The sequence below is a fragment of the Streptomyces sp. RKAG293 genome (genome assembly GCF_023701745.1).
GTDB lineage: Bacteria > Actinomycetota > Actinomycetes > Streptomycetales > Streptomycetaceae > Actinacidiphila.
The window spans coordinates 1,912,711-2,027,330 of the sequence record NZ_JAJOZB010000001.1 but is presented as its reverse complement, the minus strand read 5'-3'; the positions used below and the strand labels follow the sequence as shown (position 1 = coordinate 2,027,330).

Here is a 114,620-nt window from a genome sequence, read left to right as displayed (position 1 = left end):
TGGGGGGCGGGAGGCGCGCGTTGCGGCTGCGCTTCGGGCACGTGTCGTGGGGGTTTCGGCCGGGCGTGGGAGAGACTACGAGCACCCCTGCAGCAAGTCCATAAGTCAGCGCAATATTGCGACGATCGATTGCAAGGAAGAGCTAGATCCATGGCACAAATGGGTGTTGAAGGGCCGCATGGGAGACCCACGGGTCGGAAGCACGTGCTGTGACGGCCGCATATGCGGCGGCGGGGACCCGTTACCGGGTGACGAAGACCTCGATGCCGTCGAGCAGGCGGCGCAGCCCGAACTCGAAGATCGTGTCGAGACTGATCTCCAGGTCGTGGCGCCCGGCGAGGGAGGAGTACATGGGGAACCGGCCCGACGCCACGATCGCCCGCATCGCCGCGTCGTTGGCGTCCAGATACTGCTGGCTGGTGATCCCGGTGGCGTGCTCGGCCTCCGCCTCGGCCTCCAGGTTCACCGCCGTGCCCCGGGCGTAGTTCACCATCGTGACCGCCACATGGATCATATCGGCCGGATCGAGGTGGTCCAGTGCGCGCATGGACCACTCGACGACCGCCATCGCGTTGGGCACCAGCGGTGGCCTGGTCGTCGACATCACCTGCGCCAGCCACGGGTGGCGGCGGTACATCTCCCACTGCAGCCGGGTGCCCTGCTCCAGCCGGTCCCGCCAGCCGGACGGTCCCGGCTCGGGCAGTTCTGCCCGGCCGGCCGCCTCGTCGGCCATCAGCACGACGAGTTCGTCCTTGCCCGGCACATGGCGGTAGAGCGCCATCGCGGCCACGCCGAGCTCGGCGGCGACCCGGCGCATGGACGCTGCCTGCAGTCCCTCCGCGTCGGCGATCGCGATCGCGGCGAGCACGATCCGTTCGCGCGTCAGCTCCCCGTCGGACGGACGGGCCGGACGCGGCTGCCGTACCGGCCGGGCGGGCTGCGCGGCCCGGGCCGCCGGGGGTGACGAATGGGGGCCGCGTTCCGCGACGACGGTGCCGATGCCGGCCAGCGCCTGGACCAGGCCTTCCTGGCGCAGGGTGGTGAGGGCCTTGGTGGCGGTCGCCATCGCGACGCCGAACTCCTGGGTGATCCCCCGGGTCGAGGGCACCCGGTCGCCCGGGGCCAGTTCGCCGGCCGCGATGCGGCGGCGGATCTCGCCGACGATCCGGAGATAGGGCGGTTCCGCGGAGGCGGCGGACCGGATCACGGAGATCTCCCTCGTCGGCGGGCGGGAACGGCGTCAAAGCGTACTAGTGCACCGACGCCACCGAGGCTAGCAGGGTGACCACGGCGGACGGCCTGGCACGCCGCCGGAAGGCCCCGCCGGCCGGCCGCACTACCACGGTGAACTAGTGCAGTGGGTGCCGAAAACCGTGCCGGACAAGGGTTGTTGCAGCGTGCTGGTCGGCGTGTACGGTGTTGGAAATACAGTGTACGCACCAGACGGGGAGAGGCATCAGATGCCGGACGCACTGCCAGAAACGACCATCCCTGACGCGAGCGGCGGACGCCGGGCGGGCCGCCGCGAGTGGATCGGATTCAGCATCCTGCTGCTGCCCCTGCTGCTGGTCTCGATGGACGTCTCGGTGCTGTACTTCGCCGTGCCGTTCATCAGCCGTGAACTGGAGCCGTCCGGCACCCAACAACTGTGGATCTTCGACATCTACGGTTTCGTCCTGGCCGGGCTGCTCATCACGATGGGCTCCCTCGGCGACCGGATCGGCCGCCGCAAGCTGCTGCTCATGGGCGCCACCGCGTTCGGTGCGGCGTCCCTGCTCGCCGCGTACTCGCCCAGCGCCGGGGCGCTCATCGCGGCCCGCTCGCTGCTCGGCATCGGCGGCGCGACCCTGATGCCCTCGACCCTGGCGCTGATCCGCAACCTGTTCCACGACGCGAAGCAGCGCGCCACGGCGATCGGCATCTGGTCGGGAGCCATGGCGGGCGGCATCGCCATCGGACCGGTCCTCAGCGGAATCCTGCTGGAGCACTTCTGGTGGGGATCGGTCTTCCTGATCAACATCCCGGCGATGGTCCTGCTGCTGATCCTGGCGCCGCTGCTGCTGCCGGAGTTCAAGCACCCGCGCCCCGGCCGCTTCGACCTGCCGAGCGCGGTCCTGTCCATGGGCACCCTGCTGCCGGTGATCTACGGCATCAAGGAGCTGGCCAGGGACGGTTACGCGCCGGTGCCGGTGCTGGCCGTCGTGGCCGGCCTGCTGCTCGGCGCGGTCTTCGTCCACCGCCAGCGCCGCCGCCCCGACCCGCTGATCGACCTCACGCTGTTCCGCCGGCGCGCCTTCAGCGGCTCCATCGCGGTGAACGTCCTGGCCATGTTCGCCACCGTGGGCTTCGCCATCTTCCTGACGCAGTACCTGCAGTCGGTGCTCGGCATGAGTCCGCTGCGGGCCGCGCTGTGGGCGCTGGTGCCGTCCTTCGTGGTCGGCGCGACCGCTCCGCTGGCACCCGGTCTCGCCGGGCGCGGAGTCGACCGGGCCGTCATCATGTGCGCCGGGTTCCTGCTGGCCGCCGCCGGGTTCTCCGCCCTGACCCTGGTGGGGACGGACACCCCGCTGTGGTGGCTGCTGGTGGCGTCGAGCGGCTACGCCGCCGGGCTGGTCCTGGTGATGGCGCTGGTCACCGAGATGGTCATCGGCGTCGCACCGCCCGAGCGGGCGGGTTCCGCCTCGGCCCTGCTGGAGTCGGCCACCGAACTCGGCGGCGCGCTCGGCATGGCGGTGCTGGGCAGCATCGGCAACGCCGTCTACCGCCGGGACATCACGGACGCCCTGCCGCCGGGACTGTCGCCCGACGCGCTGCACACCGTCCGTGAGACCCTGGGCAGCGCCCAGGCGGCGGCCGCGCTGCTGCCCGGCCGGACCGGTGACGCCGTACTGGGCGCTGCGCGCGACGCGTTCGTCGGCGGACTGCACGCCGCCGCCATCGGCGCCGCGGTGGTGTGCGCCGCGGCGGCCGCCCTCGCGCTGTACGCGCTGCGGGACGTGCCGGCCGCGCCGCTCACCACCGTGGCGGATCCGGAAGCGGGTCAGCCGCGCGGGTACACCGAGGACAGTACGGACGGCAGCGCGTACCAGTCGGCGGTCACCAGGCTGCCGTGACGGGCGGCGACCTGCGCGGCCTTGGCCCGCGCCTCGGCCTCCGTCGGATGGGTGCCGTCGATGGCGGGCGCCACCTTGTTCACGTCCGTCATCACCACGATGTAGTGCCTGTTGTCGTACCAGGCGGTGTCGATCCCGCCGTCCACATAGGCGGCGGCGTCACCGTCGAAGAACACGAACCACGGCCTGAGCGTCGCGTCCGGGTAGCGGGAGGTCCGCGGGTCGGCCGCCGCGGCGCCGTGCACGGCGGGGAACGCGGTCGCCTGGGACAGCGTTCCGGCGGCGGCGAGGTTCCGCAGCCGGGTCGCGTACTCCTTGTCGGTCCACAGGCTGTCGAACGGGTTGCTCTCCTCGACCGTGCCGGGTATCAGGTCGACGAGGAACTTGCCCGCCAGCGCGGCCCGGGTCGGCCAGGCGCCCGCGAGCGCCGCCGCGTCGAGGGTGCCGTGCCCGCCCACCAGGTCCGCCGGGCGGTACAGGGCGTTGCCGAGCTTGCTGCCCACCAGGGCGTCGAACTCGTCGGGGCCCAGGCCGCCCTTGTCGTTGAAGCCGTCCTTCATCTCCACCTTGAGCAGCACCGGGGCGTGTCCGGGGTGCGCGTCGCTCCACGCCTTGATGTCGGCGAAGCAGCCGTCGAGGCCCTGGTTGACCGGCTTGACGCGCAGCTGGGAGGCGTTGGCGGCGTTCTCGCAGTTGTTGTCGTTGCCGAAGGGGTTGCTGTGCGAGACACGGAACTTCGCGCCGCCCAGCGCGTTGGTCCAGACGTCCAGTTCCAGCAGCGCGGCACCGGAGTCCAGCGCGTCGGCGAAGTACGGGTACTTGGCCTTGTCGTACGCGTTGTGCACACCCACCCCGGTGCTGCCGGAGTAGGGGAGGGTGTCGGTGCCCGCCGCCTGCGATCCGGTCGGGACGAGAAGGGTCAGTGCCGCCGCCGCGGCGAGTGCCGCCGCTGCCGATGTGCGTCCGAACATGCGCATGAGCCGCCTCCCATAGAGAGCAAGTGGGAAGCAGGTTAGGGGAGTTGTGCTGCCGCAGGGTGATCGCGAGACGACCGGACGTGAACTACTCGGTGCCGGAAGCCAACGAGGACGGCGCTAACCCGTGATGTCCACGATGAAGTTGTCAAAAATGTGCGCACCAGGGCGGCCGCCGGTCTCGGTGAGCGCCGTCCGCAGGGCGGTCAACTGCCCGACGGTCAGCTGCAGCGGCGGCTCGTCCGGCTGGTACGTGGTGCCGCGCGGATACGCGTCACCAGGAGCGGTGGTCATCTCGATGTGGCAGCCCAGGACGTGGGTCACCGGTCGGGTGGCGCAGAAGTCGAGCAGCCGGTCGACGGTGGCGGTGAACGCGGCGGGGTCCTGGACGTAGAGCATGCCCGGGTAGAAGGAGTCACCGGTCAGCAGCAGACCGGTGGCGCGGTCGTAGAGGACGACGGCCGCCTCCTGGTGGCCGGGGCCGGGGATCACGTCCAGGATCCGGCCGCCGCCGAGGTCCAGTTCGGCCCGGGTGTCCGGCCAGCCCGCCAGGCCGAAGAAGTCGATGACGTCCGGCAGACCGGTCCCCACCACGGTGGTGTCCGGGCGGCCGGTGAACTGGCCGTCGGCCGCGATGTGGTCACCGTGGCCGTGGGTGTGGGCGACCAGCAGCCCGTAGCCCGGCCGGGGATGGCGTACGAGCCAGTCCTCGATCGCCGCGTCGACCGTGCGGCGCAGCGGGAAGTACCGCTCGTCCGACGTGGCCCCGGTGTCCAGCAGCAGCGCCCGGTCCGCGCCGAGGAACAGGAACACGAACGGCGCCTCGAAGTGCACCGACATGTTCTGCCGCAGGATCAGCGTGCTCTCGTCGTACGCGTGCACCTGGATCTCCGGTGCGGGGTCGTGCTTCGCCGACGGCCAGCCGGCGTGCCACCGGACGTCGAGGTCTCCCGGCCCGGCCGGCGGCCCGCTGAACTCGTTCATGGGGCGACGCTACAGGGCGCCCGCCGGGGCGCCGAGGCCCGCCGCCACGGCCAGCCGGCCGAAGGAGTCGAGCAGTTCCGCGCGGTCGAAGGTACTGGTGGTCAGCATGAGCTCGTCGGCGCCGGTGCGGCCCACGAGAGCGCCCAGCGCCGCGGCCACCTCGTCGCCGGTCCCGTGGAGCTGGCCCTCCAGCGCCGCGTCGAAGTACGAGCGCTCCCGCGCGGACATCTCCAGCGACTCCACCTCCGCCGTCGGCAGCAGCGGCGGGAAGGCCCCATGGGTGCGGGAGTACGCGCTCGACCAGGCCTCGGACAGCAGCAGCCGGCGCGCGCCCGCCGGCGACGCGGCGGCCGCGGCGTTCACGGACACCACGACGTACGGCTCCGCCGACCAGGCGGAGGCACGGAAACCGTCCCGGTACCGCTCGATGGCGCGCAGCATCGGCTCCTCGCCGCGGACGGCGCCGATCACCAGCGGCAGCCCCAGCGCCGCCGCATGATCGGCCCCTGAGCCGGTGGCCAGCACGAACGCGGGGGGCCGCAGGCCCTCGGCCGGCCAGGCGTGCACCTCCGGGTGCACCCGCTGCTCGCCGGTGAACCAGCCGAGCAGCTCCGTCAGCTGCGCGCCGAAGTCCTCGGCGGCCTCCTTGTCACGGCCCAGCGCCCGCCGGATGCCGTCGGTGAACCCGACCGACCGGCCCAGGCCCATGTCGACGCGGCCGGGGAAGAGCGCCTCCAGGACGCCGAACTGCTCCGCCACCACCAGCGGCCGGTGATTGGGCAGCATCACGCCGCCCGTACCGACCCGGATCCGCGAGGTGGCGGCCGCGACGGCCGCCGCCAGCACGGTCGGTGCCGAACCGGCCACTCCGGGCACACTGTGGTGCTCCGAGACCCAGAACCGGTGGTAGCCGAGCGTCTCGGCCTGCCGGGCGAAGCGGACGGTGTCCCGCAGCGCCTGGGAATGGCTCTGTCCCTGGCGGGTGCGCGACCGGTCAAGGATGGACAGCGGGATGTCTCGGAGTGCTGATGTCACCTTCGGTTCAACGCCGTGGATCACTGAGGATTCCCGGCCCGGATCCGCCGTCCGGCCCCCGGTGGCGCGGCGCCGGTGCCGAATGCGGGTTCATACGCGAAAATGGGGCAAACGATCAGGACAGCCGAGCCCCAGGAGGCATTGCCGTGCCGATCGCGACCGTGAACCCGGCGACGGGCGAGACGCTCAGGACGTTCGAGGCCCTCGGGACCGCAGGGGTCGAGGAGAAGCTCGCCCTGGCCGACGCCGCCTTCCGCCAGTACCGCACCACCTCCTTCGACGAGCGCGCCGAGCTGATGCGCCGCGCGGCCGCGCTGCTGGAGGAGGAGGGCGATGACATCGCCCGCACCATGACCACCGAGATGGGCAAGACGCTGGTCGCCGCCCGCGCGGAGGCCGCCAAGTGCGCCAAGGCCATGCGCTGGTACGCGGAGCGTGCCGAGGGGCTGCTGGCCGACGAGCACCCGGAGCCGGCCGACGTCAAGGACTCCGGCGGCAGCCGCGCCTTTGTGCGCTACCGCCCGCTGGGTGTGGTGCTGGCCGTCATGCCGTGGAACTTCCCGCTCTGGCAGGTGGTCCGGTTCGCCGCGCCGGCCCTGATGGCGGGCAACACCGGCCTGCTCAAACACGCCTCGAACGTTCCGCAGACCGCGCTCTACCTGGGCGACCTGTTCCACCGCGCGGGATTCCCCGAGGGGTGCTTCCAGACGCTGCTGATCGGATCCGGCGCCGTCGAGGAGATCCTGCGCGACCCGCGGATCGTGGCGGCGACCCTGACCGGCAGCGAGCCGGCCGGCCGCGCGGTGGCCGCGACCGCCGGTGACGTCGTCAAGCACACCGTGCTGGAACTCGGCGGCAGTGACCCGTACGTGGTCATGCCGTCCGCCGACGTCGCGCGGGCCGCGAAGACCGCGGTCACCGCCCGGGTGCAGAACAACGGGCAGTCCTGCATCGCGGCCAAGCGCTTCATCGTGCACGCCGACGTGTACGACGAGTTCGCCGCGCTCTTCACCGAGGCGATGGCCGCCCTGCGGATCGGCGACCCGATGGACGAGTCCACCGACGTCGGGCCGCTCGCCACCGAACAGGGCCGGGCCGACCTGGAGGAACTCGTCACCGACGCCGAGAAGCTCGGCGCGACGGCGCTCTGCGGCGGGCAGCGCCCCGCGTCGCAGGCGGCGGGCTGGTTCTACGAGCCGACGGTGCTCGCGGGCATCACCGAGCGGATGCGCATCCATCACGAGGAGGCGTTCGGCCCGGTGGCCACCCTCTACAAGGCCGCGGATCTCGACGAGGCGGTGCGGCTGGCCAACGACACGCCCTTCGGCCTCAGCTCCAACGTCTGGACCCGGGACGAAGCCGAACAGGACCGCTTCGTAAGGGACCTGGAGGCGGGCGGCGTCTTCTTCAACGGCATGACCGCCTCCCACCCGGCCATGCCGTTCGGCGGGGTGAAGCGGTCCGGCTACGGGCGCGAGCTGTCCGGGCACGGCATCCGCGAGTTCTGCAACATCACCACGGTGTGGCACAGCGCGGCCTCCTGACCGCCTGCCGGCCGACCGCCTGCCGATCCGTCCGTGACCCCCGGTGCCCCTGTGGCGCCGGGGGTCACGGCTGAGCAGGTGCGGACATGACACCTGGGGCGGTGTCGGGACGCGGGAGGGGTGGGTGTAGGGTCCGCGTCTCGCACATGCGCGGCTGAACGGGGCTGCCGCCCAGGGATGTTCATGGAGGATTCATGCAGATAAAGCACCACGGCCGGGTTCGTACCGGTGCGATAGCCGCTGTCAGTTTCGCGGCACTTGTCGGAACGGGCGTTCTCGCCACTCCGGCATCGGCGCACACGCCGGTCTGGTCGGTTACCTGCGACAAGGTCACCGTCGACCTCACGCAGTACAACAGCAGGGTCGAGAACACCGTCACGATCACCGTGGACGGCAAGGACCTGCTGGCGACGACCAGCTTCAAGAGCAAGTTCCACAAGACGCTGGAGCTGGCTAAGCACGGTCAGGACGTGTCCGTGCACCTCGTCGTCAAGGCGGGCGACACGACCGCCAAGCACAACTTCGACAAGGACGAGACCAAGACGGTCGCGCCCTGCAAGGGTGACGAGTCCACGCCGCCCACCACGACGCCGACCACTCCGGCGACGACGACGCCGACCACCCCGGCGACCACGACTCCGGGTACGCCGACCACCCCGGCCACCACGCCTTCGGCCTCGCCGACGTCGAGCGCCCCCGTCGTCGCGCCGAGCCAGTCCACCCCGCCGACCAACCTGGCGGAGACCGGTGGTTCCAGCTCCACGCCGATCATCGGCGGCATCGCCGCGGCCGTCGTGGCCGCCGGTGCGGGTCTGCTCTTCATGAACCGGAAGCGCCGCTCCTCGCACAGCTGATCCACCAGTTCCCACCCGCAGGCGGAATCCCCGTAGCGCGTCGGAGGGCCCGCACTCCTGGACTGTCCAGGGGTGCGGGCCCTTCTCGTGGGCCGCGGTGTCAGCCCTTCGGCCGGCCGGGCGCGCTCGGCGCGAAGTGCATGTAGGACTTCTCCTGGAGGCGTTCAGCGATGCGCCAGGCGCCGTCGACACGGACGAAAGCATCGATGTACCACATACCGCAGTGCAGCACCCCGCCGTCCGCCGCGCCCTGCTCGCCGGGCAGGACCAGCGGGTTGTGACACATGGTGCGACCGGTCGCGGTGTCGCCGTCGAGCCGGATCGAGGCGTTGCCCAGGAGGTGCTGGTAGGCGGGGAACCGCCCCATCACGGAGCCGAGGAAGTCCTTGATCTCCGGGAGGGTGCCGCGGGGCCCGCCGGTCGCGGTGTAGTCGATGACGGCGCCCGCCGCGAACACCTCGTCGAGCAGGTCCCATTGCCGGGTGTCGACGGCGTGGCAGTAGTCGACCATCAGGTCCTGTATCTCCAGCCGGTCGGAGATTTCGGTGAGCGTCAGCATGCGGCTCCCGGTACTTCGCGGCCCCCGAGGGGCCGTTGGGCGGTCGGAACCGCCATGGATCGCACGGGCCGATCGAGAAGTCAAGGGAGGCGGCCGTCCGAGACCGCTGCCCGGTGTCTGTGAATACGCGGGGAATCCGGCGGCCGGTTCGAGGCCGGCCGGAGGGGCGACCGTAGGATCGGGCCATGGATCTTCGACTGCCGCGGCGCAAGCGGTTGCTCACCGGCGCGGTGGTGCTCGCCCTGCTCGGTGGCGCCGGAACGTGGGCGGTGGCGTCGTCGGCCGCCTCGTCCGGCACCGCCGTGCACCAGGAGAACGCGATGCTCCCCGGGCAGGGGGAACGGCTCGACACGTCGTTCTTCACCTCCGGCGGGACGCAGCGCCGCCCCGCCGTGCTGCTCGGACACGGCTTCGGCGGCAGCAAGGACGACATGCGCGACCAGGCCGAGGACCTGGCGCGCCAGGGCTACGCCGTGCTCACCTGGTCCGCCCGCGGCTTCGGGAAGTCCACGGGCACCATCGGCCTCAACGCGCCGGACGGTGAGGTCGCCGATGTGAGCCGGCTCGTCGACTGGCTCGCCAAGCGGCCCGAGGTGCGGCTCGACGCGGCGGGCGACCCCCGGGTCGGGGTCGCCGGGGCGTCGTACGGCGGGGCGATCTCACTGCTCGCCGCGGGGTACGACCGGCGGATCGACGCCATCGCCCCGCAGATCACCTACTGGAACCTCGCCGACTCGCTCTTCCCCGGCGGCGTCTACAAGAAGCTCTGGGCCGGGATCTTCTTCTCCAGCGGCGCACGGGCCGGCGATCCGGCGTGCGGACGCTTCGCCCCGGCCGTGTGCGCGATGTACCAGCGGGTCGCCGTCGCCGGGAAGCCCGACGCGGACGCCCGCACCATGCTGGACAAGCTCAGCCCGTCCGCCGTCGCGGACCGCATCAAGGTGCCGACCCTGATCGTGCAGGGGCAGAGCGACTCGCTCTTCCCACTCGGCCAGGCCGACGCCATGGCGAAGGCGATCACCGCGAACGGCGCGCCCGTCGACGTCGACTGGATCTCCGGCGGCCACGACGGCGGCGACCTGGAGACCGCCCGGGTGGAGGGCCGTATCGCCGCCTGGTTCGACCGCTACCTCAAGGGCGACACCGCGGCCGGCACCGGACCGGCCTTCCGGGTGACCCGCACCGGCGGGGTGAACTCCACGGACGGCCGGGCCGTGTTGCGCGGCGCGACCGCGGACCGCTACCCGGGCCTGGCCGGCACCTCGTCGCGCACGGTCACCCTCGCCGGCGGCGAGCAGACCATCGCCAACCCGGCGGGCGGCAGCCCGCCCGCGATCTCCTCGCTCCCGGGCATCGGCGGCCTCTCCCAGCTGTCCAGCCTCGGCGCCGGCATCTCGCTGGACTTCCCCGGCCAGTCGGCGCACTTCGACTCGGCCCCGCTCGCCTCCGGGATCCGCGTCACCGGCTCGCCCACCGTCACCGTGCGCGTCAGGACCGCGGCGGACGACGCGGTGCTCTTCGCGAAGCTCTACGACGTCGCCGCGGACGGCCGCCAGTCACTGCCCGCGCAACTCGTCACGCCGGTACGCGTCGCCGGCGCGGCCGACGGCAGGAGCGTGGAGCTGCGGCTGCCCGCCGTCGACCACCAGTTCGCGGCCGGCCACCGGCTGCGGCTCGTCCTGGCCAGTACCGACCTCGCCTACGCCTCACCGGCCCCGGCCGCCACGTACACGGTCTCGCTCAGCGCTCCCGCGCTGACGCTGCCGACCGACCCCGGGGTCGCCACCGCGGCCGCCGGGCTGCCGTGGTGGACCTGGGGCATGCCGCTCGGCGCGGCCGTCGTCGCCGCGCTGCTGCTCCTCACCGGCCGCCGCCGGGTACGGACCCCGGCCCCCGACCCGGCGCTGTCCGGGGTACCGCTGCAGATCACCGACCTGAGCAAGAAGTACGCCAAGTCCGCCGACCGCTACGCCGTCCGCGATCTGACGTTCCGCGTCGAACGCGGCCAGGTGCTCGGACTCCTCGGCCCCAACGGCGCCGGAAAGACCACCACTCTGCGGATGCTGATGGGGCTGATCCGTCCCGACGGCGGCGAGATCCGGGTCTTCGGCGAGGCCATCAGGCCCGGTGCGCCGGTGCTGTCCCGGGTCGGCTCGTTCGTCGAGGGCGCGGGCTTCCTGCCGCACCTGTCGGGGCGCGCCAACCTCGACCTGTACTGGCAGGCCACCGGCCGGCCCGCGCAGGACGCGCACTTCGAGGAGGCGCTGGAGATCGCCGGCCTCGGTGACGCGCTGCGCCGGGCGGTCCGCACCTACTCGCAGGGCATGCGGCAGCGGCTCGCCATCGCGCAGGCGATGCTCGGCATGCCGGACCTGCTGATCCTGGACGAGCCGACCAACGGCCTCGACCCGCCGCAGATCCGCGAGATGCGCGAGGTCCTCATCCGGTACGCGGCCGAGGGCCGCACCGTGATCGTCTCCAGCCATCTGCTCGCCGAGGTCGAGCAGAGCTGCACCCACCTCGTCGTGATGGACCGCGGGCGGCTGATCACCGCGGGCCCGGTCGGGCAGATCACCGGCTCGGCCGACACCCTGCTCGTCGGGGTGGAGGGCGAACTGCCCGAAGGGGTCCTGGAGAAGGTCGCCGAGCTGCCGGGGCTGTCGGGCGCGGTGCGCGACGACGACGGCCTGCTCATCGCCCTCGACGGGATGACCGTCCCGCAACTCCTCGTCGAACTCGTCCGGCTGGACGTCCCGGTCACCCGGGTCGGACCGCACCGCCGCCTGGAGGACGCCTTCCTCACCCTCATCGGAGGCAACGCATGAGCGCCACCGCCCCGGCACCTTCCCCGTCCTCCGCCCCCGCCACCTCCACGGCCCCCGGCTACCACCCGCGCCGCACCCTGCCGCTGCGGGTGGAGGCCATGCGGCAGTTGCGGCGGCGGCGCACCCTCGTCGTCGGCGCGGTGCTCGCCGCACTGCCCTTCATCCTCATCGCGGCCTTCGCCATCGGCGGCCAGCCCGACGGCAGCGACAGCCGCAACGGGCCCTCCCTCATCGACACCGCGACCGCCTCCGGCGCCAACTTCGCCGCCACCTGCCTGTTCGTCTCGGCGGGCTTCCTGCTGGTGGTGCCGGTGGCGCTGTTCTGCGGCGACACCATCGCCTCGGAGGCCAGCTGGTCCTCGCTGCGCTATCTGCTGGCCGCGCCCGTACCCCGGATGCGGCTGCTCACCAGCAAGTTCCTGGTGGCGCTCGGCTTCAGCGCGGCGGCGATGCTGCTGCTGCCCGTCGTCGCCCTCGCGGCCGGCACCGTCGCCTACGGCTGGGGCGATCTGCAGATTCCCACCGGCGGGTCGCTGCCCTCCGGTACGGCGCTGCCGCGGCTGGGAATCGTCGTCGCGTTCATCTTCGTCAGCCAGCTGGTCACCGCGGCGCTCGCCTTCTGGCTCTCGACGATCACCGACGCCCCGCTCGGCGCCGTCGGCGGAGCCGTCGGGCTCACCATCGTCGGCAACGTCCTGGACGCCGTCACCGCGCTCGGCTCCTGGCGCGATCTGCTCCCCGCCCACTGGCAGTACGCCTGGGCCGACGCCCTCCAGCCGCACCTCGAATGGTCCGGCATGATCCAGGGCGCGGCGGTCTCCGTCTCCTACGCCCTGGTGCTCACCGCCCTCGCCTTCCGCGGATTCCGGACGAAGGACGTCGTGTCCTGAGCACCACGGCCTGACGCGGGGTGGCCGTTCGTCCAGTGCTGGGCGGGAGTTCACCGGGGCGTGGGCCCGCGTTGGGCCGGACCGCAGAGCCTTGGGGCGCCCGAAGTACCGGTGTTCTGGGGGAGGTCCGATGATGGAGCGTTTCGTGGGTGTCCGACGGGTCATGCGTCGTCCGGTCGCTGTGGTGATTCCGGTGGCCGCGCTCGCCGCCCTCGGACTGCCCGGCCAGGCCGAGGGCGCGCCCGCCGCGCACCGTCCGGCCGCCCGGGTCACCGGCACCGCCACGCTGCCCGCCATCGCGCTGGGGACGTTCAGCAACGACCTGCTGCCCGGCACGGTCGGGGACGACCGCGGGGTGAAGCTCGGCGGCATCGGCAGCGACATCTTCCCGGCGGGACGTCCCGGCGAGTACTGGACCGTCACCGACCGGGGCCCCAACGGCCAGATCAAGGTCGGCAAGGACAAGCGGCGCACGTTCCCCGTGTCCGGGTTCGACCCGGCGATCGTCAAGGTGAAGGTCGTCGGCGACACCCTCAAGGTGCTGACGGCGATCCCCATCACCACCTCGCACGGCGCGCCCGTCACCGGGCTGTCCGACCAGGCCTCGCGGGACGAGGCGCCCTTCACCTACGACGCGTCGACCCCGCTGGCGTTCAACCCGAACGGGCTCGACACCGAGGGCATCGTCCGGGCGGCCGACGGCACCTTCTGGCTCGTCGACGAGTACGGTCCCTCGCTGGTCCACGTCTCGGCGAAGGGCCGGGTGCTGACCCGGTACGTGCCCAAGGGGCTCGGGCTGACCGGCGCCGACTACCCGGTCGTCGAGTCGCTTCCGGCGATCCTGCTCCAGCGCAAGATCAACCGTGGCTTCGAGGGGCTCACCCTGCTGCCCGGCGGCGACCTGGTGATGGCCGTGCAGAGCCCGCTGTCCAACCCGGACAAGACCGCGGGCGAGACCTCGCTGACCACCCGACTGCTGCGCTTCTCACCGCGCCACCGGGCGGTCACCGCCGAGTACGTCTACCGCTTCGACCCGGTGAACGTCGTCGACCCGAGCGAGACCGACCCCTCCGAGCTGAAGATCTCCTCGGTCGTCGCCGTCGGCCGGGACCGGCTGCTCGTCGAGGAGCGCACCGACAAGGCGGCCCGGCTGCAGCTGGTCACGCTGCTCGGCCGGGACGACGTCCTCGGCCGGTCCTGGGACGACCCCGCGACCGCGCCCTCGCTGGAGCAACTGGCCGACCCGGCCGCGGCCGGGGTGCCGGTCCTGGCCAAGAAGCTCGTCGTGGACCTGAACACGGTCCCGGGCGTGCCGCTGAAGGTCGAGGGCGTCGCCGTCGTCGACCGCTCCACGCTCGTCCTGATCAACGACAACGACTTCGGCATGACGGACGGCCCGGGAGCGTTCGACGCCGCCGGACGCCTGGTCGACAGCGGTGTGCGGACTACCCTGGTACGTGTACGGCTGGACCGGCCGCTGCCCCGGTGAGCCGTGTGCGGGAACCAGGACGGACCACTGGGCGTTCTTCCTGACAAGCGCGGCATGTGCCGCGGACGGAGGCGGGGAAGATGTCCAATCGTGCGAAGCTCGCCATCGGCGGAGTGGGCATAGGGATCGTCCTGCTGATTCTGGGCGTCCCCTTCTGGCTCGCACTGCTGGTGGTCATCGGTGTACCGGTGGCCGCGTATCTGACGCTCGATCCCTCGCAGCGGCGTCGGCTCAAGAGGATCTCCCGCCGGGAAATAGGCCGCTGACCTGCCCCTCGCCGATAGTAGGGTGATCGTGGAATCATCCACCGGTCGAGGGGGAGACGGCTCATGGGCGGGACGGTCACGGCGGTCAGCCGCAGTGCGGAGCACCACTTCACCAAGCCGAACGAGGAGAGCATCCGGCTGCTCGCCGGTCTCGGTGTGGAGGGCGACGCCCACCTGGGCGTAACGGTCCAGCACCGGTCCCGCGTCGCCCAGGACCCGACGCAGCCCAACCTGCGCCAGGTCCATCTCCTCCACGCCGAGCTCTTCGACGAGCTGCGGACCGCCGGTTACGACATCGCCCCCGGCGACCTGGGCGAGAACGTCACCACCCGGCAGCTGGACCTGCTCGGCCTGCCGGTCGGCGCCCGGCTGCGGCTCGGCGCGGAGGCGGTCGTCGAGATCACCGGACTGCGCAACCCTTGCCTGCAGATCGAGCACTTCCGCACCGGCCTGCTCAAGGAAGTCGTCTTCCGCGACGAGGCGGGTGAGCTGATCCGCCGGGCCGGGATCATGGGCATCGTGCTCTCCGAGGGCGAGGTGCACCCCGGCGACCCGATCGAGGTCGAACTGCCCGAGGGCCCGCACCGGCCGCTGGAGCGTGTGTGACATGGCGGACGAGGACAGCACGGCAGCGGGTGTCCGCACCGTCGAGGACCTGATCGAGTACACCCGGCGCGGCCGGCGGGTGAAGTACGTCCACTTCTGGGGTCATCAGCCGCAGCGCGACGGCAGCGTCGGCGCCGGCTGCTTCAGCCAATGGTGGCCGTCGCCCTTCACCGTGAACGGAGTCGGGTACGCCACCGCCGAGCACTGGATGATGGCCGGCAAGGCCCGCCTCTTCGGCGACGCGGAGGCGGAGCGCGCCGCCGTGGCGGCCGTGCACCCCAAGGCCGCCAAGGCCGTGGGGCGTTCGGTACAGGGCTTCGACGACGCGACGTGGCAGCGGGAGCGCTTCGAGCTCGTCGTCGAGGGCAGCGTGGCCAAGTTCGGGCAGCACCCCGAGCTGCGGGACTATCTGCTCGGCACGAACGAGCGCGTGCTCGTCGAGGCCAGCCCGCTCGACCGGATCTGGGGCATCGGACTGGCCGGCGACGACGAACGCGCCCAGGACCCGGCCCGCTGGCGCGGTCTCAACCTGCTCGGCTTCGCGCTCATGGAGGCCCGCGCCCGGCTCGCCGACGAGAAGTAGCCACTGAGCGGACACCTGGACGGTGCGGGTGCCGGACGGTGCGGCTGCCGGGAGCCGGCGGAAATACCGTTGCGCGCGGTTCCCCCGGGTGCGAGCATCACGGTCATGATGATCCGAAAGGCCGGCCTCGCGACCGTCCGGTGATCGCGATGACCCCACACGCATTCGACCACCTGCCCTTCCCGGCCCGTATGCTGGCTGCGCCGTACGGTGACCACCGCCGCCGCCGGGGGCGACGGAGAACGGGCGGCGGCCGTCGCCCTCCTGCTGACCGAGATCGTCGCAGACCCGCGCCGGGCGGGCGGAACCGTCCCGCTGAAACTCGCTGACCACGCGTCGCGGCTGGTCTGGGAGGCGGCGCGCCGGACCGATCCGCGTCCCTGGTGCTGGACGTCCTCACCGACGCCCTGCTGCGCGCGGGACTGCGCCGCACCGCCACCTCCACCGCGCTGGACGCCGCGCTGACGGCGATGCGCGCGGGGGATCCGGCGCCCGACCGGTGGGACCGCTGGCTCGGCCTGGTCGCGGACCATCCGCACGGACTCGAACTGGGACAGCGGCAGTATCTCGATCACGGGCGCGAGCCGGTGCCTGCTGCCGTGCACGCGACGGTCGTGAGCCTGCGGGGCCGCGGTGCTCCCGCCGCCGGTCTCGTCGCCGTGGAGGTGGTCGGCGCGGCGGGCCGGAGCTCCGGATGGGAGGCCCCCTGGCCGGCCGAACTCGCGGCGCTGCGCGCGGACCCGCACCCGGGCGTCGCCGAATCGGCGCTCCTGGTGGACGTGGAGCGGGGTTCCGCCTGACAGCCTGACAGCCTGACGGCTACGGGCCGGTGGTCTCCGCATCGGTGGCGGGCTCGAGATGGCCCGCCGCCGAGCGGCCGGCGGCCGCGGCGCGTACGTAGTCCTCGATCGCGGCGTCGAGACCCACGTCGTGCTGGGCCTGCTCGGACAGGAACCAGCGGTGCTCCAGGAGCTCGTGGAACACCTGGGCGGTGTCCAGGGAGGCGCGCAGCTCCTGGGGGACCGCACGGACCGTCGGCCGGAAGACCTCGCGGACCCAGCGGTGCGCGAGGACCTCGGGCCGCGCGCCCAGCGGGTCGCCCGGCGTGTAGTCGTCCTGCGAGGCCATCCACGTCTCCAGGTCGTTCAGGAGACTGCGCGCCTGGTTCTCCTCGGCGTCCATGCCGGTCAGCCGCAGCAACTGCCGCTGGTGGTGGCCCGCGTCGACGACCTTGGGGAGGAATGTGACGGCGTCGCCGTCCGGCGACCGCTGGATCTGCATCTCGGCCACGTCGAACCCGAGCTCGTTCAGCCGGCGGATGCGCCGGTCGATGTAGTGCCGCTTGCCGACCGGATAGACCGACTCCCGGGTCAGCTCGTGCCACAGCTCCTCGTACCGGTCGGCGATCGCCTGGCCGAACAGGACCGGGTCGACCGACGGGTGCAGCGAGCCGCCCGCCTCCAGGTCCATCAGCTCGCCCGAGATGTTCACCCGGGCGACCTCGATGTCGTACTCGCGCTGCCCGCGCGTCAGCTTCGGCTGGATCTGGCCGGTCTCGGCGTCCACCAGATAGGCGGCGTACGCTCCGGCGTCCCGCCGGAAGAGCGTGTTGGAGAGGCTGCAGTCACCCCACGCGAAGCCGGTCAGGTGCAGCCGGACCAGCAGCACGGCGAGGGCGTCGAGGAGCCTGCTGACGGTGCCGGGCCGCATCGTCGTCTCGAACATCGACCGGTAGGGCAGCGAACCGTTGAGGTGCCGGGTGATCAGCACCGGCTCCAGCGGCTCCCCGTCCGCGCCGGTGCGGCCGGTCACCACCGCGACCGGGTCGACCGCGGGTATCGCCATCCGGTCGAGATCGCGCAGCAGCCCGTACTCGCGCACGGCGGCCCACTCGCCGACCTCCTTCACCGCGACGACCTCGTCGCCGGCCCGGGCGAACCGCACCACATGGCGCGAGATGCCGCGCGGCAGGGCGACCAGGTAGGCGTCGGGCCACTCCTCCAGCGGGATGCCCCAGGGCAGGTCGAGGAGGGCCGCCGGGTGTTCGGGCGCGGTCGCGGTGATCTGCAGCTCCATGACGCACCAGTGTGCGGCAGCCGCGGCGCGCCCGGACAGGCGGGTCGGGGAAACTCTCGGGGGCCGGGCACCGTTGAGTGATCATGCGGTGGCGCGGGTCGCGGTGGCCGCGGGCTGACAAGGAGCGTGTGAGACATGGCGGAACGACTGGTCGTCATCGGCGGGGACGCGACAGGGATGTCGGCCGCCTCGCAGGCACGCCGGCGCCGGGGCCCCGACGACCTGGAGATCATCGCCTTCGAGCGCGGTCATCACACGTCCTACTCGGCCTGCGGCATCCCGTACTGGATCGGCGGCGAGGTCGACGGGGCGGACGCGCTGGTCGCGCGGACCGCCGCCGAGCACCGCGAGCGCGGGATCGACCTGCGGCTCGGCGCCGAGGCCGTCGGGATCGACCTCGACCGGCGGCGGGTGCGCACCCGGGAGGTGGCGGGCGGCGCCGAGTCCTGGACCGGGTTCGACCAGCTCGTCATCGCCACCGGCGCCGTCCCCACCCGGCCGCGGATTCCCGGCATCGACGCGGACGGGGTACACGGTGTGCAGACCCTGGACGACGGCGAGGCCGTGCTGCGCACCCTGGAACGCGGCGGCGCACGGCGGGCCGTGGTCGTCGGCGGCGGCTACATCGGCGTCGAGATGGCCGAGGCCATGATCCGCCGCGGCCTGGACGTCACCCTCGTCGACCGCGGTGAACAGCCGATGTCCACGCTCGACCCCGACATGGGCCGGCTCGTGCGCGAGGCGATGGAGGGCATGGGCATCGAGGTGGTCTCCGGCGCGGAGGTGCGCAAGGTGCTCACCGGGGACGACGGACGGGTGCGGGCCGTCGCGACCGGGGACGCCGAGTACCCGGCCGACGTGGTGGTGCTCGGGCTGGGCGTCCAGCCCAACACCGGGCTCGCCCGGGACGCGGGCCTCGCCCTCGGCGAGCACGGCGGGCTGCTCACCGACCTGGCGATGCGGGTGCGCGGCGCGGAGGGCGTCTGGTCCGGCGGCGACTGCGTCGAGGTCCTGAACCTGGTGTCCGGCACCCACCAGCACATCGCGCTCGGCACGCACGCCAACAAGCACGGACGGGTCATCGGCATCAACATCGGCGGCGGGTACGCCACCTTCCCCGGCGTCGTCGGTACCGCCGTCAGCAAGGTCTGCGACGTCGAGATCGCCCGCACGGGTCTGAAGGAGTCGCAGGCGCGCGCCGCGGGGCTGCGCTTCGTCACCGCCGTCATCGAGTCCAGCAGCCGGGCCGGTTACTACCCGGGAGCCGCGACCATGACGGTCAAGATGCTCGCCGAACTCCGCACGGGGCGGCTGCTCGGCCTGCAGATCGTCGGACGGGAGGGCGCGGCCAAGCGCGTCGACATCGGCGCCGTCGCCCTCACCGCCGGCATGACCGTCGACCAGATGACGGCGCTCGACCTCGGCTACGCGCCGCCGTTCTCCCCCGTCTGGGACCCGGTGCTGGTCGCGGCGCGCAAGGCCGCCGACAAGGTGGAGGCCGAACTGCGGGGGCACTGAGACACCGGAACATCGATATGTCGACTCCGGTGGGGCGGTTCCGGGCGCTCAGACGGGCCGGGCGGCCAGCCGGTCCAGTGCTTCCAGCAGGGCCGGCAGCGCCGGGCCGCGGCGGACCGGGTGGACCTCGCCCGGTTCGTCGTCGAGGAGCACGAACGCCATGTCGTCGGTCCGCGCCACCAGGCTCCAGCCGGGACCGTCCGCACGTACCGCTCCATGCGCCGCCCGGACCCGTCCGGGCGGCGGCGGTGAGCTGAGGTACGCCTCCGCGCTCTCCAGCGCCCGGCGCACGCCCGCATGGTGCACGGCCACGGTCCCGGAGGCGTCGTTCCCGGCCGCGTCGTCCGGGGCGTCCGCCTCGTCCGCGGCGTCCTCGTCGGCGGTGGCGTCGCCCGGAGTTGCCTCGTCGGAATCGGCCTCGTCCGTACGGGCTCCGTCCGTGGGAGCGTCGGGATCGGGCGCTCCGTCCTCGGTCGCCGGAGCGTCCTCGGTCGCTGCTTCGTCCCCGGCCGCCGCTTCGTCGACGGCGTCATCGGTGAGCTGTTCGCGCCAGGCCCACCACCGCAGAGCGATCTCGTCCGCGCCCAGCCGTCGTTGCGCCCCGCCCCAGGTCTCCAGGTCGGGCGGTGCCAGCGGCGGACGGCCGCCCTCCTCCTCCGACGGATCGTGCGGATCGGGTACACCCGGCGCGGCCACCGCGACCGGCAGCGGCCAGCCCGGCAGGGCCGCGGCAACGTAGCGCTCGTCGGGGGAGAGGTCGTACTCCAGCCCGCAGTCCCAGGCCGCCAGCGCGCACGCGACCAGGGCCGTGTCGGTGATCGCGACGGTCCACCGGGCGCCGCCGCCGTCCTGTCCGAAGAGCAGACCGTAACCGTCCCTGGCGGGCTCCAGACCCAGCGCCTCGCAGGCCTGCGGGTAGTCGTCGGCGAGCACGCTCGGGAACTGCGCCGGCGTCAGCATCGCCGCCGTGAGCACGAACAACGCGTCGTCGTCCTGCTGCGTGTAGTCGTCCGTATCGGTCACGGGGCCCCTCCCTCTCTTCGGTCCGCGCACCTTAACCAGCGGGTAACGTCCGCGTCGATAGCGGGGCCCGACCGGAGGAAAAACCGCTCGGAACGGAGGCACCGCGGCCCTTACCCTGCGGGGTATGGGTGTCCACCGCACGCACTACGTCTGCCTCCCGTGCCGCGCCTCCTACAAGCAGGAGTACGGGCCGGAGCGGGCCCGGCGCTGCCCCCGCTGCGCGGCCGGGCTGATCCACGCGGGTTCCGCTTTCGCGGCGCCCCGCCGGAGCGACGCCCCGGCATGGCGGGTGCTCACCGTGCTGCTCACCGCGGGCGTCGGGTTCCACAAGTCCTGCTGCGGCGGTCCCGGCTTCCGCCCGCGGACCCTGCGCGAGGTGCGCGAAAACCTGGCGTACGCGGCCGCCACCGGGGAACCCGTCGCGCGCGCCCTGACCGGCTACCGCCTCTCCATCGCCGACCGCCGTCCGGGCAAGCCGGGTTCCCGCCCCCTGAAGCGGAGATAACCCAGGGGAGAGCGCGAACTCGGCGACAGGGAGAGGTGATGGGCATGCCCGGCCTGCTGCACAGGATCGGAGACGTGTTCAGACTGCCGGTGCGAGCACCCGACCCGGCGGGTCCCGGGGACCGGGCCCCGCTGGAGCACAACCTGTTCGACGCGGCCGCGACCTACGTGGTGGCCTGCATCGCCGACGACCAGGACCGGATCGACGAGGCCGCGGGCCGAGTCGCCCCCGACGCCCTGATGTTCGGAGTCAACGAGCTCGCGCAGCGCGCGGTGCTGACGCTGGCCCGGGAACACGGAACCGAGCCGGAAACCATGGCGCGCACCTTGCTCGGCCTGCCCGCCGCGTAGCGCCTGTCCGGCCGAGCTCCGGGGCCGTTGCCGCTACTTCGCGTCCGGATCGTCGCCGAGCTCCTTCAACGTGCCGCGCAGCCAGTCCAGTTCGGCGCGGCTGGTGGCGCGGGCGATGGTGAGGACGCCCCTGCGGTAGAGATCGTCGAGCTCCTCGGCGCGGACCGGCCGGTCGCCGTCGTAGAAGAAGCTGGCGGGCTGCTCCAGGAAGGCGAGCCGGCGGCGGAGCACCGCGGCCTCCTGGCGGGCGTCGCCGAGGTGGCGCAGGAACGCGAGGAGGGTGAACCAGCGGTTCTCGTCGCTCAGATCGAGCTCCGCGGGCTCGGCCAGCCGCCGCCGCAGTTCGGTGCGGCCCTCGGCGGTGAGGGTGAGGACATGGCGGGGAGCGGCGACCGCGCCGGGCTGTGTCTCCCGCCGGAGCCAGTCCGCCTTCTCCAGTCGCTTGATCGCCGGATACAGGGTGCTCTCGGCGACGGGCTTGACGTGGCCGGTGAGGGCGGCGATGCGTTTGCGCGGATTCGGGATCAGCGACCGGCCCGCGGACTTCGGCTACTCGCTGGAGGAGCATGCCGACGCGGTCGCCGCGGTCCTGGAAGCGGCCGGCGTGAACGGCGCCGAGGTCGTCGGGCACAGCATGGGCGGCGCGGTCGCGATCGTTCTGGCGCACCGCCGCCCGGACCTGGTGGCCCGGCTGGTGCTCGCCGAGGCCAACCTCGACCCGAACCCGCCGGCCGGAGCCGACAGCAGCCGTATCGCGCGGTACGGGGAGCGGGAGTTCGTGGAAGGCGGTGGATTCGCCGCCGTGCTGGAGCGGGTGGGCCCGATCTGGGGGGCCACGATGCGGCTCGCCGACCCGGTGGCGCTGTACCGCACCGCCACCCGGCTGGCGCGGGGCACCGAACCCACCATGCGGACGATGCTGCTGGCGATGGACATTCCCCGCATCTTCCTGGTGGGGGAGTTGAGCCCGGACGTCGACGGCCGGACGGAACTGGTGGCGGCGGGTGTCGACGTCGAGACGGTGCCGGACGCCGGTCACAACATGATGTTCGACAACCCCGGGGCGTTCGCCGCCGTGATCGCCGGGGCCGGTTCGGCAGCGGTCAGTTCAGCCGCGTAGCCACGGACAGGTACCGGTCCTCGGAGTCGTCGTACACCGTCAGCTCCCAGCCCGCGTCGGTCAGCAGCCGGGGGAGGTTGGGCTTCGCGCGGACGTCGTCCTCGTGCAGCTCATGGCCGCGCCGGGCGGCGAGCGCGGCGCGGCCGATCGGGTGGAAGAGCGCGAGCCGGCCGCCGGGCCGGGTGACGCGGGCGAACTCGCGCAGCCCGGCCGCCGCGTTCGGCAGATGGTGCAGCAGCCCGGCGGCGAAGACGGCGTCCAAGCAGGCGTCGCGCAGCGGCAGCCGGGCGCTGTCCGCCTCGATGAGCGAGCCGGCGCGGTGGCGGCCGAGCGCGGTCGCCTCGTGCAGCATCTCCGGGGTCAGATCGGCGCCGACGACGGTGCCCGCCGGGCCGACGGCGGCTCGCAGCGGGGGCAGCGCGCGGCCGGTTCCGCAGCCCACGTCGAGGGCCGACTGGCCGGGCCGCAGGCCCAGTTCCGCGACGGCCGCCGCGTAGGCGGGACTGTCGTCGGGGAAGCGCTTCTCCCAGCCCACGGCCTTGGCGGCGAAGAATTCGCGGACTCGTTCACGTTCGGTCTCCATGCATCATGTTCGCATGATCACGCTGCGTTCCGCCGCTCTGTTCGTCCTTGCCGCGCTGCTGGAGATCGGCGGTGCCTGGCTGATCTGGCAGGGCATCCGTGAGCACCGCGGCTGGGCCTGGATGGGGGCGGGAGTGGTGGCCCTCGGGTGCTACGGGTTCGTTGCGACCCTGCAGCCGGACGCCGAGTTCGGACGGATTCTGGCCGCGTACGGCGGTGTGTTCGTCGCCGGTTCGCTCGTGTGGGGGATGGTGGCGGACGGCTACCGGCCCGACCGGTTCGATGTGGTGGGGGCGGTGGTCTGCCTGGTGGGGGTGGGCGTGATCATGTATGCGCCACGCAGTGGCTGAAACGTCCCGCCTGCGCGCATGTTCGAGCGTTGCGCGATCGTTCGGGGCCGGATCAGCGTACGAGACTGTCAATATCCGCCGGGTTCCGAACTGCCCGGAGGGCTGCGAACACCACGGGTCTAGCGTCCCGGACCCATGGGACACATGGACCAAGCCGGCTTCGGCTGGCTGACCCCGACGCTGTCGTACGTGATGGCCTGCGTGGGCTCGACGCTCGGCCTGCGCTGCACCGTACGGGCGCTCGGCGCGACCGGCCGCTCCCGGCGCAACTGGCTGCTGACCGCGGCCAGCGCGCTCGGCACCGGCATCTGGACGATGCACTTCGTCGCGATGCTCGGCTTCCGGGTCTCCGGCACCGAGATCCGCTACAATGTGCCGCTGACCGTCCTGAGCCTGCTGATCGCCGTCGCCGTCGTGGGCGTCGGCGTGTTCATCGTCGGCTACGGGCGGGGCCGCATCCGATCCCTGCTGGCGGGGGGCCTGGCGACCGGACTCGGCGTCGCCGCCATGCACTACGTCGGGATGGCGGCCCTGCGGCTGCACGGCGCCATCTCCTACGACCCCGTGCGCGTCATGCTGTCCGTACTCATCGCGCTGGCCGCCGCCACCGCCGCGCTGTACGCGGCGCTGACGGTCCACCGGCCGGTCGTGGTGGCCGGGGCGTCGCTGGTGATGGGCGCGGCGGTGAGCAGCATGCACTACACAGGGATGTTCGCCGTGCGGGTGACGGTCCGTCCGTCGTCCGAGGTGCTGCCGGGCGCGAGTGCCACCGCGTTCCTCTTCCCCCTGGTGGTCGGCCTGGGCTCGTACCTCTTCCTGACGTCGGCCTTCGTCGCGCTCTCCCCGAGCGCCCGTGAACGCGCCGCCTCCGCGTCCGCCCAGTCGCTGCACGAGGGTGCGGCGTGAGCGCTCCGCGCGGCCGCCGCGCGCACGCCGGACCGCCCGCCGACGAGCGGATGTCACCGCTGGCACTGGCCGCGGGCGCACCCAGGGCGACGGGTCCCGGGGGTGCGGACGTTCCGCCGCGGACGGATGCGGATCCGGAGGGGCCCGGCGGGGCGAAGACGCCTGCCGGGTCGAACGTTTCCGCCGGGTCGAACGCTTCCGCTGGAGCGAACGTTTCTGCCGGGACCGGTGGTCCGCGATGGCCGGGTGCACGGCCGCCGGGTCGGTCGAGGTTCGTCCCGGGGCTGGTGCTGCGGCCCAGGACGGTGCGGGCGAAGATCGTCTCCATCCTCATGGTGCCCGTCGTGTCGCTGATGGCCCTGTGGGCCTTCGCCGCCGTCAACGCGGCCCAGGACATCTCCGGCCGGCTGCGCACCCAGCAGGTCGAGAAGGAGGTCAGCGGTCCCGTCGCCGCCTCCGTCACCGCCCTGCAGGCCGAACGCCGCGCCGCCGCCCTGTACCTGGCCGCCCCGACCGCCGCCCGCGCGGCGCAGCTCGACAGCGCCGCCGCCACCACCGACCGGGCGGCCGGCGCGCTGCGGCAGGGGAGCAGCCACACGATCGCCGACGGCATCGGGCTGCCGTCCGGCGTCGCGCCCCGGCTGCGGACGTTCATCGACGGCGTGTCCGGGCTGCGCGCGCTGCGTGCGCGGGTCACGGCCCGCACCGCCGGCTGGGACGAGACGTACCGCGGCTACTGCGACGCGATCGAGAACGCCTTCTCCGCCATCGGCGTACTGACCGCCGGCCCCGACCCCGTCCTGACCTCCGGCAGCCGCGTCGCCCTGGAGTTCGGGCGGGCGGGCGAGATGCTGGCCCGTGAGGACGCCCTGATCTCCGTCGCGGAACTCACCGGCACCCTGGACGGCCCGCGCTACCGCGACTTCACCGGCGCCGTACAAACCCGGCGGCTGTTGCTCGATGCCTCGGCCGGTGACCTGGGGGGCGGCAGCCACGCGTCCTGGCAGAAGCTGAGCGGCTCCGCACCGTACAGCGCCCTGCTCGGCCTGGAGGACGGGGTGCTGCGCGCCGACCCGGGGCCGCACGCCGCGGCCGCCGCGCCCGCGGACACCTGGACGGCTGCCTCCGGCCCGGTCATCGGCGGCCTGCGCGCCATCGACATTCCGGCGGGCGGCGCGGCCGCCGCCTCGTCCGGCACCGACCCGGTCATCGGGGGGCTGGCCAGCACCTCCGGCGCGGCGGTGCTGCTCGGCCTGCTCGCCGTCATCGTCTCGCTGATCGTCTCGGTGCGGATCGGGCGCGCCCTGGTCACCGAACTCGTCGAACTGCGCAACACCGCGCTGGAACTCGCCCGCCGCAAAATGCCGTCCGCCATGCGCCGGCTGCGCGCGGGCGAGGAGATCGACCTGGACGCCGAGGCGCCGCAGGGCACCCATGGCGCGGACGAGATCGGCCAGGTCGGCGAGGCGCTGCGCACCGTCCACCGTGCCGCGCTCACCGCCGCCGTCGAACGCGCCGAGCTGCTCAGCGGCGTCACGGGGGTCTTCGTCAACCTCGCGCGCCGCAGTCAGGTCCTCGTCCACCGCCAACTCGCCCTGCTGGACGGCATGGAGCGGCGTACGGAGGACCCCGGCGAGCTCGAGGACCTGTTCCGGCTCGACCACCTCACCACCCGCATGCGCCGGCACGCGGAAGGACTGATCATCCTGTCCGGCGCCGCCCCTGGCCGGGCCTGGCGCCGGCCGGTGCCCCTGCAGAACGTGGTGCGGGCCGCGGTCGCCGAGGTGGAGGACTACGCCCGCGTCGAGGTGCGGCGGCTGCCGCAGGCCGCCGTCGTCGGCGGCGCGGTCGCCGACCTCACCCACCTGATCGCCGAACTCGTCGAGAACGCCACCCAGTTCTCGCCGCCGCACACCAAGGTGCGGATCAGTGGCGAACAGGTCGGCAACGGCTATGTGCTGGAGGTCGAGGACCGCGGCCTGGGCATGGGCGGCGGGGCGCTCGACGAGGCCAACCGGCGGATCGCCCGCGCCCAGGCGCTGGACCTGTTCGACAGCGACCGGCTCGGGCTGTTCGTGGTCAGCAGGCTCGCCGCCCGGCACGACGTCAGGGTCTCGCTGCGGCCGTCCCCGTACGGCGGGACGACGGCCGTCGTGCTGCTGCCCACCGCGCTCATCGAGCGCTACGTCCCCGACCCGGCCCCCGCCCGCCGCGCCGCCGAGCGCAACCGCGCCCAGCGCGCCCACCGCGAGGACCCGGTCGTGGTCCGGCCGCTTCCGTCGCGGGGCGGAGGGGAGTTGGGGCGTGGTGCGGAGCCGGGGCCGGGGCACGGAGCGGAGTTGCGGAACGGATCGGAGTCGCGGAACGGCAGGGCGTTGGGGAACGGTCGAGCTTCTGGGAACGGCGACGGGTTGGGGAACGGTCGAGCTTCTGGGGACGGCGACGGGTTGGGGTCAGGGAACGGCAACGAGCGGGAGCGGCAGCACGGCTCGCCGGAACCGGTCGTGGTCCGCGGGTCAGCCACCTCGTCCGCGCATCCGCCGCCGGGTTGGTCGGCTTCGTCGGCTTCGCCGGGTTCGCCGGGTCAGGACGGCCCGGCCGGTCCTGCCGCACCGGCCGCCCCCGTGGGCCCGGCGGCGAACGGCACCGCGCGCGGCGACGACGATCTGCCCCGTCGGGTACGGAAGGCGAACCTCGCTCCGCAACTCCTGGAGCGGCCCGCTCCGGAACGGGACGGGCCTGCGCCGGGCAACGGGCCGGACGGTGAGTCGGAGGACGCGGGCGGGCGTACTCCTGAGCAGATCCGCGCCACCATGACCGCGTACCGCAGCGGTTGGGCGCGCGGCGGTGGCCGTCCGGCCGGCCGCCCGGCGTCGAACGAGGGAGACCCGGCATGATCGAGGCGAACCGGTCCGGCCGGCTGGACTGGCTGCTGGACGAGCTGACGGACCGGGCGGCCGGGGTGCGGCACGCGGTGGTCCTGTCCAACGACGGTCTGGCGGTGGGCGCTTCACGGGCACTGAGCCGCGAGGACGCCGAGCACCTGGCGGCGGTCGCGTCCGGCTTCCACAGTCTCGCCAAGGGCGCCGGCCGGCACTTCGCCGCCGGGGACGTACGGCAGACCATGGTCGAACTGGACGGCGGGTTCCTCTTCGTGGCCGCCGCGGGCGAGGGGTCGTGCCTCGCGGTCTTCGCGACCGCCGGGGCCGATGTCGGGCTGGTCGCCTATGAGATGGCCCGGCTCGTCAAACAGGTCGGCGAGCACCTGCGGACGCCCGCCCGGCCGGACTCCGACACCACGGCAGGCGGCTGAGCGCGGATGGACGGCCGCTGGTACGACGACGAGGCGGGCCCGATGGTCCGCCCCTACGCCCTGACCGGCGGCCGGACCCGGGGAGACGGCGGCAGCGCGCATCTCGATCTGATCGCGCAGGTCGTCGCGGAACCGGGCGCGGAGCCCGGCGCCGCCGGCGACCCGGCCCTGGCCCCGGAACACGGCACGATCCTCGCCCTGTGCCGGACCGATCCACTGTCGGTCGCGGAGATCGCGGCCGACTCCGACCTGCCCGTGGGCGTCGTACGCGTCCTGTTGGGCGACCTGCTGACGCTGGGGTGGGTCCGGGTGCGCCGGCCGGTGGCGCCCGCCGAACTTCCCGGCGAACACATTCTGCGAGAGGTGATCGATGGACTTCGGGCGCTCTGAACAACCGGACAGGCGTGACGAGCCCGCGCTGGCGTTGAAGATACTGGTCGCGGGCGGCTTCGGGGTCGGCAAGACCACCCTGGTGGGAGCCGTCAGCGAGATCCGGCCGCTGCGTACCGAGGAATCGCTCAGCGAGGCGGGCCGGGGCGTCGACGACACCGGCGGGGTGGAACGCAAGACCACCACCACGGTCGCCATGGACTTCGGGCGGATCACGATCCGGGCCGGGCTCTCGCTCTATCTCTTCGGCACCCCCGGGCAGGATCGTTTCTGGTTTCTGTGGGACGAGCTGTCCCACGGCGCGCTGGGCGCCGTCGTCCTGGCCGACACCCGCCGGCTGGAGGACTGCTTCCCCGCGGTCGACTTCTTCGAGCACCGCGGCATCCCCTTCGCGGTCGGCGTCAACTGCTTCTCCGGCGCGCGCTCCTACCGGCCGGAGGACGTCTCACGGGCCCTGGACCTGACGGAAGGGACGCCGGTCGTGCTGTGCGACGCGCGGGACCGTGAATCCGGCAAGGACGTGCTCATCGCCCTGGTCGAGCACGCCGAACGGATGCACGCCGAGCGTCAGCTGCGACGGGTCGGCTGACGGGGGGTGCCGGCGAGGGCTGCGAGGAGGCTATGGGGGCTTGGGGGCTATGGGGCTACAGGGGTGGGCCGGCCACTCCCGGTGGGCCCCGCTGCCCGATACCGATTGCCGCTCGTGACCCGATGGGGACTTGCCGTAGCGCGCTGTTCAGGACAGTCTCGTACCGCAGTCGATACGGGGAGGCCGGGAATGACGGTGGGCAATGGACTCGCTTGGCTGTTGGACGACCTGACAGAGCGGGTACCGCATGTGCAGCACGCGCTCGTACTGTCCAACGACGGCCTGGTGACCGGGGCCAGCGGCAGTCTTGACCGGCCGACGGCCGAGCATCTTGCGGCCGTTTCGTCCGGGTTCCACAGCCTTGCGAAGGGCGCCGGCCGGCAGTTCCGGGTCGGCGGAGTGCGCCAGACGATGGTGGAGTTCGACGAGGGCTACCTCTTCGTGACCGCGGCCGGCGACGGCAGTTGTCTGTCGGTGCTGAGCGGTATGGAGGCCGACGTCGGGCAGGTCGCCTATGAGATGACGCTGCTCGTGCACCGGGTGGGCGAGCACCTCGGGGTCGCGCCCCGGCAGCCGGGGATAACTCCTTCCGGAGGGTGAGCCGGCGGCTCGGCGGCCCGGCGATGTGGTGCGCCGGTAGCGGTGGAGTTATCCACAGGCCACATGGGTGGGTCATCGGGCTGCGCTAGATTCGTCACTGTCAGTAGTCGAGGCGGTGGGGGAAGTCATGGTGGTACGGGAGTCACTCGCGGTCGCGGTCGGAGTCGGGGTCGGGGTCGGGGTCGCAGCCGCGGTCGGCAAGGAATCACCCACGGGTGAGGCGCCGGCGGGCGAAGCGCTCGGGATGAACCGGGCCAGGGAAGAACTGGAACTGGAAACGGGAGAGTTCGAGCTCGCCGTCCAGCTCGGCGAGGTCCGGGCCGTAGCGGCCGGGCCGGGCCGCAGGCGCGTCCTGCGCGACGAGGTCGACCGGCTGCGAGCGGCCGAGGGCTTCCCGCAGGCGCTGCGCGACCGGCTGCGCGTGGTCGGCAGCGGCGATGGAGCGGAGCTCATCGGGGTCAGCCGCGACCGTTTCGTCAAGCTGGCGAAGGGCGGCTTCATCCGGCCGGTCCGCTGGTACGTCAACCGCTACCGGGCCGTCGTCTGGATGTATCTGGCCGACGAGATCGGGCAGTACGCCCGGGATCATCCCGAAGCGCTGCACGGCAGGCTGCCGGTAACGCTGCGTGGCGCCCTGGACGACGGCGTGGACCACCGGGCACGTGGCTGGCGGGCCCGCCGGGCCGGGCAGTTGGTGCGGGACGCGGCCGACGCCTGGGAGGCGGCGGCGGTCTGGGCGGCGCTGCTCGGCACCGACGGCGCGGCGGAGGTGGTGCCGGATCTGTACGAACGGGCTTATCTGCGCAGGTTGCGGTCCGGCCTGCCACCGGGCCGGCCCGGTGAGTTCGCCTCCCGTGAACTGATCGACGCGGCGGTCACCGCGGACCATCCGGACGAGATCGCCCTGGCCCGGCTCTCCCTGGCCGAGGCCCTCGACCGCGCCCGACAGGCCCGCCCGGCCCCCCGCCCGGCCACACACCCAGCCCCCGCGGCGGAGCGGGAGCCACGACCGGCGGCCCCTGCGGTGGAACCGGAACCGGAACCGGAGCCGGATCCGGGGTCGGGGTCGGGGCATGAGCCGGGGCACGAACCGCGGCCGCGGGCGGAACATGCGCCGGAGCCGTGCTCCGAGCGTGAGCCGGAGCCGCGCCCGCGCCGGGGCTGGCGGTTGCAGCGGCCCGGGGACAGCGCGGGGACCCGCCGCCGCAAGAAGCTGTTCCGGCGTACCTGAACGGCGGCGCCGGCCGCCGCCGCAGCTTGGGTGCCGGTCAGCCGCCGATCTTGCGGAAGAGCCCTTCCTGCATCACGGAGACCAGCAGCCGGCCCGAGCGGTCGTAGATCTGGCCACGGGCCAGGCCGCGGGCGCCGGTCGCGATCGGGGACTCCTGCTCGTAGAGGAACCACTCGTCGGTGCGGAAGGGGCGGTGGAACCACATCGCGTGGTCGAGGGAGGCCATGTCGAAGCCGCGGGGGCCCCACAGCGGTTCGACCGGTACCCGCACCGCGTCGAGCAGCATCATGTCGCTCGCATACGTGAGCGCGCAGGTGTGCACCAGCGGATCGTCGCCCAGCGGTCCCACCGCGCGCATCCACACCGCGCTGCGCGGCTCGGCGCCCTCGATCTCCTCGGGCGTCCAGCGCAACCGCTCGACGTAACGGATGTCGAACGGCTGGCGGCGGGCCATCCGCTCCAGCGACTCGGGCAGTACCCCCAAGTGCTCGCGCAGCTCGTCGCCCAGCTTCGGCAGGCTCTCGGGCTCGGGCACATCCGGCATCGGGATCTGGTGCTCGAACCCCGGTTCCGGCTGATGGAAGGAGGCGGTCAGATTGAAGATCGTGCGACCCTGCTGGATCGCCACCACCCGACGGGTGGTGAACGACCGGCCGTCACGCACCCGTTCGACCTGGTACACGATCGGCACGCCCGGGCGGCCGGGCCGCAGGAAGTACGCGTGCAGCGAGTGCACCGGCCGCTCGCCGTCCGTGGTGCGGCCGGCCGCGACCAGCGCCTGGCCCGCGACCTGCCCGCCGAACACCCGCTGCAGCCGCTCCTCGGGGCTGCGGCCGCGGAAGATGTTCTCCTCGATCCGCTCCAGGTCGAGCAGATCCACCAGCCGCTCGGCGGGGTTGGTCATCGGAACTCCCTCGTGTCGTGCCCGGTCACAGCTCGCCGACGGTCGTCACACGGATGATCGCCCGGCCCTCTTCGTCGGAGGCTGCCAGATCGACCTCGGCGGAGATACCCCAGCCATGATCGCCGTTGGGGTCCGCGAACGTCTGGCGGACCCGCCAGAGCGAGTGCTCCGGCTGCTCCTCGATCTGCAGCAGCTTCGGGCCGCGGGCGTCGGGACCGGTGCCCAGGTCGTCGTACTCGTCCCAGTACGCGTCCATCGCCTCCGCCCACGCGTCGGCGTCCCAGCCCGACTCGGCGTCCAGTTCGGCCAGCACGTTGTACTTCTCCAGCGCCGCCAGCTCCACCCGGCGGAACATGGCGTTGCGCACCAGCACCCGGAAGGCACGGGCGTTGGCGGTGACCGGCTTGACCTGGTCGGCCCGTTCTGCGGCCTGTTCTGCCGTCTCGACCTCGGGGTTGGCGAGCTGCTCCCACTCGTCCAGCAGGCTGGAGTCGACCTGGCGCACCAGTTCGCCGAGCCACGCGGTCAGGTCCTGGAGGTCCTCGGACTTCAGGTCGTCCGGGACGGTGTGTTCCAGCGCCTTGTACGCCCCCGCCAGGTAGCGCAGCACGATCCCCTCGGTGCGGGCCAGTTCGTAGTGCGAGGTGAACTCGGAGAACGTCATGGCGCGCTCGTACATGTCGCGCACGATCGACTTGGGGGACAGCGGGTGGTCACCGACCCAGGGGTGGCTCTGCCGGTAGATGCCGTAGGCGTGGGAGAGCAGTTCCTCCAGCGGCTTGGGGTACGTGACCTCCTGCAGCCGCTCCATCCGCTCCTCGTACTCGACCCCGTCGGCCTTCATCAGCCCGATCGCCTCACCGCGCGCCTTGTTCTGCTGCGCGGCCAGGATCTGGCGGGGGTCGTCGAGCGTGGACTCGACGACGGAGACCATGTCCAGGGCGTACGACGGCGACTCCTTGTCGAGCAGCTCGAAGGAGGCCAGCGCGAACGTGGACAGCGGCTGGTTCAGCGCGAAGTCCGACTGGAGGTCGACGGTGAGCCGGACGATGCGGCCCTCCGCGTCCGGCTCGGCCAGCCGCTCCACGACGCCGCCCGCCTCGAGGGAACGGTAGATGGCGATGGCCCGCCGGATGTGCCGCAGCTGGTTGCGCCGCGACTCGTGGTTGTCCTCCAGCAGGTGCCGCATCGCCTCGAAGGCGTTGCCCGGCCGGGCGATCACCGACAGCAGCATGGTGTGGGTGACCCGGAAGCGGGAGGTGAGCGGCTCGGGGTCGGAGGCGATCAGCTTCTCGAAGGTCGCGTCGGACCAGTTGACGAAGCCCTCCGGTGCCTTCTTGCGGACCACCTTGCGGAGCTTCTTCGGGTCGTCCCCGGCCTTGGCGACGGCCTTCTTGTTCTCGATGACGTGCTCGGGCGCCTGCGCGACGACGAAGCCCGCGGTGTCGAACCCGGCGCGGCCGGCCCGCCCGGCGATCTGGTGGAACTCCCGGGCCCGCAGGGTGCGGACCCGTGTGCCGTCGTACTTCGTCAGGGCGGTGAACAGCACGGTCCTGATCGGCACGTTGACGCCGACACCGAGGGTGTCCGTACCGCAGATGACCTTCAGCAGGCCCGCCTGCGCGAGCTTCTCCACCAGCCGCCGGTACTTCGGCAGCATGCCGGCGTGGTGCACGCCGATGCCGTGCCGGACGAACCGGGAGAGGTTACGGCCGAAGGTGGTGGTGAAGCGGAAACCGCCGATCAGGTCGGCGATGGCGTCCTTCTCGGCGCGGGTGCACATGTTGATGCTCATCAGCGCCTGCGCCCGCTCGACGGCCGCCGCCTGGGTGAAGTGCACGATGTAGACGGGCGACTGCCGGGTCTCCAGCAGTTCCGTCAGCGTCTCCGTCAGTGGTGTCGTCACGTACTCGTAGGAGAGCGGCACCGGCCGGGTCACGGAGCGCACGACGGTCGTCGGGCGTCCCGTGCGGCGGGTGAGGTCCTCCTCGAAGCGGGACATGTCGCCGAGGGTCGCGGACATCAGCACGAACTGGGCCTGCGGCAGCTCCAGCAGCGGGATCTGCCAGGCCCAGCCGCGGTCCGGCTCCGCGTAGAAGTGGAACTCGTCCATGACGACCTGGCCGACATCGGCGTTCCGGCCGTCGCGCAGCGCTATCGAGGCGAGCACCTCGGCCGTGCAGCAGATGACCGGTGCGTCCGAGTTCACCGAGGCGTCGCCGGTCAGCATGCCGACGTTCTCGGTGCCGAAGAGCTTGCAGAGGTCGAAGAACTTCTCCGACACCAGCGCCTTGATCGGAGCGGTGTAGAAGGTGACCTGGTCCTTCGCCAGCGCGGCGAAGTGCGCCCCCGCCGCTACCAGGCTCTTCCCGGAGCCGGTGGGCGTCGACAGGATCACGTTCGCCCCGGAGACGACCTCGATCAGCGCCTCCTCCTGAGCGGGGTAGAGCGTGATGCCCTGGCTCTCCGCCCAGGTCGAGAAGGCTTCGTACAGGGCATCGGGGTCGGCCTCGGGAGGCAGCTGATCAATGAGGGTCACCCCACCATCTTGCCTGGCTTCGGGCCCCGCGGCGGAACCGGCGGTATTACGGAAGATCGCCAACGGTATGGTGTGCCGTCGACTGGGCGTCAACTCCGCCTGCGGGCGGGCCGAAAGGGGCGGGGCACCACACATGATGGGACCGGCACATTCACTTTCCGGAGCGGCGGCATGGCTGGGGGTGGGAGCGGGCGCGGCCGCGCTCGACCACCCCATGCCGTGGCCGACGCTTGTCGTCGGCGCCCTGATCTGCGCCGGCGCCGCTCTCGCTCCGGACCTGGACCACAAGGCGGCGACCATATCGCGCGCCTTCGGGCCCATCTCCAAAGCACTGTGCGAGATCATCGACAAGTTGTCGTACGCCACGTACAAGGCCACTCGTATGAAGGGCGACCCGCGCCGTACCGGCGGCCACCGCACCCTGACGCACACCTGGCTGTGGGCCGCCCTGCTCGGCGGCGGATGCTCGGCGGCGGCGCTCTTCGGCGGGCGCTGGGCGGTGCTCGGCATCCTCTTCGTCCATATGGTGCTGGCCGTCGAGGGTCTGCTGTGGCGCCAGGCCCGTGCCTCCAGCGATGTGCTGGTCTGGCTTCTCGGGGCGACCGCCGCCTGGATGCTGGCCGACGTGCTGGACGACCCGGGCAACGGCAAGGACTGGCTCTTCACCGAGCCCGGCCAGCACTATCTGTGGATCGGCATCCCGATCGTGCTGGGCTCGCTCGTGCACTGCATCGGCGACGCCCTGACCGTGTCCGGCTGCCCGATCCTGTGGCCCATCCCGATAGGCCGCAAGCGCTGGTACCCGATGGGGCCGCCGAAGTTCATGCGGTTCCGGGCCGGCAGCTGGGTCGAGATCAAGGTGCTCACCCCGGCCTTCTTCGTCCTGGGCGGCGTCGGGGCGCTGGGCGCCCTGGGCATCCTCGGCTGACGCCCCCGGTTCCGTGCCCGCCGCCGGACAGGCGGCGGGCACGGAACCCGGGAACGGGAGGCGCCGCGCTGCTCCTAGGGCCTGTCCGGTCGATCATGGGCGGCCCAGGCGTCGTCTGGTGCGGTGCCTCGCAAGGCGCCGGAGCGCCCGCATACCGGTTGTACTCGGGCGTTTCGGCAACGCCGCGAGGGGCCGTGCCAGGCGGCGAAGGGGCCGTTCGTGATCGGCCGGACAGGCCCTAGCCGTGCCAGGAGCGCCACAGGGCCGCGTACGCCCCGTCCGCCTCGACCAGCTGGTCATGGCTGCCCAGCTCGCTGATCCGGCCCTCCTCGACGACCGCGATGACATCCGCGTCGTGCGCGGTGTGCAGCCGGTGCGCGATGGCGATCACGGTGCGGCCCTCCAGCACCCGTGCCAGCGAACGCTCCAGATGCCGGGCGGCCCGCGGGTCGAGCAGCGAGGTCGCCTCGTCCAGCACGAGGGTGTGCGGATCGGCGAGCACCAGCCGGGCCAGGGCCACCTGCTGGGCCTGGGCCGGGGTGAGGGTGGAGCCGCCGGAGCCGACCTCGGTCTCCAGACCGTCGTCCAGCGCCCGTGCCCAGCCGTCGGCGTCCACCGAGACCAGCGCGTCCCACAGCTCGGGATCGTCGGCCCCGGACCGGGCCAGCCGCAGATTGTCCCGCAGCGAGCCGACGAAGACGTGGTGCTCCTGGTTGACCAGAGCCACATGCCGCCGTACCCGCTCGGCCGGCATCCGGGCCAGCTCGGCCCCGCCGAGCGTCACCTCGCCGGTCCGCGGCGCGTAGATCCCGGCGAGCAGCCGCCCGAGGGTGGACTTGCCGGCCCCGGAAGGCCCGACGAGCGCCAGCCGGGTGCCCGGCCGCAGCCGCAGCGACACCCCGTGCAGCACGTCGCTGCCCTCCCGGTAGCCGAAGCGCACCTCGTCGGCGTGCATGTCGCGGCCGTCCGGGACGACCCGCTCGTCCGACTGGTGCTCCTCGACCTCGCGGACCCCGACCAGCCGGGCCAGCGACACCTGGGCGACCTGCAGCTCGTCGTACCAGCGCAGGATCAGGTTGACGGGGTCGACGAGCATCTGGGCGTAGAGCGCCCCGGTGGTCAGTTCGCCGACCGACACCCAGCCGTGCAGCGCGAAGGTCCCGCCGATCATCAGCACCGACGCCAGGATCAGGGTGTGCGTCAGGTTGATCACCGGGAAGAGCACGCTGCGCAGCCACATCGTGTAGCGCTCCCAGCCGACCCAGATCCTGATCCGCTCGTCGGATTCCGTGATCCGGCGGGCACCCAGCCCGTGCGCCTCGATGGTCCGGCCGGCGTCGACCGACTCGGCGAGCGAGGCGGCGACGGCCGCGTACCCGGCGGCCTCGGAGCGGTAGCCGGCGGGTGCGCGCCGGAAGTACCAGCGGCAGCCGACCAGCAGCAGCGGCAGGGCGACCAGCACCGACAGCGCCAGCGGGGGAGAGGTGACGGCGAGCGCGCCGAGCAGCAGCGCGGCCCACACCACGGCGATGGCCAGCTGCGGCACGGCCTCGCGCATGGCGTTCGACAGCCGGTCGATGTCGGTGGTGATCCGGGAGAGCAGATCGCCGGTACCGGCACGCTCCAGGACACCGGGCGGCAGCCCGACCGACCGGACGAGGAAGTCCTCGCGCAGGTCGGCCAGCATCCGCTCGCCGAGGATCGCGCCGCGCAGCCGCACCAGCCGGACGAATCCGGCCTGGACGGCGAGCGCGGCGAGGAAGAGCCCGACCGTGAGCTCCAGATGCAGCTCCCGGCGCCCGGCCGACAGGTCCTCGACGAGCTGCCCCAGCAGGAACGGTCCGACCATGGAGGCCACCACGGCGACCGTGTTCACGGCGACGAGCAGGATGAAGGCACCGCGGTGGCGGCACGCCAGCTCGGTCACGTAGGTGCGTACGGTGGCCGGCGAACCGACCGGCAGCGTCGTCGTCTGCTGCGGCGCGTCCGGATCGTGCTCCGGCGGCTTCACGCCGATCATGCGGATTCCTCGATCCTGGTGTTCTCCGCGGCCCCGGACGGGACCACGGACGGGCCTTCAGCGCTGACGGCGGCCGGGACCGCGGCCGTGACGCCGCCGGTCACAACGGCGGCCACACCGGCCGGTTCCTCGGTCTCGCGGGTGACCACGGCGCGGTACTGCTGGTCGGCGCGCAGCAGCTCGTGGTGGGTCCCGGTGGCCGCCACCGAACCGTCGGCGATGAAGACCACCAGGTCGCAGCGGTCGAGCAGCAGCGGGCTCGAGGTGAACACCACCGTGGTGCGGTCCGCCCTGATCTCCTTGAGGCCGCGCGCGATCCGGGCCTCGGTGTGCGAGTCGACAGCCGACGTCGGCTCGTCCAGCACCAGCGCCTCCGGGTCCGCGACCAGCGATCTGGCCAGGGCCAGCCGCTGGCGCTGGCCGCCCGACAGGGAGCGTCCGCGCTCGGTGATCCGGGTCCGCATGGGATCACCGGAGTCGTCCACCGAGGCCTCGGCGAGCGCCTGCAGAACGTCCCCGCACTGGGCGGCCGTCAGGGCGTCGGTGGCGGAAACGTTGCCGGAGGACGGTACGTCGAGCAGCTCGTGCAGGGTGCCGGAGAGCAGCACCGGGTCCTTGTCCTGCACCAGGACGGCGGCGCGCGCCGCCGCCAGCGGCAGCTCGTCCAGCGCCGTGCCGCCCAGCAGGACCGAGGACTGGCCGGCCACCCGGTCCGGGCTGTGCCCGCCGAGCCGGTCGGCCAGCCGCCCGGCCGCGTCCGGGTCCCCGCACACGACCGCCGTCAGCCGCCCGGCCGGAGCGAGCAGACCGGTCTCCGGGTCGTACAGATCACCGGAAGGAGACACACCGGGCGAAGGCGAAGGAGCTGAAGTAAGTGACGGAGCCGCATCAGGCTCCACGCCCCGCACCAGTGCCAGTACCCGCGCCGCGCGCTTCGCCGACGGCCGGGAGAAGGACCACGCCATCGCGATCTCCTCGAAGTGCCGCAGCGGGAACATCAGGAAGGCGACGGTCCCGTACACGGTCACCAGCTCGCCGACCGAGATCCGGCCGTCCAGCGCGAGGACCGCCCCGTACCAGGCCACCCCCACCAGCAGCAGTCCCGGCAGGACCACCTGGACGGCGCTGATCAGCGCCCACATCCGGGCACTGTGCACGGCGGCCGTACGGACCTCCTGCGAGGCCTTCCGGTACCGGTCGAGGAACAGCTCCTCGCCGCCGATACCGCGCAGCACCCGAAGACCCGCGACGGTGTCGGAGGCCAGCTCGGTGGCCTTGCCGGCCTTCTCCCGCTGGACGTCGGCGCGCTTGGTCGCCGCCGGCAGCAGCGGCAGCACGGCGAGGGCCAGGACGGGGATGGCGGCGGCCACCATGAGGCCGAGTTCCGGCTGGTAGAAGGCGAGGGCCACCGCGATGCCGATGGTGGCGAGGAAGGCGGAGGTGAAGCGGGCGAACGCCTCCACGAACCAGCCGATCTTCTCGACGTCGCCCGCGCCGACGGTGACGATCTCGCCGGCCGCGACCTGCCGGGTGAGCACCGAGCCCAGTTCGACGGTCTTGCGGCTCAGCAGCTGCTGGACTCGGGCGGCGGCGGTGATCCAGTTGGTCACCGCGGTGCGGTGCAGCATGGTGTCGCCGAGCGCGCTGAGTCCGCCGAGCGCCAGCATCAGCCCACCGGACAGCGCCAGCCGCCGGCCGGAATGGTCGACGACCGCCTGCACGGCCAGGCCGACGGCGGCCGGGAACAGCGCGATGGAGCCCATCAGCAGAGTGCCCCACGCGGCGGCCGTGAGCTGCCCGCGCAGCTGGCGTTTCTCCAGCCAGAGCAGGAAACGGAACCCCGATCTGACGTCGGGGACACCGGGGTCCTGGAAGGGGAGTTGGCGAAGCGACATGACGTCCCGAGATGCTCTGGAGTGGGGTGCGAAGACGTGCAAGGTTCGCGTCACCACACGTACCGGGTCAACCGATTTACGGCCGCCGCGCCCGGAATGGGCCGGTATCGAGCCAAGGTCGCCGGCGGGACCGGCGCGCCCTCGAGGCGGTCTGTCGCCGGGCGCGCGACCGGGCCAAGCTGTGCGCTGTACTTCGTGGTCATCGCATGACGAGGAGGCACCACCGCGTGGGAAGACGGATACTCGCGGCGCTCGCCGCGGCAGTGGGGTTCGCGCTTTTCGCGGGCCCGGCGGCCGCGGCCACCACCGCGCCCCCGGCAGAGTTCGGCACCGACTGGCACGACCCCCTGACGGCCGCCCCGCCCATCGCGACCCCCGGCGGCCCGTCCTGCACCACCCAGATCGTGGTGGCGCAGTTCAGGGACTTCACGCCGTACACGAGCACGTACACCCCGCCGCGCGGCTGCGGTGACCGCTGGAGCAAGGTCGTGCTGCGGCTGGACGGCAAGGTCGCCGGGCGGCAGTACGACCGGCTGGGCCATCTGCGGATCGGCGGGGTGGAGGTGCTGGACACCTCGACCCCCGAACCGTCGCCCGAGGGCATCGCCTGGAAGGTCGAGAAGGACGTCACGCGGTACGCGGCCGTGCTGCGCGGCCCGCAGCCGGTCGAGATGCTCATCGGCAACGTCGTCGACGACACGTACACCGGCGTGATCGACGTCAAGGTCTCGCTGACGTTCTACCCGGCCCGCGGAGCGGGCGGCGGGGACCCGGCGGGAGGCGCGCCCGACCAGGTGCTGACTCTGGCCGGTTCGCACAGTGAGGGCACGGCGCTCGTCGGCGACCTCACCACGCCGCGCAACAGCGAGCGCATCGTCGCCGAGGTGTACGCCACCGGATCGGGTGGCGGCTGCGAGGAGTTCTGGTATCTGGCGGTGCCCGCCGACGTGCCGTACTCCTGCCAGGCCGGTGGCCCCTACCGGGAGGTGCAGCTGCGGGTGGACGGTCAGCTGGCGGGCATCGCCGCGCCGTTCCCGACCGTGTGGACCGGCGGCTGGTCGAACCCCTTCCTCTGGTACGTGATCCCGGGCCCGCGCGCCTTCGACGTCAAGCCCGTCGAGTACGACCTGACGCCGTACGCGGGCCTGCTCAACGACGGGAAGGCGCACCGCGTCGAGGTCTCGGTGCTGGGCGTGCCCGCGGGCCAGAGCGGCTGGAGCGTGCCGACGAACGTGCTGGTCTGGCAGGACGAGCACCGCGCTCATGTGCCGGGCGCGCTGACCGCGCACCAGGAGGGCATCCCGGCTACCTCGACGTCCTACGTGCCCGGGGACGAACGCGCCCTGGACGCGACCGGCAGCCACAGCCTGACGGTCTCCGGCTATGTCGACACGTCGCACGGCCGCGTCGCCACCACCGTCCGCCGCGCGCTGTCCGCCACCTCCACCCACCGGTGGAACGCCGACGAGAGCACCGACGCGCTCACCGCGCGGTGGACCGACGACGCGACGGTGACCACGGCCGGCCGCGGCCCGGCCGCCAGCACCGCGGTGCGCCGTGCGTACACGATGGACGGCCGTACGTCGGTCGGCGCGGCCGACCGGCTGCGTACGGTGATGCTGCTCGGCGACCGCGCCGACACCGTCGTGACACGCGGGGGCCGGACCGTAGGCCGGTCGCTGCTGGACGACGTCTACCAGGGCGACGCGTCGTTCACCCTCAATGTGCCGCGCGAGCAGCGGCACGCCACCGGCACCTCGTCCGAGCACTACCGGATACTCGGCTCCGACGGTCCCGGTGCTCCCGAAGGTCCCGGCGGTTGCTACGACCGCCGGATCGCGACCGCGCAGGGCGCGCTGACGGAGGACCGCACGCTGCGCTGAACCGGCGTCCGCGGGCATCTGGAAGAGGTTTCAGCAAGTAGTTGAAAATGTTTCCACCGGTCTCTTGACGTGCTCACAGCCACGGCGGGAAGCTCTCGGCGGAACCCCGTGGGACGCGGGGTTCCGCACCCCCACCCGGCGGCTTGGCGCGGGCTGCCTTCGAGGGCACAGCTGTGTCCGCACTCCGGAGGAGCCGCTCATGCGATCCCGCACATCCCGGGTACCCCGAACACCCCTGCCATCCCCTTCATCCCTGGTATCCCCGTCATCCCCGCGTCCCCGGAACTCCCGCAGATCCCGGGCCCTGCGCGGCGCGCTCGCCGCGCTGCTCGCCGCGACCGGCCTCACCGTCGCCGCCCAGCAGCCGGCGCAGGCGACCCCGCCGGGCGGCAAGGACGTCACCGCCACCCTCTTCGAGTGGCGCTTCGACTCCGTCGCCAAGGCGTGCACCGACACCCTCGGTCCGGCCGGCTACGGCTTCGTGGAGGTCTCTCCGGCCCAGGAGCAGATCCAGGGCGCCCAGTGGTGGACCTCGTACCAGCCGGTCAGCTACAAGATCGCCGGACGGCTCGGTGACAGCAGCGCGTTCCAGCACATGGTGGCGACCTGCCACGCCGCGGGCGTCAAGGTCATCGCCGACGCGGTGATCAACCACATGGCGGCCGGCTCCGGCACCGGGACCGGCGGCACGAACTACTCGAAGTACAACTACCCCGGCTACTACCAGGACCAGGACTTCCACACCTGCCGCGGCAACATCACCAACTACGCCGACCGGAACAACGTCCAGAACTGCGAGCTCGTCGGGCTCGCGGATCTCAACACCGGCAGCGACTACGTCCGTTCGACGATCGCCGGCTATCTCAACAACCTGATCTCGCTGGGCGCCGACGGCTTCCGGATCGACGCGGCCAAGCACATCGCCGCCGGCGACCTCGCCGCCATCAAGTCCAAGCTCAGCAACCCGGGCGTCTACTGGGCGCAGGAGGTCATCTACGGGGCCGGCGAGGCGGTGCAGCCGGGCGAGTACACCGGCACCGGGGACGTGGACGAGTTCCGCGCCGCCACCGACCTCAAGCGGATCTTCACCAGCGAGAAGCTGTCGTCCCTGAGCAACTGGGGCGTCTCCTGGGGCTATCTGCCCAGCGCCAACGCACGGACCTTCACCGACAACTGGGACACCGAGCGCAACGGCTCGACCCTCAACTACAAGGCGGGCGCCACCTACACCCTCGCCAACGTCTACCTGCTGGCCTGGCCCTACGGCTCGCCGAACGTCTACTCCGGCTACGAGTTCTCGGACAACGACGCCGGCCCGCCCAACGGCGGCACTGTCAACGCCTGCTACGCCGACGGATGGAAGTGCCAGCACGCCTGGCCGCAGATCGCCGGCATGGTCGGCTTCCGCAACGCCGTCTCCGGCACCGCGGTGACCAACTGGTGGTCCAACGGGAACAACGCCATCGCGTTCGGCCGCGGCAGCAAGGGCTTCGTCGCGATCAACCATGAGAGTGGCGCGCTCACCCAGAGCTACGCCACGTCACTGCCGGCGGGCAGCTACTGCGACGTCCAGCACTCCGGGACCAGCTACACCGTCGGCCCCGACGGCCGGTTCACGGCCACCATCGGCTCCAACGACGCCGTGGCGCTCTACACGGGGGCGACCTGCGCCGGCGGCGGCACGGGCGGTGGGGGGACCACCGACCCGGCCTCCGGCGCGTCCTTCGCGGTGAACGCCACGACCACGCCCGGCCAGAACATCTACGTCACCGGCAACAACGCCACCCTCGGGAACTGGGACACCGGCAAGGCCCTGCTGCTCTCGTCCGCCGCGTACCCGGTGTGGAAGCTCGACGTCGCGATGGGCGCCGGCACGTCCTTCGAGTACAAGTACCTACGCAAGGACGCCGCCGGGAACGCGACCTGGGAGACCGGCGCCAACCGGACCGCCACGGTGCCCGCGAGCGGAAAGGTGTCACTCGGCGACAACTGGCGCGGGTGATGGTGGGCGGGCGGCCAGGATCAGGGGAGACTGGCACATTCCAGTTTCGTGATCACAGAGGGGATTCCTGAGTTATGAAGGGCTTTCGTACGTTCCTGCTACGCGGCAACGTCGTCGAACTCGCGGTCGGCATCGTGGTCGGTGCGGCCTTCACCGCGCTGGTCAGCGGCTTCGTGAAGGCGTTCCTGACCCCGATCGTCGGGCTCATGTCGGGAGCTTCCGGCGACTACTCCCGCAAGGCGTTCACCGTCTCCGGAGTGACCTTCCCGTACGGCGCCTTCATCGACGCGACGATCAGCTTCGTGATCGTCGCCTCGGTGATCTACTTCCTGGTCATCCTGCCGATGAACCGGATGCAGGAGCGGTTCTTCCCGAAGGCCGCCGCGGCTCCGATGCGTGAGTGCCCGGAGTGCCTGACCCCGATACCCCAGGCCGCCCGCCGGTGCAGCGCCTGCACCGCGGAGGTCCAGCAGACGCCCTCCGAGAACGGCGCCGGCCACCGCATGCCCTCCCAGCGCTAACGGTCGCCGGCGGTTCGCGGTCCCTCCCGGCGGAGGGAACGCCGCCGGGTGAGTTCCACCACGACGCCCCCTCGGGCGCGCTTCAGCAGCGCTGCCGAGGGGGCGCCGCCGCGTCCAGGGTGGCGAGCAGCGCGGTCAGCGCCTCGCGCTGGGTGTCGTCCAGCGGGGCGAGGAGGTCCTCGGCGGCGGCCCGGCGGGCCAGCCGCAGCCGGTGCAGCGTAGCGCCGCCGGCCTCGGTCAGCTCGATGCGGATCACCCGGCGGCTGGCGGGGTCGGGAATCCTGCGCACCAGCTCGTGCGCCTCCAGCGCGTCCACCAGCGTCGTCACCGCACGCGGCACGACGTCCAGCCGCCGGGCCAGGTCGGCCATCCGCGGCGGTGCCTCACTGTGCGCGACGGTCCGCAGCAGCCGGGACTGGGCCGGGGTGATGCCGAGCGGCTCCAGGTGCCGGCGCTGGGCCCGGTGGAGCCGCTTGGTCAGTTGGAGCAGCTGGTCGGCGAGCCGGCCGGTGGTCTCGGCGGCGGCTGACTCCGCCGCCGTCTCGACGGCGGGTTCTGGCGCGGTGGTGGTGCGGGGATCCATGGCCCAAGGATATCAGGATGTAAGTCATTGTGAACATAGGTAACAATGACTTACACTCCTAAAGTCGCCCCGGCTGTCCTGTGCGGCCACGGTTCCGACACCGCCGGCCGTACCGGCAGCCGACCTCCAGCAACCTCCCGAGGAGCCCTTTGCACCCCGACAAAACACGGTGGACGCCACCGCCCAAGGACCCCGACACACCCACCGACGTACGCCGCATCGTGCGGCTCTTCCGTCCCTACCGCGGCAAGCTCGCCTTCGTGGGCGTGCTGGTCGCCCTCTCCTCCCTCGTCTCGGTCGCCTCGCCCTTCCTGCTGAAGGCGATCCTGGACACCGCGATCCCGCAGGGCCGCACCGGGCTGCTCAGCCTGCTCGCCCTCGGCATGATCGCCACCGCCGTCGTCACCAGCGTCTTCGGCGTGCTGCAGACCCTGATCTCGACCACCGTCGGCCAGCGCGTCATGCACGATCTGCGCACCTCGGTCTACGAGCAGCTGCAGCGCATGTCGCTCGCCTTCTTCACCAGGACCCGCACCGGCGAGGTGCAGTCCCGTATCGCCAACGACATCGGCGGCATGCAGGCGACCGTGACGTCCACCGCGACCTCGCTGGTCTCCAACCTCACCGCCGTCATCGCCTCCGTGGTCGCGATGCTCGCCCTGGACTGGCGGCTGACGATCGTCTCGCTGCTGCTGCTCCCGGTCTTCGTGTGGATCAGCCGCCGGGTCGGCCGTGAGCGCAAGAAGATCACCACCCAGCGGCAGAAGCAGATGGCCTCCATGTCGGCCATCGTCACCGAGTCGCTCTCCGTCAGCGGCATCCTGCTCGGCCGCACGATGGGCCGCTCCGACTCACTGACCCGCTCCTTCTCCGACGAGTCCGAGCAGCTGGTCGACCTCGAAGTGCGCTCCAACATGGCCGGACGGTGGCGGATGTCCACCATCGGCATCGTCATGGCCGCCATGCCCGCGCTGCTGTACTGGGCCGCCGGCCTGACCATGAGCAACGGCGGGCCCGCCATCTCCATCGGTACCCTCGTCGCCTTCGTCTCGCTCCAGCAGGGCCTGTTCCGCCCGACCGTGAGCCTGCTGTCGACCGGTGTCCAGGTGCAGACCTCGCTGGCGCTCTTCCAGCGCATCTTCGAATACCTCGACCTGCCCGTCGACATCACCGAGCGCGCCGACCCGGTCCGGATGGACCGCGCCCGCGGCGACGTCCGCTTCGAGAACGTCGACTTCTCGTACGACCCCTCCGGCGCCCCCCGCACGCTGCACGGCATCGACCTCGCCGTACCGGCCGGCGGCAGCCTGGCCATCGTCGGTTCGACGGGTTCCGGCAAGAGCACGCTCAGCTATCTGGTGCCCCGGCTCTACGACGTGACGGGCGGCCGGGTGACGATCGACGGTGTCGACGTCCGCGACCTCGCCTTCGACACGCTCGCCGAATCGGTCGGCGTCGTCGCCCAGGAGACCTACCTCTTCCACGCCTCGGTCGCCGAGAACCTGCGCTTCGCCAAGCCCGACGCGACCGACGAGGACATCGTCGCCGCCGCGAAGGCCGCCCAGATCCACGACCACATCGCCGGTCTCCCCGACGGCTACGACACTCTCGTCGGCGAACGCGGCTACCGCTTCTCCGGCGGCGAGAAGCAGCGGCTGGCCATCGCGCGCACGATCCTGCGCGACCCGCCGGTCCTCATCCTGGACGAGGCCACCAGCGCGCTCGACACCCGCACAGAACAGGCCGTCCAGGAAGCCATCGACGCGCTGTCCGCCGGCCGCACCACCATCACCATCGCCCACCGGCTCTCCACCGTCCGCGACGCCGACGAGATCGTGGTCCTCGACGCGGGCCGGATCGCCGAACGCGGCACCCACGACGAGCTGCTGGCACGCGACGGCCGCTACGCGGCACTGGTCCGCCGCGACGAGCGGCTCTCCACCGCCGAGTTCGCCAAGACCGCGTGACCGTACGGGGCTTCCGCCGGAACTTACTCACGGGTAAGGTGGCGGCGACCCGCCCGGCGGGGATGTGTCGCCCCTTCACCGGAGGTACCCGTTGGCCGCCCATGAGCGCTCCGCACGACTCCTCGTCGGGCTGCTCGCCGGCGGGGCCGCGGCCCATTTCCTGATCCCCAAGGCGTTCGACGCGACCATCCCGCGCGCACTGCCGGGCACACCGCGCAGCTGGACCTACGGCAGCGCGGTCGTGGAACTCGCGGTGGCCGGCGCCGTCGCCGTTCCCGCCACCCGCCGGGTCGGCGGTCTGCTCGCCGCGGGACTGCTCACCGCCGTCTTCCCGGCCAACGTGAAGATGGCCTACGACTGGCGCGACCGCCCCGCGCCGCTCAGGAACGCTGCCCTGGCGCGACTGCCGGTCCAGGTCCCGCTGGTGCTGTGGGCGCTGCGGGTCAGCCGCCAGGCGGCCCCGCACCGCCAGGGCTGACCGCGCCGACCGCCCGGATCAACCGGGCGGCGCGCTCATTCGTCCACCAGGATCACTTCCAGCGTGCGCGGGCCGTGCACGCCCTCCACCCGGTCGAGCTCGATGTCGCTGGTGGCCGAGGGGCCGGAGATCCAGGTCAGCGGACGGGCCGGATCAAGGCGTTCCATCGCTTCGGGGATCGAGTCGACGACCTGGGCAGGGGCCAGGACCACACAGATGTGATGGTCCGGTACGAGCGTGATGCGGCGCCGGCCCTGGCCCGCGGAACCGTCCAGCACGATGGTGCCGGTCTCCGCGACGGCCACGGCGCAGCCCGTCACCACGCTGTCCACCGCGTCGAGCTCACGCGCCGTCAGGGCGAGGGTGTCCGCGACGAGTTCCACTCCGGAGACGGCGGAGAGCCAGCCGTCGGGCAGACCGTCGGGGACGACGGCGGAGCGGGCGCCGCGCTCGGCGAGCAGCGTGGCGATCAGCGCCGGGAGCCCGCCGGACGGGCACCGGTGGACCAGCGCGCGGTAGTCCGCGAGATGGACGGCCAGCAGGTCGGCGGTCTGCTCCGGGGTCCGGGTCCCGTGCACCCGCAGATAGTCCCGGTCCAGCGGGACGCTGCCGGGGAGCTCGTCGCGCGGCACATCGGCCAGCGCACGCCGGATCCGTCCGAGGATCAGCTCCCGGCTGCTCGCGCCGCTCGGCGGACTCACGGGGTCGAGGTGGCTCATGTGCTCTTTCCTTCTCCCCGGGTGCGCTGCCACCAGTCACGGAACGATTCGGCGGGCACGGCCGGCAGCTCGCGGGTGGCGGACCAGGCTCGCCCGGGCCCTGGCAGCCGCGCTGGGTGCAGCCGCCGCGTGCGGGCGGCCAGCCGCTGGCCGGCGCGGAGGGCGGCGGGATGGTCGAGCGTCCAGCGGGCGGCGCGCATGGCGGCCCGCTCGGCGGCGTGCCCCCTGGCCGGCTTGATGACGGCCCGGGTGCCGCGCAGCGTCACCGCTCCGCCCTCGACCACCCGTTCCCGCAGGTGGACCAGGACTTCGGGGATGTCGATCGCGACCGGGCAGACCTCGTAGCAGGCGCCGCACAGCGTCGACGCGTACGGCAGCGAGGCGTCCAGCGCCGAGGCGGTGCCGCGCAGTTGAGGGGTGAGGATGGCGCCGATGGGTCCGGGGTAGGCCGAGCCGTACGCATGGCCGCCGGCCCGCTCGTAGACCGGGCAGACGTTCAGACACGCGGAGCAGCGGATGCAGCGCAGCGCCTGGCGGCCGACGGTGTCCGCGAGGGTGTCGGTGCGGCCGTTGTCGAGCAGCACCAGGTGGAACGTCTGCGGCCCGTCGCCCTCGGTGGTGCCGGTCCAGGTCGAGGTGTACGGGTTCATCCGCTCGGCGGTCGAGGAGCGGGGCAGCGTCTGGAGGTAGATCTCCAGGTCCTGCCAGGTGGGGATGGTCTTCTCGATGCCGACGACCGAGATGAGGGTCTCGGGCAGGGTCAGGCACATCCGGCCGTTCCCCTCGGACTCCAGGACGACGAGGGTGCCGGTCTCGGCCACCATGAAGTTGGCGCCCGAGATGGCGACCTTGGCCCGCAGGAACTTCTCCCGCAGGTGCAGCCGGGCCGCGTCGGCGAGGTCGGCGGGCTCGTCGGACAGCCCGGCGGGCGCCGCCCGGCCCCAGTCGCCCATCCGCTCGGTGAAGATGTCGCGGATCTCGGACCGGTTCTTGTGGATCGCGGGGACCAGGATGTGCGACGGGAGATCGTCGCCGAGCTGCACGATCAGTTCGGCGAGGTCCGTCTCGTAGGCGTGGATGCCGGCCTCGGCGAGCGCCTCGTTGAGCCCGATCTCCTGGGTGGCCATCGACTTGACCTTGACGACCTCCGTCTCGCCGGTGGCGCGGACGAGGTCGGTCACGATCCGGTTGGCCTCCGCGGCGTCGGCCGCCCAGTGGACCACGCCGCCCGCGGCCGTGACCGCCGTCTCCAACTGCTCCAGATAGTGGTCGAGATGGCGCAGCGTGCGGTCCTTGACGGCGGCGCCGGCGGCCCGCAGCTGTGGCCAGTCCTCCAGTTCGGCCACCGCCACGGCGCGTTTGGCGCGGATGGTGTGCGTCGCATGCCGCAGATTGCCGCGCAGCTGGGTGTCCTGGGTGGACTTCGCGGCGGCCTCCGGGAAGGCCGGCATCCCCAGATACGTGCCGCTCATCGGACCTCTTCCATCGGGTAGGGGTGCTCCTCCGTCGCGGCGAGGATCTCGGCGATGTGCACCGGCCGGACCGGCGAGCCCTCCCGGGCCAGCGTGCCGCCGATGTGCATCAGACAGGAGTTGTCGACGGTGCAGACGGCGGCCGCCCCGGTCCCGGCGATGTGCCGGGTCTTGTCCGCGCCCATCGCGCCGGACACCGCCGCGTTCTTGACGGCGAAGGTGCCGCCGAAGCCGCAGCACTCCTCCGCGCCCTCCAGCTCCCGCAGCCGCAGACCTCCGACCTTCTCCAGCAGTGCGAGCGGGCGCCGCCCGAGCCCCAGCACCCGCAGCCCGTGGCAGGTGGGGTGGTAGGTGACCGTGTGCGGGAAGTACGCCCCGACGTCGGTCACCTTCAACACGTCCACCAGGAACTCCGTGAGTTCGTACGTCCTGGGCACCACGGACGCGGCCGCTTCCGCGAGGTTGTCGCCGCGCCCCTCGGCGGCGGCCTTCGCCCCGATCCGCGGATAGTTCTCGCGCACCATCGCCACACAGGACCCCGACGGGGTCACGATGTAGTCGTATCCCTCGAAGGCGGCCGCGTACCGGTGCACCAGCGGCTCGGTCTCATGCCGGTAGCCGGTGTTGAACTGGGGCTGTCCGCAGCAGGTCTGCGCCGGCGGAAAGTCGACGTCCACGCCCAGCCGTTCGAGCAGCGCCACGGTGGCCCGCCCGGTGTCCGGGTAGAGCATGTCGTTCACACAGGTGACGAAGAGGGCTACGCGCATGGGCTCATACTGCCGTAGCGCAGGAGCCGTGGGAAGCAGACATCGGATGTTTTCTGGTGTGCCGTGCTCCGGCGACCTCGTAGCGCCCAGGGGGCAGCCGTAGTGAGGGCGCCGGGGAAGGCGGGGAGCTCCCGCCGCGAGCGCGAGTTGACCATGGGCGGAAGGTTAGCGCTCCCCGCGGCCGGCCGTTCAGCGCGCGAGGGCGGGGGACCGTACGGCGGCGGGCTCCTCCGGTCCGCGGGCGAGGAGTTCGCGGATCTCGCGGACCGCGGTGCGCCCCGCCCGGTTGGCGCCGATGGTGCTGGCGGAGGGCCCGTAGCCGATGAGGTGGATGCGGGGGTCCTTGGCGACGCGGGTGCTGCCGTCCAGCCGGATGCCACCGCCGGGCTCGCGCAGCCGCAGCGGCGCGAGGTGGTCGAGGGCGGCGCGGAAGCCGGTGGCCCACAGGATGACATCGGCGGCCAGCTCGCGGCCGTCGTTCCAGGCCACGCCGTGTTCGGTGACGCGGTCGAACGCCGGCAGCGGGTCGAGGATCCCGCGCGCCTGCGCGGCGCGGACCGCCTCGGTCGCCGCCAGGCCGGTCACGCTGACCACGCTCTGCGGCGGCAGCCCCGCCCTGACCCGCTCCTCGACGAGGGCGATCGCGGCGCGGCCCCAGTCCTCGTCGAACGGCTGCTCACGGAAGAGCGGCGGACGGCGGGTGACCCAGGTGGTCTCGGCGACCTCGGCGAGTTCCATCAGCAGCTGCACGGCGGAGGTCCCGCCGCCGACCACGATCACCCGGCGGCCGGCGAACTCCGCCGCACCCCGGTAGCCGGCGGTGTGCAGCTGACGGCCGAGGAAGGTCTCCTGGCCGGGGTAGTGCGGGATGAACGGGCGGTCCCAGGTGCCGGAGGCGTTGATCAGCGCGCGGACGGACCACGCGCCGGCGTCCGTCTCGACGAGCAGCCGTCCGCCGCCCGCTTCGCGGACCGCCGACACGTTCACCGGGCGGTGGACGCGCAGGTCGAAGGTGCGCTCGTAGCGGTCGAAGTACTCGGAGATCACCTCGGCGGAGGGCCGGGCCGGGTCGGCGCCCTCCAGTGGAAGCCCTGGCAGGTCGTGGACGCCGTGGGCCTTGGCGTAGGTGAGCGAGGGCCAGCGGAACTGCCACGCGCCGCCGGGGCCGGGGGAGTGGTCCAGGACGGCGAAGCCCTCGTCGGGACGGAGTCCGGCGCGGCCGAGGAAGTACGCGCCCGACAGGCCCGCCTGTCCGGCCCCGATGACGGCGACGTCGACCTCGTGCACTCCGCTCAAGTCGTTCACGGTTCTACCAACCCCGGGCGGCACGGAAAGCTTCCCGTGAGGCGTCAGCGGTGAGTGGCGGCAGCGCGCGCCGAGACGGGGGTCGAGGCGGGACCCGAGACGGGAGCCGAGGCGGGACCCGGAACAGGGGCTGAGGCGGGACCCGGAACAGGGGCCGAAGAGTGGGCGGCGGCCTGTTCCGTGGCCGCCGGTGCCGGCATCCGCGGTTCCGACGCCCAGCGCCGCAGCCGGGCCACCCGCTCGGCGGCCTCCTCCAGGCGGTCGGGTGCGAGGTCCCCGTCGGCCACCGCGCGGGCGGCGGCGGTGTGGATCGCCTCGCGCACCCCCGCGCCGCACGCCGGGCCGAGCTGGACCAGGTCGACCCCGGCGATCCAGGCCAGCACGGCCGCGCCCGGCACGCCCCAGCCGTTGACGATCGACGGTGCGTCGAGGGTGTCGCTGACCACCACCCCGCCGTACCCGAGGTCGCCGCGCAGCACGCCCGTCACGGCCTGGGCGCTGAGGGTCGCCGGGAGGCCGTCGCCGCCCGGAACGGGGGTCCGTCCGGCGGTGATCGCCCGTACTCCGGCGGCGGCGCCTTCGGCGAACGGCCGCAGCGGCCCCTCGCCGGTGAAGGGGCCGAGGGCCGCGGCGACCCCGTGCGCCTGCAGATCGGTCACGAAGACGCGGGTCTCATCGGCGCGCAGCGCCGGCCGGACGCCGAGATGGAAGTTGGCCCCCAGGCCCACCAGTTCGGCGGCCGCCGAACTGCCGCTGTCACCGGTTCCGGAATCGTTTCCGCGAGGGCTCGGGGTCCCGCCCGGGCGGCCGGTGAGGCCGTCGGGGAGCCGCTCGTGCAGCGCGTCCGTGATCCGGCGGGAGGCGTCCGGAGTGTCCGCGTAGGCGACCACTCCCGGCATTCCCCGGTCGAGCCCGAGCCGTATCCAGTCCGGCAGCCGCCCGGTGCGGCAGGCGGGGAGCAGGCAGGCGTCGACCAGTGCGGCGATACGGTGCAAGGTGTTCACGTCGGCTGTCCCCCTTTGGCGCGCGGCGGCAGTGGGAGGGTATCCCGATGGCGGCCAAATGGTCCAGACCAATCGGGGGGCGGCTGCCCGTCCGCAGGGAACGATCTCCCGGCGGACGGGCAGCCGCGAACTCCGCCGCCGCTCAACGCCCCCCGGCGAGCAGCAGCGGCGCACCGCCCGGCGCGGACGCCGGACGGCCGTTGGTGGCCGGGACTCCCGCCAGCGGGGAGCCGGGGACGGTGTCGAGCAGACCGCGTGCCGCCAGCTCGGGTGTCACGCCCTCGCCGAACCAGTACGCCTCCTCCAGGTGCGGGTAGCCGGAGAGCACGAAGTGCTCGACGCCCAGGGCGTGGTACTCCTCGATCCGGTCCGCGACCTCGGCGTGGTTGCCCACCAGCGCCGTCCCCGCGCCGCCGCGCACCAGCCCCACCCCGGCCCACAGGTTGGGGGAGATCTCCAGCTTGTCGCGGGAGCCGCCGTGCAGGGCCAGCATCCGCTGCTGGCCGACCGACTCGCTCTTGCCGAGGGCCTGCTGGGCGGCGGCGACGGTGTCGTCGTCGAGGTCGTCCAGCAGCCGGTTCGCGGTCGCCCAGGCGTCCTTCGAGGAGTCACGCGAGATGACGTGCAGCCGGATGCCGAACCGGACCGTGCGGCCCTCCGCCTCGGCGAGCCCGCGGATCCAGTCGATCTTCTGCTTGACCTGCTCGGGCGGCTCGCCCCAGGTCAGATAGACATCCGCGTTCCGGGCCGCGACCGGTCCCGCGGCCGGCGACGAGCCGCCGAAGAAGACCGGCGGACGCGGCTCGGGCGGCAGCGCCACCAGGCCGCCCTCCACCTGGTAGTGCTCGCCGTGGAAGTCGAACGGCTTGCCCTCCCACACCCCGCGCACCACCGTCAGGAACTCGTCCGTCCTGGCATAGCGGTTGTCGTGGTCCAGATGGTCGCCGAAGCGCTTCTGCTCGGTGGAGTCACCGCCGGTCACGACGTTGAGCATCAGCCGGCCGCGGGTGATCCGCTGGTACGTGGCCGCCATCTGCGCCGCCAGGACCGGCGAGATGACGCCGGGCCGGAACGCCACCAGGAACTTCAGCCGGTCGGTGTGCTGGGAGAGCGCCACCGTCGTCAGCCAGGCGTCCTCGCACCAGGTGCCGGTCGGCGTCAGAACGGCCTCGAAGCCCAACTGGTCGGCGGCGCGGGCGATCTGCGCCAGGTAGTCGATGTCGGGCGCGCGGACCCCGCTGATCGGAGTGATCTTCGAGCGCTTGACGCCGCCGTCGGTGTAGGCGTGGCGGTCGACCAGGGTCCGGCCGTCGCCGCCCGTGGGCAGGAACCAGTGCAGGTGCACGGACATCAGGAGGAGGCCTTTCCGAAGGAGCGAGCCGGTGTGTCGGACGCCGGCAGACCGGTGTTGAAGCGCTGGTCGACGAAGTCCTTGAACGTGAAGTGGTTCGGGATCAGCTTCAGATCGGCGAAGGTGTCGGCGATCTTCTGCTCGGAGGCGATCGCGGCGTCGTCCACGGCCACCGCCACCCGCGTGCCGCTGCTGCGCTTCACCGCGTCCAGCGCGACCTCGTACGGCAGCCCGGTCTCCTTCGACCAGACCTTCGCCCACTCCTCGGGGTGCTTGAACGCCCAGTCCTGGGCCCGGCGCAGCCGGGTGAGGTAGTCGCCGATGGCCTGGGACTTGTTCTTGTCCGCCAGTGCCGCGGGCGCGGCGACCTGGAAGGCGAGTCCGTTGACGACGCCGTCCCCGGTGGTCAGTACCCGGGCGCCCGAGTTGCGCAGGATCTGTGAGGTGTACGGGTCCCAGATGGCCCAGGCGTCCACCCGGCCCCGGCTGAACGCCGCCAGCGCGTCGGCCGGCTGCAGATAGCTGACCTTGACGTCGGTCAGCTTCAGGCCCGCCTTCGCGAGCGAGGCCACCAGCTGGAAGTGGGCGGAACTGCCCTGTGCGACCGCGACCGACTTGCCCCTGAGGTCCGCGACGGACTTCAGATCCGAGTCCTTGGGCACCGCGATGACCTCACCGGCGGACGAACCGTGCGAGGCGCCCACCACCGTGACCTTCGAGTGGGCGCCCGCCGCGAAGACCGGCGGGGTGTTGCCGACCCCGCCGATGTCCACCGCTCTCGCGTTGACCGCTTCGAGCAGGGGTGGCCCGGAGGTGAAGGTCGACCATTTGATTTTGTACGGGACTTTGTCCAGTTCCCCGGAGGCCTTCAGGATCGCCTCGGAACCGCCTTTCTGGTCACCGACGTTGAGCGTGACGCTCCCCAGGCCACCCGAGGTGTTCGACGAGCCCGAGGCGTCATCGGCGGCGGACGACCCGCCGCAGGCGGTCAGCAGAAGGGCGAGCGGGAGCAGCAGGGCGGGGGCGAAGCGTTTCATGGGACGTCGTTTCTTCCGTTGGGATGGATAGATCGGGAAATCGAGAGGTCGAGAGGCCGAGAGGTCGTCAGGCCGCCTGGGCGGCCGGGTGGTTGTCCACGCCGAGCTGATCGAGCAGACGGGACCGCAGTTCGGCGAACCGGGGGTCGCCCGGATCGCGGGGACGCGGCAGCGCGACGGGGTTGTCGTGGGCGATCACGCCGTTCTCCATCACCAGCGCGCGGTCGGCGAGCAGCAGGGCCTCGTCCACGTCATGGGTGACGAGCAGCACCGCGCACCCGCGCCGCTGCCACAGTTCGGCGACCAGCCGCTGGGCGGTGATCCGGGTCAGCGCGTCCAGTGCGCCGAACGGCTCGTCGAGCAGCAGCAGATCCGGCTCCCGCACCAGGGCGCGGGCCAGCGAGGCGCGCTGGGCCTCGCCGCCGGAGAGCGTCTTGGGCCAGGCACCGGACCGGTGGCCGAGCCCGACCTCCTCCAGCGCCTGCTCGGCGACCGCGCGGTCGGGGTGGCCGGGCAGCCCGAGCAGCACGTTGCGCCACACCCGCTTCCACGGCATCAGGCGCGGCGACTGGAAGGCGACCGCGCGCCGGCGCGGCACCAGCACCGAACCCTCGACCTCGCGGTCGAGACCGGCCAGCACCCGCAGCAGCGTGCTCTTGCCGCAGCCGCTGCGCCCGAGCAGCGCGGTGAACTCGCCCGGCCGGATGTCGAGATCGAGCCGGTCGATCACGGCGCGCCCGTCGAAGGCGCGGGTGAGCCCCTCGACGTGGACCGCGGTTCCGGTCGCCGGACGCTCCGTCCTCCGGTCGGTGGGGCGCTCCGTGGGGCGGGTCACTTGCCGGTGAAGGTCGGTCGCCATTGCAGCAGCAGCCTTTCGAGAGTGCGGACGACGATGTCGGCGGTCAGGCCGAGGAAGGCGTAGACGACGAGGCAGACCACGATCACGTCGGTCCGGAAGAACTCGCGGGCCTGGTTCATGACGAAACCGATGCCGTCGTCGGCGTTGATCTGCTCGCTGAACACCAGCGCCAGCCAGGCGGTGGCCAGCGAGTAGCGCAGCCCGGTCATCGCGCCGGGCAGCGCGCCCGGCAGGACGACATGGCGCACCAGGCCCCAGCGGGACAGGCCGAGCGAGGTGCCGGCCTCGATGAGCTGCTCGTCCACGCCGCGGATGCCCGCGTAGACGTTCAGATAGAGGTGGAAGGCGACGCCCAGCGAGATCAGCGCGATCTTGGGCGCCTCGCCGATGCCGAGCCAGATGATGAACAGCGGGATCAGACCGACCCAGGGCACGGTCCGCAGCATCTGCACGCTCGCGTCGACCAGGTCCTCGCCGAGCCGGGAGAGCCCGGAGACCAGGGCCAGCGCGGTGCCTGCCAGAACGCCGAACACGAGGCCGAGGGCGACGCGTTGGAGCGAGACCAGCATCGCGGACGGCAGCGTCCCGTCCGCGATCAGCTCCTTCCCGGCCCGTGCGATGGTGCCGGGGGAGGCCAGGATGTCGGGCTGCAGCACCCCGGTGCTGCTCAGCACCTGCCACAGGGCCAGCAGGACCAGGGGTCCCGCGGTGCGGCGCAGCCAGCGGGGTACATGGCGGCGCCGGGAGGCCGCCGAGATGATCGGTTCCAGTTCAAGGACGGCGCCCTGATCTGAAATGACGGATATGTCCGGCGGTGGTTTGCTGATGGTCATGGCGACTCCACGGCGGGGCGGCAGACGGAGACACGCCTCGGCGCGCAGCCTCCCGACGGGTCGGATCCGCACGGATGCGTGCGGGATCAGCCAGGGAGCGCGCTAAAGAGCGAGGCGAGGAGAAGGACGAACGAGTGAGAAGGCGTCAGCAGCCGCGACGACACGCGGCGGAGGCCACCCGCAGCAGGTCGATGTGACCGCGCGTGGTGAGCAGAACAGGACGCAACATGCGGGAGAACCTAGCGAGCCGTCCCGTGCCCGGTCAACGTCGTCTCGCCACCCGGACGGGAATCTCAAACGCGGATCCGGCGATGTTGGGCGACCATGGAGACATGGCCGACGTGTTCACCACCCGCACTCTCGACATCCCGACCGGCTCCGCCGAGACGGTCCACGACCTCACCGCAGCCTGCGCCGAGTTCCTCGACCAGACCGCGCACGGCCGTGACGGGCTGCTCAACGTCTTCGTCCCGCACGCCACCGCGGGCATCGCCGTCATGGAGACCGGAGCCGGCAGCGACGACGACCTGCTGTCCGCCCTCCACGACCTGCTCCCCGCCGACGACCGCTGGCGCCACCGCCACGGCACCCCCGGCCACGGCCGCGACCACGTCCTCCCCGCCCTGGTCCCGCCGCACGCCACCCTGCCGGTGATCGGCGGCCGCCTGGAACTGGGCACCTGGCAGTCCGTCGTCCTGGTCGACACCAACGTGGACAATGTCAACCGCCAGGTTCGATTGTCGTTTCTCGGCTGAGGGCTGAGGGCTGAGGGCTGAGGGCTGAGGGCCGACGACGGTGGCTCTGATGTCCGGCCGCCCCAAAGCGGGCGTCCGTAACCGGTGACCGGGAGGCGGCCGCGATGCGGCGATGCCCGCGGTGGCGTGCGGGACGAAGACGTTGAGCAGCCGGTCCCGGCCGCGTGGGGTCTGGTTCACGACGATCGCTACAACCATGTCTGGGTCCCCGCTGAACTCGCCTGTGGGGTCGCAAGGCAAACGTGGGCCCGAGGTGGTCTATGACCTGGTCGGCCGCGGACTTTGCGATAAGGGCTGGGAAGGGCCAGCCGATCCGGGTTCTGGATCTGACGCCCTGGTGCCGACCGGCTCACCGCCCTTCGGCACCACGCGTGTGAATGCCAGGCGGCGTTGGGGACCTGCAAGAGCTGCCACGATCCCTCCGAGGTTCTCTCTGCCGGCGCCTCCGCAGGGGCCGGGCCGGGCCAGGACGGAGGTGGCAGCTGTGTCATGAACGGTCAGTTCACGACGGCGACGGGGGCGTCCCAGGCGTTGTGGTCGACGGTGAGGGTGGCGCCGCCGAAGGTCTCCTTCTTGTTCACCGCCTACTGGTGGCCGCGGCGGTGGCCGGTCCACAGGCCGGTGGCGAAGGGGAAGCCGGTGGTGGGGTCGGCGTTGTTGTCGTAGCGGGCGTACCACAGGGCGTCGGGGAGGTCCGCCTTGTGGTTGCCGGCGGCGGTGGCGATCGCGGCGGCACTGGACTGGCTGAAGCCGTAGAACCCGGCCCGGTAACCCTTGGCGTGCGCGGCGGGTCCCAGGCTCGCACATAGGTCACCGTCCGCGTCGCCCAGTGAGGCGGTGTTGGCGGCGGTGATCCGCTCGGGGTTGTCGCTGCTCTGGCAGGGCGGCTGAACCCGCCGCCGTTCCGACTCCCGATGGGTCTGCCCGGAGGCGCGCCTCACAGTAGCGGCGCGCTCGTCGACCGGTTTGTTTGGCCCGGTCCTTGCTGGACTGCGATGCGCCGGCTTGGCGGGTAACAGGTATCTCCCTGCCGTGGGCGGCGTGTGGGTGACGCGTAGGCTCCGGACTCGATATTCGGGTCATCTGTCCTGAGGTGCCCGCGGCGAGGGAAGAGTGTGTCATGAAGTGGAAGTTTCGGATGCCGCAGCGCTGGGTGCTGGTGAGCTCGGGTGCGGTTGCCGTGGCAGTGGCGGTCACGGCCGTACTGATCGCCTCGCTGTCGGGTGGCGCGGGAGACCGGCAGCTCCCGCCAAGTCGGGCGCGGGAGTACTCCGCCCAACAGGCATGTCTGCTCACCCCGGCGCAGGGCTTGGCCGATGCGGCGGTGAAGCCGGTGTGGGCCGGTATGCAGGGCGCGTCGGCCACGACCAAGGCGCAAGTGTCCTATCTGGCCGTAGCGGGGGAGCAGACCGCAGCCAACGCGGCCCCATACCTTGCGGCGCTCGCTGCCCGGCACTGCAACGTCGTACTGACGGTGGGCGCCGCGCCCGCCGGTGCGGTGACGGTCGATGCGGCAAGGTTTCCCGCGACCAGGTTCTTGGTGGTAGGAGATCACGCGGTGGGTGCGAACGTCTCTGCGGTGGTGCCGGGGTCAGGCGAGGCTATGCGATCGGCTGTCGAGTCAGCCGTGTTGAGGGCGCTACGCGGATGAATCAGTGCCTGACGGTACGCAGTTGACCATCTGGCGGCAAAGTTCTCGTCAAGCGCCAATCGGGCACAGCGGACAAAGTGCTACGTCCCATATGGGCGGTGTAAAGCTACAGTCAAGATCACCTATGGACCCTGGCTGTACAGCGACAAGTGCGGACAAGATCAGCGAGCTTTCTGTCGATCTTGTCTGGAGTCTGTTGCTGTGCGCGCTCGTCCTTTCCGCCGTCCTGCCCGGCGGAGTGCCCTTTACCGTCGGTGGTGCCGACGCGTGGCGACGCTCGCGCTCACCGCACTGGTGCTCCTGCTCACCACGCAAGATGCGTATGCCCAAGGGGCGACACTTCAAGCTGTCTCGCTGCCGAAACTCTCGACGATCGTCGGATGGTTCCAAGATCCGCACTGGGGCCACCTGCCCCGGCAGGCCGGTGGCACTGCGGAGGGCCTGAGCCACCGGGCCAGCGCCGCCGCCACGCATTCCGGCAAGGGCGTCGGAAACGCACTCGGCAAGGGCCGGGGAGAACTGGACCCGTATCACCCGTACGCGAAGGCCGCGAAGTCCGGCCCAAGCCGGACCGTGGACGGATTCGCGGCGCGCACGAGCCGTCGCAACGCGGCGAAGTCCACCCAGACGGCCACCGTGTTCGACAACGCGGACGGCACGACGACGCGCCGGGTGACGCAGACGCCGGTCAACTACCAGGACGCCTCGGGTGCGTGGCAGCCGATCGACACCCGAGTACACACCGGCAGCGATGGCCGCTGGCATGAGGCGGCCAACTCCGTCGGTGTCGATCTCGCCGCGACGAGTGCGAACGGACCGCTTGCCTCGTTCGCCGCCGACTCGGGCCACTCCGTGTCGTACACGCTGCAGGGGGTCGCGCCGGTCACCGGAACCGTCGCAGGATCCGTCGTCACCTACGCGAACGCCCTGCCGGGCACGGACGTGGAACTCGCGCCGACGGCCAGCGGTCTGAAGGAGGCGATCGTCCTGCACTCCGCGGCGGCGGCGAACTCCTGGACCTTCCCGCTGACGCTCAAGGGCCTGACTCCCGTCCAGGTCAAGGACGGTTCCATCGACCTGCGGGACGGTGCGGGCAAGACGATCGAGCGCATACCCGCCGCATACGCCTATGACTCCAAGGTCGACCCGCGCTCCGGCGACCCGGCCACCACGCACGCCGTCGCTTACCAGCTGATACAGCAGGGCGGGAGCCCGGCGCTGCGGGTCACCCTGAATGCCGGCTGGTTGCACGATGCGGCCCGACAGTTCCCCGTCACCGTGGACCCGATCGTGCAGGACGGCTGGACGACGACCTACGCCGAATCGGGCGCCGACGGCGACCACTCCTCGGAGCAGACCATCAAGGTCGGCTCCTACGACTCCGGTCCGCACTCTGCCATCGGTTTCAGCAACCACTGGTACAGCTCTTTCGACGGCACCAACGTCACCGTCACTGCCGCGTCGGTGCACCTGTTCGACACCTGGGCGGCCACCTGTACAGCCGAGCGGTTCGACGTCGCGCTGGTCACCAGCGCCTGGACGCCCAGCGGTGTGACGACGTACCCCGGCCCGTCCCACGGGGCGTCGATCGGCAACCTGACGCCGTCCGTGCCGAACGCCTGCGCCAACTCCGCGGCGAACCGCACGGTGGGCGACTGGCTGAACGTGCCTCTGACCACGTCCGCCATCCAGGGCTGGATGAGCGGCAGCACCACGGACCGCGGTCTGGCGATCTACGCGGCGACCACCGACGCGCTGCACTGGAAGCAGTTCGGATCCTTCAACGACCCGAACCTCGGGCCGTGGATCGACATCACCTACACCGGGAACGCCGGCCCGCAGGTCTACCAGCAGAGCCCGAACAACAATGCGACCGCGCACACCATCACTCCGGAGCTGACGGCCTGGGCGGGCGGCGCGAACGCGCAGGCCAACACCACCACCAAGTACGACTTCCAGGTCTACGACACCACCAACGCCAAGATCGCCGACTCCGGGCTGGTCGCGACGGGCAACTGGACGGTGCCGGCCGGCAAGCTCGCCTGGGGCAGGTCGTACTACTGGGGCGTGCAGGCCTACGACGGCGGCCTGTACTCGCCCGCACCTGCCTGGTACGCCCTCAATATCCAGATACCGCAGCCGGTGATCACCTCAGGTCTGTCGCAGAACAGCAGCGAGCACGGTTTCGACGCGACGAGCGGCAACTACACGACGTCCGACACCGACGCCAGCATCTCCACCGCCGGTCCCGGCCTGGAAGTGGTGCGCGACTACAACTCCCGCGACCCGCGCTGGACCGGATCGTTCGGCTCGGGCTGGTCCGCGATCACCGACGCCCGCGTCACCGAGCAGTACACCCCCGCAGGCGCGGTCACCAGCGCGGTGGTCACCTATCCGGACGGCTCCCAGGTCGGCTACGGCAAGAACGGCGACGGCGTCACCTTCTCGCCGCCCGCCGGCCGCTTCGCGACGTTCAGAGCCGTCACCGGCGGCTACACCCTGACCGACAAGAACGACACCATCTACACCTTCACCCAGTCCCTGGGCGCCGGCGGCTACGGCCTCACTTCCGTAGCCGACGCCAATGCGCGCGCCCTGACCTTCGACTGGGCCGGCGGCCACATCACCCAGATGGCATCGGCGGTGTCGGGCCGAGCCCTGCACCTGACGTGGAACACCCCCGCCGGTGCGGCCGCGCCGCATGTGGCCACGGTCGTCACCGACCCGGTCACCGGCACCGACCAGGCCACCGCGCAAACGTGGACGTACGGCTACACCGGCGACCAGCTGTCCTCGGTGTGCGCCCCGGACACCACCACCGAGTGCACGAAGTACGGCTACACCTCCGGTTCGCAGTACCAGAACGCCACCCTGGACCTGGACCCACACGCGATGTGGCCACTGTCCGAGGCCTCCGGCAGTACGGCCAAGGACGCGATCCTGGCCAACGAAGGCACCACCAACGCCACCTACAGCAACGTCAACCTGGGCCAGCCCGGACCGGTGACCGGCGGTACCGCGACGGCCGCGGGCTTCAACGGCACCAGCTCGAACGTCGTGCTGCCGAACGACACCGGCAACAACACCGACACCGGCACGATCTCCCTGTGGTTCAAAACCTCCGCGGGCCCCGGCGTTCTCTACTCCTACGCCTCCCAGCCCATCACCGCGGGCAACTCGGCGGGTTACTACACCCCGTCGCTGTATGTAGGCACGGACGGCAAGCTGAACGGCGAGTTCTGGTACAGCGGCGGCATGGCGCCGATCACCACCTCCGCCGCCGTGACCGACGGCAAGTGGCACCACGTCGTGCTCGCCGCAGCAGGCAATTCGCAGACGCTCTTTCTCGACAGCACGAAGGTCGGATCGGTCTCCGGCAGCGTCTCCATCATGAGCGGCCAAGGGTTCGGCATGAACCAGCCCTTCAACTACCTCGGCGCCGGATACCTGGGCGGCAAATGGCCGGACCAGCCCCACCAGAGCGACACCGTCAAAACCGGCTACGCCACCTACTTCAACGGCTCGATCGCCGACGTCGCCTGGTACGACAAGCCCTTGGTCGCTGCCGATGTCAGCACCCTGTACAAGTACGGCACCCATGCGGCCAGCCTGCTGACCTCCACCACCCGGCCCTCTGGCAAGGCCTACGCCACGATGGCCTACGACCCGGCCACCACCACCCTGACCCAGGTCACCGACGAGAACGGCGGCGTGTGGAAACTGGGCACACCGACCGTGTCCGGCTCCAGCCAGACCTACCGCGGCGCCGTACTCGGCGGCGCACCCGCCGAGTACTTCCGCCTGGGGGAGGTTCCCGGAGCGAGCGCCGCCGTCGATGAGACGCGCGGTGGCAACGGCACCTACAGCGGTGTCACGCTCGGGACCGCCGGACCGTTCACCGACCAGCAGACCGCGACGTTCAACGGCACCACCTCGCGCATCCAGATACCGGACGCACAGACCGGGAGTACTTCGGCCTCCGCCGAGGTGTGGTTCGCCACCACTCACGGAGGGGGGATCCTGCTCAACCAGCAGTCGGCTCCCATCGGTGGCACCGTCACCTCGACCACTCCGCAACTATGGGTCGGCAGCGACAACAAGCTCTACGGCGGCTTCTACACCACCAGTGGCTCCGTCCAGATGGTGACAACCGGAACGGTCACCGACGGCAAATGGCACCATGCAGTGCTCAGCGCGTCCCCTGCCGGCCAGACCCTCTATCTGGACGGCACCCAGGCCGCCACCAAGACCACCAGCGCGCTGTCGGTGTCGGGCCGTAGCACTGACTACCTCGGCGCCGGGACCACTGGCTCGGGCTGGAGCGGCCTGACCAACGGCACCGTCGCGTACTTCAACGGCTCGCTCGCCGAAGCCGCCGTCTACCGCTCGGCCCTGACCGCCCAGGACGCCGCCGCGCACTTCCAGGCAGCCAAGAACTCCACCGGCCTGCTGCCGGTCGAGACCGTCAAGGTGGTCTCACCGGCTGACGCCACCACGACCTACCAGTACGACGTGGAAAACAACAACCGGCAGCTGTCGGAGACCGACGGGCTGGGTAACAAGACCAGCTTCGGCTACGACACCGGCGGCTTCGAGCACACCGTCATCAACCCCAACGGTGCGATGACCACCACCGGTCACGATGTCCGCGGCAACGTGGTCTCCTCCACCACCTGCCAGAACCAGGCCGCCAACGCCTGCTCCACGCAGTACTACAGCTACTACCCGGACGACACCACCGCGCAGCTCACCACCGCCGACCCGCGCAACGACGTCCTGGTGACCGAACGCGACGGCCGCTCCGCCTCCGCGACAGACAACACCTACCTGACGTCGTTCAGCTACGACACGGCCGGTGACGAGACCGCCACCACCACCGCGCCGGTCGCCGGATTCCCCTCCGGCCGCACCGCCACCACGGTCTTCAGCGACGGCAGCGCCTCCTACCCGGCCGCCGACAGCGGCACGGTGCCCAAGGGCCTGCCGGTGCGCACCGTGTCACCAGGTGGTGCGGTCAACGCCGTGTCCTACCTGCACACCGGTGACATCGCCTCCACCACGGACGCGGCCGGACTGGTCACCTCGTACACCTACGACGGTCTGGGTCAAGTACTGACCAAGAAGGTCGTCTCCGACACCTACCCCGCCGGACTGAAGACGACGTACGTCTACGACAAGGCCGGCCAGGTCGTCGAGGAGGACGACCCACAACTGACCGACCGGGTCACCGGCGCCACGCACGCCGCGAGAACCACCACCGTCTTCGACGGCGACGGCAACGTCACCTCCCAGACCGTCGCGGACGCCAGTGGCGGGGACACCTCCCGCACCCAGAGTCAGACCTACGACGCGTACGACCACCTGGCCTCGCAGTCCGACGCCAACGCGGCCGCGGCCGCGAGCAACGGCAACACGAACACCTTCAGCTACGACCTGTCCGGTAACAAGACCAAGGAAGTGTCGTCGGCGGGTACGACCACCCAGTACACCTATGACGACAACGGACACCTGCTCACTCAGGGCCTGATGTTCACCGGCGACCCTGTGAACCCGTCAGCCCCGACCCTGCTGACGGAGTCCTCCCGTGCCTACGACCCGGCCGGCCGCCTGGCGTCGGTGACCGACTCCATGGGCAACACCACGGCCTACACCTATACCGACAACGGTTTGACCTCCACCGTGACCAAGAAGGACGCGGCCGGCACGAACAGCTTCGTGCTGCAGGCCATGACCTACGACGCGGCCGCGAACCCGCTGTCGCAGACCAGCGACAACGGCGCGACGGTCACCAACTTCACCGTGGACGCCGCCTCCCGGACCACCAGCACGACCGTGGATCCGACCGGCGTGGACCGGGTGACCAGCGTCGCCTACACCCCCGACGACCATGTCGCCACGCAGAACGATCACGACTCGTCCGGCTGGGACCGCACCACCAGCAGCACATACGACGTGATGGGCAACACCCTGTCGCAAACCCTGTACGGCGACGCCTCCGGCCACCCCGCCGGCTGGTGGAAACTGGACCAGAGTGCCGGCAGCACCGTCACCGACGCCTCCGGCACCGGCAACACCGCCGCCGTCCCCAGCTCCGGAGTGACCTGGAACAACAGCGCGGCGACCTTCGCCGGCACCTCGACCGGCACGGGTTCGGTGATCGCAACCAACTCCCCGGTGCTGGACACCTCCGCCTCCTACAGTGTGTCGGCCTGGGTCAACCTCTCTGACGCATCGACCTACCGCACCTTCGTCGCACAAGGAGCGACGACGAACTCGTCGTTCTATCTGCAGTACTCCAAGGCCCTGAACTCCTACACCTTCATCGCCCCCAGTTCGGATTCCGCGTCGCCTGCGGCTTACGCCTCGGCTCACGCGAGCGCCGCCCCCGCCCTGAACACCTGGACACATCTCGTCGGGGTGTTCAACGCGGCCAACGGCGCGATGAGTCTGTACGTCAACGGCGCTCTGGCCGGCACCGGCACCAACACGGCCCCCTGGACGGGCAATGGCCCGATGACCATCGGCGGTGCGAAACTGGCCGGCGGCGCCGTCAGCAACGTGACAGCCGGATCGGTCGGCAACGTACAGGCCTACCCGCGGGCTCTGACCGCCGCCGACATCACCACCTTGTACGGCAACGGGCGCACCGGCGGAACCGTCGGCTCCTCTTCTCAGCAGACCACCAAATGGACCTACGACAAGCGCGGTCTGCCGACGTCCATGACCGACGCCAACACCAACACCACCAGTTACTCCTACGACGAGGCCGGCAACCTCGCCGTCACCACCGCCCCCACCGTGCAGGTCGAGACCGACGGCGGTGCGCCGGTCAGCACCCACCCGGTCACGGCCAGCGGCTTCAACACCTTCGGTGAGGCCGTCGAGGAAACGGACCCCACCGGCAACACCACCACCACGGTCTACGACGCGAACGGCAACAAGGTCTCGGAGACCCTGCCGCCGTACACCCCAGCGGGCTCCTCCACGCCGATCATCGCGACCTCGACCTGGGCCTACGACAGCGACGGCAACAAGATCTCGTCGACCTCCCCGGGCGGGAAGACCACCAGCGCGTTGTACGACCAGCTCGGCGACGTGGCACAGAGCACCGCCGCCGACGGCACCAAGACCCACGCCACCTACGACACCAACGGCGAGAAACTGTCCGTCACCGATGCCACCGGTGCCGTGTCGCAAGCCACTTACGACTACCTCGGACGGCCACTGACCTCCACCACCCTGGAGCGTTTCCCGTCCACCCGCACACTGACATCCACCAAGTCCTACGCGGCCACTGCCGGCAACCCGTACGGCGCGAACCTGTCCTCCACCACCACGCCCGGCGGCGTGACCAGTAGCTACGGCTACAACCGTGCAGGTGATGTCACCTCTGCCACCGACGGGGCCGGCAACACCACCCAGTACACGTACGACTTCCAAGGGAACAGGCAGAAGACCATCCTGCCTGACGGCACCTGGACCCAGACCGACTACAACGCCGCCGGCCAGCCCGCGAGCAGCAAGCAGTACGACGTCCTCAACAACCTGCTCAAGCAGACGTCGCAGGTCTACGACGGTGTCGGCAACATCACCGCCGCGACGGACGCCAACGGCAACACCAGCCGCTTCACCTACGACGCGGCGGGGACCGTCACCCAGGAGATCCAGCCGGCCACCCCCACCTCCTCGATCACCACCGCCTTCGGTTACGACGCCGACGGCAACCGCACCCGCTTCACGGACGGCCGTGGCAACTCCTGGCAATACGCCTACACGCCCTGGGGGCAACAGCAGTCGGTCACCGAACCGTCCACCAGTACGTACAGTTCGCCGGCGGACTCCACAACCACCAACGTCTACGACGCCGACGGCCAACTCGTCTCCGCCATGTCACCAGGTGGCGTCTCCACCTCGATGACGTACGACCAGAACGGCGCTCTGACCTCGGCATCCGGCACCGCAGCCGAAGCGGCCACCGCCACTCGGTCCTTCACCTATGACAACAACGGCCAGATCCTGACCGCCGACAGTTCGGAAGCCGGCATCACCGGCCAGAAGGACCACCAGGCGTCCACCCACGAGACGTTCGGGTACGACGACCGCGGCGACCTCCTGTCGGCAACGGGTTCGGCCGGATCCTCCAGCTTCACCTACAACAACGACGCGGCACCGCTGACCCGGGCCGACGCGGCCGGGACGACCTCGTACGGATACGACACAGCCGGGCGAATGAACGCGCTGAGCGATGCTGCGACCGGCACGGCGCTTACGTATGGGTACAACAGCGTGAACCAGGTGGCCTCCGTGAAGTACGGGGCCACGGGCCAGTCCCGCACCTACACCTACAACTCGGCGCATGACCTGACCGGGGACACCCTGGTCCAGGGCGCCGGAACACTGGCCACGATTTCCTACGGCTACGACAAGAACGGGAACATCACCTCCAAGAACACCACGGGGGTCGCCGGGGCCTCGGCGAACACCTACACCTACGACCAGGCCGACCGTCTTACCGGGTGGAACAACGGCACGGTGAACACGGCGTACTCCTACGATGCCTCGGGCAACCGGACCCAGGTCGGGGCGAACGTCTACACCTACGACGCCCGCGACCAACTGACGTCGGACGGCGTACACAGCTACACGTACTCGGCGCGCGGCACGATGACATCGGACACCTCGTCCGCAGGCGGGACCGTCGCCTACACCACCGATGCGCAGGGCAACCAGATCACCGCCGGTGCCCACTCCTACACGCTCGACGCGACCGGCCGTAACATCACCGACGCCAACAGCGCCGATACCTCCACCCGGACCTTCCAGTACTCGGGCGCCGGCAACACCATCGCCAGTGACGGGAACTACACCTACTCCTACGACCCCTCCGGCGCGCTGATCGGCATCAACGTCAACGGAGCAACCTCCACCAGTACCGGCGTGCTGGCCATGACGGACGGGCACAACGATGTGGTCGGCACCTTCACCTCCGGAGCCACCACCCTGGCGGGCTCGGCCAGTTACGACCCCACCGGCAACACCACCGCCAAGAACGCCCTGAGCGGGAACCTCGGATTCCAGTCCGGCTGGACCGAGGCCGACACCGGCAAGGTCGGCACCGCCTCCCGCTGGTACAACCCGGCCACCGGCACCTTCATGAACAAGGACAGCGTCTCGCTGAACCCGGTGCCGCACTCGGTCTCCGCCAACCCCTTCGCCTACGTCAACGACAACCCCCTGGCCGGCAGCGACCCGTCCGGCCAGTGCTCCTGGTACGACGCGGCCTGCGAGGCGAGGGCGGCTTACCACGAGGTGAAGAGCGCGGTCACCACCACGTACACGGCCGCCGCCGCCACCTACCACTACGTGGCAGCCAAGGTCGCAACCGTGGTCCAAAAGGCCAAGCGCACCGTGCAAAAGGCCGTCAACAGGCTCCACGACGCCTACCGCTCCACGGTCCGCTACGGCCGGCGCCTCTACGCCTACTCATCGCGGCACGCCCGACGCCTCTACCGCAGCGCGGTCAACCACTTGCACTCCGCTTACCACGCTGCCTCGAGCACCGTTCACCGAATCGTCAAAGCAACCAAACGCGGCGCCACCGCTCTCAAAAAGACAGCACGCAAGGCCTACACCGCTGCCGTCAAGGGCGCCAAGACCGCCGCTACCTTTGTGAAGCACCACGCGGCGGCGATTACCTCCTTCGTCGTATCCACCGCGGTCTTCGCCGGCTGTGAAGCTCTGACCGTGGGCGTCGGTTCCATCGGCTGCGCGGCGATCGCAGGCGCGGCCGGCTCTCTGGTCGAACAGGGCTTCAAGTGCGCTGAGGCCGGCGGCGCCGCCTGCAGCGTCGGGGCGTTCGCGGGCTCCGCGGTCACCGGTGCGATCGCCGGAGCACTGGGCGGGGCGTTGGGCTCTCTCGGTGGGAAACTGCTGAGCAAGCTGGCGCCCAAGGCGATGAGGGCCGTCGGCGGACTGTTCGGCAAGGGCGCGACCGAGGCTGAGGAAACGGCTGCCACCGACGCGACCCAAAGCGCCACGAGCAAGGCCGAAACCGACGCCGCAGGATCACGCTCCGAGACCGGCGGATGCCCCACCCACAGCTTCACCGGCAACACCCGAGTCCTGATGGCCAACGGCGCCACCAAAGCCATCGACACAGTCAAGGTCGGCGACACCATCGCCAACTCCGTCCCCGGCCAGACCGGCACCCAAGCACACACCGTCACCGCCGTCATCGTCACCACCACCGACCACGACTTCGTCGACGTAGCCATCAAGCGCTCCACCGGCTCCGCCACCAAGGCGGTGGCCAAGAGCGCCCTGAAGAAGACCGTCGTCGGCCTCGCCGCCTCCGCAGCCCTCTTCGCCACCTTCGGCGCGACCCACACGGCCGCCGACAGGCCCGATCTGTCAGCGACCGCACCCGTGGCCGCCCAGGTGAACACCCAGACCAGCGATCACCTCACGACCACCTTCCACCACCCCTTCTACGACGAGACCCAGGCTTCGTTCACCGACGCCAAGGACCTCCACCCCGGCGACATCCTCCAAACCCCGACCGGTACCGCTCAAGTCACCGACGTCCGCCTCTTCCACGCCAACACCACCACCTACGACCTCACCATCGGCGACCTCCACACGTACTATGTGCTCGCAGGCGCGACTCCGGTCCTGGTCCATAACTGCAGTGTCTATGGGAAGCAGTCGTACGACCGTGCGACAGAGTTGCACAAGGGGCTTTGGAAGGGGGCTGAGGATGGCGATGGTGGATATGCTTTCAAGAACGACACCACTGCCGTGCTCAAGGCCCGGGATGCGGCGGGTAATATTCGTTCAGTCGTCGCCTCGAATCGCCCTTATGTTCCTCGGGCAATCAAGGAACAGTTGGACGCAGCTGCTGGTGAGGTCTACGCGAATGGTAAGGGGCATGCAGAGATAACTGCCCTGAACTACATTGCAAAGAACGGCTGGGAGCTCCTTGGCGGGGCGGCCAATCGAAACGTTTGCGCATTCTGTGAAAATACGGTCCGAGACGTGGGCGGATCTCTTGAGGGCCCGACATTCCGTGGCCGCGTTAAAACATACGCAAACGGAATGTTTAGCTACATGGGTGAGAGGATGTTTGGAAAGTGACAGATATTTCCAGCGTGGTTCGAGGGGTCGAGGGGCTCGAATTCGATGAGAAGCTGAGGTTTGGAGCCCTGCTGCTCGTTCGATACTGCAACATCCACCATGACCCAAGGTTCTCCCCATGGTTCGAGCAGGATCGCGATGCGCTTGCGCGAGTTTCGGAGGTTGCCCTGAAATTGGCGCGCGCAGAGACTGGTCAGGTTGATCTTGATGGGCCATATGAAGCCCTTGACCAAGCTCTAGAGGCCAGCGATCCTGAAGGTCCGCCATTTGAAGCCGAAATCGTCGATCACATGGTTTTCGCGACAGAAGTCCTCGATTTCCTGCGGGATCCAGGCGAAGTGGAAAATCTTACCTGCGCACTGGAGAGGGCTGATGAGCTTGCTGAAGCGCATTACGAAATGATTCGCGAAGTAGCAGATGCTGATACTGAACTGGTTGACTTCAGTTCTATGGAGGCGGAGCTGCGCGGCCTCGATATGCTGGCTTTCATGAATCCCGAAGGGGCCTTGGTGAGAAGTGAGAGCTTTTCGCAAGCATACTCGTCAGTAATTCGCTCCTACTATTCTGATGCGGATGCAGGAATCTCTGATTAACGATTCCTGGCGACGATGAGCTATCGAGGAGCGCCAGTAGGTGGAGCCGTCGGAGTGACGGGACGACGATAAGTCGCTGTCAGGCGCGTTCCACTTTGACGGGTTGTAGCCGCCCTCGTTTCCCGAGGGCGGCTGCGCCGTATCCTGACGGATCCCTTGGGGGAAATAAGTGACTCGAACTACGCCGGCCAGACCGCTTGACGTTGTTCGCGTATTCCCTGCTATCGCTCCTTTTGGCGGCATGGCCACTCGTTTGCATCCGAGACCTGGAGAGCCGAGTTCTCTCGAGAGCTCAGTTGGGGGCCCACTGCTCTGGCCAGTGGATGAACCGTGGCTTGTATGCACTGAGCCGCATCGACGTAACAGAGGAGAGGTGCCGGAAAATATCCGTGCTCGGCGGCGCATCTTGGCAGATTCTTGGGATCGAATTCCTGACCCTGGTGCGCGGCGTGGGCCGACGGGAGATGAACTCCAAATGTTGGAGGTGCTGGAGAAACGGGTCACTATCGGTTCTGAACGTAGGGACAATGAGCCGATTCCGCTTCTTGCCGTGGCGCAGATCTATAAGCGGGATGTTCCGGACATGCCTGTTCCCGATGGCATGGATCTACTACAGATTCTCTGGTGTCCTTTCGATGCGCACGGTGCTGACAACGGCTTGGACGTTCGCTTGAAATGGCGTCGCTCCGAAGACGTGGCTGGTCAACCGTCGCGCCGAGAGGAGCCTGAAGTGGTGGGTTCGGACGGATACTTTCCGCAGTCCTGCGTGCTGCATCCGGAGCGTGTCGCAGAGTTCCCGGATATTGAGGTGCTGCCGGTATCTCTTCAGGAGCAGCTCGAAGCAGTTCCCTACCAGCTCGACTTGTCAATTGCACCGGGTTGGAAGGTAGCTGGATTTCCCTCGTGGCATCTCACTGGTCCAGTCGAACTGAACTGCGATTGTGGCGCGCCAATGGATCTCCTGCTTTCCATGGACAGCAAGGAATGGGATCGTGGTAATCGGAGCTGGGTCCCAATGGAAGACATGGATCGTATCGGAAGGCATCATGCCTCTAGGCCGACAGAGTTGATTGTCGGGAGGGCGGGGCAGCTGAGAATGTTCGTATGCTCAGTGGATCCTTTGCACCCATATCGCTTGGACGAGCAATGATCTAAGCTGTCTCGCGCGGCCCGTTCTGTGGTTGCTTAGGAATATGTAGGGCAATAAACGTAATCAACGCCAGTATCAAGTCTCTTATTTCTCCCGACGAAACCCTGGAAAGAATAGCCCGCAGATTTTCCTCCGACTGTGCTGGCGGGCGGCCTTCGGTTTCGTTGCGCGTCGGCGACCTCCACACGTACTAGGTGGAGGCCGGAGACACGCCGGTCCTCGTCCGCAACTGTGGAACTGGTTTCAATGCGGCAGAAAACCTTGCGGCTGCGGGGCTCTTCGGATTTTCTCCGTGGATTCCTCAGGTGAGGCCTCGGCGCTGCCAGTCCATGAGATCGACTCATTGAGGTTTCCGGATGTTGCTGACAACTTCGAGAATGCACTGGGTGTCGGAAAGAGTTCGATAGCGAATCGACTAGCTGGTCGGTCTAATATCAGAGCGAACCGTAACGCTACGCAATCGGGCTCGCCGCGTCCCAGTACCCTGGAAACGGCGCCGGAGGCGGCTCGTTGAGTTGGTGGGAATATCCTTCGCGTCGACTACTCAAGGCGACAGCGCTGCAACTGTCAGGTTGTTCAACCTCACTCAGAACACCACGCATGGGCGAACCTCCCTCAGGCCGTTCCTTAGCGATAATGGGGGGCAACGGCGTTGTGCTTCTGGGAGCCCCGGACCGGGGCATCCTGGCCGTGCTGGTGAAGAACGGGCGGATCAGCAACGCCGGCCTCGCCCCGCCGCACTCGACCGAGGCCTGCGCGTTCTCGTCGGCGTCCGCCTCCTGCGCCACGCCCGCGCCGACGTCACCGCTTTCGAACGCGCTGTGATCCAGCTACCGCAGGCGGCCTTCGCTCACTACATCACTGGCAACTTCGATTACCTGCTCCAGGCCGAGGCCGCCGACCTCGCCGCCCATGAGGACGTCCACGCCAACCGGCTCGCCGGTCTGCCCGGCGTCGTCACCGTGACCAGCTACGTCACCATGAAGACCCTCACCTCCCGGGGCACCTGACCCTCAATGTCGGCAGGGCCTTTCTCGCGCGTCCGCGCTGGAGAGGCGCACCTCTGGGCCCCGTCAGGGACGCGCCCTTATGTGGCGGAGTTCTCGACGGCAGGGATCACGTGTGAGGATTGCGTTGGTCAACTGAGTGAGGAGCGACTGCACTGACAGGTTGCCTCAACGGAGCTTCGCGGACACGAACGTGGACAATCCCCGGCGCCAGGTGCGGCTGTCCTTCCTGGGCTGACCAAGATCGATCCGAGCGGCCATGCCGCCGTACTCCGCTCGCGCGAACTAAGAGCGATGTCTATGGCATGGACCTGGCGTGATCGACAGCCCTACGACGGATGCGGCAGGGGGATGAGGGGCCCTCTGCCGTGGCTCAAGCACCCTGCACAGGCATCAGTCCGCTCTCCGTCATGACCAGGTACCCCCCGGAGGTCAACTCCTCAATGTCCTCCGTCAGCGCGTCTCTGATGTCGGACCCGAGCCGCGCCCACCCGAAGAAGCGAGCCGCTTCCCGCAGCAGGTCCTCACGGTGCACACCGGGCCCCTCCTCGACCACGTTCCGGAGCACGAACTGCCGCTCCGATGCAGGGACCTCGACGACTTTCCGCTCGCATTGCGGAGTCGGCGTCCGCGCGAACTCCACGTCGCGGCCGGGACGGTCGTAGGCCGTCCCCTGCCGCACAACCTTTCCCTGTCTGACCAGGCGCTGCAGGGCGCGTCCGATGCGGTCTCGTACGACCTGACCCGAGCGGCCGAGGCCCCACGCTTCACGGACACGCTTGAAGATCACTTCCTGCTCGACCGGTCCTTCGACCTCGATGACGAACAGAGCGACTTCCGCCACCACACCGGCGGCATCGGGATCCTGAAGCTCGATTCCCGGCCGGCCCTCCTGCCTGGCCGACCCGTTCCGTACCGCCACCAGCAGTTTCACGTCCACCTCTTGGTATGGGCGGCTCCACGCCACCGGCCCGTCGTCAACCGAGACGAACCGCACCTTTGGGTCCGAGGCACCGGCGGTCTGTCCCGTGGTCGCTGCCTGGGCACTCACGCCCATGATGCCCTTGTCGGTGTCCACCACCGGATCACGGCCACCCTCTCTTGAGGGGATGGGGTCCTGCCGCGCGTGCGGATCCACCTCGCAAGCCGCCTCCACCGCTGCCTGCAGCCGCGCTACCGCGTCCCGTCGGTTGCGGTACCAGTCCGTGCCCCAGATCCGGTGCAGTTTCCAGCCGAGGTCCGTCAGAACCGCCTCACGCAGCCGGTCGCGGTCGCGGGCCGCACGCGAGGAGTGGTACATGGCGCCGTCGCATTCGATGCCGAGGGCGTACGTGCCGGTCGCGGCCGGATGACGTACGGCCATATCTATGCGGAAGCCGGCGACGCCCACTTGCGGCTGGACCGAGTAACCCCAGCCCCGCAGCACATCCAGGACCTCCTCCTCGAAGGGGCTCTCCGGTGCCGCCTCGGGATCGGCGGCGGCCTCCGTCTGGAGGATCGCCGGGCCGTGCTGCGCGTACTGCAAATAGCGCTTCAGGTGCTGCACGCTCTTGTTGGTGCTGTCGGGCAGTTCGCCTCCGTGGAAGGAGGCGACGACCTCCATGCGGCGTCGAGAGCGGGTGACCGCGACGTTGAGGCGCCGCCAGCCGCCCTCCTTGTTGATGGGCCCGAAGATCGAGAGCAGTTTGCCGTTCTGGTCCCGGCCGTAGCCGATGGAGAGAATGATGACGTCGCGCTCGTCCCCCTGGACGGTTTCGAGGTTCTTGACGAAGAAGCCGTCGAGTCGGCCCTCGGTGAAGAAGTGGTCGAGGTCCGGGCGGGCCGCCCTGACCTTCTGGACGGCTTCCTCGATCGCCTCGGCCTGCGCCTTCGACAAAGCGACCACGCCGAGTGTGAGTCCGGGGCGGGTGTCGAAGTGGTGGATGACGCGCTGCGCCACCTTGGCGGCCTCGCCGGGGTTGTTGCTCTGGCCGCCACGGTCGTAGACCCCGTCCGCTTTGAAGAACTCAACGCCGATGTCCGGGCCATGCTCCAGCGCGCCTGGGAACGTGATCATCCTGGGCTCGTAGAACTCGTGGTTACTGAAGGCGATCAGGTTCTCGTGACGGCTTCGGTAGTGCCAGCGAAGGGGCAGGCCGGTGAGCACGCCACTGGCCTTGCACATGTCGAGAATGGACTCGAAGGCGGCGTCGTTGCCGTCCCACTCGTCGTCTTCATCCCCGGCTCCGCCCGCGTTGAAGAACGAGGTGGGCGGCAGTTGCTTCTGGTCGCCCGCCACGATGAGCGATTTGCCGCGATAGACGGAGTTCACAGCGTCCTGCGGAAGCACCTGAGAGGCCTCGTCGAAGATCACGACGTCGAACTTGAAGTCCGGCGGCAGGAATTGGCTGACCGTGAGCGGACTCATCATGAAGCAGGGCTTGATCACGCGGACGACGTCGCCGGTCTGGCCCAGCAGGTGGCGCACCGGCATGTGGCGGCGCTGCTTCTCCGCCTCACGGCGGATCACCGCTGCCTGGCCCACGGTTGTGCGGCGGGGGCGGCGGGCGTTGCACGCGGCGATGACGTCGGCGTGGGCCGCCGCCACCAGATCGCGGTCCGCTGACCGGAACCGCTGCACCAGCTCGTCGCGCTCTGCTGCCTGCATGGGCTTCAGGCGGGCGTCGACGGTGAGCTGGTGCTCGACCCAGGCGGTGAGCACTGAGCGTTCCATCGCCGCCGGGAAGTCATCGGCCGATACCTCGCGTTGGGCGAGCTGGCCGGGCAGTCCTTCGAGGTGATAGCCGCGCAGGAGCGTCAGCGCGCCGGCGCATTTTGTCCACGCATCGGGGCCGAACGGGTCGCGGTCCAGGCGGGCCAGGACGGACTCTGCCGCAGGCAGGGACTGGCCGAGTTCACGCCGTAGCTCCTCCGCTCGTACGGGCTCGAAGTGTCCAGCGAGGGCATTGCGTTGGCGGCGCCAGTCCTCGTCACGCGTCGAGACGGAGAGGTTGGGGGGTGTGGTCAGCAGTGTGCGCGCGGCTGCTTCCGACAAGGGCGCGGAGTGGCCGGCGTGTGCGGTTCGGCGCACCTTCTGGGCCCAGTCCACGCCGTCCAGGACCTCGTCGCGGTTGGTTGTGGGGCCTTGGTAGAGCACTCCGAGAAGTTCACGGTAGGCGGAGTCGTTCTCGGCGAACCGTGCCTCGGCTGCTCGCGCGGAGACGACGGCGGTCACCGTCTCCCGGGCACGGGAGAGCGTCAGCCCGGCACTGTCGTTCATGACGCGGGCGACCGAGCGAACGAGGTCGGCCGCATCGTGGAAGGGCTCCACATGCGCACGCAGCCAGTCCGCCGCCTTGTCCAGCGGGTGGGCGACGAGTGCGGAGCCGACCACTGCGAGGTGGGGTTGCCGGGCATACGCGTGCCAGCGGTCCAGTTCGACACGGATCTTCTCCGTCTGCCGGAGGAGTCCATGTGGTTCGGGCCGGCCGTCGGCCAGTACATCGGCGAGCTGAGCCCGGCGCGCGGGGTCGGCGATGGTGTCCGGTGCCAGACGTGCGACCAGGTGCGCGGCCTCCAGCGCGCTGCGAACGGCGTCGGTGGCGGGACGGCCGCCCGCGGCGTACCGGCCCAGCAGGTCGCGCTCGAGGTCGCTCGCGTGTGGGCCGGTCTGTCGACGGGTCGCATCGAGGGCGCGGCGTAGGAGATTCCCGGTGGCCTCATAGCCCGTGACACCGTGGGGAGCGGTCTCACTCAGATCTGTCGCTTCGGTGTCCTGCCCTCGGTACCAGGGACCGAGAAGTGCCCGGTCGGTCGTCGCCCGGGCGCCGAAGGCAGCCGATTCCCGCTGAGCCGCGTGGGCAATCGTGATCGCGGTCCGCGCGGAAGCGAGGGTGTGATCGGAACCCCGGCTGTCGTCGGGGTGGCCCACCGAGGTCACGGTGTCCAGCAGGGCGATTGCTTGGCTGAGTGGGGCGAGATGTGCGCGCAGCCAGCGGGCGACGTCGGCGAGCGGTCTCTTCGTCAGCTCGGCCGCGTAGGGCGAGAGATACGGACGGCCCAGGTGCAGGTGCCACACGGCGAGTCCGTCGCGTAGGGCGGCTCCCTGCTCGAGGAGTTCGCGGTGCGGCTCACCGCCGTCAGCCAGCTGAGCGGCGAGGAGGCCCCTGCGGTAAGGGTCCGCGACCGTGTGCGGTGCGAGACTGTGGACGGATTCGGCGTGCTCGAGTGCCTTCCCCAGGGCGGGGATGTCCGGCAGCTCCGTCCGTCCGTAGCGGCCGAGCAGCTCCGCGTCGGACGCGGTGAGCGTGCGCAGATCTTGGTATGCGGTGCGCCAGGCGAGGGCGAGCGGCAGCTGGTCGTGCACATCGCCGCGCCATGAGCCAGCGTGGGTGAGCTGGGCAACCAGTTTCCGGTCGGCGCGGACGCCGCTGGAGAGCATGCCGCCGATTCCCCTACGGCTTTCCGCGAGACGCCCGATGGCTTCGGGCAGTCCGGGTGCGGATACGACCTCGGGCAGGAACATGTCGCGCGCCGCCGCTTCGGCCGCCGTCAACTGGGCGGCGGCCAAAGTGATGTCAGCGACCGCCGCCCGCGCCAGCGGCCGCACACGCGGGTCGAGCCAGTCTTTGAGGGCACGGTCGGACGCGGTGGCCGACTCGATGAGCGTGGCCACGTCCTCCGCTTCCATCGTCGACTTCGGGGAGCCGTAGCCGAGCCGTGCGGCTGCGGAGTCGGCGTGCCGCCCGGCTGCCTCCAGGGTGTCCGCCAGAGTTTCGAAGCATTCGGCCAGCTCCGCTGCCCGCCTGCGGGAGAGGGCAGCTATGTCGACGCCGACCGGCTCCAACTCGTCGAGAGCCAGATCGTTGGCCGGTCTCCCAGCATTCAGTTCCGCGCGCAGATCGGCCCAACCCGGACCTGCCTGGGACGCCGCGAGCGACTGTGCCGACCGCACCTGATCCCGGCGGGTGAAGAACGCGCTCAGCGCGTCGGCGATGACGCACACCGCGGCCTGTTCCGCCCGTTCAGCGCCTTGGGGAGCCAGCCACTGGTCGGGCGGCCGGTGGGTGGTGCCTGCCAGGCCGATCACGTCACACACGTGGCGGGCCTCCTCGAGGCTTTCCGGCGCGTTGAGCCCTGCCGTGCGGCCGGCGTTGGTGAGGCTCTGGTGGGTGCGCTCCAGCACGTCGGCCGTTGCGTCGAGCTCGTCGGCCAGCTCGCGGGCACGCACCTCGGTGAAACCGATGGGTTCGAGCCCGGGTGGCGAGAGCGCCAGGAGTACCTGCTCGGCCGCGCCCGGCTCGGCCATCAGCCGGGTGGGTACCTCCTGCCAGCGTTCGCCGACCGCAGCGCGGGCGGCGGCGGTTGCGCGTTGGAGTCTGCGCAGCTCCGTCAGGAAGACATCGACCCGGTCCTCCACAGTGTCTGCGAAGCTGCTGGTCGTCAGCCAGGGCTCCGGCACCGGACTGCGGGAGTCGAGGAGTGCCAGGAGCGCGAGCAGGCGGTCGATGCCGGGTTGGTCGGTGATGGGTTCTCCATCGGCCGCGAGGTCCGGGTACCGGTCCACGGCTACGGCGAGTCCATCGCGCGCTGCTTTGGCCTGCTCGAGTACAGGCTTGGGATGCGGTAAGCCCGCCCGCAGGTCCCGCCAGGGGAACGACGGATCTGCGACTGCTTCCCACGCGTCGGAGATGCCCTTCGTCGCCTCTATGATCCGGCGCAGATCCGAACCGCTGAGGTGCTCCGCCCGGAACGCCGCCGGCTCCTGCGGAGCGGTGTCGTCGCTTGCGGTCAGATACGCGACCGGCGCTTCTGACAGCTGCCCCACCTGACCGATCACGTCGTGCAGAGTCTGCCCAAGTGGCTCACGGACCTCGTTCATCGCCTCGGCGTAGGCGCTGAGCGCCATCCGCGTCTCGCGAGCCTGCGCCAAGGTCTGCTGTGACAGCTGTGGCGCCCGCGGTTCCTCCGCCAGGGCCCGGCCGAGTTCGTGGGCGACCGCCTTGCGGCTGGTGCTGTGGCTGTGCAGGGCGAGCGCGTACGAGTCGAGTCCGACGGATCGCAGGCGGTTGAGCACGACATCGAGTGCCGCTGCCTTCTCACTGACGAACAGCACGCTGCGGCCCGCATGCATCAACCCGGCGATCATGTTGGTGATCGTCTGGCTCTTTCCGGTGCCTGGTGGACCGTCCAGCACGAACGACTGTCCTGCCACTGCGGCGGCGACGGCCTGTCGCTGAGACGCATCGGCGTCCAGCACCAGCGGGCAGTCCTCGGGAGGGCTCAATTCGTCGATCCGGTCGAGATCGATCGCCTCGAAATAGAAGCGGTCGTCCGCGAGGCCGGCACCCGCGCCGAGCGCCATCGCCCTGACGAGATCGCTGTCCAGCACCCGGGACTCGTTGTCCAGCAGATCCTGGTACATCGACTCCTTGTGGGAAGCGAAGAGCGCGACCACCACACGGTCGGAGACCTGCCACCCGGTCTTGCCCGCGACTGCACGGGCCGCAGTCGACAGCACTGCACGCAGATCCGTGGGATCCTGCTCGACGACCGACGCCCAGTCGATGTGAAACTGCTCCAGTTTCACCTTCAGAGCCGGGTTGAGCCGTGGGTCCTCGTCGTCGTTGGCCCTGAGGCGGATCCGGCCGTCCTTCGTACGCTCGATGAGGACCGGCAGCAGGATCAGTGGGGCGTCGCTGCTCGTCTCGGCACCGTCCTCGCGCCAGCGGAGCATGCCGACACCGAGGTTGAGAGTCCACAGGCCGTAGTCGTTGAACAGCTGCGTCGACTTGCTACGCAGACTGTTCAGAGCGCGCAGCAGGGCCGGCGCTGTGGTCTTCTGCGTCACAATCCAGTCCCCGTGCTCGCCTTTCGCGGCGGGTATGGCGACGGTGGCGGCCACTGCCCCATCTGTCTCGGGCTCATCGTCCGGGAGTGGCGCGAAGCTCCAGCCGCGATCCAGGCCTTCGACGAGCTTCTGCGCGGACGGTAACGAGATCTCCAGAGTCGCCGACTTGGTGTGCCTGAAGTTGAGCAGACGGTTGCGTCCGCTCAGATCCACCAGGGAAGTCCGCCATCCGGCGAGGATCGCCCTGAGCCGTTCGCGATCTGCGTTGTCGCCGAAGCCGTTCGGAATAGTCACGCTGGTCCCCGCTGATCGTCGCCTCTGGGCCAACAGAGCGTGGGCGTTCCCGGCAGGCGTTCTGCCGCCAACGTGAAGAGCTGCCAGGAACGTTCGCGTCGTCCCGTTGGCCGCACAAGTCCCGATGATGCCCCCTGAAGGCAGGAGTCTACGGTCAGCGCTCCAGGCCGTGAAGCGGAACAATCACGTGGCTGCCCAGTGGTGTTACGGGGCGTGCCAGTGACCGCCGTCAGTTACCGCGGGAACAGGAGGTGTTGCGCGGTGCACATCGACATGAACGCGCATCACCACCTGGGCCCCAGGGCCTGCATGACTGGACTTGGGGTGGGGACGTATTCAGGCTTCGCGTAGTTGCCGGAGTTCGTTCAGTGGCAGGCGCGCTTCCTGAGCGGCGGCGCTCGCGTCAAAGCGGATGCCCTCGGCCTCCAGGATGCTGGCGGGGGAGCCTTCGTGTGCCGAGATGGCTTCCAGCAAGGTGTGCAGACTCGTCCAGTCCTCGCGGGTGCCGCTGAGCTGTTTGGCCAGGACCGCCAGGCTGGTGCCGGCCAAGGCCGCCCATGCATCAGGGTCGACAGTCCCCGGGACGAGGTCGGTGTCGACATCCCACCACGTTGTGTCCTGTATCCCGTCGGCTGTCCGGCCGGCCACGCTGGTGAAGATGTGGTTGACGAGTCCGGTCGGCGTGTACGGCTCGCCGTCGGCGTCCCAGGTCAACGGCTTGGCGGTGTTATTGATCCATCTAGCGGTCGCACGGTTCTCCTCCTCACCCACCCGGGTGGGGATGGCACTGCGGAGGGATTCCGGCGCGCCGTGCCTCGGAACGAGCCGCAGTCTGGCCCCGTCCAGAAGCAGCCCGACGCCAACGAGAACGTGCACGGCGTTGCGGGCGCGCGAGCGTTCCTCCAGTCTCCGTCCACATGATCGAGGAGGCGCCTCCTGCAGGCGTGGAACTCGACGGTCTGCCCCCGTCCCCTCAGGAATTCGCGGTGGGCCTGGGCCAGCGTGTCAAGGGCGAACCGGGATGCCAGGGCGGCTTAGGTGATCGCCTGGAGATGCACATCCCGGTCGGCCGTTCCCCGCTTCAATTCGGCCACCGCGAGGCGGCCGGTGGCGTCCCGGCCCAGGATGTCCAGTCTGTCGCGGGCGAGCACCCCGTCCGTATCGGCCCAGCGGTCGAACTCGGAGGTGATCATGAGCACCGGCTCGCCGAGCACCTGTAGGTGGTCGATCACCCACTCCTGGAGGTGCTGCCGTTCGGCCGGCAACGGCGAAGAGGTGATCCACACTGCTCCTCTCGTCCGCCGGCTGCATCGCGCCCGGTGCCCTGAGCGGGGCCCAATCCGCTCGGATCGGCCCTCTGGGCACCTGATCCTCCGCCTCTTCTCGACTGCCCGTTGAACCCGCTACGAGTATCAATGTCAGTGCCCGATCCTAGGGTGGCCCGCATGGCGACGACCTTTCGATCCGGCTTCACGCTTTGGAAAATGGTCCAGGCGGCCCGGGAGTTCACCCAGGACGCGCGCGTGCGGGAGCGCATCGACGCGGTGCTGCGCATCATGGGTGGCTTCGGCGGGACGTACGGCAGGGGCCGACCGCTCGTGGATGCCTTGGAGGATGTAGCGCAAGAGGCCGTCTTGCACGGGGACTTCGGGCTCGCCCAGCGCTTTCAGCGCTTCGCCGCTTATGCCGGAGGCGAGCTGTTCCTCGAAATTCTGGAGAACTACTACGACGAGGAGGCACGGCAGCGCAGTGAGGAGAGCATGCGGAGAATGGTCGCCATGGGTGCCGACCGGGCGGTCGCCGCCCTGGATGTCCTGTGCCGAGACAACCCCGATGCCACTGCCGCTGACGCTCGTGATCTCTTTCGCGGTGTCGCCCGGTCCGGTGATCACCTGGGCCTCGGGGCTGGAGAGGGCGGAGTCCAGTTGTCCGTCAAGGAAGTGAGAAGACTGCAGCAGTTCGGGCACATGGAAATACTTCTGCGAAACGTTCCGGGGCCGGCCTCCGCCGAGGCCGCGCGGATGATGAGCGACGTCCTGGCCGACGCTGACGCAGATCTGTTGGCCCAACTGCTCGAACTGAAGGTCAGGAGAACCGGCCTCGCTGCCCTGCGTGCCGCCGCAGAGGACCCGGACAGCTCCGAGAGTGCTCTCCACGCCTGCCTGAAGAACCAGGAATGGATCTTTGGCGGAGCCTATGTGGCCGAATTGGCACGCCGGCAGTACACCTCGGACACGATCCTCGACATTCCGCTGCTGCGTGGTGACGGTTCCTTGCACGTGGTGGAACTCAAGCGTGCCAATATCAAGGACCTGATCATCCGACGTGACGGCCATTTCATGTTGGGTGCACCGGTTCATCGCGCGGTCTCTCAGGCACAGAACTACCTCCGCGCCATGGACGAGAACCGCCGGTCCATCCTTGAGGATCACGGTGTTGACACCCGCAGGTCCTCGGCGACGGTGGTGATCGGGCACGCGCGGTACGTGAGCGGGAACGTCACCCCCAGGAGGTCGCGGAAACTCTGCGCACCTACAACTCGCATATGGCGCGCATAGAAGTGATCACGTACGAGACCTTGCTGGATTCGGCGGCCCGGATGCTGGCGCTCTCGTCGGCACAGCAGCACTCTGACTCGACCGAGGAGCCCGCAGCATGAAGGACGCCCCTCCTGCGATCGAGTCGTTCCTGGCCCTCCTGTGCGGTGGTGCCATCACCGACAAGGACTACGTCGGCTATTTCCTGAACGAGCACGGCGAGGAGCTCGTCTTCGCCCAGAGTCGAGGTGAGAAGACCGCCCGGCTCTGGCACAGCGACGCGGATTGGCAGATGTTTCGCGTGGGCGATCACTCGATACGGGTCGGCGAGATCATGGACGGGATGATTACGGCCGACGGCCTGATCATCAATCGCGAGGAAGCGACGTGGTTGTCCTCCTGCCTGGCTGCTTCCCGCCACCTACGCCCAGGGCGTGCCTGACGCCCTCGAAGACGGGGCGATGCCGGAGGCTCTGGTTCCAGGCTTCACAAGTGCACGGTTGACCTGCGGTGGGGCGCCGGCGAAGCCAGCTACCGATGTACACCTTGACTATGAGACCCCATAAGGTGGCCTTATGGGGTCATAGGTCTGACCCGGCTACTAACTTAGGTTTGCCTTAGTTTAGGCTTCCCGGCGAGTCCGTCTGTTACCGCTCGAAGGGAACCTGATCATGCTTCGCCCTGTGCGGGTAGCAATCGTCGGAGCCGGCCCCGCCGGGATCTATGCCGCCGACGCGCTGCTGAAATCCCCGGCGGCCGTCGCGCCCGGTGTGTCCATCGACCTCTTCGAGCGGATGCCGGCGCCGTTCGGGCTGATCCGTTACGGCGTCGCCCCCGACCACCCGCGGATCAAGGGCATCGTCACGGCCCTGCACCAGGTGCTCGACAAGCCGCAGGTCCGCCTCTTCGGGAACGTGGACTACCCGGGTGACATCAGCCTGGACGATCTGCGGACCTTCTACGACGCGGTGATCTTCTCCACCGGGGCGACGGCGGACCGGGCGCTCGACATAGCCGGCAGCGACCTCGACGGTTCGTACGGCGCGGCGGACTTCGTGTCCTGGTACGACGGGCACCCGGACGTGCCGCGGACCTGGCCGCTCACGGCGGAGAAGGTCGCCGTCCTCGGGGTCGGGAACGTCGCGCTCGACGTGGCGCGCATCCTGGCCAAGACCGCGGACGAACTGCTGCCGACCGAGATCCCGCCGAACGTCCACGAGGGACTCAAGGCCAACAAGGCCCTGGAGGTCCATGTCTTCGGCCGCCGCGGTCCGGCGCAGGCGAAGTTCAGCCCGATGGAGCTGCGGGAGCTGGACCACTCCCCGAACATCGAGGTCATCGTCGACCCCGAGGACATCGACTACGACGACGGCTCGATCGCGACCCGGCGCGGCAACAAGCAGGCCGACATGGTCGCGAAGACCCTGGAGAACTGGGCCATCCGCGACGTCGGCGACCGCCCGCACAAGCTGTTCCTGCACTTCTTCGAGTCGCCCGCCGAGATCCTCGGCGAGGACGGCCAGGTCGTCGGGCTGCGCACCGAGCGCACCGCCCTCGACGGCACCGGCAACGTCAAGGGCACCGGCACCTTCAAGGACTGGGACGTCAGCGCGGTCTACCGTGCGGTGGGGTACCTGTCCGACGAGCTGCCCAAGCTGCCCTGGGACGTCGCGTCGGGCACGGTGCCCGACCAGGGCGGCCGGGTGATCGAGGAGACCGGCGAGCACCTGCGGTCGACCTACGTCACCGGCTGGATCCGGCGCGGCCCCGTGGGGCTGATCGGCCACACCAAGGGCGACGCCAACGAGACGGTCGCCAGCCTGCTGGACGACCTCGCGAACGGCCGGCTGCACACGCCCGGCTCGCCCGCCCCGGAGGACGTGGAGGCGTTCCTCGGCGAGCGGAACGTCCGCTTCACCACGTGGGAGGGCTGGCACCGGCTGGACGCCGCGGAGCGGGCGCTGGGCGAGCCGCAGGGCCGCGAGCGCGTGAAGATCGTCGAGCGTGCGGAGATGCTGGACGCGAGCGGCGCGTAGGCCTGCCGGCTTCCGCCGGATCTGCGTCCGGCGGAAGCCGCACGACTCGGGGTGGCGGGAATCGTCATAACCCTGTCCTTGCCGCCATCCTCCGGGGCGGTGACGATGAACCGGTGACCGGCCAACGCATCGTCTTCGTCGTCGCCCCGGATTTCCAGATCCTCGATCTGACCGGGCCGCACGAGGTGTTCTCGCAAGCCGGACGGCACAGTCCGGGCGGACCCGGCTACCGGATCGACACCGTCGCTGCCGCCCCGGGACCGGTCGCGTCCAGCGGCGGGCTCGCCGTCACCCCGACGCTGACGTTCGACGCGTGCGAGGGGCCGATCGGCACGCTGGTCGCCGTCGGCGGTCCCGGTATGCGGCGGGCGGCCCAGGACGCGGAGTTCGTCGGGTGGTTCACCGCGGCCGCCCGGCGTTCCGACCGGGTCGCCTCCGTCTGCAGCGGTGCCTTCCTGCTCGCCGCGGCCGGGCTGCTGAACGGCCGGCGCGCCGTCACGCACTGGAACAGCTGCGCCGAACTGGCCGAGCGGTATCCGGAGGTGACCGTCGACCCCGACCCGATCTTCGTCAGGGACGGCGACGTCTGGACCTCGGCCGGGGTCACCGCGGGCATCGACCTGGCGCTGGCGATGGTCGAGCGGGACCACGGCGCCGACCTCGCCCGGGACATCGCCCGGCAGCTCGTCATGTTCGTGCAACGGCCCGGCGGCCAGGCGCAGTTCAGCACCCAGCTCGCCGCCCAGCGCCCGTCGAGGGCGCCGCTGCGCGCGGTGCAGGACTGGATCGCAGACCATCTGGGCGCGGACCTGGCGGTCCCGGTACTGGCGGCCCGCGCCGGGATGAGTGAGCGCAACTTCACCAGGGCCTTCCGGGCCGGTACCGGCCGGACGCCCGCCGCTTACGTCGAGGCCGCCCGCGTCGAGGCGGCCCGGCGGCTGCTGGAGACCACCGACACGACGGTCAGTGCGGTTGCCCAGCGCTGTGGATTCGGCACCGTGGAGACCATGCACCGCACCTTCCGGCGGACCGTCCGGGTCACCCCGGGCGAGTACCGCCGCCACTTCGGCACCAACTGATCAGGAGTCGCCATGCGCATCGTCATTCCGCTGTTCGACGGGTTCACCGCACTGGACGCCGTGGGCCCGTACGAGGTGCTCAAGATGCTGCCCGGAGCGGAGACGGTGTTCGCCGCCGAGACGGCGGGGCCGGTCAGGGACAGCGCCAAGACCCTCGCCCTGACCGCCGACGCGGCGTTCGGCGAGATCACTGCCTGCGACGTACTGGTGGTGCCGGGCGGGCGGGGCGTCCGGGACTTCCTGACCGACCCCGGCCTGCTCGACTGGGTCCGGCGGATGCACGCGACGACCACCTGGACCACCTCGGTCTGCACCGGATCGCTGGCGCTCGCGGCGGCGGGACTGCTGGACGGTCTCACCGCGGCCTCCCACTGGAGCGCTGCGGAGGATCTGAACGAGCTCGGCGCCGTCTACACCGGGGAGCGGGTGGTGTTCCACGACGAGCAGCGGATCGTGACCTCCGCCGGGGTATCCTCGGGGATCGACATGGCCCTCGCGCTCGTCGGGCGGATCGCCGGCCGGACCACCGCCGAGGCGATCCAGCTGATGATCGAGTACGACCCGCAGCCGCCCTTCGACGCCGGCTCGCCCGAGAAGGCGCCGCAGGCCGCCAAGGACCTCATCGCGGCGGGCCTCAACCGGTAGGACGCGCGGGGCCGCCGCACGGCCGCGTGCGGAGCTCCATGATCTCGCGCATCCGCGGGAAGACCGCGGTCGCGGTCGCGGTGGCGGCCAGGCGCGGATGGGGCCGGTCCTTGCTGTCCAGCAACTCCACCGGCGCCGACAGGCCGAGCGATCACGGTGCCCGGTCCGCGGCGCTCCGCCCCGGCCCTCGGCGCTCCGTCCCACCGCCTCGACCAGCGGCAGCACCCGGTGCGGCACGCGCTCGCGCAGCGCCACCTCGGTCCGGGTACGGACCACGCCCGGGGTGCTGATCAGCCGCTGGACGACGTCCTCCAGATGCGCGTTGTCGCGCGCGACGACGCGGGTCAGCAGGTCACCGCCGCCGGTGACCGAGACCGCCTCGATGATCTCGGGCACCGCGGCCAGCGCCTCACCGACATCGTCGAGGTGCCCCTGGGTCACCTCGATGTGGACGAAGGCCAGCACCGGATGGCCGAGCGCGGCGGGTGACAGCCGCGGGCCGAAGCCGGTGATCACCCCGTCGCGCTCCAGCCGGTCGATCCGGGCCTGGAGCGTGCCGCGGGCCACGCCCAGGACGCGGGCGTACTCCCGCACGCTGGTGCGCGGCTGTTCCAGCATCAGCCGCAGGATGCGGGCGTCCAGCGCGTCGACGGCCATGGGCCACTGGTCTCCTTCTGGTCGATCATCGAGGCTCATCACTGTACCAATGGCTCACCATCAGCTGGCTCGTTTGAGCCATTGCCCCTGGTGATGCTTTCCTTGGCGTGACGATGGCGTTGCGGTCCTCCGCAGCGCCTTTGCCATGTCCGCAGATCGACCGATGCCGAACAAGCCGAACAAGGGGCGGGGACCACCGACGTGAAGAGGATGTTCATCGCTCCGGATCCGGGACTCGCGCGGCTGCGCAGCGCGTCCCGCGCGGTCCTGGGCATCGCGCTGGCGGTCGCCTCCGCCCTGCTGGCCGGGCTGCCGATGCCCGCCGTGGCGGGCGGCGGGCTCGCCGCGCTGCTGGCGCTCTTCGTCGTCGGGGACGCCCGGGTCGGCCAGCAGGCGGTCACCACCGCCCTGATGCCCGTGGTCGGACTCCCGGTCCTCGCGGTCGCCGCGTGCCTCCACACGGTCCCGTACGCCCGTGACGCGGTCTTCCTGGCCGTGGTCTTCGCCGGCGTCTACGCCCGCCGCTGGGGGCCGCGCGGGCACGCGCTCGGCGTGTTCGCGTTCATGATGTTCTTCATCTCCCAGTTCCTGCACGCCGTCCCGTCCGCGCTCCCCGAGCTGTGCGGCGCCGTCGGCCTGGGCCTCGGCTCCGCCGCGCTCGTCCGCTTCGGCGTCTGGTGCTACGAGCGCCGGGCCGCCCCGCCGGCCGTCGTCGCGCTGCCGCAGGCGCGCGGACTGCGCAGGATCACCACCCGCCAGGCGTTCCAGGCCGCCGCCGCTTCCGGCTGCGCCCTGGCGCTCGGGCAGGCGCTCTCCGAGGACCGCTGGTACTGGGCGGTCGGCACCGCGTGGTGGATCTTCGTGAACACCGCCCACCGGGGAGAGACGCTGGTCCGCGGTTTCCGCCGGGTGCTCGGCACCGTGACGGGCATCGCCGCCGGACTCGCGCTGGCCCTGCCGCTGCACGGCGCGGGGGCGCCGACCGCGCTGCTCGTCGGGATCTGCGTCTTCGGGATCTTCTACACCGCGCCCGTGTCGTACAGCTGGATGATGTTCTTCGTGACCGTCATGGCGGGCTCGCTCTACGGGCTGCTGGGCATCCTCCACCCGGGCCTGCTGTGGCTGCGGCTGGAGGAGACCGCCGTCGGGGCGCTCGGCGCGGCACTGGCCGTGGTCGTCGTCCTGCCGATCAGCACGCACGCCGCCACCGACGCCTGGATCCAGCGCGCGCTGCACGGCGTGCGCGACTTCACCACCCAGGCCGCGCACCATCTGGCAGGCGGCCCCGGCGAGGACCTCGCGCAGCGCGCGAAGGAGCTCGACCTCGTGCTCGGCAGGGTCAGGACCACCGTCGCCCCGCTCGTCCACCCGTTCAGCCCGCTGCGGGCCCGCCGGGCGCGGGCGCGGCAGGTGCTCGCGCTGCTCGACGAGTGCGCGGACCGGGTCCACCGCCTCGCCGCCGTGGTGGCCGACCCGGACGCGGGCCACGACGAGCGGCTGCTCGCCGCCTGCCGCCGCGTCGAGGAAGCCGTCCACCGGCTCGTGTCGCCCGGTGCCCCGCACGTCCCGGCAAGGCTGACCGCGGTCGCGGAGGCCGCCGAGCACCCGCACGCCGAGCGCCCGCACAGCGAGCACCCGCACGCGGAACACGCGCTGGCGCACCTGCACGCACTGGAGGGGGCGCTCGCCGAACTGGTCGCACCCCTGCACGCGACTCCACGCGCCCTTTTGGCCGCCTGAGCTGCGACGTGGACACGCGGACCATGTCTGAGGCATGTGCATCGACCACGAACAGGATGGATCAGCCGCTCCACGGGTAGGACCCTGCGCATCGGAATTCCGCGGGCCGCAGCGGGATGCGGTCCGGGAGCCGAACATCTTGGGGAGTGCGCGGCGTGCTGAACTTTCTGCGACGGACCGACGTGAGGGCGCATCAGGAACGGACGGTGGGGGCGGAGGTGCCGGTCGGGCGCCCGGCGGCCCGCCCGGTGGGACCGGAGCAGCGGGAGGCGCAGGCCGAGGTCTGGCCGCTGGCCAGGGAGTTCCTGCGGCAGCTGCACTGTGAGGAGGCCGACCCCGGCGCCCTCGCAGCGCGTCTGACACGGGTGCGGGCCGAGATCGACGCCACCGGCACCTACCGGCACACCAGACAGGAACTGGTCTTCGGCGCGCGGGTCGCCTGGCGCAACAACAACCGCTGCATAGGGCGGCTGTACTGGAACTCCCTGCACATCCGTGACCGGCGCCGGATCTCCGACGCCGCAGGCATCGCCGAGGAGTCGGCGGCCCATCTGCGTGCGGCGGCCAACGGCGGACGGATCCGCCCGGTCATCACCGTCTTCGCCCCCGACGCACCCGGCGTGCCGGGACCGCGGATCCACAACGAGCAGCTGATCAGGTACGCCGGCTACCGGGACGCGGACGGCGTGGTGACGGGGGATCCGCGCAACACCGGCATCACCGAGGCGGCCGAGCGGCTGGGCTGGCCGCGCGGACCGGGCACCGCGTTCGACGTCCTGCCGCTGATCGTCCAGGGCCGCGGCGAGGAGCCGTGCTGGTTCACCCTTCCGGCCGACGCGCTGTTCGAGGTGCCGATCGTCCACCCGGAGCTGGAGTGGCTCGCCGAGTGGGGACTGCGCTGGCACGCCGTTCCGGCGATCTCCGACATGAGCCTGGAGATCGGCGGGATCCGCTACCCGGCCGCGCCGTTCAACGGCTGGTACATGGGCACCGAGATCGGCGCCCGCAACCTCGCCGACACCGACCGCTACGACCTGCTGCCGCGGTTCGCCCGGCGGCTGGGCCTGGACACCAGCAGCGACCGGACGCTGTGGAAGGACCGCGCCCTGGTCGAACTCAACCGGGCCGTCCTGCACTCGTTCGACCGGGCCGGCGCCACCGTCACCGACCACCACACCGAGTCCCGCCGCTTCCTCACCCACGTCGACCGTGAGGAGCGCAAGGGGCGCAGCGTGCCGGCCGACTGGTCGTGGATCGTGCCGCCGATCTCCGGCTCGGCCACCGAGGTGTTCCACCGCTACTACGAAACGGGCGACCGCACCCCGGCCTATGTGCACCGCTCCGCCGCACCCCGCACGGAGCCCCGGACGGAGCCCCGCACCGAGCCTCGCACGGAGCCCCGTACGGGCCAGGGCACGTGTCCCGGATCGGTCCACGTGTAGCCCCGGCCGTGCGGCCGGCCGCGCCGACCACTAATGTCACCGCAGCACACGTTGCAGGAGTGACAGGAGCAAGTGGTGGCCGCGCACGCATACATCGGATCATTCACCTCGGCGGGCGGACGCGGCCTCACCACGGCCACCGTCGACCCAGGGACCGGTGTGCTCACCGTGCTGGGGTCGGCGGCGGAGGTGGCCGACCCGTCCTTCCTGGCGCTCTCCGCCGACCGCGAGGTGCTGTACACGGTGAGCGAGACGTCCGAGGGCGGCGCCGCGGCCTTCTCGCTGGCGGACCCCGCCGCGCCGCGCCAGCTGGGCGGCACGGTGCCCGTACGCGGCAGCGCGCCCACCCACCTGTGCCTGCACGGGGGGCACCTGGTCACCGCCAACTACACGTCGGGCAGCGTCAGCGTGCTGGGCCTCGACGCGGCCGGCGGCGGGCTCGGCGCGGTGCGCAGCGTGCTGGAGCACGAGGGCGACGGGCCGGACAAGAAGCGCCAGAGGGGCCCGCACGCCCATATGGTCCTGCCGGACCCCTCGGGTCGCTGGCTGCTCAGCGTCGACCTCGGCACCGACTCGGTGCGGGTGTGCGAGCTCGACACGGCCACCGGCGAGCTGGAGATCGAGCGGGAGCTCGGGCTGCGCTCCGGGGTCGGACCGCGCCATATGACCTTCCACCCGCGCGGTGACCGGGCGTACGTCATGAACGAGCTGCGGTCCGTCGTCACCGTCTGCCGGTGGGACGCGGCGGCCGGATCGCTGCGGCCGGTGACCGAGGTGTCGGTACTGCCCGAGGGCGCGGCGGGCCCGGAGAACCCCAACTACCCGTCGGAACTGGTCGTCTCATCCGACGGCCGGTTCGCCTGGGCGGCCAACCGCGGCCACAACAGCATCGCGGTGCTCTCCCTCGACGAGTCGGGGGACCGGATGGAGCTGCTGGACACCGTGCCCTGCGGCGGGGACTGGCCGCGGCACCTCACCGCCGACCCGTCCGGCCGCCGGCTGTACGCGTCCAACGAGCGGTCCGGCGACGTGACCTGGTTCGACATCGACCAGGAGACCGGCATCCCCAAGCAGGCCGGCTCGGTGGACGTGCCGGCCGCCTCCTGCGTGCTGCTGCGCTGAACCGCGTGCTGGTGCGCTGAACCCGGTAGGGGGACGGCGGACACAGCGGTGCGGGCGGCGCTGAACGCGCCGCCCGCACCGTTGTGGTGGAACGTCAGTGCACCGGGGCGCCCTGCGGGGCGATGCCGAGCGCGGTCGTGTACTGGGCGACCACGAGCTTGCCCACCGCCGGGTAGGGGCCGAGCGCGTCGGCGCCGGAGCAGCCCGCCTCCTCGGCCGCGGAGTGCAGCAGCTGGGCGGCGACCTCGGGACCGATCAGGCACGGTGCGAGGGCGAGGTTGGTGGAGCCGGAGGACCGCAGCTGCTCGGCGGCGCGGGCGATCGACCCGTCCACGTCCAGCGCGGCGGCCAGCACCGGGACCGCGAGCCGGGCCGCGAGCAGCAGACCGGTGACACCGGCCGCCTGTACGGCCTCCTCGCCGCCCACGGTGGCCAGGATGATGCCGTCGGCGGCCGTCGCGACGGTGAACAGCCGGGCGCGGTCGGCACGGGCCAGCCCGGCCTCGGAGAGCCGCACGTGCAGCGCCTCGGCGAGCAGCGGGTGCGGGCCGAGTACATCGGTCACCTCGGCGCCGCAGCGGCTGTCGGTCACCGCCTGGCGGATCCGGCGGACCACCGACGCGTCGGGCCCGGCCAGCAGCGGGACCACGACGGCGGCGGGGGAGCCGTCAGGGCGCTCGGAGGCGGCCTGCGTGAGCACGGCCTCCAGCGCCGGGAACTCGGCGTCGTCCCCTTCGAGGTAGCCGATGCGCGGGTCGAGGCCCGACAGCTCGGAACGGGCGATGCTCATGACCTCTTCCGCCAGACTGCGTACGGCGGGGGTCGGGGTGCCGGGAACAGCGAGAACCAGCACCGGCGCGCCCTCGGGCGCGGCCAGGGGCTCCGGTCGGCGGTGGCGTCCCGGCTGGCGGGGACGCGGCATTCGAACGGGGAGGCCGGGTGCGGGGCCAGTGGCAGTGCTCATGGCGTCGCATGCTAATGCCTCGTGGTGCGCGGGTGTTCGGGTGGGTACGTCCTAGGGGGACCTGTCCCGTTCCGTCCGAATTTCCTTCACGTTCGGTCACATTTGGCTGTGCGGATGCACGTGCATCGGGACGTGCAGCAGAGCCGGGTCCTCCGGCAGCGACAGCGTGCCGGAGGCGAGCGCGCCCGCGATGCGCAGCGCGCCGAGCAGCGGGTCTCCGTCGGCGGGCACGAACTCCGCCTCGGGGAACACCTCGGGCGCGAGCTCGCGCAGCGGGCCGAGCAGCGGCTCGCCCATCTTGAACAAACCGCCGGTCAGCGCCGTCCGGCACGAACCGGTGGCGGTGCCGGTGACCGGACGTACGGCGGCGGCCGTCTCCAGGATGTGCCGTGCCGCCTGCCGCAGAATGTCCGCGGCCACCGGATCGGCGGCCGCGCAGCGGGCCACCGCCGGGGCGAACGAGGCGAGTACGGCGGGACGGTCGGGCCGTGGGTACAGCTGCCCCGGCAGCTCGGCGACCGGGCCGAAGAGCGCTTCGGCGCGCTCCAGGAGCGCGGCGGAGCCGCCCGGCCGCCCGTCGTGGGCGCGCAGGGCGGAATCCAGCCCGGCGCGGCCGATCCAGGCGCCGCCGCCGGCGTCGCCGAGGAGATGGCCCCAGCCGTCGGCGCGGCGCCAGCCGGAGCCGTCGAGCCCGGTGCCGAGGGCGATCATGCCGGTGCCCGCCGCGACCACGACGCCGGGGCGCATGCCGAGGGCGCCCGCGTACGCGGTCACCGCGTCCGCGGCGAGCGCGAGCGCGCGCACGCCGAAGGCCTCCCGCAGCGCCCCGGGCAGCACGGCGCGCAGATCGTCGCCGAGCGTGGCCATGCCCGCGGCGCCGACCGCGGCAGCGGTGAGCTGCTCCGCGCCCGCCGCCCGCATCAGTTCACGCGCGGCGGGGAGCACTTCGTCGAGCAGGCTGTCGGCGTCGATACCCCGCTCGGCGACCACGGCGGGCCGCTTGGAGGAGACCGGCGCGGACCTGGCGGTGCCGTCGGCGCGGGCAAGGGACACCCGCACCCCGGAGCCGCCGGAGTCCACACCGAGGACCCAGCCGCCGGAACCGGCCATCGGGTCAGCCGAGCCCGCGGGAGTCCTGCTTGAGCGCGGTGTCCACCGTGAGTGCGGAGGCGACCACCATGCTCAGCAGCGGCTCGGAGAGCTGCCGGTGGATCTGCAGCACGTAGTTGTCCGCCGTGGTGAACATGGTCTTGGCCAGGCCCTCCCACGTCTTGGTGATGCGGGCGACCTCGGTGTCGGTGTGGTCGACGATCGCGAAGTTCCAGGCGCGCCAGTTCTCGGCCTTGATGGCGCCGATCTTCTGGCCGTTGACCTCGAACGAGAAGTTGATCTTGCCGATGGCGTTCTGCTGGACGATCTCGCCGAGCGTCTGGCCGTCCGGGCGCTGCACGATCACCTTGGACTTGATGAACTTCGCCGGGCGGGTGAGCAGCAGCTGCGGCTGCCCGTGGGCGTCCCGCACCTCCAGCTTGACCGAGAGGAACTGGTCGACGCTGGAGACGAAGCGCAGCACCTTGCGGGCCGTGCTCTGGCCGACCTGGCTCACCGAACCGAGCGAGCGGCCCTGCTGGTCGAACACGCTGTACTCGTTGTTCAGCTCGATCAGCTTGGCCTTCTGGTTCACCACCAGGATCGGCTCGTTGAACAGCGTGCCGCCGCCACCGCCGGCCGGCGCGACGCCGGCCTGGTGCTGCACCTGGCGCTGCACCTTCGACGGGTCGTGGCCGCCGTCGACGTTCAGTTCCCAGGCGTTGTTCGTCTGCTGCTGGGGCACCTGGCCCGGCTGGCCGGTGTTCGTGTGCTCGGTCCACTGGGATCCGTCCCAGTAGCGGAGCAGGTTCGGGGTGCCTTGCGGGTCCGCGTACCAGCCCGCAGGAGTATTCGAATGCGTCGTCACCCGGGCAGCGTACAGTCCGGCTCCGTCACGGCAGGCGCCAGTCCACGGGATTGGCGCCGAGTCCTGTCAGCAGGGCGTTGGCCTGGCTGAACGGCCGGGAGCCGAAGAAGCCGCGGTCCGCGGACATGGGTGACGGGTGGGCCGCTTCGAGCGCGGGCAGTTCGCCGAGCAGCGGACGCAGATTGCGGGCGTCACGCCCCCACAGGATCGACACCAGCGGGGTGCCGCGCGCCACCAGCGCCCGGATGGCCTGCTCGGTGACTTCTTCCCAGCCCTTGCCCCGGTGGGCCGCGGGCTTGCGGGGCGCCGTGGTGAGCGCCCTGTTGAGCAGCAGCACGCCCTGCCGCGTCCACGGCGTCAGGTCCCCGTTGGACGGCCGGGGTACGCCGAGGTCGGTGCAGAGTTCCCGGTAGATGTTCTCCAGGCTGCCGGGCAGCGGTCGCACCTCCGGAGCCACGGAGAAGCTCAGCCCCACCGCGTGGCCGGGCGTGGGGTACGGGTCCTGACCCACGATCAGCACCCGCACCTCGTCGAACGGCTGCTGGAACGCGCGCAGCACATTCGGCCCGGACGGAAGGTAGGTGCGTCCCTGGGCGATCTCGGCGCGCAGGAAATCTCCCATCGCGCCGATCTGCCCGGCGACCGGCTCCAGGGCCTTCGCCCAGCCGGCCTCGACGATTTCGTTCAACGGTCGCGCTGTCACGATCCGTCACTCTAGTGGCTCAGCCGATGACGGCCGCACGCACGCACAGCACGTCGGGGAGATGGGAGACGGCCGGCTGCCAGCTGTCGCCCTCGTCCGCGCTCGCGTACACCTCCCCGTTGCGGTTGCCGAAGTACACCCCGGCCGGCTCCGCGTCGTCCAGGCACAGCGCGTCCCGCAGGACGGCGCCGTAGTGCGGCTCCTGCGGCAGCCCCTGGGAGAGCGGGGCCCAGGTCCCGCCGCCGTCCTCGGTCCTGAAGACCCGGCAGCGCAGGTCCGGCGGCAGCCGGTGGGAGTCCGCGGTGATCGGGAAGACATAGGCGACGCCGCCGCGGCGCGGATGGGTGGCGATGGTGAAGCCGAAGTCGGCGGGCAGGCCGGCGCCGATCTCCGACCACTTCGCCCCCGCGTCGTCACTGCGGTAGACCCCGCCGTGGTTCTGCAGATACAGCCGGTCCGGGTCCTCGGCGTCCTGCGCGATCTTGTGCACGCACTGGCCGAACTCCGGGAACCGCTCGGGCTGGAAGGTGCACTGCACCCCGGTGTTGGACGGTGTCCAGCTCGCCCCGCCGTCCAGCGAGCGGTAGACCCCGCCGGTGGACACCGCCACGGTCACCACATCGGCGCTACGGGGGTCGGTCACCACCGTGTGCACGGCCTGGCCGCCGAACCCGGCGTTCCACTCGGCCCGTTGCGGGTGCTCCCACAGGCTGCGGACGAACGCGAAGCTCTCGCCGGCGTCCTCGGAGCGGAACAGCGCGCCCGGCTGGGTGCCCGCGTAGACCACGTCCGGGGCGGCGGGCCCGGCCGGATGCAGCTGCCACACGCGCTCCAGCGAGGTGCCGGTGTCCTCGGGGAACTTCACGGCGGGCCGGGCGGGCTCGTGCCAGTTCGCCCCCAGGTCGTCGGAGCGGAACACCGACGGCCCCCAGTGCGAGCTGTCCGCCCCCACCAGCAGCCGGGGCGTATCGCGGCGCGTGTCGATCCCGATGGAGTACACCGCCTGCATCGGGAAGTGCGGGCCGCCGAAGTCCCACTCCCCGCCGCTGTTCCTGCGGCCGAGGAACAGACCCTTCTGGGTGCCCACCGCGAGCAATACGTCGTTCATGGCACGTCGCCTCCAGGATGGAATGTGTCCGACATCACAGAGTCTCCACCCCGCCACTGACAATGGCCCCCCGTGCGGAGTTCCCGCAGGTCGGTGCCGCGTCCTCCGGCCCCGTTCGGCTGCCTCGGTGAACTACTGGAGCGGTCGGGACCCACGGGATCCGGGACCGCGGCGCAGGCCGGACCGGCCGGACCGGCCGAAGCGCCGGATCCGGTGCGGGCCGGGTCTCAGATGGCCCATCCGTACTGGTCCGGAACGCGGGACTCCGTGCCCAGTTCGCGCGCCGCGCGCAGCGCCCAGTGCGGGTCGCGCAGCAGCTCGCGGCCGAGCAGGACGGCGTCGGCCCGGCCGGAGGCGATGATCTCCTCGGCCTGCCGGGCATCGGTGATCATGCCGACCGCCGCCACCGGCAGATCGGTCTCCGTCCTGACCCGCTCGGCGAAGGACACCTGGTAGCCGGGCCCGGTCGGGATCCGGACCTTGGGAACGTTGCCGCCGGTCGAGACGTCGAGCAGGTCGACGCCGTGGGCACGCAGTTCCTTCGCCAGCCGGACGGTCTCGTCCGCGGTCCAGCCCTCGCCCGCGCCGTTCTCCGTCAGCCAGTCGGTCGCGGACACCCGGAAGAACACCGGCAGGTCCGCGGGCCACACCGCGCGCACCGCGTCGACGACCTCCAGCGCGAGGCGGATCCGGTTCTCGAAGCTGCCGCCGTACTCGTCGGTGCGGTGGTTGCTGTGCGGGGAGAGGAACTCGTGGATCAGGTAGCCGTGGGCGCCGTGCACCTCGACGACCTGGAAGCCGGCCGCGAGCGCGCGCCGGGCCGAGTCCGCGAAGCGCTCGGTGATCTCCCGGATCTGTTCGGTGGTCAGCTCCCGCGGTACGGGGTGGCCGTCGGCGAACGGCGCCGGGCTCGGCGCTGCGGGCTGCCAGCCGTGGTTCTCCGCGCCGACCGGGCCGCCGCCGCGCCAGGGCCGGTCCGTCGACGCCTTGCGTCCGGCGTGGGCGAGCTGGATGCCGGGAACGGTTCCGCGCTCCTTGAGGAAGCGGGTGATCCGGCCGAACGCCTCCTGCTGCCGGTCGTTCCACAGTCCGAGGTCGGCGGGGCTGATGCGGCCCTCCGGGCTGACCGCCGTGGCCTCGGTGAGGATCAGACCGGTGCCGCCGGTCGCCCGTGCGGCGAGGTGTGCGAAGTGCCAGTCGTGCGGTACGCCCTGCTCCGGACCGTCGACCGCCGCGCTGTACTGGCACATCGGTGCCATCCAGACGCGGTTGGGGATCGTCAGGGACCGCAGGGTGTAGGGCTCGAACAGTGCGCTCATGGCGCTCTCCTCGTCATAGGGCTCACCGGATCGCTTCACCGGACGCCTTCTACGATAGCCATCGTAATACGGTGGATGTCAAACTACGAGGAATCTCGTACTATGGATCCATGACACCGCAGACCGCCCCCGCCGCCCGTGCGCTGGAGCACCCGGAGCGTGCGGCCATCCGCCTCGAAGGCGTGCTCCATGCGCTGTCCGACCCCATGCGGCTGCACGTGGTGCGCACCCTGGCCGCCGCCGAGACCGAGCTGGCCTGCTCCGATGTCGAACTGCCGGTCAGCAAGTCCACCACCACGCACCATTTCCGGGTGCTCCGTGAGGCCGGGGTCATCGAGCAGACCTACCGGGGCACGTCGAAGATGAGCGGCCTGCGCCGCGAGGATCTGGACGCCCTGTTCCCCGGCCTCCTGGCCACCGTGCTGGTGGCGGCCGACGGGCAGTGCGAACGGATCCACCCGGGAGCGACCGCCGCCCGTTGAGACCGATGCCCGTCGGGGACGCCTCCCGTCGGGGACGCCGCCCGCTGAGGTCGCCGTCCCGTCGGGGGCCGCTCCCGGTTCGGGTCAGGCGGGCAGGCGTGCGGCGGCCAGCAGCCGCGCCCAGTCCTGGATCTTGACGGTGCCCCGGTCGAGCGACCGGCCGAGCGCCATCTCCGCGGCCTCGATGGACAGCCAGCCCGGCCACGCCACCGGATCGCCGCCGCCCGACCGCAGCGCCTCCAGCGGATCGCGGGGCAGCGGCCTGGCCAGCAGCCGCGGTACGTCCTCGAGCAGCGCCGCCACCGTCTGCTTGGCACAGGGCCGGTTGGTGCCGATCACCCCGGTCGGCCCGCGCTTGATCCAGCCGGCGACGTACTCACCGGGCGAGGGCACCCCGTCCCGCAGCACCCGGCCGCCGTCGTTGGGCACCACCGCGTGCCGCTCGTCGAACGGCAGGCCGGGCAGCGGCACGCCCTGATACCCCACCGAGCGCAGCACGAGCTGCGCCTCGATCTCCTCCGGCAGCCCCGTCCCGCGCACTCCGCCCAGCCCGTCGGGCACCGTCCGCTCGAAGCGGACGCCCGACACCCGCCCGTCGCCGAGGAGTTCGGCCGGCCGCAGGAAGAACCGCAGATGGATCCGGCGCGGCCGGCCCTCCGGGACCCGCGTGGTCCACTCGCGCAGCACCTCGACGTTGCGACGGGCCACGGCGGGCAGCGCGGAAGGGTCGGCGTACCCGGGATCGAGCGCCAACTCGTCGGCGTGCACGATGACATCGGCGCCCGACAGCCCGCCCAGCTCGCGCAGCTCCTTGGTGGTGAACTTCGCCTGGGAGGGACCGCGCCGCCCCACCATGTGCACATCGGTGACCTGGCTGGCGTCCAGTGCGGTGAGCGCGGACTGCGGGATGTCGGTGTGCCGCAACTCGTCCGCGCCGCGCGCCAGTACCCGGGCCACGTCGACCGCGACGTTGCCGACCCCGATCACCACCGCCGACCGGGCCAGCAGCGCGAACTGCTCCGGCGGCTCGTCCGGGTGGGCGCTGTACCAGGAGACGAAGCGGGTGGCGGAGTAACTGCCGGGCAGATCCTCGCCCGGTACGCCCAGCCGCCGGTCGGCGGCGGCGCCGAAGCAGTAGACCACCGCGTGGTAGAGCTCGCCGAGCCGCTCGGGGCCGAGCGCCGGCCCCACCTCGACATTGCCGAGGAAGCGCACCCGAGGATCCTCCAGCACCTGCCGCAGATTGCCCTGCAGGGACTTGATCTTCTCGTGGTCCGGCGCCACGCCGTAGCGCACCAGGCCGTACGGGCACGGCAGCCGGTCGAGGACGTCCACCGCCACGTCCGGCACGGTGGTCTGACGGGTCAGCGCCTCGGCCACGTACACGCCGCTGGGACCTGAACCGACTACTGCGACACGAAGCACGATCTGGCTCCTTCCGCCCGTACGCCCAGCATGCGCCATTCCCGTGCGTTGCGGGAGTGGCGCGCGCGCCTACGGCTTCAGGGGCGGGCCGCCGCCGGCCCTCAGGGCAGCGGCGAGCGCACCGGGCGGCGGGTGTCCGCGGCTCCGGGTCCGTCGTCGGCGGGCGGCGGAACGCCCATTTCCCACTCCAGCCCGTACCGCGTGAACAGCTCCGCCCGCAGCCGCGGCAGCGGCATCGGGACGCCGGGCACCAGGAGCGCGACCACCGCGCCCATCAGCAGCGCGCGCATCATCGGGTACTCCGTACCGGGATCCTCCGCGCCCCACCGCACGACCGTGTCCCGCAGCAGCGCGGCGAGCCGCTGCTGCTCGGCGCACTGGATGAAACCCTCGGCCTGCAGGATCGACGCCATATGCGTGCGCATCAATTTCGTGTGCGTCTGGGTCAGGCCCAGAATCGCGTCGATGGCCCGCGCCATCCGCTCCTGGCCGTCCTCGGTGCGCGGCTCCCGTTCCAGCGCCGCCGCCAGCTCCAGATGCATCAGACGGTGCACCGCGGACTGCACCAGCTGGCGTTTTCCCGGAAAGTAGTACGAGACGAGGCCTCGCGCGGTGCCCGCCCGGTCGGCGATGTCGGCGAGGGTGGTGGCCTCGTAGCCGTGCTCCTCGATCAGCTCCACCGTCGCCTGGAGGAGCCGTTCCCGGGAACGCCGCCGCATCTCTTCATTGACCGATGCGCTTCGGGGAGACATGCTTTACTCCTGCGTTGACTGGCTCTCAGCCAATATACTCAACGCACCCTCGCGGGCCTACGCGGCCGCGCGGGGAACGGGGGCCTGGATCGGCGCCCGGCGGCGCGGGGGACCGCCGGGCGTCGACCCGGTCACAGCGTGTCGGGGCCGGAGAACCGGTGGCAGGTCAGGACCGGTGCCGTGGCGGTCGGGGGAAGAAACCGCTGGTCCGGGCGGTGTACTCGGCGAATCCCGGGCGGCGCTCCATATGCCGCTCCAGCATCGGCTTGCCGCTCCCGCGGAGCAGCAGAAAGCTCATGACCAGTGGCGACACCAGGGTGATGACCGCGAGCGGGGTCGAGCAGGCGAGCAGGAACAGCCCCCACCAGACGCAGAAGTCGCCGAAGTAGTTGGGGTGCCGGGTCCAGCTCCACAGCCCGCGGTCCATGATCCTGCCGCGGTGGGACGGATCCCGCTTGAAGCGGGCGAGCTGGAAGTCGCCGACGGACTCGAAGAAGAACCCCACCAGCCACAGCGCCACCCCGGCCGACGCGAACCCGTTCAGCGCACCGGGCACGTACATGGCGAACTGGACGGGAAGCGACACCAGCCACACCAGTGCCGCCTGCAGCAGATAGACCATGCGCAGCGCGTAGAGGTTCCGGCTGCCGGGGGCGCGCGAGAGCATCCGGTCGTAGCGCGGATCCTCGCCGTGGCCCCAGCCGCGCAGGCCGATGTGCACGGACAGCCGCAGTCCCCACGCAGCCGTCGCGATCAGGACCAGCAGCCGCCGGGCCTCGTCGCCGTGGCCCGCGGACAGTGCGTACGAGACCGCCGCCACCCCGGCGAAGGCCGTTCCCCAGGCCACGTCCACGACCCGGTGCAGGCCCTTGGCCGCGCCGGCGGCGAAAGCCGCGAGGAGCACCGCCAGAGCCGCGCCGGCCGAGGCCGCGAGACAGGTGGCGAAGTCGGCCCACGGAAAATCGTTCACCGGGTGGCCGCCGCTCCGCGCACCAGCAGCAGCTGGCGCACATCCAGATAGCCGGACCGGAAGCCGGCCTCGGAGTAGGCGAGGTAGAAGGTCCACATCCGGCGGAAGGTCTCGTCGAACCCCAGCTCCGCCACCTCCGCGGCCCGCTCGGTGAAGCGCTCGCGCCACAGCTCCAGCGTCCGGGCGTAGTGCGCTCCGAACCCGGTGTCCTCCGCGATCCGCAGCCCCGTGTGGCGGGCCAGGACCTGCTCGACGGCGGTGACCGAGGGCAGCAGGCCGCCGGGGAAGATGTACTTCTGGATCCAGGTGAAGGTGCGCCGGGAGGCCAGCAGCCGGTCGTGCGGCATGGTGATGGCCTGCAGGGCGATCCGTCCGCCGGGCGCCAGGAGCCGCTCCAGCGCCCGGAAGTACACCGGCCAGAACTCCTCGCCGACCGCCTCGACCATCTCCACACTGACCACGGCGTCGTACTCGCCGCGGATCTGCCGGTAGTCCCGCAGCAGCACCGTCACCCGGTCCTCGTACCCCGCCTCGCGGATCCGCAGCCGGGCCAGCTCGCGCTGCTCCCGCGACAGGGTCACCGTCACCACCTCCGCGCCGCGTTCCGCGGCCCGCAGTGCCAGCTCGCCCCAGCCGGTGCCGATCTCCAGCAGCCGGGTGCCGGGCCCCACGGCTGCGAGGTCCAGCAGCCGGTCGATCTTCCGGTGCTGGGCCACGGTCAGCGGCTCGGCCCCGGCGGGGGAGCGGACGTCGGCGGGCTCGCCGTCCGGCGGGAACAGCGCCGCTGAATACGTCATCGACTCGTCCAGGAAGAGCGCGAACAGGTCGTTCGACAGGTCGTAGTGGCGGCTGATGTTGCCGCGCGCCCCCACGACCGTGTTGCGCTGGGCCGACGGCTGCCGCAGCGCCCACGCGCCGCGCAGCCGTTGCAGCGGGGCCGGGATGAGGGACGCGACGTGCGAGGCGAGCACGGTCAGCACCCCCACCAGGTCGTCGGAGTCCCATTCACCCGCCATATACGACTCGCCGAAGCCGACGAGTCCCGACGCGGCGATCCGGGCGAAGAAGGCGTCGGGGCGGTGCACCCGCAGCAGCGGGGCGTCCGCGTCCGGCGATCCGGCCGGTGCGCGGCCCGGCAGCGCGAGGCGCAGCGGGAGGCGGGTCACGGCCCGCCGCACCAGGCGCTCGGCGACGGCCGCGCGGACCGGCGCGCCGGGCACCCGGACGACGTCGGGCCAGAGTTCCGGGTTCACCGGCATGCCGCGAGCCACGGGCTGACGGGATTCCGGCGGGTCCGCCACCGACGGGCGGGAGAGGATCGGGCGGGAAACGGGGGCAGTCACTGCACACCCTCCTGGGGTCGGTGCGGGGGACGGGGCCGCACGGGCAGGCCGCGCAGGTACAACATGACGCCGTGCACCCGGATGAGCACGGACACGGTGGCCGTCGACCACGGGTGCCGCACGGCGGCCCGCAGCAGGCCCGCGGCGGTCGCCGGGCGCCGTTCGCCCCGCAGCGTCGCGGTGAACGGCCGGGTGCCGGCACGTTCCAGATGGACCGTCAGATCCAGCCGCGCGCCGGGTTCCGGCAGCCGCATGCGGTACTCGCCGTCCACCGGGAAGAACGGCGAGACATAGAAGTCCTTCGCGGTACCGGTCCGGCCGGCGGCGTCCGGGCGCAGCAGGTAGCAGTGCCGTTCGCCGTACGTGTTGTGCACCTCGGCGACGACACAGGCCGTCGAACCGTCTGAACGGTGGCACCAGTAGACGGTCAGCGGGTTGAAGACATGGCCGAACACCCGGGCCGCGGTGAGCATCAGCACCCGCCCGCCGGGCGGCTCCACCCCTTCCGCCGCGAGGAAGCGGTCGAGTCCCGCGCGGATGTCCGGTGCCCCGCCGCCGAAGTGGTCACGGGTCTCGAAACGGGCCAGCGGGCGCAGCGGGCGCGGCAGCCGGGGCAGCGCGTCCAGGTCCACCAGCCAGAGATACGTACGGTGCCGGAAGGAGTACCGCAGCGGGGCGGTGCGCACATGCGACACCACGCACTCGTACAGCGCCGCGGTCACCACCGGACCCCCAGCGCTTCGGCCGCCGCGACTCCCGAGCGGCAGCCGTCCTCGTGGAATCCCCAGCCGTGGTAGGCCCCGGCGAACGTGGTGACCGGGCCGTTGAGCTCCGGAAGCCGCCGCTGGGCGGCGACCGAGCGGGTGGTGAAGACCGGGTGCGCGTAGTCCATGCGGTCCAGGACCCGGTCCGGGTCGACCAGCCGCTCGCCGCCGAGGGTCACGACGTACTCCTGCGGGGTGTCCAGCCGCTGCAGCCGCGTCATGTCGTAGCTCACCAGGACCCGGTCGGGGGTGGCGCCGCACGAGGGCAGCAGATAGTTCCAGCAGCCGCGGGCGCCGCTCGCCCGGGGCAGCACGGAGGCGTCGGTGTGCAGCAGCGCGGGATTGCGGGAGTAGGAGAACGCGCCCAGCACCTCGGTCTCCGCGGGCGTCGGGTCGGCGAGCAGCCGCAGCGCCTGATCGGGGTGGACGGCGACGACCACGGCGTCCGCGGTGTGCTCCTCGCCGTCGCCGGTCCACAGCCGTACGCCGCCGGGATGCCGGGTGAGCGCGTGCACCGGGGCCGACGTGTGCACCGTGGTGAGCTGCTTGGCGATCCGCCGGACGTATTCGTGCGAGCCGCCGGTGACGGTCCGCCAGGCCGGCGCGCCGGTCACCGAGAGCATCCCGTGGTTGTCCAGGAAGCGGAACAGATAGCGCGCGGGGTAGCCGGCGGCCTGCTCCGCGCCGCAGGACCACACCGCGGAGACCAGCGGCGTCATGAAGTGCGAGACGAAGTACGGCGGGAAGCGCCGTTCGGCGAGGAACTCGCCGAGGGTCGGCTCCGGGCCGTCCGGCGGCAGCGCCAGCAGTGCGCGGGCCGCCCGGTGGAAGCGCGGCACGTGCGCGAGCAGCCGCAGATACCGGATGTTCGCCGCGTTGCCGGGGCGCGCGAACAACCCCGCCGCGCCGCGGGCCCCGGCGTACTCCAGACCGCAGCCGTCGCAGCGCACCGACATGCTCATGTCGGTCGGCTGGGTGGCCACGCCCAGTTCGGCGAAGAGCCGCGTCAACAGCGGGTACGTACGCCGGTTGTGCACGATGAAGCCGGTGTCGACGGCGAACGCCCGGCCGCCGTCAGCGGCCACGACGTCGTGGGTGTCGGCGTGGCCGCCGAGCCGGGCGTCCGCCTCGAACAGCAGGACGTCGTACGTCCCGCGCAGGACGTACGCGGCCGTGAGTCCGGCGATCCCGCTCCCGATGATCGCGACCCGACGTCGTTCCGTCATCACAGTCCGCCCTCCTCACGCCCGCATGTCCTGTCGGGTATTCGGAGCGGCGGCCGGTACGGATTGGTGGATCTACAGCAGATCGAGAATCTTTCGCAGACCGTCCGGCCGCTCGGCGGCCGGCAGATGGTCGACGAGGTGCACCGGGCAGCCCAGCGCCGCGGCGCCGGTGTCGGCCCGCCGGTCGTCGCCCACCATCGCGACCTGCGCGGGAGGCAGTCCCAGCGCCTCGCAGGCGATGGTGAACAGCCGGGGGTCCGGCTTCTGGATGCCGTGTTCGTAACTCAGCACATACGCGTCGACGAACGCGTCGAGTCCGTGGGCGCGGAAGACCGGCCGCAGGTCCCAGCCGATGTTGCTCACCACTGCCACCGCGGTACCGCGCTCGCGCAGTTCCTTCAGCACTCCGGCGCTGTCGGGGTAGGGCGTCCAGGCCTCCGGCGTCATATGGCGGTCGTACAGGGCGCCGTAGACGTCCCACGGCAGCTCCGCCTGCCGGGCCATGCCGGTGAACGCGGCCCGGTGCTGTTCCGCGCTGCGGTCCCGCTCCTGCCAGACCTCCCGCAGCGCTTCCGGCACCGCGCTCGGGTGGGCCCCGCCCGGCAGCGCTCCGGCCCGCTCCAGCCGCTCCGCGTACCGCGCCGCCTGCCCGGCGGGAACGTCGTGCCCGGCCGCGCGGAGGACCGCGTCCAGCCAGCGCCCGGCCGGTTCGATCCTCATCAGGGTTCCGGAGAAGTCGAACATGCATCCCTTGATCACCATGGCGCCATTCTCCGGAACGCGCCGGGGAGGGAGCCGCCAGGGGCCCGGAAGGAGCGGTTCCGGCGGGCTATCCGAGAGCGCTGAGTCCCGGAACGAAGGCGATCAGCAGGGGAACGGCCGGGACGAGGAGCGCGGTCGCGGTCAGTCCGGCCCGGCGTACCGGGGCCAGCCGCGGCGCCGGGTCCAGCAGCCGGTGCACCCGGCGCGGCAGTTCGGCGAGCGGGGTCGGGCAGGGGCCGAACACCCCGCGGTCCTCGTTGAGCTCGACCAGGGCCAGGGCCGTGGTGAGCCGGCCGAAGCGGCGGGAGGCGGTGTCGTCGGCGGCCAGCTCGATCAGCCGGTGCACCTGGTCGCGGAACCCGGCGAAGACCGGGACCTGGGGGAAGCCGGAGGCCAGTGCGCCCGCGCAGTGCAGCAGCACATCGTGCCGGGCGCGGACGTGGCCCTGTTCATGCGCGAGTACGGCGTCGAGCTGGCGGCCCTTGAGGCGGCGCAGCGCCGCCGTGGTGACGACCAGCTGCGGCTGCGCGCCCGACAGCCACCAGGCGTCGGGCCGGTCACCCTCCAGCACCACCAGCCGGTCGCCGGCCGGCGGCTCCTCGCCGGGCAGCCGGGGGGAGCGGACGAGCAGTTCGGCACGCCGCTGACGGCGCCGGGCCCGCGCCCCGCGCACCTCGCGGGTGAGCATCGCGGCGGTCCACACACCACCGCAGGCCAGCAGGACCGCCAGCGAACCGGCCCAGCGCCCGTAGCCGGGCAGACCGTACGCGTCCACGACACCGTGCGGGGCGAAACCGAACAGGTGCCAGCGCACGGCGGCCGAGGCGGCGGCGGCACTGAGCGCCATCGCCAGGACACAGCACAGCAGGACGGCGGCGACGACGCACTGCCAGACCCACAGGGCCAGCACGGGTTCGCGCTCCGGCCAGGCGGCACGGGACAACAGGCGCGGCGTCATCGCCGCAGCCAGTGCGCCGACCACCAGCAGCACGAACGGGACCGTCATGCCGCTCACCCTAGGAGGCCCCGGGAGCCCCGGGTACGGTCCGCCGTCCGAAGTGATGCACGCCTCACCGCCAGGACCCCCGCCGCCAGGACGCACCACCACCATGGCGCCTCGCCAGGTGGCCGGCCGGCGCGGGACCCGGCCGGGCGTACGAGCCTTCGTCGCTATGGGTGACGTCGGACGGCCGCCCGTCGCGTCGCCCGACGCACCGGAACCGCGCGACTACGGTGCGTCATGCGGGCCGATCATCGGAACGGCGCGCCTGCGATCTCGCCCGCGACTCTGTCTGCGACGACCTCATCGAACTGGAGGCGTGGTGTGCCGTATCGGTGCTCTGCTCGCCGTCCTTGCCCTCTCCCTCGTCACACTCCTCGGGGGTGCGTCCGCCGCTCAGGCCGACGCGGCGCCCGGGGGCCCCGTGGCGTTCAGCCTGCCCGCCTCGCTCGACCTGCATGACGGCACCGTCCAGAAGTTCAACGGCACCTACTACGCGTACGGAACCGCGTACGCGTGCGGGTTCCACTGGCAGGAGAAGGACACACCGTGGTGCGGCTTCAAGGTGTCCACCGCGCCGTCGCTCCTGGGACCCTGGTCCACGCCAACCCTGCTGTTCGGCCCGAACGACATCGATCCGTACACCGGAAAGTCCTGGCAGGTGGAGTGCGGCGGCAACGGCTCGGGCTGTTTCAACCCGCGGATGATCCAGCGCAGCGGCTGGGGCAGTGACGACGGGGTGTGGATCCTGTGGTTCAACTCCCCGGCGGACTACGGCCGCGACAAAACCCATGCCTACAACGCGATGGGCTGCAACGGACCCGCCGGCCTGTGCGGCCCCTCCGCCGGTCCGCCGCACGGCTCGTACACCAAGCCCAGCCTGAAGTACTGCACCGGTAACGGGGACATGGGCTTCATCGACTCCGCCACACCGGGTGCCGCGCCCGCACTGGTGTGCACGATGCCCGGCGCGCTGTCGCTGTCCATCGAGGAGCTCAACGGCTATGGCGTCGGCGGATCCGGGGTGGGCGGACTGAGCGTCGCCGGGGTGAAGAACATCGAGAGTCCCGGCGGCTGGTACGACCGGTCCAGCGGGCAGTACTTCCTCACCTACTCGGATCCCGGCTGCGGCTACTGCACGGGCACCGGCACCGGCTACGCCACCACCACGAACCTGTACGGGACCTGGGTCGCGCCCCCCAACCTCGGGTTCGGCCAGCCCGCGAACGGCCGCCGGCTCATCTCCGCCAACAGCTGTGGCGGGCAGTCCCGCACGGTGTCGGTCGTCGACGGGCAGGCCTGGCAGGGCATCGACCTGTGGACCGGCGACCGGAACGAAGCCGGCGCGCGGATGATGTTCGTGCCGCTCAACTCCAGCCCGCCTTCGGGCACCCCCGGTGACGGCCAGGTCTGGCGGCCGCCGCTCGCGCTCGCCTGCTGACGCCGTCCCGGGCGGAGCACCCCCGGGTCACAGCGTCAGGAGCATCGCGAACATCCCCAGCGCCATGGAGACCCGGCACGCCGCCAGCTCCGGCGCGATCGGCACCCCGGCCGGCGGACCGCCGGCCGGGGCGACGGCCGCCACCGTCACCAGCCGGGCCCCGGCGGCCAGAACGTATCCGGCGAAGTACACCAGCAGCGCTCCCGTCAGCAGCGGTGCGCCCGCCGGGGCGTGCCCGGCGTGGGCGCCGGCCGGGGCGGCCGTGCCCATCGCGGCGGCCATGTAGACCATCGCGGCGGCGCCCAGGGCGTGGTGCAGATGGTGGCCGGGCCGCCGGGCGAGCAGCAGGGCCCGGACCGCCGCCGCCGCGAAGACCAGCGCGAGCAGCAGCGACCCCCAGGGCCTGGGGTCGAGTACGGACATGGGCACGGCCATCACCGCCATGCCGGCCCCCATCAGGGCCTCGTCCCGGGCGGCGTGCCGCAGCAGGCACGACAGCCCCGTCGCGGCGCTGAGTACGACCAGCAGCCACCCCACCAGCGGTGGTCCGTGCATGACCGGCCTCCCGTTCGCCGCGTTCCCGCCCACCGGCCGCCCCGCGTCCCCGGGCGACGGCGGTCCGCTGGAGAGCTGCCCAGGCACGAGGGCGCACACCCACGCGCACGGACGTACTCGGGGGGCGCGATGAAGGACGTGCGGAGCGAGAGCTCAGGCCCTGGCGCGCTGGGTGACCGCCACACAGACCAGGACGGCGAGCGCCGCGAGCGGGGTGGCGGCGTCCAGGTGCTCGCCGAGCAGGGCCGCCGACCACACCAGCGTCAGCAGCGGCTGCGCCAGCTGGAGCTGGCTGGCGCGGGCGACGCCGATGGCGGCCATGCCCCGGTACCAGACCATGAGGCCGAGGACCTGGGAGACGGCCGCGAGATACGCCAGCCCCAGCAGCGCCCGGCCGCCGAAGTGCACCGGCTCGAAGCTCAGCGCGACGAGCGAGCCGGCCAGGGTGAACGGGAGCATCGCGATCAGCGCCCACGAGATGACCCGCAGTCCTGGCATCACCCTGGCCAGCCGGCCGCCCTCGGCGTAGCCCGCCGCGCACACCGCCAGCGCGCCGAAGAGATAGAGGTCGCCGGTGGTCGGCGCCCCGCCGCTCTGCGCGAGGGTGAACACCGTGACGGCGCCGGCGCCCGCGACCGCGGCGGCCCAGAAGGTGCGCGACGGCCGGTTCCCCTCCCGGGCGGCGGCCACGATGGCGGTGGCCAGCGGCAGCGCGCCGATGACGACGGCGGCGTGCGAGGTGTCGGTGGTCGTCAGCGCCAGCGTGGTGAGCAACGGGAAGCCGACGACGACCCCGAGGCCGACGACCAGCAGTCCCGGCCAGTGCTCCCGGGCGGGGACTGGCGCCCGTCCGGCGATCAGGCAGACCCCCGCGATGACGGCGGCGAGCACGCCGCGCACGGCGACGGTGGTCCACGGCCCGAAGCCGCCGAGCGCCCAGTGGGTCGCGGGGAAGGTGAAGGAGAAGACCGCGACGCCGAGCGCGGCGAGGGCGGTGCCGTTCACCGCTATCGGACGCAGTGCGGTAGCGCTATCATGTTCTGTCATGAATGACGGTAGCAGTTCGGATTCCCTGGCGGATTCGTTGCGGGGAGAGCTCAAGCGCTTCTCTCCCGGGGCGAAACTGCCGTCGAGCCGCTCCCTCGTCGACCGGTTCGGCGTCAGCCCCGTGACGGTGTCCCGGGCGCTGGCCGCGCTCGCCGCCGAGGGGCTGGTGGAGACCCGCCCCGGCTCGGGCACCTACCGGTCGCAGACGGTGGCGCACCCCGCCGGCCCCGTCGACACCTCCTGGCAGCAGGTCGCCCTGACCGCCGGGGACCAGCACGGCGAGCCCGCCCCCCGCGTCGTGGACGCCTCCGGGGTGCTCGCCACGCTCGCCGCCCCGCCGCCTGGCGTGATCCCGCTCAACGGCGGCTATCTGCACCCCGATCTCCAGCCGCAGCAAGCCCTCGGCGCCGCACTCGCCCGCGCGGCCCGCCGGCCCGGGGCGTGGGACCGGCCGCCGGTGGAGGGGCTGACGGCGCTGCGCACCTGGTTCGCGCGCGAGGCCGGCGTCGGACCCGCCCAGGTGCTGATCACGGCGGGCGGCCAGGCCGCGCTCACCACCGCGCTGCGCGCGCTCGCCCCACCCGGCTCCGCGCTGCTCGTCGAGTCCCCGACGTACCCCGGAGTGCTCGCGGTGGCCCGGGCGGCCGGACTGCGGCCGGTACCGGTGCCGACCGACGCGGACGGCGTACGCCCGGACCTGCTCGCCGACGCCTTCGACGCCACGGGTGCCCGGGTGTTCTTCTGCCAGCCGCTCTTCCAGAACCCGACGGGCACCGTCCTCGCCCCGGCGCGGCGGGCGCAGGTCACCGGGATCGCCCGCGCGGCCGGGGCGTTCGTCATCGAGGACGACTTCGCCCGGCGGCTGGGCCACGGCGGCCCGCTGCCCGCGCCCCTGGTCGCCGACGACCCGCACGGCACCGTCGTCCATGTCACGTCGCTGACCAAGCCCACCTCGCCCAGCCTGCGGGTCGGCGCGCTCATCGCCCGCGGCCCGGTCGTGGAACGGCTGCGCGCCATCCAGGTCGTCGACAGCTTCTTCGTCCCCCGCCCCCTCCAGGAGGCGACCCTCGAACTCGTCGGCGCACCCGCCTGGCCACGCCACCTGCGGGCCGTCGCGACCGGGCTGCGCGAGCGCCGCGACGCGATGCTGGCCGCGCTGCGGCGCGATCTGCCGGAACTGCTCCCCGGCCGGGTCCCGACCGGCGGCTACCAGCTGTGGCTGCGGCTGCCCGACGGCACCGACGAGACGGAGCTGTGCACGGCGGCCCTGCGCGCCTCGGTCGCGGTCGCGGCCGGGCGCGCCTACTTCGCCGCTGAGGCCCCGGCGCCGTACCTCCGCGTCAGCTTCGCCGACACCAGCGGCACCGAGGAGATCGACGAGGGCATCCGGCGGCTCGCGGCCGCCTTCACGGAGGTCAGGGCCGGTATCTGATCGGGTGGTCGGCCGGCACCTCCACCACGACGATCTCCAGCCCGTCGGGATCCGCGATCCACATCTCGACCAGCCCCCAGGGCTCCTCCACCGGCGGCCGCAGAACGGTCACCCCGCGACCGGCCAGTTCGGCGTGCGCCGCCGCGACGTCCGGGACCTGCAGCCAGATGCGCAGCGCCGCACTCATCGGCGCCCCGGAGCGCCCGGAGACCTCCAGATAGCCGCCGCCGAGGAAGAACACCGTGCCGCGCTCGGGACCGCTGCCGAACTCCCGGTAGATCGCCAGCCCCAGCTCGTCACGGTAGAAGGCCCGGGATCGCTCCAGGTCGGTCGGCTGCAACAGGATCCGGCTGCTCACCACATTCACCATGCGGTGAAGCTACCCGGCCCCGGCGCCCCGGATGTGCTCCCGGGTAGCCTCGCCCCCATGGACATCAGCGAGCGCACCGCGCAGCCGACCTTCCGTACGGCCACGCCGGCCGATGTTCCCGCCGTCGTCACTCTCGTCGAGTCGGCGTACCGGGGGGACTCGAGCCGGGCCGGGTGGACGACCGAGGCGGACATCCTGGAGGGACAGCGGACGGACCCCGAGGGTGTCGTCGAGGTGATCGAGAAGGCGGACAGCCGGCTCGTCCTGGTGGAGCGCGCGGGCGAGCTGATCGCGTGCTGCCACATCGAACGCCGCGGGGACAACGCGTACTTCGGGATGTTCGCGGTCCGGCCCACTGCGCAGGCCGGCGGCCTCGGGAAGACCGTCCTCGCCGAGGCCGAGCGCTACGCCGCGACCGAGTGGGACGCGGCGCAGATGCACATGACGGTGATCACGGCGCGCGCCGACCTCATCGCCTGGTACGAGCGCCGCGGCTACACCCGCACCGGCGAGACGCACCCCTTCCCTTACGGGGACGAGCGCTTCGGTGTGCCGCAGCGTGCCGACCTGGAGTTCGAGCTGCTGGTGAAGGACCTCAAGGGCCTCAAGGCAGAGGCCACCGGCTGACCGCTCACAGCCGCCCGGCCTCCGCGAAGCGCCGCAGGAAGCGCTGCGTGCGCTCCTGCTCCGGCGCCCCGAACACCTGCTTCGGCGTGCCGCGCTCCAGCACCACCCCGGCGTCGAGGAAGCAGACCTGGTCGGCGACCTCACGGGCGAAGCCCATCTCGTGCGTGGCGATCACCATCGTCATGCCCTGGTCCTTGAGATCACGGACGACGCCCAGCACCTCACCGACCAGCTCCGGGTCGAGCGCCGCGGTGATCTCGTCGAGGAGCAGCAGCCGCGGCCTCCCGGCCAGCGCCCGGACGATCGCGACGCGCTGCTGCTGGCCGCCGCTCAGCCGGTCCGGGTACTCGCCGGCCTTGTCGCCGAGGCCGAGCCGGGCGAGCAGTTCACGGGCCCGCTCGGCCGCCTCGGCACGCGCGACCTTGTGCACCCGGCGCGGCGCGAGGGTGATGTTGTCGAGCACGGTCATGTGCGGGAACAGGTTGTACGCCTGGAAGACGACCCCGATCCGGCGGCGCACCGTGTCCGGGTCGACGCGCGGGTCGGTGATGTCCTCGCCGTCCAGGAAGATCGCCCCGTCGTCGATGTCCTCCAGCAGGTTGGCGCAGCGCAGCAGCGTCGACTTGCCGGAGCCGGAGGCGCCGATCAGCGCGGTGACGGTGTGCGGGGGCACGCTGAGATCGATGTCGCGGAGCACCACCGAGGAGCCGAACGTCTTGCGCACGGACTCCAGCCGCAGCACCGGTGCCGCGCTCATGCCGTCACTCATACGGTTCCTCCCTGCGACTGGCGGCGGTTCATCCGGGCGGTGATCCAGTCGGTGAAGCGCGTCATCGGAATGGTGAGCGCGACGAAGATCAGGCCGGCGACGACGTACGAGGTGTAGTTGAAGGTCTTGCCCGCGTAGATCTGCGCCGCGTACACCGCGTCGACCGCGCCGGCGATCGACACCAGACCGGTGTCCTTCTGCAGTGAGACCAGGTCGTTCAGCAGCGGGGGCACCACCCGCCGGACAGCCTGCGGCAGTACCACGTGGCGCATGGTCTGCGCGCTGCTCAGCCCCAGCGAGCGGGCGGCGGCGCGCTGGCTGGGGTGGACGGTGTCGATCCCGGCCCGGAAGACCTCGGCGACGTACGCCGAGTAGGTGAGCACCAGTGCCGTCCCGCCCAGCACCACCGGGTCGGTGGTGACGCCCTGCAGCCGCAGCGCGGGGACGCCGAAGACCACGCCGAGCAGGCAGATGATCAGCGGCAGACCGCGGAAGAAGTCGACATAGGCGGTGGCGAGCGCCCGCAGCGGGAAGAACACCGGTCCGCGCAGGGTGCGGGTGATGGCGAGCAGCAGCCCGAGGACCAGGACGACCGCTCCGCACACCACCATCAGCTGGAGGTTGAGCCAGAGCCCGTCGAGGATCTTCGGCAGCGACGCGCGTGCGTCGTGCGCGTTGAAGAAGGTCTCCTTGGTGCGCTGCCATCCCGGGGAGCTGACGACGAGCCCGATGAGCAGCCCGGCGGTGGCGAGGGAGCTGACGGCGCCGATCGTCACCGCGCGCCGGGTGCGGGCGCGCCGGAAGCGCTCCCGTTCGATCCGCCGCTCGGACGGCCGGTAGGTGTCCGGCCGGACGTCCTCCACCGTCACTTCAGCACCGGCGCGTCGACGGCCTCGGACAGCCACTGCTTCTCCAGCCCGGCCAGCGTGCCGTCCTTGCGCAGCGCGTCGACGGCCTTGCTGACGCACGCCGTGAGCTTGCTGCCCTTGTCCAGGACGAGGCCGAACTGCTCCTGCCGGGCGCCGCCGGTCTCGAACTGCCCGACGACCTTGGCCTCCGGCACCTCGGCGCCGGTGATGTAGAACGCGGTGGGCAGGTCGACGACGATGCCGTCCACCTGACCGTTCTTCAGCGCGCTCTTGGCGAGGTCGTTCTTCTGGTAGACGGCGGGTGCCTGGGTCGGCTTGATGACGTCGTTGAGCACGTCCAGGCTGGTGGTGCCGACCTGGGCGCCGAGCTTGGCGCCCCGCAGGTCGGCGATCGTCCTCGCGTTCGCGATCTTCGAGGTCTTGAGCGTGATGACGGCCTGGCGCACGTCGTAGTAGCCGGACGAGAAGTCGACGGCCTTCTTGCGGTCGTCGCTGATCGAGACCTGGTTGATGTCGAAGTCGAAGGCCTTCGCGCCGGGCGCGAAGGCGTTGTTGAAGGCCACGGTCTGCCAGACCACATCGGCCTGGGCGTAGCCGAGCTGCTTGGCGACGGCGTAGGTGACGGCCGACTCGAAGCCCTTGCCGTTGGCGGGCTTGTCATCGGTGAACCAGGGGTCGTACGCGGGCGTGTCCGTGCCCACCGTCAGCTTGCCCGCCGTGCGGGTGGACAGACCGGTGGGGGCACAGCTCGCGGCGGACGTTCCCGAGGGCGTGGCGGTGCCGCCCGCGGAGTCGTCCTCCTGGGGCGCGCAGCCGGCGGCGGCGAGGGTGAGCAGGGCGGCCGCGGCGATGGCGGCGAGGCGCGGGGACAGCAGGTTCGCGGAACGCATGGCCGGACATTGACATCGGCCGGGCGAATCTGTCCAGGCCGCGGGAGCGTACGTCCGAATGCCGGACGTTTGTGTCCGGAGTGTTGCCCCGCGCCTCGCCAGGAGCCGTACCGGTCAGGCCCGTCCGGCGATCCGACGCATCGCCCGCCCGTCGATGGACGGCAGGTCGGTCACGATGCCGTCCAGCCCGAGCGCGTGCGCCAGGTCCAGTTCCTGCGGAGTGTTCACCGTCCACGCGATCACCGCGAGCCCCGCGTCCCGGCACCGCCGGACCACGTCGAGGCTGAGCTGCGGCAGTTCCAGGCTGACCATCCGGGCGCCCACCGCCCGTGCGCGCGACACCAGGTCCCGGCCGAGTTCGCTGGCGACCAGCACGCGGTGCGACTCCGGCAGCAGTTCGTGGATCTCGCGCAGCGCCTCGTCGTGGAAGGACAGCACGCTCACCCGGCCCACCTCGTCGCGCTCGCGCAGCACCTTCGCGAGCACCCGGGCGGCGGCCACGTCCTTGATCTCGGCCTGGATCGGCCCGGAGACCGCGTCCAGCACCTCTTCGAGGACGGGCACCCGTTCGCCCTGCCCCGCGTCCAGCTCCCGCAGCTCGTCGAGGGTGAGGTCGCCGATCCGGCCGGTGCCGTCCGTGGTGCGGTCCACCTCCGCGTCATGCATGACGACGAGCGCGCCGTCCTTGCTCAGGTGCAGATCGAGCTCGATCTGGTCCAGCCCCTCGCGCTCGGCGCGGGCGAAGGAACGCAGGGTGTTCTCGGGCTCCACGCCCATGACACCCCGGTGACCGACGGTGAGGAAGTTCATGGCCGACATCCTAGGGACGGGCGGTGACGGCGGGTGGAACGTGGTGTGACGGCGCGGAGTGCGCGGAACGGACACCCGCCGTGCCGAGGACGAATCCGGTGATCAGTGCGGCGACGAGGACAGCGCGGGTACTCATGACCCCTCTCCTACCGCCGCCGGACCCCGGCCGGCCGGTTCCGTCACTCGTGCGAGGGCGTGCCGCCCCGCCGGGCTGCCACCGGGCCCGCGGGGATGCGGCGCGGGGATCGCGCGCGCCGGAAAGCTGGGCGAGACTGGAACGAAGTCGCTTTGTAGTCATAAGGGAGCAATGTCCCGAAGGTCGCTCGTCCCGTCATGACGCAACTAACAGAAGTCATCGCGAGAACGGTGCATGACAGGAAAATGACCGGTCTTGTGGGGGGTCGCACAGGATAATCTGTTCCGACCCCCCTTGAACGGAGGAAGCTCGTATAGATACGCTTCCTTGGCGGATCAAGCGCGTTTCTTCTGTGAAGGAGGGGTCATGAGTGAAAATCTTTCGGCTGTAGTGGCTGACGGGGCCGGGATATCCGGCGAGGACATCGCCTCGCATCCGGCGTGGGCCGTACTGAAGCAAGCCGTGGAAGCCATCAGGCCCTGGCAGCAGAAGGACGGCTCGATCGACTTCTCCGCCGAGGTCGTACCGCCGCTGGCCGATGTGGAGCGCACCCTGGAGCGCGTCATCGACGCGATCGAGCAGCTCTCCCCGCTGGTGCCGCACGACTCGGCGTACCACCAGGCGCTCGTCACCGACCTGCGCCGCTGGGCCGACGGCGGCTTCGGCGTCCCGGACTTCCTGGACTCGCTGCTGGCCTTCCAGCCCGCCGCCGACCGCCGCGACGGCCTGCAGCACCTGGTCGTCTTCCCGATGTACACGCAGAACGGCAACCCGGACCGCAACCTGGAAGCCGTCGCCCTGCGCGTCGTGTGGCCCGACTGGCTCGCCGAGCTGGAGCGCACCCGCTACGACAACCCGCTGTTCGTGCCGATCACGTTCCAGGACTT

98 protein-coding genes and 1 pseudogene (1 of these 99 running past the window's edge) are annotated in these 114,620 nt (G+C 71.2%); 48 read left to right on the top strand and 51 right to left on the bottom strand.

The features are described 5' to 3' along the window. Nucleotides 1-241 precede the first annotated feature (241 nt). Nucleotides 242-1,207, bottom strand: a complete 966-nt coding sequence (locus LNW72_RS08810; RefSeq protein ID WP_250974899.1) for a TetR/AcrR family transcriptional regulator C-terminal domain-containing protein — start codon at nucleotides 1,205-1,207, stop codon at nucleotides 242-244. Between the two features lie 253 nt (nucleotides 1,208-1,460). Between LNW72_RS08810 and LNW72_RS08805 the strand changes: the two genes are divergently transcribed. Next, nucleotides 1,461-3,113, top strand: a complete 1,653-nt coding sequence (locus LNW72_RS08805; protein ID WP_250974898.1) for an MFS transporter — start codon at nucleotides 1,461-1,463, stop codon at nucleotides 3,111-3,113. Here the strand turns inward: LNW72_RS08805 and LNW72_RS08800 are convergent. The 3 genes from LNW72_RS08800 to LNW72_RS08790 all read right to left on the bottom strand — a co-directional run bounded on the left by LNW72_RS08800 (nucleotide 3,041) and on the right by LNW72_RS08790 (nucleotide 6,106). Next, on the bottom strand, nucleotides 3,041-4,090 hold the full coding sequence (locus LNW72_RS08800) for a phosphatidylinositol-specific phospholipase C domain-containing protein (protein WP_250974897.1): 1,050 nt from the start codon (nucleotides 4,088-4,090) through the stop codon (nucleotides 3,041-3,043). The genes LNW72_RS08805 and LNW72_RS08800 overlap by 73 nt on opposite strands. Before the next feature lie 117 nt (nucleotides 4,091-4,207). After that, complete coding sequence (locus LNW72_RS08795; RefSeq protein ID WP_250974896.1) at nucleotides 4,208-5,071, bottom strand: MBL fold metallo-hydrolase; 864 nt, start codon at nucleotides 5,069-5,071, stop codon at nucleotides 4,208-4,210. A gap of 9 nt (nucleotides 5,072-5,080) precedes the next feature. Further along, complete coding sequence (locus LNW72_RS08790) at nucleotides 5,081-6,106, bottom strand: MsnO8 family LLM class oxidoreductase (protein ID WP_250974895.1); 1,026 nt, start codon at nucleotides 6,104-6,106, stop codon at nucleotides 5,081-5,083. A 146-nt stretch (nucleotides 6,107-6,252) separates the two neighbouring features. Between LNW72_RS08790 and LNW72_RS08785 the strand changes: the two genes are divergently transcribed. Both LNW72_RS08785 and LNW72_RS08780 read left to right on the top strand, forming a co-directional pair. Further along, complete coding sequence (locus tag LNW72_RS08785; RefSeq protein WP_250974894.1) at nucleotides 6,253-7,650, top strand: NADP-dependent succinic semialdehyde dehydrogenase; 1,398 nt, start codon at nucleotides 6,253-6,255, stop codon at nucleotides 7,648-7,650. Between the two features lie 194 nt (nucleotides 7,651-7,844). After that, nucleotides 7,845-8,504 (top strand): LAETG motif-containing sortase-dependent surface protein, encoded by a 660-nt coding sequence (locus LNW72_RS08780; RefSeq protein ID WP_250974893.1) that lies wholly within the window; start codon nucleotides 7,845-7,847, stop codon nucleotides 8,502-8,504. 100 nt (nucleotides 8,505-8,604) lie between these two features. Here the strand turns inward: LNW72_RS08780 and LNW72_RS08775 are convergent, their stop codons facing one another. After that, nucleotides 8,605-9,063 (bottom strand): nuclear transport factor 2 family protein, encoded by a 459-nt coding sequence (locus tag LNW72_RS08775; protein WP_250974892.1) that lies wholly within the window; start codon nucleotides 9,061-9,063, stop codon nucleotides 8,605-8,607. A gap of 185 nt (nucleotides 9,064-9,248) precedes the next feature. On the opposite strand from LNW72_RS08775, the gene LNW72_RS08770 reads away from it, so the two are divergent. The 7 genes from LNW72_RS08770 to LNW72_RS08740 all read left to right on the top strand — a co-directional run bounded on the left by LNW72_RS08770 (nucleotide 9,249) and on the right by LNW72_RS08740 (nucleotide 16,522). After that, nucleotides 9,249-11,888: an alpha/beta fold hydrolase gene (locus tag LNW72_RS08770; protein ID WP_250974891.1), complete on the top strand. Its 2,640-nt coding sequence runs from the start codon at nucleotides 9,249-9,251 to the stop codon at nucleotides 11,886-11,888. Continuing rightward, nucleotides 11,885-12,778, top strand: a complete 894-nt coding sequence (locus LNW72_RS08765) for an ABC transporter permease (protein ID WP_250974890.1) — start codon at nucleotides 11,885-11,887, stop codon at nucleotides 12,776-12,778. Before LNW72_RS08770 ends, LNW72_RS08765 begins: the two co-directional genes overlap by 4 nt. A 133-nt stretch (nucleotides 12,779-12,911) precedes the next feature. Then, nucleotides 12,912-14,267: an esterase-like activity of phytase family protein gene (locus LNW72_RS08760; RefSeq protein ID WP_374117404.1), complete on the top strand. Its 1,356-nt coding sequence runs from the start codon at nucleotides 12,912-12,914 to the stop codon at nucleotides 14,265-14,267. Between the two features lie 80 nt (nucleotides 14,268-14,347). After that, nucleotides 14,348-14,533 (top strand): hypothetical protein, encoded by a 186-nt coding sequence (locus tag LNW72_RS08755; protein WP_138353079.1) that lies wholly within the window; start codon nucleotides 14,348-14,350, stop codon nucleotides 14,531-14,533. Between the two features lie 63 nt (nucleotides 14,534-14,596). Continuing rightward, nucleotides 14,597-15,139 (top strand): MOSC domain-containing protein, encoded by a 543-nt coding sequence (locus LNW72_RS08750; protein WP_250974888.1) that lies wholly within the window; start codon nucleotides 14,597-14,599, stop codon nucleotides 15,137-15,139. A gap of 1 nt (nucleotide 15,140) precedes the next feature. Continuing rightward, nucleotides 15,141-15,722: an NADAR family protein gene (locus tag LNW72_RS08745; protein ID WP_250974887.1), complete on the top strand. Its 582-nt coding sequence runs from the start codon at nucleotides 15,141-15,143 to the stop codon at nucleotides 15,720-15,722. 383 nt (nucleotides 15,723-16,105) lie between these two features. Further along, entirely contained in the window at nucleotides 16,106-16,522 is a 417-nt protein-coding gene (locus LNW72_RS08740; protein WP_250974886.1) for a hypothetical protein, read from the top strand. A 19-nt stretch (nucleotides 16,523-16,541) separates the two neighbouring features. Here LNW72_RS08740 and LNW72_RS08735 read toward each other — a convergent pair whose 3' ends face one another. Further along, complete coding sequence (locus LNW72_RS08735) at nucleotides 16,542-17,798, bottom strand: DUF4032 domain-containing protein (RefSeq protein WP_250974885.1); 1,257 nt, start codon at nucleotides 17,796-17,798, stop codon at nucleotides 16,542-16,544. Between the two features lie 135 nt (nucleotides 17,799-17,933). On the opposite strand from LNW72_RS08735, the gene LNW72_RS08730 reads away from it, so the two are divergent. After that, the gene (locus LNW72_RS08730) at nucleotides 17,934-19,316 is read left to right on the top strand and encodes an FAD-dependent oxidoreductase (protein WP_250974884.1); all 1,383 of its coding nucleotides are present in this window, start codon (nucleotides 17,934-17,936) and stop codon (nucleotides 19,314-19,316) included. Between the two features lie 48 nt (nucleotides 19,317-19,364). Here LNW72_RS08730 and LNW72_RS08725 read toward each other — a convergent pair whose 3' ends face one another. Continuing rightward, complete coding sequence (locus LNW72_RS08725; RefSeq protein WP_374117184.1) at nucleotides 19,365-20,339, bottom strand: hypothetical protein; 975 nt, start codon at nucleotides 20,337-20,339, stop codon at nucleotides 19,365-19,367. Between the two features lie 124 nt (nucleotides 20,340-20,463). Between LNW72_RS08725 and LNW72_RS08720 the strand changes: the two genes are divergently transcribed. Together LNW72_RS08720 and LNW72_RS08715 are read left to right on the top strand one after the other, a co-directional pair. Beyond that, entirely contained in the window at nucleotides 20,464-20,844 is a 381-nt protein-coding gene (locus tag LNW72_RS08720; RefSeq protein ID WP_250974883.1) for a deoxyxylulose-5-phosphate synthase, read from the top strand. A gap of 38 nt (nucleotides 20,845-20,882) precedes the next feature. Next, nucleotides 20,883-21,194: a hypothetical protein gene (locus tag LNW72_RS08715; RefSeq protein WP_250974882.1), complete on the top strand. Its 312-nt coding sequence runs from the start codon at nucleotides 20,883-20,885 to the stop codon at nucleotides 21,192-21,194. A gap of 33 nt (nucleotides 21,195-21,227) precedes the next feature. On the opposite strand, the gene LNW72_RS08710 is transcribed toward LNW72_RS08715, so the two are convergent. Further along, nucleotides 21,228-21,722 carry a PadR family transcriptional regulator gene (locus LNW72_RS08710; protein ID WP_250980066.1) on the bottom strand — a complete coding sequence of 165 codons (495 nt, stop codon included), beginning with the start codon at nucleotides 21,720-21,722 and terminating at the stop codon, nucleotides 21,228-21,230. Here LNW72_RS08710 and LNW72_RS08705 point away from each other — a divergent pair. Continuing rightward, entirely contained in the window at nucleotides 21,655-22,314 is a 660-nt protein-coding gene (locus LNW72_RS08705; protein WP_374117183.1) for an alpha/beta fold hydrolase, read from the top strand. The two genes, LNW72_RS08710 and LNW72_RS08705, sit on opposite strands and share 68 nt — an antisense overlap. On the opposite strand, the gene LNW72_RS08700 is transcribed toward LNW72_RS08705, so the two are convergent. Continuing rightward, nucleotides 22,298-22,897: a methyltransferase domain-containing protein gene (locus tag LNW72_RS08700; RefSeq protein ID WP_250974880.1), complete on the bottom strand. Its 600-nt coding sequence runs from the start codon at nucleotides 22,895-22,897 to the stop codon at nucleotides 22,298-22,300. The genes LNW72_RS08705 and LNW72_RS08700 overlap by 17 nt on opposite strands. A 13-nt stretch (nucleotides 22,898-22,910) precedes the next feature. On the opposite strand from LNW72_RS08700, the gene LNW72_RS08695 reads away from it, so the two are divergent. The 8 genes from LNW72_RS08695 to LNW72_RS41155 all read left to right on the top strand — a co-directional run bounded on the left by LNW72_RS08695 (nucleotide 22,911) and on the right by LNW72_RS41155 (nucleotide 30,275). Then, nucleotides 22,911-23,246: a YnfA family protein gene (locus LNW72_RS08695; RefSeq protein ID WP_250974879.1), complete on the top strand. Its 336-nt coding sequence runs from the start codon at nucleotides 22,911-22,913 to the stop codon at nucleotides 23,244-23,246. Nucleotides 23,247-23,381: 135 nt separating this feature from the next. After that, nucleotides 23,382-24,152, top strand: coding sequence for an MHYT domain-containing protein (locus LNW72_RS08690; RefSeq protein WP_250974878.1), 771 nt, complete (start codon nucleotides 23,382-23,384; stop codon nucleotides 24,150-24,152). Between the two features lie 50 nt (nucleotides 24,153-24,202). Then, complete coding sequence (locus LNW72_RS08685) at nucleotides 24,203-27,049, top strand: nitrate- and nitrite sensing domain-containing protein (RefSeq protein ID WP_374117403.1); 2,847 nt, start codon at nucleotides 24,203-24,205, stop codon at nucleotides 27,047-27,049. Continuing rightward, nucleotides 27,046-27,465: a roadblock/LC7 domain-containing protein gene (locus LNW72_RS08680; RefSeq protein ID WP_138353090.1), complete on the top strand. Its 420-nt coding sequence runs from the start codon at nucleotides 27,046-27,048 to the stop codon at nucleotides 27,463-27,465. Before LNW72_RS08685 ends, LNW72_RS08680 begins: the two co-directional genes overlap by 4 nt. A 6-nt stretch (nucleotides 27,466-27,471) precedes the next feature. After that, nucleotides 27,472-27,855 carry a DUF742 domain-containing protein gene (locus LNW72_RS08675; RefSeq protein ID WP_250974877.1) on the top strand — a complete coding sequence of 128 codons (384 nt, stop codon included), beginning with the start codon at nucleotides 27,472-27,474 and terminating at the stop codon, nucleotides 27,853-27,855. Next, on the top strand, nucleotides 27,836-28,444 hold the full coding sequence (locus LNW72_RS08670) for an ATP/GTP-binding protein (RefSeq protein WP_250974876.1): 609 nt from the start codon (nucleotides 27,836-27,838) through the stop codon (nucleotides 28,442-28,444). Before LNW72_RS08675 ends, LNW72_RS08670 begins: the two co-directional genes overlap by 20 nt. A gap of 189 nt (nucleotides 28,445-28,633) precedes the next feature. After that, entirely contained in the window at nucleotides 28,634-29,044 is a 411-nt protein-coding gene (locus tag LNW72_RS08665; protein ID WP_250974875.1) for a roadblock/LC7 domain-containing protein, read from the top strand. Nucleotides 29,045-29,171: 127 nt separating this feature from the next. Then, nucleotides 29,172-30,275 carry a DUF6397 family protein gene (locus LNW72_RS41155; RefSeq protein ID WP_285369444.1) on the top strand — a complete coding sequence of 368 codons (1,104 nt, stop codon included), beginning with the start codon at nucleotides 29,172-29,174 and terminating at the stop codon, nucleotides 30,273-30,275. A gap of 37 nt (nucleotides 30,276-30,312) precedes the next feature. Here the strand turns inward: LNW72_RS41155 and LNW72_RS08655 are convergent, their stop codons facing one another. Both LNW72_RS08655 and LNW72_RS08650 read right to left on the bottom strand, forming a co-directional pair. Then, entirely contained in the window at nucleotides 30,313-31,179 is an 867-nt protein-coding gene (locus LNW72_RS08655) for an acyl-CoA thioesterase II (protein WP_138353095.1), read from the bottom strand. A 25-nt stretch (nucleotides 31,180-31,204) separates the two neighbouring features. Then, complete coding sequence (locus LNW72_RS08650; protein ID WP_250974874.1) at nucleotides 31,205-33,718, bottom strand: DEAD/DEAH box helicase; 2,514 nt, start codon at nucleotides 33,716-33,718, stop codon at nucleotides 31,205-31,207. 133 nt (nucleotides 33,719-33,851) lie between these two features. Here LNW72_RS08650 and LNW72_RS08645 point away from each other — a divergent pair, with 133 nt between their 5' ends. Then, nucleotides 33,852-34,646, top strand: coding sequence for a metal-dependent hydrolase (locus tag LNW72_RS08645; RefSeq protein ID WP_250974873.1), 795 nt, complete (start codon nucleotides 33,852-33,854; stop codon nucleotides 34,644-34,646). A 238-nt stretch (nucleotides 34,647-34,884) separates the two neighbouring features. Here LNW72_RS08645 and LNW72_RS08640 read toward each other — a convergent pair whose 3' ends face one another. Further along, nucleotides 34,885-36,666, bottom strand: a complete 1,782-nt coding sequence (locus LNW72_RS08640; protein ID WP_250974872.1) for an ABC transporter ATP-binding protein — start codon at nucleotides 36,664-36,666, stop codon at nucleotides 34,885-34,887. Further along, nucleotides 36,663-38,561, bottom strand: a complete 1,899-nt coding sequence (locus LNW72_RS08635; protein WP_250974871.1) for an ABC transporter ATP-binding protein — start codon at nucleotides 38,559-38,561, stop codon at nucleotides 36,663-36,665. Before LNW72_RS08635 ends, LNW72_RS08640 begins: the two co-directional genes overlap by 4 nt. A 206-nt stretch (nucleotides 38,562-38,767) precedes the next feature. Here LNW72_RS08635 and LNW72_RS08630 point away from each other — a divergent pair, with 206 nt between their 5' ends. The 3 genes from LNW72_RS08630 to mscL all read left to right on the top strand — a co-directional run bounded on the left by LNW72_RS08630 (nucleotide 38,768) and on the right by mscL (nucleotide 42,967). Beyond that, a complete protein-coding gene (locus LNW72_RS08630) occupies nucleotides 38,768-40,444 on the top strand; it encodes a peptide-N4-asparagine amidase (RefSeq protein ID WP_374117181.1) in 1,677 nt (558 codons plus the stop codon). Nucleotides 40,445-40,643: 199 nt separating this feature from the next. Continuing rightward, nucleotides 40,644-42,446, top strand: coding sequence for a carbohydrate-binding module family 20 domain-containing protein (locus LNW72_RS08625; protein ID WP_250974870.1), 1,803 nt, complete (start codon nucleotides 40,644-40,646; stop codon nucleotides 42,444-42,446). Between the two features lie 74 nt (nucleotides 42,447-42,520). Further along, on the top strand, nucleotides 42,521-42,967 hold the full coding sequence (gene mscL / locus LNW72_RS08620) for a large conductance mechanosensitive channel protein MscL (protein ID WP_250974869.1): 447 nt from the start codon (nucleotides 42,521-42,523) through the stop codon (nucleotides 42,965-42,967). Nucleotides 42,968-43,049: 82 nt separating this feature from the next. Here the strand turns inward: mscL and LNW72_RS08615 are convergent, their stop codons facing one another. Beyond that, nucleotides 43,050-43,550: a MarR family transcriptional regulator gene (locus tag LNW72_RS08615; protein ID WP_250974868.1), complete on the bottom strand. Its 501-nt coding sequence runs from the start codon at nucleotides 43,548-43,550 to the stop codon at nucleotides 43,050-43,052. 149 nt (nucleotides 43,551-43,699) lie between these two features. Here LNW72_RS08615 and LNW72_RS08610 point away from each other — a divergent pair, with 149 nt between their 5' ends. After that, nucleotides 43,700-45,517, top strand: a complete 1,818-nt coding sequence (locus LNW72_RS08610) for an ABC transporter ATP-binding protein (RefSeq protein WP_250974867.1) — start codon at nucleotides 43,700-43,702, stop codon at nucleotides 45,515-45,517. Nucleotides 45,518-45,608: 91 nt separating this feature from the next. Continuing rightward, nucleotides 45,609-45,995, top strand: a complete 387-nt coding sequence (locus LNW72_RS08605; RefSeq protein WP_250974866.1) for a hypothetical protein — start codon at nucleotides 45,609-45,611, stop codon at nucleotides 45,993-45,995. 35 nt (nucleotides 45,996-46,030) lie between these two features. Here LNW72_RS08605 and LNW72_RS08600 read toward each other — a convergent pair whose 3' ends face one another. The 10 genes from LNW72_RS08600 to LNW72_RS42050 form a co-directional block, all read right to left on the bottom strand. Next, on the bottom strand, nucleotides 46,031-46,714 hold the full coding sequence (locus tag LNW72_RS08600) for an LUD domain-containing protein (RefSeq protein ID WP_250974865.1): 684 nt from the start codon (nucleotides 46,712-46,714) through the stop codon (nucleotides 46,031-46,033). Next, nucleotides 46,711-48,186: a lactate utilization protein B gene (locus tag LNW72_RS08595; protein WP_250974864.1), complete on the bottom strand. Its 1,476-nt coding sequence runs from the start codon at nucleotides 48,184-48,186 to the stop codon at nucleotides 46,711-46,713. Before LNW72_RS08595 ends, LNW72_RS08600 begins: the two co-directional genes overlap by 4 nt. Next, nucleotides 48,183-48,953: a (Fe-S)-binding protein gene (locus LNW72_RS08590; protein ID WP_250974863.1), complete on the bottom strand. Its 771-nt coding sequence runs from the start codon at nucleotides 48,951-48,953 to the stop codon at nucleotides 48,183-48,185. The genes LNW72_RS08595 and LNW72_RS08590 overlap by 4 nt, the downstream gene beginning before the upstream one ends. Before the next feature lie 189 nt (nucleotides 48,954-49,142). Beyond that, complete coding sequence (locus tag LNW72_RS08585; RefSeq protein ID WP_374117180.1) at nucleotides 49,143-50,258, bottom strand: NAD(P)-binding domain-containing protein; 1,116 nt, start codon at nucleotides 50,256-50,258, stop codon at nucleotides 49,143-49,145. A gap of 44 nt (nucleotides 50,259-50,302) precedes the next feature. Next, the gene (locus tag LNW72_RS08580) at nucleotides 50,303-51,262 is read right to left on the bottom strand and encodes a glycoside hydrolase family 3 N-terminal domain-containing protein (RefSeq protein ID WP_250974862.1); all 960 of its coding nucleotides are present in this window, start codon (nucleotides 51,260-51,262) and stop codon (nucleotides 50,303-50,305) included. A 142-nt stretch (nucleotides 51,263-51,404) separates the two neighbouring features. Continuing rightward, entirely contained in the window at nucleotides 51,405-52,613 is a 1,209-nt protein-coding gene (locus LNW72_RS08575) for an LLM class flavin-dependent oxidoreductase (protein ID WP_250974861.1), read from the bottom strand. Beyond that, nucleotides 52,613-53,650 carry an ABC transporter substrate-binding protein gene (locus LNW72_RS08570; protein ID WP_250974860.1) on the bottom strand — a complete coding sequence of 346 codons (1,038 nt, stop codon included), beginning with the start codon at nucleotides 53,648-53,650 and terminating at the stop codon, nucleotides 52,613-52,615. The genes LNW72_RS08575 and LNW72_RS08570 overlap by 1 nt, the downstream gene beginning before the upstream one ends. A gap of 67 nt (nucleotides 53,651-53,717) precedes the next feature. Then, entirely contained in the window at nucleotides 53,718-54,509 is a 792-nt protein-coding gene (locus LNW72_RS08565; RefSeq protein ID WP_250974859.1) for an ABC transporter ATP-binding protein, read from the bottom strand. Beyond that, the gene (locus LNW72_RS08560; protein WP_250974858.1) at nucleotides 54,482-55,342 is read right to left on the bottom strand and encodes an ABC transporter permease; all 861 of its coding nucleotides are present in this window, start codon (nucleotides 55,340-55,342) and stop codon (nucleotides 54,482-54,484) included. Before LNW72_RS08560 ends, LNW72_RS08565 begins: the two co-directional genes overlap by 28 nt. A 145-nt stretch (nucleotides 55,343-55,487) precedes the next feature. Then, nucleotides 55,488-55,571, bottom strand: a complete 84-nt coding sequence (locus tag LNW72_RS42050) for a putative leader peptide (protein ID WP_361793467.1) — start codon at nucleotides 55,569-55,571, stop codon at nucleotides 55,488-55,490. Nucleotides 55,572-55,674: 103 nt separating this feature from the next. On the opposite strand from LNW72_RS42050, the gene LNW72_RS08555 reads away from it, so the two are divergent. Beyond that, nucleotides 55,675-56,097, top strand: coding sequence for a secondary thiamine-phosphate synthase enzyme YjbQ (locus LNW72_RS08555; RefSeq protein ID WP_250974857.1), 423 nt, complete (start codon nucleotides 55,675-55,677; stop codon nucleotides 56,095-56,097). A gap of 584 nt (nucleotides 56,098-56,681) precedes the next feature. Here the strand turns inward: LNW72_RS08555 and LNW72_RS41150 are convergent. After that, nucleotides 56,682-57,038, bottom strand: a complete 357-nt coding sequence (locus LNW72_RS41150; RefSeq protein WP_285369441.1) for a hypothetical protein — start codon at nucleotides 57,036-57,038, stop codon at nucleotides 56,682-56,684. 179 nt (nucleotides 57,039-57,217) lie between these two features. On the opposite strand from LNW72_RS41150, the gene LNW72_RS08545 reads away from it, so the two are divergent. The 6 genes from LNW72_RS08545 to LNW72_RS08520 all read left to right on the top strand — a co-directional run bounded on the left by LNW72_RS08545 (nucleotide 57,218) and on the right by LNW72_RS08520 (nucleotide 71,634). Continuing rightward, nucleotides 57,218-57,748 carry a BMP family ABC transporter substrate-binding protein gene (locus LNW72_RS08545; protein WP_250974856.1) on the top strand — a complete coding sequence of 177 codons (531 nt, stop codon included), beginning with the start codon at nucleotides 57,218-57,220 and terminating at the stop codon, nucleotides 57,746-57,748. A gap of 267 nt (nucleotides 57,749-58,015) precedes the next feature. Further along, the gene (locus tag LNW72_RS08540; protein WP_250974855.1) at nucleotides 58,016-68,881 is read left to right on the top strand and encodes a LamG-like jellyroll fold domain-containing protein; all 10,866 of its coding nucleotides are present in this window, start codon (nucleotides 58,016-58,018) and stop codon (nucleotides 68,879-68,881) included. After that, nucleotides 68,878-69,474: a hypothetical protein gene (locus tag LNW72_RS08535; RefSeq protein ID WP_250974854.1), complete on the top strand. Its 597-nt coding sequence runs from the start codon at nucleotides 68,878-68,880 to the stop codon at nucleotides 69,472-69,474. Before LNW72_RS08540 ends, LNW72_RS08535 begins: the two co-directional genes overlap by 4 nt. Nucleotides 69,475-69,949: 475 nt before the next feature. Further along, nucleotides 69,950-70,624, top strand: a complete 675-nt coding sequence (locus LNW72_RS08530) for a hypothetical protein (protein ID WP_308401912.1) — start codon at nucleotides 69,950-69,952, stop codon at nucleotides 70,622-70,624. Nucleotides 70,625-71,278: 654 nt separating this feature from the next. After that, the gene (locus LNW72_RS08525; protein WP_250974852.1) at nucleotides 71,279-71,449 is read left to right on the top strand and encodes a hypothetical protein; all 171 of its coding nucleotides are present in this window, start codon (nucleotides 71,279-71,281) and stop codon (nucleotides 71,447-71,449) included. Next, complete coding sequence (locus LNW72_RS08520; protein ID WP_250974851.1) at nucleotides 71,446-71,634, top strand: Lrp/AsnC ligand binding domain-containing protein; 189 nt, start codon at nucleotides 71,446-71,448, stop codon at nucleotides 71,632-71,634. Before LNW72_RS08525 ends, LNW72_RS08520 begins: the two co-directional genes overlap by 4 nt. A 370-nt stretch (nucleotides 71,635-72,004) precedes the next feature. On the opposite strand, the gene LNW72_RS08515 is transcribed toward LNW72_RS08520, so the two are convergent. The 3 genes from LNW72_RS08515 to LNW72_RS08505 all read right to left on the bottom strand — a co-directional run bounded on the left by LNW72_RS08515 (nucleotide 72,005) and on the right by LNW72_RS08505 (nucleotide 80,040). Beyond that, the gene (locus LNW72_RS08515; RefSeq protein WP_250974850.1) at nucleotides 72,005-78,754 is read right to left on the bottom strand and encodes a DUF3320 domain-containing protein; all 6,750 of its coding nucleotides are present in this window, start codon (nucleotides 78,752-78,754) and stop codon (nucleotides 72,005-72,007) included. A 336-nt stretch (nucleotides 78,755-79,090) separates the two neighbouring features. Further along, entirely contained in the window at nucleotides 79,091-79,525 is a 435-nt protein-coding gene (locus LNW72_RS08510) for a hypothetical protein (RefSeq protein ID WP_250974849.1), read from the bottom strand. Between the two features lie 263 nt (nucleotides 79,526-79,788). Continuing rightward, nucleotides 79,789-80,040 (bottom strand): hypothetical protein, encoded by a 252-nt coding sequence (locus LNW72_RS08505; protein WP_250974848.1) that lies wholly within the window; start codon nucleotides 80,038-80,040, stop codon nucleotides 79,789-79,791. 159 nt (nucleotides 80,041-80,199) lie between these two features. Here LNW72_RS08505 and LNW72_RS08500 point away from each other — a divergent pair, with 159 nt between their 5' ends. The 5 genes from LNW72_RS08500 (at nucleotide 80,200) to LNW72_RS08480 (ending at nucleotide 85,051) form a co-directional block, all read left to right on the top strand. Then, on the top strand, nucleotides 80,200-81,312 hold the full coding sequence (locus LNW72_RS08500) for a Shedu anti-phage system protein SduA domain-containing protein (RefSeq protein WP_250974847.1): 1,113 nt from the start codon (nucleotides 80,200-80,202) through the stop codon (nucleotides 81,310-81,312). 97 nt (nucleotides 81,313-81,409) lie between these two features. Then, nucleotides 81,410-81,733: a hypothetical protein gene (locus LNW72_RS08495; RefSeq protein WP_250974846.1), complete on the top strand. Its 324-nt coding sequence runs from the start codon at nucleotides 81,410-81,412 to the stop codon at nucleotides 81,731-81,733. A 229-nt stretch (nucleotides 81,734-81,962) separates the two neighbouring features. Then, on the top strand, nucleotides 81,963-83,327 hold the full coding sequence (locus tag LNW72_RS08490) for an FAD-dependent oxidoreductase (RefSeq protein ID WP_250974845.1): 1,365 nt from the start codon (nucleotides 81,963-81,965) through the stop codon (nucleotides 83,325-83,327). Between the two features lie 113 nt (nucleotides 83,328-83,440). Further along, complete coding sequence (locus LNW72_RS08485) at nucleotides 83,441-84,406, top strand: GlxA family transcriptional regulator (RefSeq protein ID WP_250974844.1); 966 nt, start codon at nucleotides 83,441-83,443, stop codon at nucleotides 84,404-84,406. 12 nt (nucleotides 84,407-84,418) lie between these two features. After that, nucleotides 84,419-85,051 carry a DJ-1/PfpI family protein gene (locus tag LNW72_RS08480; RefSeq protein ID WP_250974843.1) on the top strand — a complete coding sequence of 211 codons (633 nt, stop codon included), beginning with the start codon at nucleotides 84,419-84,421 and terminating at the stop codon, nucleotides 85,049-85,051. A gap of 189 nt (nucleotides 85,052-85,240) precedes the next feature. Here LNW72_RS08480 and LNW72_RS08475 read toward each other — a convergent pair. After that, nucleotides 85,241-85,708 (bottom strand): annotated as a pseudogene (locus LNW72_RS08475) (Lrp/AsnC family transcriptional regulator); the annotation flags it as partial. 210 nt (nucleotides 85,709-85,918) lie between these two features. Between LNW72_RS08475 and LNW72_RS08470 the strand changes: the two are divergent. The 3 genes from LNW72_RS08470 (at nucleotide 85,919) to LNW72_RS08460 (ending at nucleotide 90,012) form a co-directional block, all read left to right on the top strand. After that, entirely contained in the window at nucleotides 85,919-87,448 is a 1,530-nt protein-coding gene (locus LNW72_RS08470; protein WP_250980062.1) for an FUSC family protein, read from the top strand. A gap of 248 nt (nucleotides 87,449-87,696) precedes the next feature. Further along, nucleotides 87,697-88,890, top strand: coding sequence for a nitric oxide synthase oxygenase (locus tag LNW72_RS08465; RefSeq protein WP_250980061.1), 1,194 nt, complete (start codon nucleotides 87,697-87,699; stop codon nucleotides 88,888-88,890). A gap of 75 nt (nucleotides 88,891-88,965) precedes the next feature. Then, nucleotides 88,966-90,012, top strand: a complete 1,047-nt coding sequence (locus LNW72_RS08460) for a lactonase family protein (protein WP_250974842.1) — start codon at nucleotides 88,966-88,968, stop codon at nucleotides 90,010-90,012. A 94-nt stretch (nucleotides 90,013-90,106) separates the two neighbouring features. On the opposite strand, the gene LNW72_RS08455 is transcribed toward LNW72_RS08460, so the two are convergent. The 6 genes from LNW72_RS08455 to LNW72_RS08430 all read right to left on the bottom strand — a co-directional run bounded on the left by LNW72_RS08455 (nucleotide 90,107) and on the right by LNW72_RS08430 (nucleotide 96,063). Further along, entirely contained in the window at nucleotides 90,107-90,976 is an 870-nt protein-coding gene (locus LNW72_RS08455; protein ID WP_138353901.1) for a sirohydrochlorin chelatase, read from the bottom strand. Between the two features lie 96 nt (nucleotides 90,977-91,072). Beyond that, entirely contained in the window at nucleotides 91,073-92,086 is a 1,014-nt protein-coding gene (locus LNW72_RS08450) for a BadF/BadG/BcrA/BcrD ATPase family protein (protein WP_250974841.1), read from the bottom strand. A gap of 4 nt (nucleotides 92,087-92,090) precedes the next feature. Then, nucleotides 92,091-92,933, bottom strand: a complete 843-nt coding sequence (locus LNW72_RS08445) for a phospholipid scramblase-related protein (RefSeq protein WP_250974840.1) — start codon at nucleotides 92,931-92,933, stop codon at nucleotides 92,091-92,093. Between the two features lie 25 nt (nucleotides 92,934-92,958). Further along, nucleotides 92,959-93,636 (bottom strand): uracil-DNA glycosylase, encoded by a 678-nt coding sequence (locus tag LNW72_RS08440; protein WP_250974839.1) that lies wholly within the window; start codon nucleotides 93,634-93,636, stop codon nucleotides 92,959-92,961. A 19-nt stretch (nucleotides 93,637-93,655) separates the two neighbouring features. Continuing rightward, complete coding sequence (locus LNW72_RS08435) at nucleotides 93,656-94,744, bottom strand: sialidase family protein (protein WP_250974838.1); 1,089 nt, start codon at nucleotides 94,742-94,744, stop codon at nucleotides 93,656-93,658. Between the two features lie 227 nt (nucleotides 94,745-94,971). Beyond that, nucleotides 94,972-96,063, bottom strand: a complete 1,092-nt coding sequence (locus LNW72_RS08430; protein WP_250974837.1) for an NADH:flavin oxidoreductase/NADH oxidase — start codon at nucleotides 96,061-96,063, stop codon at nucleotides 94,972-94,974. Nucleotides 96,064-96,173: 110 nt separating this feature from the next. Here LNW72_RS08430 and LNW72_RS08425 point away from each other — a divergent pair, with 110 nt between their 5' ends. Next, nucleotides 96,174-96,545, top strand: a complete 372-nt coding sequence (locus tag LNW72_RS08425; RefSeq protein WP_250974836.1) for a helix-turn-helix transcriptional regulator — start codon at nucleotides 96,174-96,176, stop codon at nucleotides 96,543-96,545. A gap of 84 nt (nucleotides 96,546-96,629) precedes the next feature. Here LNW72_RS08425 and LNW72_RS08420 read toward each other — a convergent pair whose 3' ends face one another. The 8 genes from LNW72_RS08420 to LNW72_RS08385 all read right to left on the bottom strand — a co-directional run bounded on the left by LNW72_RS08420 (nucleotide 96,630) and on the right by LNW72_RS08385 (nucleotide 104,793). Next, nucleotides 96,630-97,970, bottom strand: coding sequence for an FAD-dependent oxidoreductase (locus LNW72_RS08420; RefSeq protein ID WP_250974835.1), 1,341 nt, complete (start codon nucleotides 97,968-97,970; stop codon nucleotides 96,630-96,632). Nucleotides 97,971-98,071: 101 nt separating this feature from the next. Continuing rightward, nucleotides 98,072-98,722, bottom strand: coding sequence for a TetR/AcrR family transcriptional regulator (locus tag LNW72_RS08415; RefSeq protein ID WP_250974834.1), 651 nt, complete (start codon nucleotides 98,720-98,722; stop codon nucleotides 98,072-98,074). A gap of 166 nt (nucleotides 98,723-98,888) precedes the next feature. Next, nucleotides 98,889-99,692, bottom strand: a complete 804-nt coding sequence (locus LNW72_RS08410) for a DUF1295 domain-containing protein (RefSeq protein WP_250974833.1) — start codon at nucleotides 99,690-99,692, stop codon at nucleotides 98,889-98,891. After that, the gene (locus tag LNW72_RS08405) at nucleotides 99,689-100,951 is read right to left on the bottom strand and encodes a cyclopropane-fatty-acyl-phospholipid synthase family protein (protein WP_250980060.1); all 1,263 of its coding nucleotides are present in this window, start codon (nucleotides 100,949-100,951) and stop codon (nucleotides 99,689-99,691) included. The genes LNW72_RS08410 and LNW72_RS08405 overlap by 4 nt, the downstream gene beginning before the upstream one ends. A gap of 80 nt (nucleotides 100,952-101,031) precedes the next feature. Continuing rightward, nucleotides 101,032-101,757: a DUF1365 domain-containing protein gene (locus tag LNW72_RS08400; RefSeq protein WP_250974832.1), complete on the bottom strand. Its 726-nt coding sequence runs from the start codon at nucleotides 101,755-101,757 to the stop codon at nucleotides 101,032-101,034. Continuing rightward, nucleotides 101,754-103,028, bottom strand: coding sequence for an FAD-dependent oxidoreductase (locus LNW72_RS08395; RefSeq protein WP_250974831.1), 1,275 nt, complete (start codon nucleotides 103,026-103,028; stop codon nucleotides 101,754-101,756). The genes LNW72_RS08400 and LNW72_RS08395 overlap by 4 nt, the downstream gene beginning before the upstream one ends. 69 nt (nucleotides 103,029-103,097) lie before the next feature. Further along, nucleotides 103,098-103,787, bottom strand: a complete 690-nt coding sequence (locus LNW72_RS08390; RefSeq protein ID WP_250974830.1) for an HAD-IA family hydrolase — start codon at nucleotides 103,785-103,787, stop codon at nucleotides 103,098-103,100. A 67-nt stretch (nucleotides 103,788-103,854) separates the two neighbouring features. Continuing rightward, the gene (locus LNW72_RS08385) at nucleotides 103,855-104,793 is read right to left on the bottom strand and encodes a M56 family metallopeptidase (RefSeq protein WP_250974829.1); all 939 of its coding nucleotides are present in this window, start codon (nucleotides 104,791-104,793) and stop codon (nucleotides 103,855-103,857) included. Between the two features lie 316 nt (nucleotides 104,794-105,109). Between LNW72_RS08385 and LNW72_RS08380 the strand changes: the two genes are divergently transcribed. Beyond that, on the top strand, nucleotides 105,110-106,228 hold the full coding sequence (locus LNW72_RS08380; protein ID WP_250974828.1) for a hypothetical protein: 1,119 nt from the start codon (nucleotides 105,110-105,112) through the stop codon (nucleotides 106,226-106,228). Nucleotides 106,229-106,255: 27 nt separating this feature from the next. On the opposite strand, the gene LNW72_RS08375 is transcribed toward LNW72_RS08380, so the two are convergent. Both LNW72_RS08375 and LNW72_RS08370 read right to left on the bottom strand, forming a co-directional pair. Beyond that, nucleotides 106,256-106,783: a DUF5134 domain-containing protein gene (locus LNW72_RS08375; RefSeq protein ID WP_250974827.1), complete on the bottom strand. Its 528-nt coding sequence runs from the start codon at nucleotides 106,781-106,783 to the stop codon at nucleotides 106,256-106,258. Nucleotides 106,784-106,936: 153 nt separating this feature from the next. Then, nucleotides 106,937-107,830 carry a DMT family transporter gene (locus tag LNW72_RS08370; RefSeq protein ID WP_250974826.1) on the bottom strand — a complete coding sequence of 298 codons (894 nt, stop codon included), beginning with the start codon at nucleotides 107,828-107,830 and terminating at the stop codon, nucleotides 106,937-106,939. Between LNW72_RS08370 and LNW72_RS08365 the strand changes: the two genes are divergently transcribed. Further along, nucleotides 107,829-109,262 carry a PLP-dependent aminotransferase family protein gene (locus LNW72_RS08365; protein WP_250974825.1) on the top strand — a complete coding sequence of 478 codons (1,434 nt, stop codon included), beginning with the start codon at nucleotides 107,829-107,831 and terminating at the stop codon, nucleotides 109,260-109,262. The two genes, LNW72_RS08370 and LNW72_RS08365, sit on opposite strands and share 2 nt — an antisense overlap. On the opposite strand, the gene LNW72_RS08360 is transcribed toward LNW72_RS08365, so the two are convergent. Further along, the gene (locus LNW72_RS08360; RefSeq protein WP_250974824.1) at nucleotides 109,246-109,632 is read right to left on the bottom strand and encodes a VOC family protein; all 387 of its coding nucleotides are present in this window, start codon (nucleotides 109,630-109,632) and stop codon (nucleotides 109,246-109,248) included. The genes LNW72_RS08365 and LNW72_RS08360 overlap by 17 nt on opposite strands. Before the next feature lie 57 nt (nucleotides 109,633-109,689). Between LNW72_RS08360 and LNW72_RS08355 the strand changes: the two genes are divergently transcribed. Next, entirely contained in the window at nucleotides 109,690-110,259 is a 570-nt protein-coding gene (locus LNW72_RS08355; protein WP_250974823.1) for a GNAT family N-acetyltransferase, read from the top strand. A 4-nt stretch (nucleotides 110,260-110,263) separates the two neighbouring features. Here the strand turns inward: LNW72_RS08355 and LNW72_RS08350 are convergent, their stop codons facing one another. The 5 genes from LNW72_RS08350 to LNW72_RS41145 form a co-directional block, all read right to left on the bottom strand. Then, entirely contained in the window at nucleotides 110,264-111,028 is a 765-nt protein-coding gene (locus LNW72_RS08350; RefSeq protein ID WP_285369436.1) for an amino acid ABC transporter ATP-binding protein, read from the bottom strand. After that, nucleotides 111,025-111,897 carry an amino acid ABC transporter permease gene (locus LNW72_RS08345; protein ID WP_250974822.1) on the bottom strand — a complete coding sequence of 291 codons (873 nt, stop codon included), beginning with the start codon at nucleotides 111,895-111,897 and terminating at the stop codon, nucleotides 111,025-111,027. The genes LNW72_RS08350 and LNW72_RS08345 overlap by 4 nt, the downstream gene beginning before the upstream one ends. After that, nucleotides 111,894-112,787: an ABC transporter substrate-binding protein gene (locus LNW72_RS08340; RefSeq protein ID WP_250974821.1), complete on the bottom strand. Its 894-nt coding sequence runs from the start codon at nucleotides 112,785-112,787 to the stop codon at nucleotides 111,894-111,896. Before LNW72_RS08340 ends, LNW72_RS08345 begins: the two co-directional genes overlap by 4 nt. A 114-nt stretch (nucleotides 112,788-112,901) precedes the next feature. Further along, nucleotides 112,902-113,597 (bottom strand): glycerophosphodiester phosphodiesterase family protein, encoded by a 696-nt coding sequence (locus LNW72_RS08335; RefSeq protein WP_250974820.1) that lies wholly within the window; start codon nucleotides 113,595-113,597, stop codon nucleotides 112,902-112,904. 10 nt (nucleotides 113,598-113,607) lie between these two features. Next, nucleotides 113,608-113,733 (bottom strand): hypothetical protein, encoded by a 126-nt coding sequence (locus tag LNW72_RS41145; protein WP_285369434.1) that lies wholly within the window; start codon nucleotides 113,731-113,733, stop codon nucleotides 113,608-113,610. Nucleotides 113,734-114,099: 366 nt separating this feature from the next. Here LNW72_RS41145 and LNW72_RS08330 point away from each other — a divergent pair, with 366 nt between their 5' ends. Beyond that, a protein-coding gene (locus LNW72_RS08330) for a DUF6421 family protein (RefSeq protein WP_250974819.1) crosses the window boundary here: on the top strand, nucleotides 114,100-114,620 show its beginning. The gene runs 877 nt beyond the window's last position; only the first 521 of its 1,398 coding nucleotides appear in the window; the start codon lies at nucleotides 114,100-114,102; its stop codon lies off the right edge, out of view.

Excerpts from the sequence above, each read along its gene's own strand:
- LNW72_RS08805 (WP_250974898.1), top strand. The coding sequence starts at position 1,461 with ATGCCGGACGCACTGCCAGAAACGACCATCCCTGACGCGAGCGGCGGA.
- LNW72_RS08800 (WP_250974897.1), bottom strand. The coding sequence starts at position 4,090 with ATGCGCATGTTCGGACGCACATCGGCAGCGGCGGCACTCGCCGCGGCG.
- LNW72_RS08795 (WP_250974896.1), bottom strand. The coding sequence starts at position 5,071 with ATGAACGAGTTCAGCGGGCCGCCGGCCGGGCCGGGAGACCTCGACGTC.
- LNW72_RS08780 (WP_250974893.1), top strand. The coding sequence starts at position 7,845 with ATGCAGATAAAGCACCACGGCCGGGTTCGTACCGGTGCGATAGCCGCT.
- LNW72_RS08775 (WP_250974892.1), bottom strand. The coding sequence starts at position 9,063 with ATGCTGACGCTCACCGAAATCTCCGACCGGCTGGAGATACAGGACCTG.
- LNW72_RS08770 (WP_250974891.1), top strand. The coding sequence starts at position 9,249 with ATGGATCTTCGACTGCCGCGGCGCAAGCGGTTGCTCACCGGCGCGGTG.
- LNW72_RS08765 (WP_250974890.1), top strand. The coding sequence starts at position 11,885 with ATGAGCGCCACCGCCCCGGCACCTTCCCCGTCCTCCGCCCCCGCCACC.
- LNW72_RS08760 (WP_374117404.1), top strand. The coding sequence starts at position 12,912 with ATGGAGCGTTTCGTGGGTGTCCGACGGGTCATGCGTCGTCCGGTCGCT.
- LNW72_RS08755 (WP_138353079.1), top strand. The coding sequence starts at position 14,348 with ATGTCCAATCGTGCGAAGCTCGCCATCGGCGGAGTGGGCATAGGGATC.
- LNW72_RS08750 (WP_250974888.1), top strand. The coding sequence starts at position 14,597 with ATGGGCGGGACGGTCACGGCGGTCAGCCGCAGTGCGGAGCACCACTTC.
- LNW72_RS08745 (WP_250974887.1), top strand. The coding sequence starts at position 15,141 with ATGGCGGACGAGGACAGCACGGCAGCGGGTGTCCGCACCGTCGAGGAC.
- LNW72_RS08735 (WP_250974885.1), bottom strand. The coding sequence starts at position 17,798 with ATGGAGCTGCAGATCACCGCGACCGCGCCCGAACACCCGGCGGCCCTC.
- LNW72_RS08730 (WP_250974884.1), top strand. The coding sequence starts at position 17,934 with ATGGCGGAACGACTGGTCGTCATCGGCGGGGACGCGACAGGGATGTCG.
- LNW72_RS08720 (WP_250974883.1), top strand. The coding sequence starts at position 20,464 with ATGGGTGTCCACCGCACGCACTACGTCTGCCTCCCGTGCCGCGCCTCC.
- LNW72_RS08715 (WP_250974882.1), top strand. The coding sequence starts at position 20,883 with ATGGGCATGCCCGGCCTGCTGCACAGGATCGGAGACGTGTTCAGACTG.
- LNW72_RS08700 (WP_250974880.1), bottom strand. The coding sequence starts at position 22,897 with ATGGAGACCGAACGTGAACGAGTCCGCGAATTCTTCGCCGCCAAGGCC.
- LNW72_RS08695 (WP_250974879.1), top strand. The coding sequence starts at position 22,911 with ATGATCACGCTGCGTTCCGCCGCTCTGTTCGTCCTTGCCGCGCTGCTG.
- LNW72_RS08690 (WP_250974878.1), top strand. The coding sequence starts at position 23,382 with ATGGGACACATGGACCAAGCCGGCTTCGGCTGGCTGACCCCGACGCTG.
- LNW72_RS08685 (WP_374117403.1), top strand. The coding sequence starts at position 24,203 with ATGTCACCGCTGGCACTGGCCGCGGGCGCACCCAGGGCGACGGGTCCC.
- LNW72_RS08680 (WP_138353090.1), top strand. The coding sequence starts at position 27,046 with ATGATCGAGGCGAACCGGTCCGGCCGGCTGGACTGGCTGCTGGACGAG.
- LNW72_RS08675 (WP_250974877.1), top strand. The coding sequence starts at position 27,472 with ATGGACGGCCGCTGGTACGACGACGAGGCGGGCCCGATGGTCCGCCCC.
- LNW72_RS08670 (WP_250974876.1), top strand. The coding sequence starts at position 27,836 with ATGGACTTCGGGCGCTCTGAACAACCGGACAGGCGTGACGAGCCCGCG.
- LNW72_RS08665 (WP_250974875.1), top strand. The coding sequence starts at position 28,634 with ATGACGGTGGGCAATGGACTCGCTTGGCTGTTGGACGACCTGACAGAG.
- LNW72_RS41155 (WP_285369444.1), top strand. The coding sequence starts at position 29,172 with ATGGTGGTACGGGAGTCACTCGCGGTCGCGGTCGGAGTCGGGGTCGGG.
- LNW72_RS08655 (WP_138353095.1), bottom strand. The coding sequence starts at position 31,179 with ATGACCAACCCCGCCGAGCGGCTGGTGGATCTGCTCGACCTGGAGCGG.
- LNW72_RS08645 (WP_250974873.1), top strand. The coding sequence starts at position 33,852 with ATGATGGGACCGGCACATTCACTTTCCGGAGCGGCGGCATGGCTGGGG.
- LNW72_RS08640 (WP_250974872.1), bottom strand. The coding sequence starts at position 36,666 with ATGATCGGCGTGAAGCCGCCGGAGCACGATCCGGACGCGCCGCAGCAG.
- LNW72_RS08635 (WP_250974871.1), bottom strand. The coding sequence starts at position 38,561 with ATGTCGCTTCGCCAACTCCCCTTCCAGGACCCCGGTGTCCCCGACGTC.
- LNW72_RS08630 (WP_374117181.1), top strand. The coding sequence starts at position 38,768 with ATGACGAGGAGGCACCACCGCGTGGGAAGACGGATACTCGCGGCGCTC.
- LNW72_RS08625 (WP_250974870.1), top strand. The coding sequence starts at position 40,644 with ATGCGATCCCGCACATCCCGGGTACCCCGAACACCCCTGCCATCCCCT.
- mscL (WP_250974869.1), top strand. The coding sequence starts at position 42,521 with ATGAAGGGCTTTCGTACGTTCCTGCTACGCGGCAACGTCGTCGAACTC.
- LNW72_RS08615 (WP_250974868.1), bottom strand. The coding sequence starts at position 43,550 with ATGGATCCCCGCACCACCACCGCGCCAGAACCCGCCGTCGAGACGGCG.
- LNW72_RS08600 (WP_250974865.1), bottom strand. The coding sequence starts at position 46,714 with ATGAGCCACCTCGACCCCGTGAGTCCGCCGAGCGGCGCGAGCAGCCGG.
- LNW72_RS08595 (WP_250974864.1), bottom strand. The coding sequence starts at position 48,186 with ATGAGCGGCACGTATCTGGGGATGCCGGCCTTCCCGGAGGCCGCCGCG.
- LNW72_RS08590 (WP_250974863.1), bottom strand. The coding sequence starts at position 48,953 with ATGCGCGTAGCCCTCTTCGTCACCTGTGTGAACGACATGCTCTACCCG.
- LNW72_RS08575 (WP_250974861.1), bottom strand. The coding sequence starts at position 52,613 with ATGTCCGTGCACCTGCACTGGTTCCTGCCCACGGGCGGCGACGGCCGG.
- LNW72_RS08570 (WP_250974860.1), bottom strand. The coding sequence starts at position 53,650 with ATGAAACGCTTCGCCCCCGCCCTGCTGCTCCCGCTCGCCCTTCTGCTG.
- LNW72_RS08565 (WP_250974859.1), bottom strand. The coding sequence starts at position 54,509 with ATGGCGACCGACCTTCACCGGCAAGTGACCCGCCCCACGGAGCGCCCC.
- LNW72_RS08560 (WP_250974858.1), bottom strand. The coding sequence starts at position 55,342 with ATGACCATCAGCAAACCACCGCCGGACATATCCGTCATTTCAGATCAG.
- LNW72_RS42050 (WP_361793467.1), bottom strand. The coding sequence starts at position 55,571 with ATGTTGCGTCCTGTTCTGCTCACCACGCGCGGTCACATCGACCTGCTG.
- LNW72_RS08555 (WP_250974857.1), top strand. The coding sequence starts at position 55,675 with ATGGCCGACGTGTTCACCACCCGCACTCTCGACATCCCGACCGGCTCC.
- LNW72_RS08545 (WP_250974856.1), top strand. The coding sequence starts at position 57,218 with ATGAAGTGGAAGTTTCGGATGCCGCAGCGCTGGGTGCTGGTGAGCTCG.
- LNW72_RS08530 (WP_308401912.1), top strand. The coding sequence starts at position 69,950 with ATGTTGGAGGTGCTGGAGAAACGGGTCACTATCGGTTCTGAACGTAGG.
- LNW72_RS08500 (WP_250974847.1), top strand. The coding sequence starts at position 80,200 with ATGGCGACGACCTTTCGATCCGGCTTCACGCTTTGGAAAATGGTCCAG.
- LNW72_RS08495 (WP_250974846.1), top strand. The coding sequence starts at position 81,410 with ATGAAGGACGCCCCTCCTGCGATCGAGTCGTTCCTGGCCCTCCTGTGC.
- LNW72_RS08490 (WP_250974845.1), top strand. The coding sequence starts at position 81,963 with ATGCTTCGCCCTGTGCGGGTAGCAATCGTCGGAGCCGGCCCCGCCGGG.
- LNW72_RS08480 (WP_250974843.1), top strand. The coding sequence starts at position 84,419 with ATGCGCATCGTCATTCCGCTGTTCGACGGGTTCACCGCACTGGACGCC.
- LNW72_RS08470 (WP_250980062.1), top strand. The coding sequence starts at position 85,919 with ATGTTCATCGCTCCGGATCCGGGACTCGCGCGGCTGCGCAGCGCGTCC.
- LNW72_RS08455 (WP_138353901.1), bottom strand. The coding sequence starts at position 90,976 with ATGAGCACTGCCACTGGCCCCGCACCCGGCCTCCCCGTTCGAATGCCG.
- LNW72_RS08450 (WP_250974841.1), bottom strand. The coding sequence starts at position 92,086 with ATGGCCGGTTCCGGCGGCTGGGTCCTCGGTGTGGACTCCGGCGGCTCC.
- LNW72_RS08435 (WP_250974838.1), bottom strand. The coding sequence starts at position 94,744 with ATGAACGACGTATTGCTCGCGGTGGGCACCCAGAAGGGTCTGTTCCTC.
- LNW72_RS08430 (WP_250974837.1), bottom strand. The coding sequence starts at position 96,063 with ATGAGCGCACTGTTCGAGCCCTACACCCTGCGGTCCCTGACGATCCCC.
- LNW72_RS08425 (WP_250974836.1), top strand. The coding sequence starts at position 96,174 with ATGACACCGCAGACCGCCCCCGCCGCCCGTGCGCTGGAGCACCCGGAG.
- LNW72_RS08415 (WP_250974834.1), bottom strand. The coding sequence starts at position 98,722 with ATGTCTCCCCGAAGCGCATCGGTCAATGAAGAGATGCGGCGGCGTTCC.
- LNW72_RS08405 (WP_250980060.1), bottom strand. The coding sequence starts at position 100,951 with ATGCCGGTGAACCCGGAACTCTGGCCCGACGTCGTCCGGGTGCCCGGC.
- LNW72_RS08390 (WP_250974830.1), bottom strand. The coding sequence starts at position 103,787 with ATGGTGATCAAGGGATGCATGTTCGACTTCTCCGGAACCCTGATGAGG.
- LNW72_RS08385 (WP_250974829.1), bottom strand. The coding sequence starts at position 104,793 with ATGACGGTCCCGTTCGTGCTGCTGGTGGTCGGCGCACTGGCTGCGGCG.
- LNW72_RS08375 (WP_250974827.1), bottom strand. The coding sequence starts at position 106,783 with ATGCACGGACCACCGCTGGTGGGGTGGCTGCTGGTCGTACTCAGCGCC.
- LNW72_RS08365 (WP_250974825.1), top strand. The coding sequence starts at position 107,829 with ATGAATGACGGTAGCAGTTCGGATTCCCTGGCGGATTCGTTGCGGGGA.
- LNW72_RS08370 (WP_250974826.1), bottom strand. The coding sequence starts at position 107,830 with ATGACAGAACATGATAGCGCTACCGCACTGCGTCCGATAGCGGTGAAC.
- LNW72_RS08360 (WP_250974824.1), bottom strand. The coding sequence starts at position 109,632 with ATGGTGAATGTGGTGAGCAGCCGGATCCTGTTGCAGCCGACCGACCTG.
- LNW72_RS08355 (WP_250974823.1), top strand. The coding sequence starts at position 109,690 with ATGGACATCAGCGAGCGCACCGCGCAGCCGACCTTCCGTACGGCCACG.
- LNW72_RS08350 (WP_285369436.1), bottom strand. The coding sequence starts at position 111,028 with ATGAGTGACGGCATGAGCGCGGCACCGGTGCTGCGGCTGGAGTCCGTG.
- LNW72_RS08340 (WP_250974821.1), bottom strand. The coding sequence starts at position 112,787 with ATGCGTTCCGCGAACCTGCTGTCCCCGCGCCTCGCCGCCATCGCCGCG.
- LNW72_RS08335 (WP_250974820.1), bottom strand. The coding sequence starts at position 113,597 with ATGAACTTCCTCACCGTCGGTCACCGGGGTGTCATGGGCGTGGAGCCC.
- LNW72_RS41145 (WP_285369434.1), bottom strand. The coding sequence starts at position 113,733 with ATGAGTACCCGCGCTGTCCTCGTCGCCGCACTGATCACCGGATTCGTC.